The following is a 111,789-nucleotide window of genomic DNA, read 5'->3' on the forward strand; positions in this document are numbered from 1 at the left end:
ATACGGTGGAGACCCCGTTCGGCAAAGCCACCGATGTCATCGGCGGCACCGCCATCTTTTGCGGCGTCACCGCGAGCTATTTCACCACGGTGCGGCTGGTCGGCGTCGTGGGAGAGGATTTTCCCCAGGTCGAGATCGACTATTTCCGGCAGCGCGGCATCGATCTCAGCGGCCTGGAGATCAAACCCGGCAAGAGTTTTAGGTGGGGCGGCCGCTATCATCTCGATTTGAACATGCGCGACACGCTGTTCACGCACTTGAATGTGTTCGAGTCGTTTCGCCCCACGCTGCCCCCGCCATACCGCGACACGCCCTTCGTGTTTCTCGGCAACATCGGGCCGGAGTTGCAGCTCGAGGTGTTGAACCAGATGACCACGCCGCCGCGGCTGGTCTCACTCGACACGATGAACTACTGGATCGAGCGCACGCCGGAGGCGCTGAGCCGGGTGTTGCGCCACGTCGATGTGCTGCTGGTGAATGACTCGGAGGCGCGGCAGCTCGCGCGCGAAGCCAATCTCGTCAAGGCCTCGCGTTACATTCACGACCTGGGCCCCAAAACCATCATCATCAAAAAGGGCGAGCACGGCGCGCTCATGATTTCGCGCGGCAAATACTTCTGGGCGCCGGCCTACCCGTTGGAGAATGTGTTCGACCCCACCGGCGCGGGCGATACCTTTGCCGGCGGTTTCATGGGCTATCTGGCGCAGGCGGGCAGCATTGATGATCTCACCCTGCGCCAGGCGGTGATCTACGGCAGCACCTTCGCCAGCTTCGTGGTCGAAGATTTCAGCCTGCGCCGCATCCGCAACCTCAGCCCGGAGGAAATCACCCGGCGCTTCAACGAGTTTCACACCATGACGAGATTCACCACGCCGTGGGAGTAGTTTCCCGCCGGTAAACAAAAATCCCACAGAAGGACCACGGCCTCTTCTGTGGGATGGCGTCTCGGAAAAAATCGAAGTCTGCCCTCCGCCCGACTGCGCGCTCTTCCGGGTTTGAGGCCGGGCGGGAGCGGCGGCTTTATTGCGCGGCCGGCGCACTCACTTTGAAATCCACCGACATGATGCTCGTGCCCCACATGGCTTTGAGCGTGCCGTCGGTTTCATTGTTGGCGACCACTGCGATGGTGAATCTCTCCACCGAATCGGGATTGACCGACATGGTCATCGGAATCGCGGCCAGGTCTTCGCCCGCCGGATAGTCATGCCCCCAGATGCCGGTTTTCTTGTTGAAAATCAGCTCCCACTGCTCGCCTGTCACTTTTTTCATCCACAGCGAATAACTGCCGCCCGGCACCACGGTTTCGCCGAAATGCAGATTGGCATCGGTTTTTATTTCTGTCGCTTCATTCATGCCCATGCGCCAAACCATGCCGTCGGTCGCCTGCGCCAGCATGTCGCGGCCTTTCAATTGCGGCCGGCCGTAGTCGATGCTCACATTGAGCGCGCCGAAACTGGCGCTGGCGGTGCCGCGATCGCCTTCCGCCATCGTTTCCGCGGCCGGCTGGCCGGCGCTCATGCCGGCTTCGGCCTTTGGTTCTTCCTTTTTCGCGCACATGGTGAGCGCCAGCGCCAGCGTGAGCAACAGGCCGGCGCGCGCCAATTTGACGGGTGTCTTCATGAACATCTCTCCTCAAAATGACAATGGGACAAGAATCAGTTGTTTGGTCTCATGCTCATTTGGCGGGTTCGCCGGCTTCCACCGGCGGTTTGAAGCCGAAATCCTTGGCTTTCTGATCGCCGAACAATTTGATTTCACCGAACGCGCTTTCATATTTCTCGAGGTTTTCCTGCAGGGCGCGCACAAAGGATTTGGCATGCTGCGGCGTCATGATGATGCGCGCCTGCACCCGCGCCTTGGGTGTCCCCGGAAAAAAGCGCACGAAGTCGATCACAAATTCCGCGGCGGTGTGATTGATGATGGCGAGATTCGAGTAAATGCCCTCGGCTTCTTTTTCACCAAGTTCGATGTTGATCTGCTGCGGTATGCCGTTGCTCATGGGTCAATCTCCAATGAAATGTCGGTGAACGATACAGATTTCACGCTTGAGAGTCAAACGAAATGTCGCCGCCCCGCGCGCCTCGCGTGCTTTGCTGGGCGATCGTTCCCCTTCTCGCAATGGCATGCGGCACGCATCGTCCCGGCAGAAGCATCACTCCAACGTGTGATGATTCCTGGCAGCATGACGCCGCGATCACCTGCGCTCCTGGCCTCCCAGGCATTCTGCGCGGCAGGGATTGCAGGTTGACTTTTCAGGGATTTTGCCCTACATTCGCCGTCATGACAAGCACCCCCAAACCGGCAGGCCCGGGCAGACTCTTTTTGATCGACGGCCACGCCCTGGCGTACCGCTCTCATTTTGCCTTCATCCGAAATCCGCTCACCAATTCCCGCGGCGAACCCACCAGCGCGGTCTTCGGTTTTGTGCGTGCCCTGCTGCAACTGCTGGATGAGCAGAAGCCGGAGTATTTGGCCGTGGTGTTCGACACGCCCGAGCCGACCTTCCGCCACCAAGCCTTTCCCGCTTACAAAGCCACGCGCCAGCGCATGCCGGCGGAATTGTCCACGCAGATTCCCCTGATTCGGGAGTTCAGCGCGGCACTGGGCGCGAATTTGATCGAACAGCCGGGTTTCGAAGCCGACGACGTCATGGGCACGCTCGCGCGTCAGATGGCGCAGACCGGCCTGCAGGTTTTTCTGTGCACCGGCGACAAGGATCTGATGCAGCTCGTGGACGAACACACGTTCATCTACTATAGCGGCCGCAACAACGAAACGCATATTCTCGACCGCGAGGGCGTGCGGGAGAAATTCGGCGTGGCGCCGGAGCAAATGATCGACTACCTCGCCCTGGTGGGGGACAATTCCGACAACGTGCCGGGCGTGCCCAAGGTCGGTGAGAAGACGGCGCTCGAATTGCTCGGGCAATTCGGCAATTTGGAGAATCTGCTCGCCAATGCCGGCCAGGTGAAACGGCCGCAAATCCGCGAGAACTTGCGCGTGCATGAGGAGCAGGCGCGTCTTTCCAAACGCCTGGTGACCATTGACACGCACGTGCCGCTGCCGTTGACACTGGATGACCTGCGCTACCGCGGCGTGGACACGGGGCGGGCGGCGGCGTTGAGCCGCGCGCTGGAGTTCAACAGCCTCATCCCACGCTTTGTCGAATCCGCCGCGCCCACTGTGGCCACCTATCAACTCGTCGATACCCCGGCCGGTGTGCAGCGCCTGGTGGCGCAATTGCAGCAAACCGCGATTTTTGCATTCGACACCGAAACCACGGCGGCGGATCCGCTGCGCGCCGAGCTGGTCGGCATGAGTTTTTCATGGCAGGAGGGCGAGGGCTATTACGTGCCGGTGGCGGCCTCGCCGACGGGCAGCCTGGATGATTTTTTTCTGCAAGAGGCGGAGAGGCGCAGCGCATTCTCCCTGAAGAAGATTCTGCAACCGCTGCTGGCGGATGCCGGCCGCCCCAAATGCGGGCAAAATGCCAAGTATGACATGCTCGTGATGCAGCGCTACGGCGTGGCGGTGCGGGGCGTGGTGCATGACACCATGGTGGCGAGTTACGTGCTCAATCCCGCGCAACGCCAGCACAACCTCGATGCCCTGTGCCTGGAGCATTTCAATTACCGCAAGATCCCGACGCAGGCGCTCATCGGTTCCGGCAAAAAGCAAAAGAGCATGCGCGAGGTGCCGGTGGCAGAAGTGGCGAAATATGCCGCAGAGGATGCGGACTTCACGCTGCGCCTGTATCATCTCTTTGAGAAAAAACTGCGCGCTGCCGGCCTGCATGATTTGTTCGACCAGATCGAGATGCCGCTCGTCGAGGTGTTGCTGGCAATGGAATGGCACGGCGTCGGGCTGGATGTCGAGTATCTCGCCGACATGTCGCGCGAGTTGGAGGGTCTGCTGGCCACGTTGATGACGGACATCTATGCCGCGGCCGGGGAGGAATTCAATCTCAATTCGCCGCAGCAGCTCGGCAAGATCCTGTTCGAGCGCTTGAAGCTGCCGCGCAAGCGCCGCACCAAAACCGGCTATTCCACCGACGCCGACGTGCTGGAGGAGCTGTCGCAGTATCACGAGCTGCCCCGCAAGATCATCGAGTATCGCGAGCTGGCCAAGCTCAAATCCACTTATGTGGACAGCCTGCCGCAGCTCGTGAATCCCGCCACCGGCCGGCTGCACACCAGCTTCAATCAAACCGTGGCGGCCACCGGCCGGTTGTCCTCCAGCGATCCCAATCTGCAGAACATCCCGATTCGCACGGAAATCGGCCGACGCATCCGCCGCGCCTTCATCGCGCCGCAGGACGGCTGGCTGCTGCTCGACGCCGACTATTCGCAAATCGAGCTGCGCATCATGGCGCATCTCTCCAAAGACGAGGCGATGATTGCCGCCTTCCGCCAGGATGAAGACATTCACGCCGCCACCGCCGCGCGCGTGTTTAATATCCCGCCTGGCGAAATGACGCCCGAGATTCGCCGGCGCGCCAAGGAGATCAATTTCGGCATTCTCTACGGCATGGGCGCCTACGGCTTGAGCCGCCGCCTGGGCATTCCGGTGGAGGAAGCGCAGAATTTCATCACCAACTACTTCGTGCAATACCCCGGCGTCAATGATTACATCATGGGCACGATTGCCGAGGCCCATCGCAAGGGCTACGTCACCACCTTGCTCAATCGCCGGCGCGATCTGCCCGACATCAACAGCGATAACCAGCGGGTGGCGGAAGCCGCCGAGCGCATGGCGATCAACACGCCGATTCAGGGCACGGCCGCGGATCTCATCAAAATCGCGATGATCAATCTCCAGCGCCGGCTGCAGCGCGAGCGCATGCAGGCCCGCATGATTCTGCAGGTGCACGACGAGTTGGTATTCGAGGCGCCCGCGGCCGAGATGGCAGCGCTCAAGCAGATGGTGATCGAGGAAATGAGCGGCGCGGTGCAGCTCGACGTGCCGGTGAAGATCGAAGTCGGAGTCGGCAAAAACTGGCTGGAAGCGCATTGATCCCCGGCCTGCTGCCGGCATTTGAAACCATTCGCCGAGATTTCTTCAACTATGTCCACCCCTCCCGCACAACTTGCCTCCGCTGCCGGCGCACAACCGGGCAGCGAGCTGGAGCAGTTGCAGGCCAAAGTCGCCAATCTCTCCAGCCTGATCGAGGTCAGCATCATCGTCAACAGCACGCTCGATCTCGACAATGTGTTGAGCCTGGTCATGGAAAAGGCACAGGCGGTGATGCAGGCGGAGGCCAGCTCGGTGATGTTGATCAATGAAGCCACCAACATGCTGGAGTGGGAGGTGGCGCTGGGCGAAGTCGGCGACCAGGTGAAGGACAAGATTCACCTGCGCGTCGGCGAGGGCATTGCCGGCTGGGTGGCGCAAACCGGTGAGCCGCTGATCGTGCCGGACGTGAGCCAGGACGCGCGCTTCTCCAAGAAAAGCGACGAAGTGACTGGCTTCCGCACGCGCTCGATCCTGGCGGCGCCGCTGAAAGTGCGCAACCGCATCATCGGCGTGGCGGAGGTGATCAATCCCGTCGGCGGCCGGAATTTCAGCAACGATGATCTGGAGCTGTTCTCGACGTTTTGCCGGCAAGTCGCGCTCGCCATCGAGAACGCGCGCAACCACCGCGCCATGCTCGAAAAGCAGAAGCTCGATCAACAGCTCGAAGCGGCGCGTACCATTCAAGAGAGTTTTCTGCCGCAGAAATTTCCGACGGACGCGCGCAACCGCTTCAGCGTTGCGGCCAAGTCGGTGCCCGCCATTCAAATCGGCGGGGATTTCTATGATTTCGTCAACTGCAGCGAAGACGCGCTGGGTGTGGTGATGGGCGACGTTTCCGGCAAGGGCATGCCGGCCGCGCTTTACATGGCGCACCTGATGAGCGACTTTCGCATCTATTCCCAAACCGAGGCCCACCCGGCGGGCGTGCTGGAAACCATCAATCGCATTCTGGTGGAACGCGGCCGGCGCGGCATGTTCGTGACCCTGCAGTACATCCTGCTCGATCTCACCACCGGCCAGGTGGATTACGCCACCGGCGGGCATCTGCCGTTTCTGTGGCTGCGGCAGCACGGCCGCAAATCTGAATTCGTCGGCAAGGGCGGCGGCGCGCCGCTGGGCATTCTGGCGGAATCGCGTTTCGTGCAAAAATCGCTGCAACTCGCCGCCGGCGATTATCTCATCATCTTCACCGACGGCGTGGTGGAAGCCAAGAATCGCGACGCCAAACAATATTCCATGGAGCGGCTGAGCGCCACTCTGAAGCGGTCGTGGCCCTCGCCGCAGGCCCTGGTGGAGCATTTGATGCAAGACGTGCAACACTTCACCGAAGGCACGGCGCAGCATGATGATCAAACCGTGGTGGCCCTGCGCTGGGGTTGAGTCCGGCAGCGTGCAGGCAGCGCCTGAGCCACGGGCCGTTCCGTCGGCGTTTGGTGTTTCAAACTCAAAATGAAATTCTGAAAGTTCTTGACCACAAAGCAAACCCTGAGCACCGCGGAGACGCGAAGAGCGCAGAGTTCCAACATTGAAAAAGCCTTTTTCCGTGACTCGGCGGTTCCTGCGATTTCTTTGTGTGACTTCGTGGTGTATTCAGTGAGTCCTGCAACGTTAAGTCGAATTCCAGGGCACAGGCAAACAGCCCCAACGGCGCGCCATAGAACCAGGTGAGGAATGCCGCCCCTCAGGGCTAGGCGCGATAGATTCAATCGGTTCCCAGGGCGCTGCCTGTGAGCTATTGCATGCGACCCCGTGGGGGTCAAGCCGGCCTTCTGAAGAAGACAGTGTGTATTTAACGTTGTAGTATTCGTCAGGTCCATTTTGAGCATCGCGGGAATTGCCTCATGTCCAAATATTTCACCCGCTTGTTTTCCGAGCAGGATCGCGCCGCCATCGCGCAGGCCATTGCCCAGGCCGAAGGCCGCACTGCCGGTGAAATCGTTCCCTATGTCGTGGAGCAGAGTGATGACTACGAGATCGCGCTGTGGCGCGGCGGCATGTTTGTCCTGCTGCTGGTGATCACTGCGCTGCTGCTCGTGCGCTTGTATTCTTCGCACTGGCTCAACCTGCCCTTTCTCTCCACCGCCGTTTTGGTGCTGGCCGCGCAGGGTACGGGCATGCTGGCGACGCATTTCCTGCCGCCGGTACGGCGTTTCTTTGCCGGCGCCAACTTGATTGAACAGCGCGTCAACCAGCGCGCCGCGGTGGCGTTTCTCAATGAGGAGATTTTTCGCACTCGCGACCGCACCGGCATTCTGATTTTCCTCAGCCTGCTGGAGCGCAAAGTCGTGGTTTTGGGTGATGCCGGCATCAATGCCAAAGTCGAACAGCGTGACTGGGACGAAGTCGTACGGCTGATCACCGAAGGTATGCGGGCGGGCACGCCGGCGCAAGCGTTGATCACCGCCATCAAAAAATGCGGGGAGCTGCTGGAGCGCAAAGGGGTAAGCCCGCGGCCCGGTGACACCAGCGAACTGGCCGACAAGCTGCGTTTTGCCGATCGCTAGGGTGCCGTTGCGCGGAGTTGTTTGGGCAGTGCATTCGACGTGCCATTCTGACGAGGGTGGTGCCTATGCTTTGCAAAGCAACAGTGCACCGGCGACAAACGGAACAGAGTTCCACGATCATTCGCACCCTCTGTGGAGAAAGAAACCCGAACGCAAACACATGACCAAGCCGCTATTCCTCTTCCTGCTCGGCATGCTGCAGGCAGGCGCGCCCGGCCTGCCCGCACAAACGTTGGAAGTGCCGTTCCTGGCCGGCCACGTCAACGATACCGCGCAAATGTTGTCGGCGAATGCTGTCACCGCACTGGAGGCCGTGCTGCAGGCGCAGGAGGATTCCACTTCGAATCAAGTGGTGGTACTCACCGTGCCCGGTTTGCAGGGTGAGGTTTTGGAGGAATACGCCATGCGCGTGGCGGAAACCTGGAAGATCGGGCAGGCGGACAAGGACAACGGCGTGCTGCTGCTGATCGCCCGCGCTGATCGTGCGGTCCGCATCGAAGTCGGCAGCGGGCTGGAGGGCAACCTGCCGGACATCACCTGCGGCCGCATCATTCGCAATGAAATCGTGCCGCGCTTCCGCGACGGTGATTTTGACGGCGGCGTGACCGCGGGCGTCAATGCCATGCTCGCGGCGATTCAGGGCGCATACGTCGCAGACGATTCTCCGGCAATACAAGAAGCCGACTGGAAGGTGCGGCTGTTCATGTTTTTGTTGTTTGCTCTGGTCGTCGGCGTTTTCACGACCATCAGTGTGATGGCAGGAGGATTCGCCGGCTGGTTTCTTTATTTCTTTCTCATTCCCTTTTGGCTGGTCTTTCCCATGGCCATTTTTGGCAGCGCAGGCGGGGTCGTGCTGTGGGCGGCCTATTTACTGGGCATCGGCGGCCTCAAACTGTGGCTGGGCCACAGCCCGGCCGGGAAAAAGGTGCAGAAGAAATGGTCCAAAAAGTGGGGTACAACCTCGGGCGGCAGCAGCGGCGGCTGGCGCTTTGCGAGCAGCGGCAGCAGCTCCTCGTCCGGCGGCGGGTTCTCCGGTGGTGGCGGCAGTTTTTCCGGTGGTGGCGCTTCAGGTAGTTGGTAGCGGAGCATCCGGCGACGATTGGTGCTGGAGATTTCTGCTTCACCTGGAGGTGCAGGAGTGGCATGAAAGCGACAAAACAGAAACGCACGAACCTGCATAACAAGACGGTCGACACGGTTGAATTCCGCGTGGCCAGCGATCCCAAACTGTTGAAGATCATCCGCGCCGGGATCGCGCACCTGTGCGAGCTGATCGGCTTCACGCCGCAGCAGAGCCAGCAAACCACGCTGGCCGTGGATGAAGCCTGTTCGAATATCATCAAGTATGCCTATGGCGGCGCGACCGACAAGCCCATCATCGTCACCGCGCGCTTGATTCAAAACGGCATCGAGATCATCTTGCGCGATTTCGGCAAGAAGGCCGTGCCGGCCGAAATCAAATCGCGCGATCTCGATGACCTGCGGCCGGGCGGGTTGGGTGTTCATCTCATCCGCAGCACGATGGACGTGGTCTCCTATGATACCAGCCGCAAACGCGGCAATGAGTTGCGGCTGGCCAAATTCTCTGCCGCCCCCTCGGCTGCGGCCAACGCCGATCCGACGCCCGTCGTGCCAGCAAGCTCCTGACATCAGGGCGGGTGCGCCGGCTGCCCGGCGCAAGCATTCTGCAATCACAAGAGGAACCGACATGCTCGACATCGTTACTCGCCAAAAGGACCAGGCGGCCATCGTCGCCATCTCGGGAGACGTCGATCTCTATTCATCGCCCGAAGTGCGCAAAGTCATCATCGGCTTGACCGGCAAGAAAGCGCCGCTCATCGTGGTGGATCTGCGCGCCGTCAGTTACATGGACAGCTCCGGCATCGCGACGCTGGTGGAGGGATTGCAGCAGATGAGCAAATACGGCGGTGAGCTGCGGCTGTTTGGCCTGGGCGCCGCGGTGCGGGAAGTCTTCGAATTGAGCCGGCTCGATAAAGTCTTCCAGATTTATGACAGCGAAGCAGCGGCGCTGCCGGACAATCAGGCCGCGGCGGAGACGCCGTGAAACCGCCGGCCACGCCGCCACCCGCCGCGGGCAGCGTTCTCGTTGAACTCTCCCACCGAACTGCGGCTGACCCGGCCGCACCGCGGAGAACGGGCCATGGCGCCCGCAAGCGAAATGCGTGCTTATGATCACTGTGTTGGGATTCCTGGGCCGCCGGACGATGCAGTTTCTCGTGCACGTCGACCGCTTCGCGCGTCTGATGGTCGAGACCGTCTGGTGGGCATTGGTGGCGCCTTTCAAAGGGGAAAAGGTCCGCATCCGCAGCGTCGTGGAGCAGGTCGTGCGCATTGGTTATGATTCCCTGCCGATCGTCAGCGCCATCGCCTTTTTCGTGGGCATCATTCTGGCGATGCAGGCGGCCTATCAACTCAAGCGGTTCGGCGCCACCATTTTCGTCGCGGATCTGGTCGGCGTGTCGGTGATTCGCGAGCTGGGGCCGCTGCTGACCGCGATCATCATTGCCGGCCGCAACGGCTCGGCCATCGCCGCGGAAATCAGCTCGATGAAAGTCGCGGAGGAGATCGATGCGCTGCGCACCATGGGCCTCAATCCCACCGGCTTTTTGGTAGTGCCGCGCACAGTTGCGATGATGATTGCGCTGCCGTGCCTGACCGTGCTGGCGGATCTCATCGGTATCCTGGGTGGCTTTCTGCTCGCGGTGACCACCATGGATTTTTCCGCCCTGCGCTATTTCAATCAAACCTCCGCCGCCCTGACGATGAAAGACCTGGTCACCGGGCTGGTGAAGAGTGAATGCTTCGCGGTGATCATCGTCATGGTGGCCTGCTATGAGGGCTTTCGCACCGAGGGCGGCGCCGTGGGCGTAGGCAAAGCAACAACGACCACGGTCGTGGCTTCGATTTTTTTGATCATTGCGGCGGATGTACTTTTCACCGCGCTGTTCTATTCCAGCTTTTGAAGCAGGGCCGGCGCTTGCCGCCCGTTGGCAGCAAGAAAAAAGGCCAGGCACGGAGGTGGTTGATGGAGGATCAGCTTGCCTTCAACGCGCGCGCAGTATTCACGTGGAGGAGCGACCGGCTTTACCGCGTCCATCTGTCGGGTAATGAACTCTTTTTCATTCGCCTCGGCGGCCAGGGCGGCTGGCGGGAAGGTGCGCTGGGTGGCATGCACGGCCAGCCTCTGGGTTTGCTGCTCCTGCCGGTGGTGTGGCTGCTGGACCGCTGGGCACAGAAAAAACGCGAGGCGAAGATGGCGCGCAGCGACGCGCGTCCGCCCCAGCTTCAGGTGCGGGAACACATTCACAATTTCCGGCTGGCGGCCAGCGACGTCGTTGCCGCGAGCCTGGAGCCGCCCGCGCGTTTGCAATTGCACGGTTATCACGTGGGGCGTTGGCGTTTGGTAACCGCCGGCGGGCAGAAGTTCAATTTTCAATTCGAGACCCTCGCCGACATGCAATGGGCGCAGGCGATTTTGTCGCGCGTGCTGGCAGACCGGCTCCAAATTTCCGTGCGCTGGGACCCGCGCAGAGGCCGGTCTGTGCGCCTCACGGCCTGAACGGCAGGCCCGTTTGCTTTGAAAAAATCAGAACCCCCATTTCTCTCCATCGCCAGAGAAGAAACGACAGCCACATGCCAAGCGATGTCCGCTTAAGAGCCATCGATCTCGCTCTGCGCGGGCAGTGGGACGAAGCCCACCGCCTGGTGCAGCAGCTCGAAGAGGATGACCTCGCCTGCTGGATTCATGCGGTGTTGCACAAGCTCGAAGGGGATTCCAGCAACAGCCGCTACTGGTATCGTCGTGCCGGCAAAATGGCGCACGTGGATGACGTGCCGGAACAAGAGTTGAACCAAATCAGAAGCTTGCTCACGTAACGCATGCCACTCACGCCTGCCTCTCCCGTCGCGCCGGATCGCGCGGCGGAAGAACCAATCATTGCGATCCGTGATCTCGTCACGCATTACGGCCGGCGGCCGATCTTGAAAGGCGTCAATCTCGACATCTACCGTGGCGAGACCATGGTGATCCTGGGCCGCTCGGGCTGCGGCAAAAGCACGCTGCTGCGCCATCTGGTGGGCTTGGCGCCGCCGACTTCCGGGCAGATCTTCATCAGGGGCCGGGACATCACCCGCTTGAGCGAAGCGGAAATGACGGCGGTGCTGCGCAAGATCGGCATGTTGTTTCAGGGCGCGGCGCTGTTCAATTCGATGACCGTCGGCGAAAACGTCGCGCTGCCGCTGCGCGAGCACACGCCGCTGGAGGATTCCACCATTCGCATCATGACGCGCATCAAGCTCGAGCTGGTGGGGCTGGCCGGCTGCGAGGATTTCCTGCCGGCGCAACTGAGCGGCGGCATGAAGAAGCGCGCGGGTTTGGCGCGCGCCATCGCGATGGATCCCGACATTCTGTTCTGCGACGAGCCTTCCGCCGGCCTCGACCCTGTGGTGGCGGTCGGCATCGACGAACTGATTCTCAAGCTCAAACGCGCCTTCAACATGACCACCGTCGTGGTGACGCACGAGCTGGCTTCCGTCTTCAAAATCGCGGACCGCATTGCGATGCTGCATGATGGCCAGGTGATTGCGCTCGGCACAGTGGCGGAGCTGCGTGGCAGCACGCATCCGGTCGTGCATCAATTTTTCAATCGGCTGGCGGATGAAGAAGCCGATCGCGCCGAATATTTGAACACACTGGTGGGCAATTAGCGCACGGCTACGCGGTCTTCTTATGGTTTCCACTTCTAGTGGGCCGCTGGCGAAGCCAAAGAGTCCACGGGTTGGAGCACTGCTGTATAAAGGGGCAGGACGGCGAAATCACGCCAGCAGAACGGCACCGGCAGGTGTTGTCTCCAACGCGGCGTTGCCGCGCGGCAGCGATGCCTGGATTTCAACGAAAGGATCGATCTGAAGCAAGCGATGGAATATCATTCCCGTGAAGTCAAAGCCGGCCTGCTGGTGATCTTGAGCCTGCTCGCCTTCCTGGCGTTCTTGTTCACCATCACCAAAATTGACTGGGAGCGCAAGGAGAAAACCTTCACCGCCCGGTTCGGCTACATTGGCGGCATCGATCGCGGCGCGATGGTGCGCTTCGGCGGATTTCTCATCGGCACGGTGACGGATTTGTACATCGCGCCGGATGACAACACTAAAATCGAAGTCGTGCTCACCGTGGATGCCCGCGCGCCGGTGCGCCGGGATTCCGAAAGCTTCATCACCACCATCGGCTTGATGGGCGAATCCTACCTCGAAATTACCACCGGCTCGAGTGAAGAAGAATTGCTCGGTTCCGGCAGCCGCTTGCGCACGCGCGAAGTGCCGGCGCTCAGCCAACTCAGTGAACCGTTCATGGACGTCAGCAAGCAGCTCGGCCTGCTGCTGGTGCAGGCCAACGATCTGCTCAACGAGGCCAATCGCCGGCGCTTTGCCAACATGCTCGCCAACGCCGATTCCCTGCTGGGCAGCAATGCGACGGAAATTTCCGGCATCGTGACCAATCTGAACACACTCACTTTTCAAATGCAACGCATCAGCACCAAACTCGATCAACTCATGGGCGAGAATGCCCAGACCGTGGATGCGACCGTCGGCCATCTCAATACCACGCTGACCCGCATCGACACGCTGCTGCAGTCGCTGAATCAATCCATGCGACTAGTGAACGAGGTCGCGGCCGCGAACCAGCGGAATCTACATGAGACCATGGCGAATTTCGAGCGCGCCTCCAACGATTTCGCGCAGTTCAGCCGCACGCTCAAGGAGCGGCCGTGGAATTTGATTCGCAAATCCGCGCCGCCCGAGCGCAAGCTGCCGGATTGAGCGAGGCACGAATTGGACGGCGCTGTTGCCCAGACCAGAACCAAATGAGTCGTTGCCCCAGCAAAGGATTCGGACTGCGATGATCGTCACCGCTCTTGCGTGCAAAACAAACCTCCCCGGGCCTCGTGTCCATCGGCTGTTACCGTGGGTGTCGCCGTTTGCCACTTGCCTTTTGCTCTCCGCGTGCGGCAGTGTGCCGCAGACTTTCTATTACACGCTGGCCGAGGCACCGGCAGCGACCGGCGAACCCGCCGGCAATCATCATGACCAACTCGCGGTGGCGCTGGGCGTGGAGCGCTTCGCGGCGGCGGCGATTTATGAGGAAGACCGTCTCATCTATCGTGAATCGCCCTTCGAAGTGAAGTATGATCATTATCGCCGCTGGGCCGCGCGGCCGGCGCAGTTGGTCACCGATGAAATCATCAATCAACTCGCGGCCCGCGGCCTGTTTCGCACCGTCACCTCTTATCCGACGGCCGTGCCGGTGGATTGCATTCTGCGCGGCCGCATTCTGGCCTTTGAAGAGTGGGATCGCGGTGAACAGTGGTTTGGCCGGGTGGCCATCAGCGTGCAGCTCTATCAGGCGTCCTCGCAAAAGTTGCTCTGGAGCGGCACCCTCAGCCGCGAAACGCCCGCGCAAAAACGCCTGCCGGCCGCGGTCGCGCAAGCCATCAGCACCAGCCTGCGGGAGTGTGTGGACGAGCTGGCCGCCGCGCTGGCGCAGGAGCTTGGGCAGTAACCCACGCGCCGCACGCCTCAACGCGCGGCTGCCGTGAGCACCGTCTGTTGCCGCCGGCAGGGAAGCGGCGCCAATCCGCAATATTGCATAAAAAAAGCCAACCCCGTGACCACGAGGTTGGCTTTTTGTTTTCACGAATTCTGCCGCGGTTGGGCCGGCGCGCCGCCAGGGCGCAGCGGCTACCGCAACAACGACATCTTCTGCCTTCCTTCAAACAGCGGCTTCCCCGCATTGGTCACCCGCAGCTCGACAAAATAGGTGCCGCTGGCCAGGCCGTGCGCATCCCACGTGAGCGTGTACTGTCCGGGTTGATATTCACGATCGGCCAGGGTGGCGACCTGCTTGCCGTCGACGCCATAGATCGTCAACAGCACATGTCCCGGTTTCGCGAGGTCGAACACGACGTTGGTTTGCGGGTTGAACGGATTGGGATAGTTCGGGCGCAGCGCAAAGGTTTGCGGCACGCTGCCGTTGTTCTCCGCCACACTGGTGGGCGGAACGGTGAATGATCCGAAATTGGAAGACTCCACGAACGTGCCGCTGTTGCCGGAGGCAATCACCTTCCAGTAATGAAACCCGCCTTGAATGGTGTCGTCGACCGGCAGCACGTACTCGCTCTTGTTCACCACCTGCACCTGCTTGATGATGTTGCTGAAATCCACGTTCTTGCTGAGCAGCCACAGGTAGTTGATGTTGCTGCCCGGGTTTTCGGGATCGGCCGTATCTTCCCAGTCGAAGTTGATGGTGGCCGGCCGCGAGGAATAGAACTCGCCGATGGGTGACAGCACGCGGAAGCTGCGCAGCGGGTCGAGCACGGACACCACCGTGATCGCAGTCGCCACGGAATCTTTGGCGTCTTTGCCGTCATTCACTACGAACTGCACGTTCTCGACGCCGTGCCAATCGCGCTCGGCAAAGAGATTGAAGGTGGTGCTGGTGTTGCGGAACTTGATTTTGGTGTTGCCCACCAACGAGAATCGCCATTGTTCCGCGGGGTCTTCGTCGTCCTTCACGCGCGCACGCAAATCCGCATATGGAATCCGCAGCGTGTCATCTTCATTGAATGTGTAATTCACCGTGTTGAGCCAGCGCGGCGGAGTGTTGGAATCGCGCACCGTGAAGGTGACCTTCGCGGTTGCCGCGGCGTTGGAGGTGTCTCTGACGGTGAAGGTGATGGTCTCGCTGCCCAGCCAGCCGGCGTTGGGCGGCAGCACGGTTGCGATCAAGCCCGAGAGGAACAGCGCCAACTCGCGGTTGCCGGTGCCGGTGAGCCTGAGCTTGTCTTTGGGATCATCCGGGTCCCGGACGTAATCGGCAAAATTGATGGGCGTGAAGGTTTCGCCGCGTTTGATGGTCTGATCCGTCAAGTTGACGATGCGTGGCGGATCGTTGACCGGATCGATGGTGAAGCGCGCGCGCACGCTGTCGCTGCCGTTCGCCGGATCTTTGGCGATGAAGGTGATCTGGCTGTTGCCCGCCCATTCTGAATCGGCCGGCGCCACGGTGGCGACGCGGTTGGTGATGTTCACTTTGAAGAAGGGATTCGGGCTGGTGCTCCAGGTGATTTGAGTGTCGCGGTGATCGGGATCAAAGACATAATCATCCAGCGTGATGGCGGCAAAGGGTTTGCCCTCTTGCACCCGCTGCGAGGGAATGGTGCTGACGCGGGGATTGTCGTTCACCGCGGTCACGGTGAATCTGGCCGTGGTGGTGTCGCGCTTGTTGGAGGGATCCCGTACCACGAATGAAATCGTTTCGCTGCCCGCCCACTCCGAATCGGCCACCGCCACGGTGGCAATGCGATTTGCCAGCGTGATGATCAAGTTGGATTGCCCAAAGGTGCTCCACACCATCTGATCCGGCGTGTTGTCGGAATCACTGACGTAATTGTCCAGCGCGATGGGCGTGAAGGGCGTGCCTTCGGCCACGGTTTGGTTGGGAATCTTGGTGGCGACCGGCGCGCCGGTGCCGATGACCACCGAAGAGGTATCGGTGCCGCTGGCGCCGTTGTTGTCGGTGACGCGCACGCGCACCCGTTTTCTGCCGGAGGAATTGTAGGTGGCGGTGACGGTTCGGCCGTCGGTTTCATAAGTGCCGTCGTTGTTCAAATCCCATTTGAACGTATGCGTGTCTTTCGTGCCGGGATCGGTCACACTGGCGGTCAACGTCACCGGTTGATTGAGCAGGCCGGAATAAGGGCCACCGGCCTCCGCTACCGGCGCGACGTTGGCAACCGTCACCTGCACTTGCGCGCGCGTGCGGTCGTTTTCGTTGTCCACCACTTCCAGCGTGGCCTTGCCGTTGAAATCGTCGGGATAGGTGTGTTGCATCAGCGGGGCGTTGGTGCTGTCATCGAACACGCCGTCGCTGGTCCAATCCCAGCGATAGCGGATGATCTGGCCGTCATCGGTCGAGCCGGAGGCATTGAAGGCGATGGGCGAGCCTTCGGTGCCGTTGTAAGGGCCGCCGGCATTGGCGATGGGCGCACTGCCGCCGGTTTTCAACATGCGCAAATACACCTTGCCGAAGGAAGGATAGGCGACATAAAACGTCTTGCCCGCCGCGCGCACCACGTGTTTGTCGCGTGATTCCGAGCCGCCGGACTGGCTGGCCAGTTGCACTGAAGCGCCCCAGGTTTGCCCTTCGTTCTGGGAAAGCCGCGCAAACAGCGCCTCGCCGTCACCCAGGTTGTATACCGCCACCACGTTCTTGCCGTCGTTGGTCGCGGCGACCGAGCCGACGCCGAGATTCTGATGCCAGTCACGCAGTTCGCCCTGCTCCGTCACTGCCACGTCGCGCACTTTGTTGCCGTCGCGAAAGCGGGCATAGCGCACCGACTGGGTGCCGTTGCGCGCTTGATCGCGCGCCGAGCCGTAGACAAAGTGCACGTTGCCGGTTTGATCGGCATAGATGTCGGCGTTGCCGTTGCGGCCGTTGGCGCCGCCGTAGTGAATGTCGCCGATTTTGCTCAGGCTCTTGCCGCCGTTGGTCGAGCGGTAATACGTCACCGGGCCACCGCTGTCGAGATCGTCCGGCCGGTTGATGACGAGGTTCACCACGTCATCGCTGCCGACCGCGATTTCCACGCGGTCATCGACGCGATAGGGCCCCAGCGCCGGAATGAAATTGTCCTCCGCGCCGTTGACGATGCGGATATAGTTGGCTTCGCCGAAGACATCTTCGGTGGCGAAACCATGCACGACGTGCACCACGCCTTTGCTGTCCACTTCCAGGCGCACGCTGTAAGCGCGCCGCAGACTGGTTGCGATTTCCAGCGGGCTGGTCCAGCTTCCGTCGCCGCGCTTGCGGGTGTAGTACAGGCTGTAGTTGTCGCTTCCCAAGTACTCCCGGAAGCATATATGCGGCAGGCCGGTGGTGGGGTCGATCGCCACGGTCGCGCCGAAGCGAAAACCGCCGATCTTGTCAACTGCAGCCACGCTCACATTTTCTTTCTTGACGACGGCGCCGGCGGCATTCAATTCCACCAAGACGACGCCTTCATCGTGATAGACAACATAGATCTTGCCAGTGACCGGATCGACGTCCATGTCGGGCGTCGAACCTGCACCCAGATCGATTTCCTTGCTCCAGGTTTGCGCAAAAACCGCATTTGCACACAGCCAACCCAGCAGCAAAAAAGTACCGGCAAATTTCTGTCTCATAGCAGCATCCCAGGAATCAGTGAAGTGGATCGAAAAGATGCAACACGTCGCTTTCAAGCCAGTCACCGTAACGTCACGCAATTGTCACTCACGTGAGACAGTGACGGCATTTCGGCGGGCAAAACCGTGTTCATTCCCTTGATCACGAGGCGCTGCTCATTCCGGAGGGGGCCATCCTGGCCGGCCAAACTGGCGTTGAAAGTTATCAGTATATTACGGCTAGAATGGTGAGGTTGCGGATTTACGCACGCAGGCGGCGGGCGAATTCCTCTCCGTGGGCGGGAGAAACGATGTGAACAGGAAGCGCACGGCCGCGGTCGCAACGCCTCATCCCGCCGGATCAAACAAGTAACCGGCGCCGCGAATGGTCTTGATGTAACGCGGATTCTCCGGGTCCGGCTCGATGTGCTTGCGCAGCCGCAGAATGTGATTGTCGACCGTGCGCGTGTTGGGGAAAACATTGTAGCCCCAGATTTCCTCCAGCAAACGGTCGCGCGAGATCAACTCGCCGGGATGGTGAATCAAATACTCGAGCAGGCGAAATTCACGGTTGGTCAGCTCCTGCGGCGCGCCGTTGCGCCGGACTTCATGGCGCTTGAAATCCACCACCACATTGCCGAAGCGATAAAGGCCCGCCTCGCTTGCGGTCCGGCCGTTGCTGCCGCCTTCGACCGGCCGCAAATGCGCTTTGACGCGCGCCAGCAATTCGCGCAGGCTGAAGGGCTTGGTGACGTAATCATTCGCGCCGAGCTCGAGGCCCAGCACCTTGTCGTCCTCTTCGGCCCGGGCGGTCACCATGATGATCGGCACGGTTTCGCCTTCGTCGCGCAACCGTTTGCAAATCTCCATGCCGCTCATGCCGGGCATCATGAGATCCAACACGATCAAGTCCGGCCGCCATTCCTTTGCGAGCTGATAGCCGTCGGGACCGGTGCGCGCTACCTTGGCCTCATAGCCTTCGTCGCTGATGGCACCTTCCAGGCCGAGCGCAATCGACGCGTCGTCTTCGACAATCAGGATCTTCTTCATCTCACACCTCGGGTTCGGCGGCAAGCGCGCCGCGATTATTTGCGTGTGCTTCCTGGAGGGTGGCGGACTCTGGCTGCTCCAGGCACTCCGGCGGGATGGGCAGCCGCAGTGAAAACGTAGAACCCTCGCCCAGCTTGCTGTGCGCCGAAATCTCGCCGCCGTGCGCCGCCGCAATGTGCCGCGCCAGCGTCAGCCCGAGGCCCGCCCCGCCCTGCTTCGGCGTATTCAAGCGCTGATCCACGCGATAGAAATCCTCGAAGATCTTGGGCAGCTCCGCCTTGCCGATGCCGATGCCGTGATCTTCGACTGCGATCACCAGGTGCCGCTCCTGCCGAAACGCCGCCACGCGGATGTACTTGCGCTCCTGGCTGTATTTGTAGGCATTGGTCAGCAGATTCAAAAGCAGTTGGGCGATCGCATCGGCATCGATCTTGACTTCTGGCAGCGGCGCGGCAATCTCCAGCACCAGTTGAAAGCCGTCGGCTTCGGCTTGCGGCCGGAACGCCTCCACCACCTGGCGCACAATCGCCTCCGGATCTTCATATTCGAAATTGTACTGCTTGACGCCGCGCTCGATGCGGGAGAAATCGAGCACGCTCTCGATCAAGCGCGCCAGGCGGTCCGATTCGCGCCGGATGACGCTGAGATATTCCGCCGCCTTCGCGGAGGCCGGAACGCCGGCAGGGCCCGCGGCAAACTGTCTTTCGAGCAGCTCGGCCAGCATCTTGATCGAGGCCAGCGGCGTGCGCAGCTCGTGCGAGACATTCGAAACAAAGGTCGATTTCATCTGCGACACATGCGCCTCGCGCAACGCTTGCCGGATGAAAACATAGGCGCCAAACACCACCGTGAGCAGCAGCAAGAACACCAGCCACAGCGACAGCGTCAATTTGAAATTCCAGCCGGAGGCTTGTCCGGCGGGATCCGTGGCGTAGATCGCCACCTGCCAGAAGTCAAAGGGCTTCTCCAGCATTTGCTCCGCCACCCGCTCACCCGCCGGCGGCCGCGTGCCGATCATGAATTTGTGCTCTTCGTTCAGAATCGCAAAACTCACCGCGCCGGCCACCTCGAGCTTCTTGAGAATCGCCGGGAACAGCTTGGCTTTCAGCTCTTCGAGATCGATTTCCATCGCGATCAGGCCGGCAACGTGATGGCCGGAGGCATCGGGCAGATATTGATAGGCGAGCAGATAGGGTGCGCCTTCCGCGACATCGGAAATGTAATATACCCGATCTTTGTAGCTTTTGCGTTCAAGCACGTGTTCCGCCAGGCGGCGATCCAGCACCTGCAAATAGTACCGGCGGCTGATGCGTTTCTTGTTCAGTTCCGCCAGTCCGTTGAACCGCTGCGTGAAGCGCTCGGGATGGGACACGAACGGCGAGGTCAACAGCCGCACCGAGGCTGCCTGAATCAATTCGACAAAGTAGGTGTATTGCACCGTGCTGATTTCGTCGGAGAGAGCGAAGAGATCCTGATACAATGCCAGCAGCGTTTCCACCGCCTCCTGATCGCGATTCTGATTTTCCAGAGCGATGGCGATTTGATACTGCGCGAAGAACCGCAGCGGTGCGCCGTTGGGGTCGCGCACATGCGGGTGGTTCGCCAGCAGCTCGCGATACACGCCAATGGCCGCCGGCCAGTCGCTTTTCTTCATCAGCACACGGCCGGTGAGATTTTGGCTGAGCGCGGCGAATTGCGGCGCCGGACATTCCCGGCTGATTTGCGCATACAGCGCCAGCGCTTCATCGAGGCGGCCTTTGTACTCCAATTCCTCCCCGGCCTCCACCAATGCCGCAAAACGCCGGTAGGTGTTGACGTAATCCTCGCTCGGCGGCGGTGCTTTGGAAAGAAAGAAACCGCGGTTGGCAGGCTCGGCGGCACGCAGCGGCACCGCCGGACTTTCCAGTAAAATGGCCGAGGCCACCAGCGGTTGCTCTTCGGCGAATTGATTCAAGGTTTCGGGCGTGGGATAGTTGCGGTCGCGCTTCGCGGCCTTGCCGGTGAAATACGTCCAGCGCTTCGCGGCTTTCTCCAGCTCCTCGTTGATTTCGCGGGCGGCAATGCCGGCGAGCTGCTTGTAGTTCTGCTGCAGCCGGGTTTGGGTGAGCAGCTTCTCGGTACGAATGGCACGCAGGCTGAAATAGCCGAGAAAGCCGCACGGCAGGATAATCAAGCAGACAAATGTGAGGGCCAGGCGCACTTCATGGCGCCGCCACAAACCGCGAGGGATCATGCTGCACTCTCCATGCGCAACCGTCAGGTGGGCGCGCGGCCGCGCCGCTCAGCCCTTCAATACGGCTACCGGCCGCAGCCGAACGACGGGCTGCGCCAGGCCCAGCGCCGCCATCGCGGCAACGACCTGCGAAACATCTTTGAACGAGCTGGGCGCTTGCTCGGCGAGGTTGCCTTCGCCATAGCGATACAGGCGAATGTTCTTGGTTTCAAGCTCGCGCACAACGAGCTGTTCGGTGAAAGCGGCCACGGCTTCCGGCTTGTCCAGCACGCGGCCGGCGCCGTGATTGACGGAATAGAATGTTTCGACCGCCCCCTCCGCCGCGACGCCGACGTACGAGGCATGTCCCATCGAGCCGGGAATCGGCAGGGGCTGGCCGGTGTGGCTGAAGAGCGCATGGTCGCGCAGGCGTGACGCCGGCAGCGCGCGGCTGGCGCCGTGCCGATGCACCCACAACCTCTCGCCGCGCCATTCCTCCGGCTTGATGCTGACGTGGGCGCAATCATACAACAGCGGCAAGGACAGCGAATCGTCGCGCAACACGTGGCGCACCGCCGCGCGCAGCCGCTCGGTGAGCGCGATGCGATTGGCAAAACCGAAGTTGGAGGCTGCCGCAATCGCGCGCAGATATTCCTGCGCGATCTCCGCTTCCACCGGCATCGACCAAATCGGCGTGCCGCGCGTCATGGCCTGCATGAAGCTCGCCTCCTCCTCCCAGCTTGCCAAATAGCCCTTCATGGTCTTGCTGCCTACGCTGCGCGAGCCGGTGTGCAGCATGAACAGCGCCCGGCCCGGCACCAGGCCGAGACGGCGGGCCATTTCCGGCGCGAGCACTTCGACGATTTCCTGCAGTTCGAGAAAATGATTGCCGTCGCCAAGGGTGCTGTAACAGCGCCGGCCTTTCTTGAGCGCCTGCTTGGGCAGGCAGGCCAGAATCTTCTCCGCCTGCGCGCTATCGGTCGCCTGGGTGCCGCGATCTTCGATGCAGCTCATTTCTTCCTCGCTGAGACCGTAGCGCTTCTGGCTCCACGCTCCGCCCTGCACCAGCAGTTCGGCGAGTTCCTCCTTGTTGAGAATGTCGGGTTCATGCTCGAAGACCGGAATCGTTCGCTGCAACTCGGCGAAAAGCTCGTCGAGCACGGCGGGCGTGAGTTCCCGCACTTCGATATCACTGCGAATCATGCGCATGCCGCAGCAAATGCCGGTGTCCACCGCGCGCGGCACGATGACGGATTTGGAGGCCACCACGGTGCCGGTCGGGCTGAGGTTACGGCTCTTGCGATGAATGTCCGGCAGCACGCCGACATAATGATCCAATCCCGGCGTTGCGGCCAGCACCTGCAACTGCGCCAGCGTTTCCGCATCGGGCATCATCTCGGGTGTGAGGAAGAACTTGATGGGCAATTCGCCGCTTTTGGGCTGCTTTGCAATCGGATGTGCCATGATTGTTTCCGTCTGTTTCCTGAGTGGGACGGCTGGGTTTCTGCGCTCCTGAAGAACCGCCCGGGCGCTTTCTTCATTGCTGAACAGACATTGCTTACTACCGGCATCGCGCCGCGCTTACCGAACGCTGGCAAGAATATCTTCCACTACTGCCGCCACGCCGGCGCTGCGATCGATGCCGAGCGCGAAGCAGCGTGCGCTTTGCGCGAAGCGGCGCACCGCCTCCACGCGGCGAAAGGCCTGTCCGGGCTGTGGCCAATGCAGATCGAGCGCCGCGGCATACCAGCCGTAATCATCCAGCTCCAGTGTCAAGCGATTCATCGCTATGATCTTCTCCGCCGCGGCTTCCGCCGTGATCTCGTGAACGCAGCGCTGCGGCGTGAATTGCGGCAGAAACAAGGCCGCCGGCCGGCTGCTGGCCGTCTGCGCCGCCGCTTCGAAGTGAAAGAGGGATTTTTCCTTCAGCCCCTCGGGAAAGGCCATGGGAATCAGGCGGCTCGCACGCTCGCCCAGCATGTGCCGGCTGTCCGGATTCAGGCGAATCGGCTCATAGCAGGGATACACGAACTCGCCTTCGGTGAGAATAATGTTCTCCGCGATCAGCTCGAGGCCGGGTTGCTGCATGAGCGCGACGCAGGTCGTGGTCTTGCCGACCCCGCCCAATCCGCCGATCAAGAGACTGCCGTGGCCGGTCGCCAGCGCTGAGGCATGCAGCGCCACCCAGCCGCGTGTGCGCTCCAATTGCCAGAGCAGCGGATAATAGACGAGATAGCTCATCAGACTGAAGTACTTCTTGTACTCATAGTCGCGCAGGCTTTCGAGCTTCTCTTTTTTGGGATGAAACGTGTATACCACCTCGAAGTGAAACTGCCCTTGCCCGCGCCGGAAGCGCAACTGCAGCCCCTTCATGCGCAGCGTGTTCAGCCAAATCAGCTCCTCGGCATTGCCGAGCATGCGTTTGCCGATCACTTGCAGCGGCTGATCGCAGGCAAACGGATTGTTTTCCTCCTGCCACTCGCCTTGCGACCAGTGGCAGGTGACGGTCAGATCCGGCTTGTCGACCGGCGGCGTTGCCAGGTGGTGAAGATGCTCGGCCGCGTAAGCAATCAACGGCTCATGCGCCGAGGCGAGATTCAAGGTGGCGTCATGCAGCCGCACGCCGACAGTGTGCATAAGAGATTCCTCGTTTTCTTTGCCCTGAAGCTGTTGTCGTGGTGTCCGCTCAGGCCGGCGGCCTGTTGCCCTCGGCTTGCAGCAGTTGGCCGGTCAAATCCACCATCGTTGCCGTGGCCGGCAAAGCGCGGCTCTGCGTCCAAATCGCTTCTGCCTGCCCGAGCAGCTCGCCGATTCTGTCGCGACGGCCGGCATGATCATGCGCCATGAGTTTGCTCATCTGTTTGTTGATGAGCAGGCTGATGAGGTACCAACCGAGCTCCTCTGCAGTAATGCGATGCGGAGTTTGCTCCGCATATCCTGCAACCAGATGCTGCGTGATCGCCAGGCGCTGGCGGGCAGTGATTTGGCCCAGACCTTCCAGGTAATAGAGGGAAGAGATCAGGTTTGCCACATCATAAGCCGGCGGGCCCAGGCGCAGGCTGTCGAGGTCGATGAGCGCCAACTCGCCTTGATGCACGAAAATATGATTGAGGCGAAAGCTGCCGTGCAGCAACACCTCGGGTTCGCGCGCGGACTTTGCTGCCAGCCGCCACTCGCGCCAGCAACGCAGCAGCCGCGGCCTCAGCTCGGGAACCTCCCGCTTGAGTGCGGCAAGCACCGGCCGATTTTCCCGCCATTCGCCGCGCCGGGATACGCGTTTCGGAACCCGGCGCTTGCTGCGATGAAGCTGCGCCAGCAGACTGCCGGCCTGTTTTATCAACGTCAGATCACCGGTCCGCAAGAATACTTCCCAGAGATTCTCGCCGGGCAGCTCTTCGAGAAAGATAGCCGCGTGGCGTGCATCGTATGCCAACGGCCGCGGAAAGCGAATGGGCGGACGGCTCTCTCCCTGCGCCGGCTCCGGCCATGAGGCCCACAGTTTCACGAGATTGCGATACGATTTCTTCGCCGCCTTTTCGTCTTTGAGCTGTTTGACGATGAAGCGCAGCTCGTGCGCGCTGCCCTCCGTATTTACAACGGTAGCGCGGCCTCGACCGGTGAAGCGCTTGCCGGGAACATAGCGCAGGCTTTCCACCCCGGCCTGCGTGACTTGCCATGACGGCTCGCGGCGAGCTTCGCGCCAAACGCGGCGGAGATTGGCGGTGAGCCACTCCTGCAGCTTCGCGGGCGTGAGCAATTTGAGTTTGGGATCATTGGGAAAAGCATAGAGCAACAGCCGCAAGCGGGGCAACGAAATGACAGCCTCGCCAAGCGCCGGCTGCACCTTTGCCTTCTTCACCGCTGCACGGTATTCCTCTTCGGCTTTTTCACTGCGCACAACTTTGCCGACGTATTGTTGCTCGTGCCTGCCCTGCGTGGCGGTCGTGAGCGTGAGCGCATAGAGAACCGTTGCGCCCTTGTCAGGATCGAGCCACTTGCGGCGGATGTCGAGACCGGCGACCGTGACGTCGCCGGGATGCGCGGCGGCGAAATATGCGGCGAGATGCTCCTGCACCACGGCCGCGTCGAGTGCCGGCACAGCGGCATCGGGTTTCATGGCAGTCCTCTCCTGAACACGGCGGCAAGTTTCCCGGTGCGCATGCCGCTCACACCTTCACCATCAATGCCTGCCGGTAAACGCGCAGCCATTCTTCGAACTCATGCTCGGTGCGCAGGTGCGCCACGCTGTTGCGGGCATTCTCGCCCAGCCGCCGGCGCAACTCCGAATCCACAACCAGCTCCTGCAAGGCCTCGAGAATTTGCGCACTCGAACCCGGGCTGACGAGCATGCCGTTTTCGCGATGCTGGATGATCTCGGGAATCGCGCCGGCGCGCGAGCCGATCACCGCCTTGCCCATGGCCATGGCCTCGATCATGGAAAGCGGGCAGCCTTCCGAGAACAGCGAGGGGAAAACCAGAACGTCGAACCATTGCAAATAAGCCGGCATTTGTTGATGCGGAATCTTGCCGGTGATGACGGTGCGGGCGAGCAGATCATACTCCCGTAAATAGCGCTCGTGCAGCTCACGATCATCAGCGCTGAAGTAATCGCCCACCAGCAGCAGCGAGTAATCCACTTGGTCGCGCAACGCGGCCAGTGCTTTGAATAGATACACCAGCCCCTTCTTGTAACGGAACAGGCCGGCGGTGCCGATCACCATGCCTTTCAAATCGAACGCGGGTTTGGCGGGGCGATCGCTGTGCGCGATGGCGATCGAATTCAGAATCACTTTGGCTTTGTGCGCCACCGGTGCGATGCCGCGGTCGGCCAGCTCCAGCAGGCTGGTCGCAACCGAGGTCACGTAGTCCGCCTGTTCCAGGGTTTGACGCACAAACGGCAGGCGCAAGGGATCGAAGGCGTACTTGCCGATGTCATTGCCGCGGATCGAAGCAATTGTTTTCACACCGTGCAGTCTGCCCACCAGCGTGGCAATGAAGGCCGCGGGATAAAGGAAGAAGCCGTGCAATACCTCGAAATGGTAGCGGCGCTGGAAATAATCCACCGCATCGAACATCTCGCGATTGTAGCGGGTCAGCACGTCGGCCTCCGAGAGGCCGAGGTGATTGTCGAAGCCGGGATGAAACACTTTGACGCGATGCACTTGCACGTTGTTTTCCAGCACGCTGGTGAAGGATTCGTCAAAGGGCAGGGCCTCGGCGTGCTTTTGTAAAGCGATGATATGCACTTCCAAACCGTGATCAGCGAGCAGGTTGGCCACGCGCTGGGCGGAATGTCCCACGCCGCCGACCTGGGGCGGATACTGTCCGGTGACGATGGCGGTGCGCAATCCTTTCATGCCGCGGCTCCTTTCATCTGTGCTCCGGCGTCACGCAGCGCTTGGGCGTGGCGGATGATCACGGTGGCGTTGTGATCCCACGTGCGCTCGCGTTGCACCCATGCCTGTCCGGCCTTGCCCATTTCTTTGCGGCGTTCGCGATCGTCAGCGAGTTGCTGCAGCGCCTGCCGCAACGCCGTCACATTGCCCGGCTCGTAAAGCAGACCGTTTTGTCCGGATGCCACGATTTCCGCCACCTGGCCGAGGGCGCCGGCCACCACCGGTTTGGCCATCATCATGTACTCGTAGATCTTGATCGGCGAGAAGTAGAAATTTTCGTTGGGCGTGTAGGGCGCGACCGTGATGTCCATCGCGTCGATATAGGCGGGGATGTCGTCATACGGCACTTTGCCGGTGAACGTGACTTGTGCGCCGAGAATGTGTGTGCGCACGTGCTGCTCCAAGGCTTCGCGCTGCGGGCCATCACCGACGACGAGCAGATGCGTGTGCGCCGGCATCTGTTCGAAGGCCTGCACCAGCGTTTCGGTGCCGTGCCAGCTCTTGAGACTGCCGACGAACCCGATGACGCATTTGTCCGCAAGCTGCCACTGCGCCCGCACCGCCGGACCGCACAAACGCGAGCCGCTGCGCTGCGCTAGCCATTCGCGGCCGGCAGCCGCCACCGCCAGGAAACGCGCCGGATCCACGCCATTCGGCAACACCACAATGCGCTCGGCGGGCACACCCATGCTCAGCGCCAATTGCTTCAACTCCGTGGAAACCACCAGCAACCGGTCCGTCTCGTTCCAGATTCTCTGTTCGAGATGGCGCGCCAGGACTTTCAAATCCAGTCCACGCATTTTCTCCTGTTCGTGGCTCAGCGGCGCATTGACTTCGAGCAGGTGGGGAATGCCGAGCGTGCGCGCCAGTTTGAGGCCGGCATAGGCGAAAAGCGAGTACCGTTCATAAATCACTTCGGCCGGCATTTGCCGGAGATAGTCGCGCGCTGCCTCATACAGGGTAAAATTATAGAGCAGGTTGCGCAATTCGTGGCGCACGCGTGTCTCGACACCGAGAAACGCATCCAACTGACTCAGCTCTTTGAACAACGCAGCGTGTGATGGCTGGGCCGGCACCGCGAGCAGCTCCGCCTCACCGGCATGCTCCTCTGCGATGGCGGAGGAGATGAGGTGCACGGTGTGACCCTGCCGCCGCAAGGCCGCCGTCACCTCACGCACGTGAATGCTCGCGCCTTTGAAGCCGAAAACCGGCACGCCGAAATCAGCACTGAGGTAGGCAATGTTCATGAAGCGTATCCTTCGGAATCTCAACTCCAATTCCCAATCTTACTCCTACTCCTACTCCTACTCAACCCTGCGCCAACCACTCCTCACACACCTGCCAGGCATCCGCGAATTTCGCCATGATGCGATAATCGAGATTGACGACGGCGAGATGCATCTTTCCAATCCAAAACGCCAGCAGGTACCACGCCAGCCGCCGGTGCTCGAGCGGCCAGGGCACCAGCCGCGCGTAAGTCGCGCACAATTGCTCAGCCACAGCCCGCACGCGCGCGCGTTCGAGTCCTTGAGAAAATTCCAGCAAGCGCAGCGACGCGATGAACTCCGCCAGATCAGCAAGGGGATCGCCGAGCGCCAGCGCGTCCCAGTCCAGCAATGCCAGCGCGGTGTCGTTGCCCAGCAATTGTTCCAGGCGCAACGCGCCGTGAACCGGCGTGCGTTCCCGGATGCTGCCGGCGATTTCTGCTTTGCGGCCGAGCAGGGCTGCCAGCACGGCTGCGATCGTCGGGCGATATTGCGGAAAGATCTGGAGAAAATGTCCGGCATCCAGCTCCGCGGCGGTGCTGATCGCCTCGAGCGATTCACCTTGCGGTAAATCTGCCAGGTGACTGGTGTGCAAGCTGGCCAGCAGCGCGGCGATCTGCGTGAACAAAGGCTGCCAATCGCGTTGCGGCAGCGATTCCAGCACCGGCCGGCCGGGCCATTCCTCCTGCCAAAACGTGCTCTGTTCTTCCAGCCAAAGAATAGGCCGGGGAATCTGCAATCCGAGGCGACCGGCGCTTTCCCGGGCGTCGCCGGACTTTGGCGTGAAGGCTTGATAAGCGCGGCGCGTGTTTTCGAAATAGCGGCGGCTGGCGGCCTCGCCACAAGTCTTGCTGAAGAATGCCAGCTCGCGGGATTCGCCGGTGGCGTTGGACAGCGTGAGGTGATAGCGCAGCACACAGCGCTTGCGCGGCATGTATTTGATGCGCCGGGTGCGCACCTGCTGCACTTGCCAGCGGCCCTCCAGCCCGAATTCTTTTTGGTGCTGCTCAAACTGCGCAGCGACAAAGGCCGGCTGCACCAAGCGACGCAAGGCGGGCATTTTTTCATCAGCGGGAAAGGGCCACACCACCATGTCGCATTCCGGCCAGAAGCTCGGCGGCAAGACCGCAGCGGTCACCGGGGAAACCGCCGCGAGTGCTTTGTGAAATTGATTCTCTGCTTTGCGCGCCACGAGAGATTTCGCAAACAGCCAATGATCCTCGCCGGACTCGAGTTGCACGCGATACAGCGCACTGACATGCTGCCCCGGCCGGTAATAGATCTTTTCGATTCCAGCGCGCAGCACGCGTTCCAACCCGCCGGCAAAGACTCGCCCCGGATGCGCATTGAACACCTCGACCATTTTTTCGGTGTCGGTCAGCGTCGGCAAATGCGGCAAATGCGGATCGGTGTAGGTGAAATCAACCGGCATAGTCCGTCCAAGCGTTCGCCGCCAGGAGGAGCAGTTGCTCCACCAGCGTGGCCTCGGAAGATTTCATCGCTTTGTACACCTGGCTACTGAGCAGCTGGCTGCTGGCGAACCACGCGATGCGTTCGTCGGCAATCGCCTGTGTTGCGTTTTGTAAATAGGCGGCGCGAAAATTGGCAAATGTGCGTTGCGCCAGGTCCGCCGTGATTTCGCCCTGCGCCTGCATCTTGCCGAGATACGCAGCGAAGCGACCGAGATCATAGCAGGGATCACCTTGATTGGCGCCATCAAAATCGATGAAGACCAGATTCCGGCCGTCGTGCAGAAGGTGGCTGAATTTGAACGAGGCGTGCACCGGCGTCAGCCGTACCGGCGGCAACTGCGCTTGCGCGGCCAGCAAACGATCGTGGATTGCCGAGAACGCCGCGACGTACTGCGGAAACGACTCGTGCACCGCGGCATGGGCGCGCTGCAGCTCTTGCATTTGATAAGCAAGATTCATCTGCTCCGGAAGCTGCAAGCCGCTGCCGTGAAACGCGGCCAGCGCTTCACCGGCGCGCCGGCCGAGGCGCGGCAATTCTGCTTTGTCTTCCAACTCGGACAGGGCTTGGCCGGCAATTGCCTCCTGCCAAACGAGGTCGAGCTGCGCGTCATACGAGTAAGGCCGCGGCAGCCGAAATTCCCCGCGCTGGCGGGCGGAAGTTTGCCAGATGGCCTGCATCAAATTGAATGCGGCCCGGCCCGCGCCTTCGGTATAGGCCTTGCCGAACACCCGGTGCGTGCCGTGCTGCGCGTAGGTGAGGTCAACCAGGAACATGCAACGCTGCCCCGGCACGTGTTTGATCACGGTTGCCGTCGCCGTCACCGGCTGGTCATGTGGCTCCAGGCCCAAAGCCTGCGGCGCGGCTGCAATCAACGCGCGCAACTTGTCCGGCTGCAGCAGCGTGGTGAGCGCGGGCAGGTCAGGATCATTGGGATAAGCCCACAACACCATCTCCCATTCGGGAATGAAGCTCAGGCTGCGGCCAAACGCGGTTTGGAGAAGATCAGTATGGCGGGCGGCTGCGAAGGCGCTGCGGCCTTCACCCGCCGGGAAAATCCTGCCGCAGTAGATTTGTTCGCCCAGCTCGCGGCCGGTGTCATCGCTGATTTTTGCTTTGATCTGCACGCGGCAAATGCCGGGCTTGTAGTGGAGACGCAGCAGCCGGCAGCGCGCAATCCGGTGCGTGCAGGACGCGCCGAGCTGTTGCTGCAAAGCCGCCGCCAGGCGTTTTTTGTCCGCGAGGGCATGCAGTTGCGGAAATTCGCAATTGTCAGGAATGCGGATCGCGTGCGACATCGAGAAACTCCGGGTGCAGGGTGAGCAGGCCGGCGCCGGCCGCGGTCAGGTTTCAGTACAATTCCTTTTCATGCGCCAGAATCGCCGCGGCGAGGTCGAGCAAGCGTGAGACTTTCTCGGCATGATTCTTCTTCGCCAGCGTGATGCACTTGGTCGCCTGCTTCGCCACGAGTTGCGCCGCCGTGTGCCAGGCCAGCACGGTTTTCGGCAAGCCCCAGGGCGCGGCCTGCGCGTAGCCGCGGCAAAAGTGCGTGAGCGCCGCTGCGCTTTGTTGCGGCGTCAGCTTCTCACGCAGCGGCAGATAAAGCAAGTGCGCCGCAAAACTCGCGACATCGCCGATGGGATTGCCGCACTGGAAATCATCGAAGTCGATCACAGCGAGCGTGTCGTCCACCAGCAGGCATTGCGAGATGCGAAAGCCGTTGTGAATCGGCGTGATGGGCAGGGCAGGCAGTTCGGCGTGCTGTGTACGCAGCGCCTGCCCGAGCGCCGCCACGGCCGGTTGAAATGCGCCGTCGAAATCAGCGATGATCCTTTCCGCCTTCGCCACTTCGGCGAGCACGTGCTGGCCGGTGTGCCGCGGCAGATTACCGATCTGACATTGCTGCAAACCCGCCAGTCCGGCGCCGAGGCGCGCCGCCGTGTACGCGAGATCGAGCTCGGCGAGATGATCATCGACGTTCCGCCCGCGCAAGCCCGTCATAAAGAGCGTGTTCATTTCAGCATCAAAGAAGAGCGGCCGGGGAACGATGAACGCGCCGGATTGGCACAAGGGCGATTGCCAGACCGCCTGCAGCGTCGCGAAAATCGCGGCGGCCTCGGTTTTGTGATTGTAGGTCTTGCTGTAAAGCACCGTTGTGCTGCCCTCGCTGAAGCGCAACGCATGCCGCAGTGTGCAGCGATCCCAGGGCGCATACTTCACGACTTCAGCCTCGGCCGTCACCAACGTTGCGCCCGGCGCAGGCCGCAGCAGTTCCTCGTGCGAGCGGAGCAGGTCACGGCGGCGATTGCTGTCCAACAGGCGATGCAGATGCCTCAGCCGGGAATCATTCGGAAAGCCCCACAACAACAGATCCAGTTCAGGCAGCAGATGCAGCGCCGGACCGAATTGCGGTTGCACCTGCGGCTGGTTTTGCGCTTTGGCGAGGCGGGCGGCCAGTTTGCCTTTGGCTTCGATGACGCCGGAGAATATCTGCGCGCCACTCCTGCCGGATTGCAGATCACTGATGTGCAGCTCATAGCAAACCTCGCATTTCTTGCCGGGTTTGTAGCGCATCTGCAGCAGCCGCAGATCGTGAATGTGCAAATGGCCGGCAGCGAAACCGGGAAGCTGACGCTGCAAATGCTCCTTCATCGCGCGCGGATCGGCAAGCACTTGCAATTGGGGAAGGTGACTGTCGGCCGGCGCTGTGAGCGTTTGATTCATGCCTGATTCCTTGAATGAATGAGTCGCATTGATTCTGGCTGCGGCATTGCAGCCGGCGTGACTGCCGGTTGCGCCGTTGCGATTCCCGGGTTGCGGGCGCGACGGCAATCCTGCCCGGTTGGTTTCACGTTGTGCTGCTTGCGGCTTTAATCATGGCCAATCCGCGGATGTTGCCGGCCAGATCATACTTGGCAAGCTCGTCGAAGTAGGTGGCGCATTGTTGCAGCAACTCACTCTCCGGGGCGTGCAGCGCGCCGGCCAGCCACTGCTGAAGTTGCGCGCGGCTCTCTGCCAGCGGCTGCAGCGTTTCGTGTTTGTAGAAGCCTTCGTCATTCGCACCGACTCTGAGATAGACGAGACGCTGCCGCAGTCTCTCGTATCCGGCTTCGTGGAGCGCCGCGGCGAGATGCCGATTCTGCAGGTTCGCTGCAGCCCGCGCCGCAAACGCCTTGAAGTAATCCGGCCCCATGCGATAACAGGTGATGAAGGTGAAACGATCCTCTTCCTGCGGCAAGGCCACGAAGAGATCGAACAGCGGCTGCGGCAGCGACATGACCAACGCCATGTTGGTGATACCGACTTTGGAATAGCGTTGGCGAAAACGCTGCAGCGCACCGTTGTTTTGGCAGGTGAGCGCCAGCGTTTCCACCGCTTGCTGCAGTGTGGCTTCCGCATGTTCCTGCACCTGCGATCGGCCGGTTTCAGGCTGCGGTACCACCACCACGCTTTTGAGCGCGACATCGGAATAGTACTTCGGCTTGTCGGGGCTGCTGCAGATCCAGGCGAGACGGAACAACACGATCAGTTGGCGCGCCGTTTCCGCGGCAATGCCAAATGCCTCTTGCACCTGGTGCACGGCGGCAGCGGTGATCGGCAGGGCTGGATGCAAGCAGTTCGCCTGCCGCAGCCGCTGTACGAACGATTTGAACTGGCTCTCCACCGCTGCGCTGAGCGTGCCCAAACCGAATCGTTGCAGCAGGCGCGGCAGTTGCCGGCGCACAAATGGTTGGGCCTCGCCCAAATCAGAATCGCGGAGCACGGCAGCCACGTGGTCATCGCAACGCGCGCCAAGCTGCGCCACCTGCGCGATGAAATCGGCGCAGTCCGCATAGGTTGCCGGTGAGCAATACTCCTGGCGCGGATCGTCGAGGCGGAAGATCAGCTTGGCCGCGCCCAGCTTGCGCCGGTCGTGCAGCAGCTTGGCAATCAGCAAATGGCGAATGTGCGCCAGCAGCCCTTCCACTTCGGCGGCCGCATGCGTGGCTGCCAGCGCTGCGGTGATTGCCGCGAAGTCAAAGAGTTCGTTCAGCCGCGGCCAAAACGTTTGCGCCAGCTCCAAACGGCTTTTCACCACACTGCCGCGCACAAACGCGAGCAGATAGGCTGCCGCGGGCTGGCGTTCCGCCAGCCGCGCCAGCACAGCGGCATTGAGATGATCAATCAGCGTTTGGAAGTATTCCGGACTTTCGGGACCGGCCACTGCGACGGCCGGCACCTTGCCCGTAACGCGCGTGACGCCGGCGCCGGCGTTGATGGGCAAGCGCAGATAATCCGAAAGGTGCTTCGCTGGATTGCCGTTCGATGACATGAGATGACTTTCACGAATGTAGAGAAATTTCAAACGTCCACCCTGGCTGGAATTTGCACAGGACCATCACAGGCCGGCCGGCGATTCCAGCAGTTCCTCCAGCAGCGCAAAGGCAGCGACCACTTGCTGCCGGGCCTCACGCTCCATGCGCTTGAGCGAGGAATGCATTTTCCCCAGCAGGAAAGCTGTGACATACCATGCCAGGCGCCGGCGCTCACATGGCCAGGGTACGAGCGCAGCATAACTCTCGACAAAAAGCGCTGCGGCTGCGGTGATCGGCGCAGCGGCAACGCCGTCGCTGACGCGCAGATAAATCACCGAAGCGAGAAACTCCGCGACATCATAGAGCGGATCGCCCACCGCCAGCGCGTCGAAATCCACCAGGCCGGGCTGCTCCTCACGCACGAGGATCTGCGCCAGCTTGAAGGTGCCGTGGATGGTCGTGCGTGGCGTGCCGGCCGCGCTGCGCGGCAGGGTGGCAGCCATTTTCTGCAGCAGGTGCGCTTGCCGCTCGCGCACTTCAGGCAGAAACTTGAGGATTTGCGCGGCGTTGTCTCTGGCGTTGGTCAGCATGGTTGCCGGACTCGCGCCAGGCCGTTGCAGTTCCGCCGGCAGCTCGATTTGATGCAATGCCGCCAGCATGGCCGCGATTTTGGGCAGCACGGGCGCGTGGGCGAGCGTAGCCCAGCCGCGCTCGGCGCAACGCCGGGTCAGGGATTCTCCCTCCCAGGCATGCTGCCACAAGGTTTTGATCTCGGGAAGATAGGCAATCGGCGCCGGCACATTCAGCACGCCCGCGGCACAGGCGCGGCTCGCACAAATCACTCGCAGCGCCGCCGCGACCGTGCGGCCGCTGGCGTCGTCCGTGGTCTTGCTGTAGAACGTGCGCGTTTGTTGCTCGCCCGCGGCATGGCGCAACGAGACCCGGTAACGCAACACGCACCGTTTGCCCGGCATGTATTTCACTTTGTGGTCGAACACCTCGGTGCAATGCCACGCGCCCGACAAGCCGAATTCCGCCAGATTGCGCTCGACATTCTGCCGGATGAAGTCAGCGTCCTTCAGCCGGGCGAGCTGTGGCAGCTTGGGATCATGCGGAAAGGCGTGCACGACCATGCGGCGCTCCGGCCACAAGCTGACCGGTTTCCAGAAATCGCCAGCAGACCAGGAGGGCGTTGCGCTTTCACCGCCGCCCGCTACTGCGCCGTTGCGCTGCAGGCGGCCGTGCAGCCATTGATCGAAGGGGCGGCCGTGGTGATCGTGACCCTGCACCCGGTAGGCGATGAGGCAGGCCTTGCCGGGTTTCTGATACACGCGCGTGACGCGGCACTGCTGCACGCGCAAGCCGAGGCCGGGATACTCATGTTGAAAAAACTCTTCGAACGCCGCCGCCATGGCGACCGGGTCGGTTTCCGGCAGCGCCGGTGTCACAGCATCGTCCGTGCTCAAGGTGTCGTCTTTCACGTTCGTTCTCGTCCTTCAACCTGCCAGGAGGTCGACCGGCGCGGTTGCAGCCGGTGTTTTGTCTTCCCCGGCGGCAGTGATTTTTTTCGGGGCTTTGGGTTTGTGGCCCAATACCTGCAATTCGTAGAACTCGCGGTATTGCGGGCTGCTTTCGAGCAGCTCTTCGTGCGTGCCGGTCTGCATCAGTTTGCCCTCTTCCAGCACGACGATTTTATCGGCGTTCTTGATGGTCGAAAAACGATGCGCAATGACAAACGTGGTTTTGTTCTTGGTCAACTCCTCGAGGGCCTGCGTCACCAGCGCTTCGGATTTGGCATCCAGTCCGGAAGAAGGCTCGTCCAGGATCAAAATCGGCGCGTCGCGCAGCATGGCGCGCGCAATGCTGAGGCGCTGGCGCTGGCCGCCGGAGAGATTGTCGCCGCCGTCCCAAATCATGGTGTCGTAGCCATCCGGCATCTGCATGATGAAGTCATGCGCCTGCGCGGCCTTGGCCGCGGCGATGATTTCCTCATCCGTCGCGCCCTCCTTGCCGAACGCGATGTTATCGCGCACGGTGCGGCGCATGAGCTTGGCCTCTTGCAGCACGATGGTCACCTGCCGGCGCAGCGAAGCCAGGGTGAACTGGCGCAGGTCGTGGCCATCCATCAAAATCTTCCCGGCGGTGGGATCATAGAAGCGCAGCAGCAGGCTGATGAGCGTGGATTTGCCCGCGCCGCTATGGCCCACCAGCGCGACCTTTTCGCCGGGCGCGGCCGAAAAGTCGATGTTCTTCAGAACCTCCGCCTGGCCTTTTTTGTAGGAGAACGAAACCTCCTTGAATTCCACCTGGCCGGAAAGCGGCGGCGCAGGCACGGCATCCTTGGCATCGGCCATCACCATGTCGGTTTCCACTAACTCGAGCAAACGGCCGGCGGCGACCTGCGATTTCGCCACTTCGAAAAACAGCGCGGCGTATTTGTCGATCGGGCCGTAAAGCTGTTTGAGATAGCTGAAGAAGATGAACAGCACACCGGGCGTGATCGCGCCGCTCATCGCATGTTTCCCGCCCCAGTAGACCACAATGGCGGTGGCCGTCGCGATGATGAGATCGGCGACCCGCTTGAACATCTTGGACAGCCGCATCGCGGTGATGTCGGCGGTCATGCTCTGGCGGTTTTGCTGCTCGAAGCGCGCCTTCTCCGCGGATTCCTTGCCGTACGCCTGCACCAAGGCCAGCGAATCGACGTTTTCGAGAATGATGGTGGTGACTTCGGTTTCGCGGCTGCGCTTGGTTTTCGCCGCTTTTTTCACGCCCTCGCCGAACCGTACGTTGTAGTAGAACAGCACCGGCACGCCGACCAGCGCCATCAGCGCCAGGCGCCAGTCGAGCATGATCATCAAGCTGGAATAGGCGATGATCTGGCCGACGCGATCGACGGTTTCCTGCGGCAGCTCGATGAGCATGGGCTTCAGGCCGCTGATGTCGGAGGTCATGCGATACACGATATCGCCCGAACGAAAGGTGCCGTGAAACGACAGCGACAGCCGTTGCAGATGCGCGAAGACGCGCTCGCGGATGTCGGCGAGCATGCGGTCACCGGTAGCCGAGAGATAGTATTTCGCGACATAGGAAAACGTGCCGTCGACCAGGGTGATGAGAATGATTGAAAGCGCGAGCCCGAGCAGCAGGTTCTCGGGATTCGTTCCGAGGAATTGCGGCAAAAACTGGAATTGCGACGGAAAAGGCTCGTTCAGCACGAGATGGTCGAGGATCAGTTTGAGCGGCCAAGGCACGAGCAGCGTCGTGAGAATGCTGATTCCCAACGCACCGTAAGCCACCAACAGTGTCTTCCAGTATTTGCGATAGTGCCGGCCGAAGACGTGGTAGAACTTTACCAACTCCTTCATGCTGACGCGATCGGCCTTGGAGTACCTCTGGGCTTTCACTTGATGGGTCGGGAGGTCCGCATGCTTCATGCTCGTTCTCCGAAAAGATGAAATGATACTTTTGCCGGGTGCCGGTCGCTGAAGCTGCGCCGCTGATCCAGCGCGTGCTCAGCGGCGGTGAGGCAGGCCAGCGCCTGCGCCCGCCAATCCCGGTCGAGGCGGTGGCGCCAGGCGATCATGGCGCGCCGCAGATAAATCAAAGCTTGATACTGGCGCACGCCCTCGATTTCCCCGAGCGGCCGCAAGCGATCATACTGCTCAAGGAAAAGCGCGATCATGCGGTCACTGGCACGGCCGAGATGGGTCTTCAGCACGATGATGAAATTGCACAGATCCAGCGCGGCATGCGACCGGCACAAGCCATCGAAGTCGATGAAGGACACATGATCTTCGGCGTGGAAGATTTGCGTTAGGCCGAGATCGCCGTGCACCGGGCAGCGTTTCATCGCGGCGAGGCTGCCGTCACTGAGCAGTTGGGCAGCCAGCGCGGCGAGGCGGCGGCGTGCTTCCGGCAAATCCGCCATCAAATGCTCCAGCCCGGGGTGGCAGTATTTCTGCAGATGCAGCGCCAGCGTGTTCCTGCTCTCCAAGTCGAGATCGAGACGATGCAGCGCCGCGAGATTGCGCGCGGTGGCTGCGACGGTCTGCGCGAAAGTTCCGTGATGCAGCAAGTAGTCGGCACGGATGCCCGGCGCAGCTTCCTGCAGCACCATGCCCCATTCCGCGACGTAGGCGAGCGGCCGCGGCAGGTGAAAACGCGGCGTGGCACACTGGGCCGCCTGCCAGAGTTTGCGCATATTCGCAAAGATCGCCTGTCCGCGCTCGCGGCGATAGAGTTTGCCGATCACCCGCCGGCGGCCGTGGCGCGTGGCGAAATCATACGCAATGACGCAGCGCTTGCCGGGCGTGTGCTTGAGCAACTCGATGCCGGGAGCGCCACCGTCCAGCTCGCTCTCCGGCAAATGCTCGACCAGCCGGTCGCGCACCGTGGCCGCATGCAACGCGGCGGCGAGGCTGGGCAGCTTGCGATCGGCAAGCGGCGCCGCAACAGCAGAAAGGTTTTCGCACCGATCATTCATGCTTTGTCTTTGCGTGCTGACCGCGCGGCGCGGCGTAGGCATGCGCGGGTTGATTCGTGATCTTTGCCAGGGCGAATGCGCGCTCGCGCCGGCACTCCGTGGCGCGGGCTGCTTGTGCGGGAAGCCCGGCGCGTGATGAATGGCATTCAGGGGATACCACACCGAATCGCTGCCTGCGGAAAATCACAGGCATGAGGGCGGCCTCCAGGTGCAGCGCTGCTTCACCAGCGCCGCCGAAGGCCCGGCAGCAGAGGGCGCACGAAGGAATCGCGCCGGCAAGATTCAGGTGTTGTGCTTCCAGGTCAGATCAATCTTCCCCGGCTTCCACCAACTCTTCCTCGTCATCAAAGAAATCCTCCAAAGGGGCGGCGGCATGGCCGCTGCTTTTGACCGCCTGGAGGCAGGCGACGCCGCGCTCGATCATGCGGCGTACTTTTTTCTCCCAGCCCGGCTCCTGCAGCCGCAGACACTTGCAGGCGCGGCGCAAATGCGTCAAACCCTCATGCAGCGGAATGCGTTGCCGAATCGCGGGATCCATGAGAGTGAAATATTCGTCCAGGAAAGCCTCGAGCAGCGCGGGCAAGCCGGGTGCGCGTTTCACTTTGCCGCGCAAGAAGACGAGCAGATTGCCGAGATCCGAAGCAGGATCGCCATAGCACAGGGCATCATAGTCGATCAACCAGGAACGGTTGCCCTCGAGATGCACCTGGCCGAGGTGGAAGTCGCCGTGCAGCGGCGTCATGGCAATGTCGCCGAAACTCGCCTCCAGCTCATAGGCGGTGGCAACGAGGCCGGCGATTGCCGGCGCGAGGTCGGGCAGCGCGAGCGCGAGAAATTCATGGCGCGGATGGCAGCGGGTGAGCAGTTCCCGGACCGTGAAGGGCGCGCTCGGGACGAGTGGCGAGCGGTGCAGCTTCGCCAGCGTGCGCGCCAGCAGCCGGAAGGCCGCGGTGTTATCCGGTTTCCGGGCAAATGCCTTGACCGGAACGCCCGGCACTTCCTCTTGCAGGAGCATGCACAACTCATCCAAAAACTCATATGGCTCGGGCATGCTGATGCCGTCGCCGGCCTCGCGGTCGAAGCCGTGCCGCCACAGGGTGCGCATGTCGTCGTACACTTGCCGGCCCTGATTGGCCTTGTAAACTTTGCCGATCACGCGCCAAACCGGCTGCGCCGCGCCCGCGAGCGCGACGCGGTAGCGCAACACACAGCGTTGATTGCGCCGGCGCAGAACTTCGATGTCGACGCGGCTCACCTCCACTGCCTGTCCGAAACGCGCTTGCACCTGCGGCCGAAACACGGCCTGCATTTGCTCTTCCTCCAGCGCGGTGGCGAGAGTGTACAGTTTGTCTTTGACTTTCAACGCAGCAGACTTTGCTGTGGTATCCATGATGAAGCCCTTGTCTGTGGTGGATGGATGCGCGTGCTTGCCGTTTACTCCGCGAGGGCTGCAGCAGCGGTGCGTTTTACCGGCCACGCAGCGGGCGCATGGTTGCCGGCTACCGGCTTGGCGGTGGTGACGTCCGCCGTCTCTTCGCCCAGCGCACGGCGCAGCGCATTGCCGATCTTTTCGACGTTGCGCCGGGAATCGAATTCGCGGATCACTTTTTCGCGGCCGGCGCGACCCCAGGCTTGCGCCAACTCCGGGTCGCGCAACAGCGTGGCCATGGCGGCAGCAAAGGCCGGCGGATTTTTCTCCGGCACTAGCAGGCCGTTCACGCCGTGATCAACGCATTCCGGAATGCCGGAAATATCGGTGGAGACCACGGGTATTTCCATGGCCATCGCTTCGACGATGACGTTGGGAATGCCGTCGCGGTCGCCGTCGCTTTGCACCTCGCACGCCAGCGCGAACAAGTCGGCCTGGCAATAGTATTCGAGCAACTCGCGCTGCGACAGCGCTGGCAGCAGCGTGACGCAATCATGCAAGCCCAGGCTGCGAATCTGCGCGCGGAGCTGTTCTTTCAGCTCGCCGCCGCCGATGAGGTGGCAATGAAACTCCAGGCCCTGCTGGCGCAAGAGATGCAGCGCTTGCACCAGCGTGGGAAAACCCTTCTTGGGCACAAAGCGACCAATCGAGAGAATGCGGGGGCAACCTTCGCTCCTGCGCTTGACCGGCGCGGAAAAGAAGTCGGTGTCCAGGCCGTGATAACAGCGCATCACCTCGCGGCCGGGGCCGGCGATCTGCTGCAAATAATTGCGATTGTATGCCGTGCAGGTGGTCACCATGCTGGCGCCGAGCAGCTTCTCCCGCAGAAAATCGTGTTCCTGCAGATAGATGTCCTTGGCGTGCGCACTGAAGCTGTAGCCGGTGCCGGTGAGCCACTTTGCGAAATAGGCCACCGTGGTCGGGCCGTGACTGAAATGCGCGTAGAAGTGGGCGATGCTGACGCGGCCGGCGCGCGCCGGGCCTTTGCTGTCCGGCAGCATCAGGAAATTCTGCACGAGATACGCCGCCTGCGCAAACCGCTTGATGGTCGACGAGCTGCGCTGGCGCAGGCTGCGCAACGCGGCATAGCGGAAGGCCTGCCAGTAGACCTCGGGCCGCCGCCACCACAAGCGCAGGTTGGCCTTGAGAAAGGCGCGCGCTTCCGGCCAGAAATAGTCCGGAATGTAGGTGACGCGTGCCTGCACGCGGCGTACGTTTTCGTGAATTTTGGCTTCACCGGGATTGCGCAGCGCGAAAATGTGCAGCTTGAAACCGAGCTGCTCGAGCAGCAGAATCTCGTTGGTGATGAATGTTTCGGAAAGCCGCGGGTAACCTTTCAAGATCACCGCCACGACCTTCGTTGTTGTCTTGCTCATGACGCACTCTGCATTTCTGTAGCCCTGCACACGGGTTGTTTCCGCTTGCACCGGCAGTGAGCCTGCAACCGGCCTCAGAATCCTTCGAAGATCGTCTTCTCGCTCAGGCGCACGGTCACGCCGCTGACCTCGAGCGTGCCGGCCTCGGGATTGAGGCACTGGATGGCGCCCTGCAGTTCTTCGATGTTGAAGCTTTTGCGCTCCTTGACCTTGAGCTTCGCGGGCAGGAAGCCATAGGCGCGCGAATAGGTGCCCTTGATCTTGACCACATCGCCTGGTTGGATGGCCTGCAAGCCGGTATCCTGGCGGGTCACGTCTTTGATCAGCGCGGTGGCGGGTACGGCAAAATCGCGGTTGAGCATGCGCAGCGCATGCCTGGCCGCATCGAGTTGCTGCACCACGCCTTCGAATTCGGCCTCATAATCGCCGGGCTTGGGCGTGATGTCGAGCGCGAGAAATGCGCCGTCCTGCTCCGACCGGCCTTTGATTTTGACGCGCTGGCCGACCTTGAGATGTTCGAATCCGACAATTTGATGCATGGGAAGCTGGCCTTTCAAAATCCGTCAATCTCGGTTTCTTCCGTCACCAGCGTGTTGATGCCGACGACGCGCAGCATGCCGTTCTCGCGATCGATCTTTTGGATGAAGCCCTGCAGTTCCGAGTTCTCGGCGTCAAGATCGTCTTTGACCTTGATTTTGGCGGGCAGGAATTTGCCTTCCGGTGAATAGAAGCCCTTGGCCTTGATCGTGTCGCCCGGTTTGAGGCCGGCCAGCGAAGTGGCATTGCGCGCCGCATCGAGAATGTCCGTGGACTCGGGCACCGGCAATTCCTGGTTGCAGATGCGCAGAGCATGGCGGTAGAGGTCGACCTCCTGCACCACGCCCTCGATCGAGGCGTATTCGTCGCCTTCCTTCAATTTGATTTCCATTGCGACAAAATCGCCGCTGGCCTGCGCCTGGCCCTTGACCTTGACGCGCTGCCCCATGCGGAAAACCTGCATACGCTCACGTACCTGCATGATCACATCCTTCCCAAACGAAGTTAAGAGTATGTGGAGGTTTGAAAGAATCCTTGGCGCGGCGCGCCCTCACAGCGCGGAGAGCACGAAATTCGCGACCCGTGAGGCGCCGTTGAGATCCGGCAGCATGGCTTCGTTCATGCCCGCGCCGTCCTGCAAGCGCTGGCGGATCAGTTCCGCCAAATTTCCGGCGGTCAGCACGTTGGGATGAATCGAGCTGAACAAGCCGCGCTCGGTCAAGATGCGCGTGCGCATGGTCTGCTCGAGGCTGGGGCCCGGCCGCGGCACGATGATGGCGTTCTTGCGATAGCGCATGATCTCGCTGACAGTGTTGTAGCCCGCCATCGAGATCACCAGGTCGGCGTGGCTGAGAAAGCGGATGCTGTCCTGTCCCATTTGCGTGACGATGATGGGCAGGCCCACGGCTTTCTGGCGCAGCAGCCGGCGTTGATCTTTGTGCATGAACGGCCCGGTGGAAATCACCGCCGTGAAATCACCGTTGGTCGGCTGCAGGTGGCGCACGGCCTCGATGAATTGATCCATGAAGTAGGAAGCATCGGCGCCGCCGCCGCCGGTCACCAGAATGAACTTGCCGCGCGGCTCGCTGCCGAGCAGCGTTTGCAACGCGCTGCTGTCGAAGACGGGTGCGTCCTGTTCACGCGAAACGTAGCCGCAGTACTGCGTGCGGCCGAGCAGGCCCTCGGGGAATTGATACTCGGTGAGCGCATCGAAGACGTTGGCGCAGCCGTAGATCAGGACGGCGTCATAGAAATTGCTGGCGGCTGCGAAGGCGCCCTCGCTTTGCCATTGCCGCCGAATGACGTCGGGGGCGCCCAGAATATCGCGCAAGCCCAGAATGATTTTGGTCCGCGGACATTGCGCGCGCAGCACCTCCAGCGGCCGCGCCAGCTCGCCGAGCGCGCCGTGCGGCATGTGATCCACCAGAAACACATCCGGCTGAAAGCTGATCGCGACGTTCTTGATGATCTCCGAGCGAATCGTCAGCAGTTCGCGATAACCCATCGCCAACCGATTGGGCCGCCACACGCCGGTGTCAACCTTGACGATGGTCGGAATCTTGATGAAATCGCATTTCGGCGGCAGCTTGAAAAAGGGTGCCTTGGGCGAATCCGCGATGATCAAGATGGAGGCTTCCGGGCAGCGCTTCTTGATTTGAATGCTGATGTTGAGATTGCGCCGCAGATGGCCCAAACCGAAGCCGTCCTGCGAATAGATCATGATTTTCATTTCCGGCGAACCGGCCATGAGAAACTCCCTCAAGAGGCCGCCAGCAGGTGTTCCACTGCCGCGTGGCCGGACAGCGCTCTCATCCGCTCGGCAATTCGGACGAAGCCATTGAGCGGGACGTTGTCATAGCGCGACTTGGGCACAAGCCGCGGGCCGCGAAACAGCAAATGCGGCAGAATCTCGCGCAGGGCGGAGGGGTGGAATTCCACCGGCTGCACCACAGTCACCCAGTCACGCTCCTGAAAGAAGCGCGCGCGGCAGAGATTGCCCGGCTGTTCCTTCAGGCTCGGCACCACCATGGTCAGTTTGCGGTGCGCCAGCACTTCACACATGACGTCGTAACCGCCGGTGCAAATCACCAGATCGGCAAAGCGCACATACTGCAGTTTGTGTTTGCTGAAACGTTGGAACACCACGTGCGGCAAGCGCTGCGCCCGCGCCGCGAAATCGCGCTTGTCGCGCGCGCTGATCGCCGGCCCCGCCGCGATCAGGCTTTGCACGTTGAGTTCACCGGCCGTGCTTTCCAAAAGGCGCAGGTAGGCATCCACCATGGCGAAGTCATCGCTGCTGCCGCCCGGCGAGAGCAACACCAGCGGCAGGGTGCGGTTCATCTGCGCCACCTCGGTGCGCACGCGATGTGAGGGCGGCGTGGCGCGGCTGAGATAGCCGGTGTAGAACAGTTTGTGCGCCAAGTGCGGCGGCAGGTCGTACGCCTCGGCCAGGTCGAACACGCTGCGCGCGCCGAAGACAAGAATCTCATCGGCGAAGTTTTCGAAGGTTTTGAGCGCCTCGCCCCGCCGCCACTGCCGTTTCACGAATTCCGACTCGCCGAGCGTATCCGAAAGCCCCCAGATCAGTTTGGCCTCGGGCAGTTCTTCGCGCAGATAGGCGGTGATCTTTTGCAGTTCCTGCGGCAGGTTGAGCAGGCTTTCATCGAGCAGGACAAGATCGGGGCGAAACGTCTTGATCGCACTTTGCGCGATCTTGCGCCGGATTTTCAAAGTGCGCTCGAGATCGATTTGCAGGCCTTTGCTGGCATAGCTGCTGTTGAAATCATGCGTGAGCGTCGGCAGGTGCACGTAATCAACCCGGTCGGCGAGCTTGAACCGGCCGATGGTGGAGAGATCGGTGAGCACCAGGCTCGAGCAGGCCGGCAGCGCGTGCGACAGCGACGTGGCGATCGCGAGCGTGCGCGAAATGTGCTGCCAGCCGAGACTCTCGTTGCAGTACATCAAGATGCGGAACGATGACATAGAGTGGCCCTTGGAATCGCTGCATGCCGGCGCAAACTGCAAGCGGCGCCGTGTGCCAGCCGGTTGATGCTGCACTCGATTGGCTCACCCGGATTCCGTTCCGGCGAACGTCAAAACGTATCCAACTGCTGAGCAGGCAGAAAACGTGATCGACTTCGAATCAAACTGGTGCAATCAATCCGTTGATTACAATGGGAAAGACAGCGCGAGGTGGGAACCTTCCGGAGAAGCTGCGAAGCAAAGCACCCCGCCTCCGGAGGCAAGACTCGCAGGCCCGGCGGCACAGGCGAGTCATACTCGATCGACGAAATGCGATTTTTGAGTATCAACACGGACTGGCGATGGTGAGTTTACATTATGATGACAATGCCGGATGTCCGTGACAGAGAGTTGACCATCAGGAAACCAAATGTGGTTACGCAAACCGCGCCATATTTACAATCGTGCCGGGTTAATCGCAGAATTCTGCCGCGTTTTAGGATGCTCCCTTGCGCCGGTGCGCAACGGAGCGGCTGCGCCGGCACGATTTTGAGTCCAGCGGAATATACCGCCATCAGTTCACCTTACGGAAACGCAGCCTTCACATTCTGTAAACATAACCACCTGCCCGCTGATTTTGTCAGGCCGGCCGGCCGAATGCGAACCCGCCAGGCCGTTGTAGAGAGACGCTGGTTCTCCTGCAAACCGCGGGATCACCTTGCTGCTGCGCATACTCTGTCTCATTTGTGTGAGTTTTTTCCGCTCCTGCGGCCTCGACCTCGGTTGATGCAAAAGGTGCTGACCCGACCGCTGCCGTCTTTTTGGTCATTTTACATGAATTTTACGGCCGCGCGACCATGCCGTGACACGCGCGCCCGCGAGTGTTGGTATATTCTGTGCGTTCATCCGGCAGCGAGACTGCAGATCAACCGGCGCGGACCGTTGCGCTGCCCAGTCCGCCGCGGCTTGTGTCCACTGGCCGGCTGCCCTGACAAGTGACAAATCATCAACCAATTCAAGGGAGAATTCCATGCGAGTCATTCTCACAATGAGTGCCGCGCTCATCGCCGGCGCGGTTCTGCTGTCCTTCGCCACCGGCCATGCGCAGGGCACGACCGCAGCGCCGGCCAAGGTAAGGCAGCAAGTGGATATTTTCGCCACCGCCAAAGTCGGCCAGTGGGCGGAGATCAAAGGGGCGCCGCAGAAGGACAATTCCTTCATTGCCACCAAGATCAAGTTCTTGACCGGCGATCTGCTGGACGATGAATGGGAAGTGGCCGGCAAGATTCTGTCGATCGACGTGCTGCGCAAGGAAATTCGGGTGGTGCGCCATTGGCCGATCCGCTGCCAAAAGGAAACCGAATTCGAAAACAAAGACGGCAATCCCATCACGATGGAAAGTCTGCAAGTGGGGATGAACATCGAGTCCGAAGGCACTTTCCTGAAAGACGGCACGTTCCTGGCCAAAGAGGTCGAGGAAGACGAAGTGAAAGAGCCGGAGGAGGCGGATCACGTGACGTTGTTGGGCAAGATCGAGAAGGTCGATGCCACCGGCCGCACGATTCAGGTCATGGGCACGACGTTTTTGGTCACCGACCAGACCAAAAGCAAGTCCGCCATCAAGTGATCTCACCGGCAGGGCGCTCCGACCCGCTCACCGCGCCGGCCGGAGCGCTGTGCCGGTTCATGCCCGAACGCTCTTCTCTCCAAAACAGGATTCGCTATGCCGTCATCATCTACAGCGATTTTTCATCTCTTTGCACGCCAAGGCGCGCACTGCGGCCTGAGCCTGTTGTTGCTGGCAAGCCTGGGTTTGACGGAAACCGTCACTGGACAGGCGGCAGCAGGCACCGGCGCCAACAAAAAGTCCCAGTATCAAACTCTGAGCGAAGCGCAAATCGACGAATTGCTCAAACGCCCCCTTTCACTCGAGGATTGCCTGCAGATTGCCCTCAGCAAAAATCTGCAACTCGCCATCGCCCGCAACCAGCGCGACATGGTGGCGGCCTCGCTGTCGGGCAGTTATGGCACATATTTCCCGGTGTTGTCGATCAATTCCTCCCGCAAGGCCTCGGTGGAACGAACCATCGAAGTGGTTGACGACGTGGTGACCACGCGCGCAACCCGGGTCGAAGTGGACAAAGTCGCGGCGGCGCTGCAGCAGAAGATTCCCACCGGCGCCACGTTGAGCTTCATCAACGAGATCGACCGTGATACGGACAACGATGAGCGCCTGCAGGATCTCGCCACTCACACCTACCGGGTGGAGCTGGCGCAACCGCTGCTGCAGAACTTGGGTCCCAAGTCGGCGAACGGTGCCATTCGCGTGGCGCGCAACAACCTCAAGATCGAGGAACTCAACTTCGAGACGTTCCGGCTGCAAACGATCTTCGCGGTCAAATCAGCCTACTACGACGTCATTCGGATGCGCAAGTTCATCGGCATCCACCAGGCGGCGCTGCGGCGCGACTCGTTGCTGGTGCGCGCCTCGGAATCAAAGGTGATGGCCAAGGTTGCCACGCGCCGCGACGTGTTGAGCGCGGAAATTCGCGTGCAGGAGGATCAGGCCGCGCTGCTCAACGCGGAAACCGATTATCAAACCGCCCTCGACATGCTCAAGGAACAGTTGGGACTGGCGATTGCGCTGCCGCTCACCATCGCGGAGGACACGCTGGCCTTTCAGCCGCCGCCTTTGGAGGAGGAGAGGTGGATCAAGCTGGCGTTGGAGAACAGCCCGGCCTTGCGCGCTGCTGCGCTCACGATCGAGCAGCGCAATCTGCAAGCCAGCCTCGCGGGCAATCTGCGTTTGCCGCAGATCGACGCGATCGGGTCCTATTCCCGGCGCTTTGATCGCGACACCGGGCGTGACCCCAACGGCAGCGGCTGGTCGGTCGGGTTCGTGGTGAATTATCCCTTCCTGGATCGCGGCCGGGCCGCGGAGGCGGAGATCGCACGGCTGGAGCGCAGCCGCGCCGAGGAGGCGTTTCTCGCCCTGCAGCGCCAAACCGTTTTGAGCGTCCGGCAAATCCATCGCAATCTGCAAAACAGCATTGCGCGCATCCAGGTGCTGGACCGCAACATCGCCGCGGCGGCCGAGAAAGTCGAGTTCGCCACCACCATGTTCAACATGGGGCGGGCCTCCAATCTCGACATCACCGACGCGACCGAAGCGCTGTTGCGCGCGGAAACGGCATACATCGAAGAACTGGTGGATTTTCACGTGCAGTTTGCACTGCTGGAAAGTTTGACCAGGCAATCCTTCCTCAACTAAAAGGGATCAGTCATGGCAAGTTACGAAAACTCGAGCGGATTGGCGGACAGCCTGAAGAAATCGTTGTTCCGCGACCGCAAATCCACCACGGCCACGGTGGTGGCGGGTGTGGCGGTGGCATTGTTCCTGGGCAATACCCTGCTCAGCTCGGAGGATGTCGATTCCGACATCCCGACGGCCAAGGCAAAAAAAGGCGAAGTCATCGTGAAGGTGACCGAGTTGGGCGAGCTGCGGGCGCAGGATCAGGTCACCATCAGCGCACCGACCGACAAACAGATCCTCTATCTGGCGCCGGAAGGCACTTGGGTGGAAGAGGGGGACACGCTGGTCAAATTCGAATCGACCAAGTACGTGATCTCCACCGATGAAGCGCGCTCGGGCTTGAGCGTGGCGCGCGCCAATTTGGCCAAGGCCATGAGCGAGTATGAAGCGCAGAAGACACGCGAAGAGAGCGCGCGCCAGCGGTATGAATCGTTGCCGGCGCTGGCGCAAAAGGGCTTCGTGGTGGAAAGTGAAGTCGAGCAGGCGCGGCTGGAATATCTGGAATTGCAGTCGCGCTCCAAGTCCGCCTATGCCACCGTGGAGGCGGAGCGCGCCAACCTCGAACGCGCGCAGGCGGCGGTCGATCAACAGCAGCGCAAACTCGAGCGCGGCACCATCCTCGCGCCGCAGGCGGGTTTGGTGGTGTATGCGCTGGTGGGCAATGCCGAGCAGGGCCGCAAAATTGAAGTGGGCATGACGCCGTTCGAAGGCATGGATTTGATGTATTTGCCCGACGTGTCCAGCATGCTGGTGGATATTGAAATCAGCGAGGTTGATCTCGCCAAGGTTCAAGTCGGCCAGCCGGTGGAAGTGCGGCTCGATGCCTATGACGACGTCGTTTTCAAGGGGGAAGTGGCGGAGGTGGGCGCCCTGGCGAAACGCAAGATGAGCCGGATTACCGGCAAGGCCACCGGCGCCAAGGTCTTCGAAGTGACCATCAAGGTGCTCGATTCGGACGTTCGCCTCAAGCCCGGCCTGACCGCCACCACCGACATCATCGTCAGCAAAGTGCCGGAGGCCCTGCACATCCCGTTGGAAGCCGTGTTCCTGGATGACAACGGCAAAACGGTGGCGTTTGTCAGAAAGGGCGGTTCGACCGAAGCGCGGCCCATCGTCATCGGCGAGAGCAATGACCGCTTTGTCATCGTCAATTCAGGACTCAAAGAGGGTGAGGACGTGCTGCTCGGCCGTCCCTCGGCCACTTGACCAATGGAGACCGGCATGCATTCACATGAAAGCGGCGCTGGCAGTGCGCCCGTGGTGATCGTGGAAAACATGACACGCACCTACACCATGGGCGAGACGCAAGTGCACGCCCTGCGCGGCGTCAGTTTCACCATTCATCGGGGGGAATCCGTGGCCATCATGGGGCCCTCGGGTTCGGGGAAGTCGACGATCCTGCACCTGCTCGGCTGTCTCGACAAGCCCACGAGCGGAAGTTATCAACTGGACGGCCGTTACGTCGAGCGCATGAGTGACCGCGAGCTTTCGCGCCTGCGCAACCGCAAAGTCGGCTTCGTGTTTCAGAGTTTCAATCTCATTCAGCAAGTGAGCGTCATCGAGAACGTCGAAGTGCCGCTCATCTACATGGGCCTGGAAAAAGCGCGGCGCCTGGAGATGTGCACTGCCGTGCTGGATTCGGTCGGCCTGGGGCATCGCCTCAATCATCGCCCCAATGAACTCTCCGGCGGCGAGAATCAGCGCGTGGCGATTGCGCGCGCGCTGGTGACCAATCCCGACATCATTCTCGCGGATGAACCCACCGGCAATCTCGATTCCAAAACTGGCGAAGAGATCATGGAGATTTTTCAGCGCCTGCATGAGCAGGGCGCGACCGTGATTTTGATCACCCACGACATCAGCAAGGGCAAGTGGGCGGAGCGCATTTTGCAGATGAAGGACGGCCTGCTGCAGCGCGAGCTGACTGGCCGCGAGAAGGATGAAATCGTGGATCTGTTCGTGGGCGTGGCCTAGCAGACGGGGGTGAAGAGCGGAGGGAAAACCCTACGTTGCTCTTACCCTTACTCTTACTCTTACTCCTACTCCTACTCCTACTCCTACTCCTACTCCTACTCGCTCTCCACCCAGCGAGCAGGAGTAAGAGTAAGAGTAGGAGTAAGAGTAAGAGTGAAAGCGTGAAGCTCAACTGCAAGCTTTGAAACCTTTGTGGACGACACCTATGCAATACTCCGAAAACCTTCAAATCGGGCTGCGCAGTGTGATGGTGCACAAGCTGCGTTCGCTGCTCACGACGCTCGGCATCATCTTTGGCGTGGCGGCGGTGATCGCCATGCTTTCGATCGGCGAGGGCGCCAAGCGCGCGGCGGTGGAGCAGATCAAGTTGCTCGGCACCAACAACGTGCGCGTCAAACACCGGCCGCTCACCGGCGAAATGGCGGAGCAGGCTGAGGCCAAGCTGTCGCCCGGTTTGAATTACTTTGATGCCCTTTACATTCGCAGCAATCTCGACGGGATGACGGCGGTGGCGCCGATGCGCTTCGTGGAGTCGGCGGTACTGCTTGGCGCCCGCGAAGCCACGGCCCGCGTGATTGCCACCAACGAGTTGTACGAAACCGTCACCAACTTCCACCCGAAGATGGGGCGCTTTCTTACCGCGCTCGACGTGGCGGACGCCAAACGGGTGTGCGTGATCGGCGCGGAAGTGCGGAGGCAATTGTTCGGCTATCGCGATCCGCTCGGCCACCGCCTCAAGATCGAAGACACCTGGTTCACCGTCGTCGGCGTGATGGAGTCGAAAGATTTGCTCGACAAGAAAGCCTCAGTGATCAAGCTGCGCAACATCAACCAGGACGTCTACATTCCGATCAGCACCGGTTTGAAACGGTTCACCGATCCCGACCGGCCGGAATTCATCGACGAGATCGCGATTCAAGTCAATGACGAAGGCAGAGTGTTCAGCGTCTCCAACGTGGTGAAGCGCATGCTGCAGCGCATGCACAACCAGGTGGAAGACTATGAGATCATCATTCCCTCGGAGCTGCTGGCGCAGAGCCAGCGCACGCAGCGGGTCTTCAACATCGTCATGGGCTCGATCGCAGCCATCTCGCTCATCGTCGGCGGCATCGGCATCATGAACATCATGCTGGCGAGCGTGACGGAACGCACCAAGGAAATCGGCGTGCGGCGGGCGTTGGGCGCCACGCAGGAAGACATTCTCGGCCAGTTCCTCAACGAGACCGTGCTGATCAGCGTCACCGGCGGCCTCATCGGCATCATCCTGGGCGCGATCATGGCGAAGGTCATCACCTGGTACGCCGGCTGGGACACGGTGATTTCGCTGTTCAGTGTCGTGATTTCCTTCGGCATCTCGGGGATGGTGGGCATCATCTTTGGCATCTACCCCGCGCGCAAAGCCGCCCAGATGGATCCGATCGCCGCGCTTCGTTTCGAATGAGACGAAGCGTGCCGCGACGTCCAGTCAGGTACGGCCTCGCATGTCTTGGCGCAAGAACCTGCTGTCCTCGGTGCCGGCCAACGTTCGGCACCGAGGCCGCCGCCCGGGCGCCTGTTGCGTCCGGGCGGTTGCTTCGCTAACAGTGATCAACAACGCCGGTTCGGCGGAACCTCCGCCTGGCCGGGGCGCGCCGGCGCTCACATGTTTTAGATCGTTGGGTTGCGACGCCGCTCGACGCTTCCTGTGAATGACTCTCGTGGCGGCGTTTTCTCTTTGCGGCACTCGACCTCTTTCCCGCCTATCGCCTCTTTGCTTCCTGCAAGATCTCCGGTGAAAACTGCGGCGCAACGCGCAACTCCCACAAGTCGTGGAATTTCGTGCGCAAGCGGGCATCGCCGCCATACAACAGCAGCCGTCCGGCCACCGGATCGAATACCGCCTGGTGATCGATGCGCGGCTGCGGGCCGGGTGTGAGGTTGATCCACACATCATCGGTCAAATCAAACGCCCAGACGTCGTTGAGATAACCTTCCTCGCCGAAACCGCCGCACAGGATGGCCCAGTTGCGCCGGCCATCGAGCGCCATCACCGCGTGCCGGCGTTGGGGAGGATGGGAATGTTTGGTTTTGATCTTGTACCAACGATTGTCGGCCAGGGAGAAGCCCCAGGTGTCGCCGAGATATTCCTTCTCCTCCTTGTCCCATCCGCCAAAAATCACCATGCGATTCTTCACGCTGTCGAACACCGCCACGTGATCGACCCGGCCGGGATTGTACTTTTGTGAGAACGTGAGGTTCGACCATTTTTCGAAAGTGGGCGAGGCCGGATCGAGATCGAGCGCCCACACCTCCGCGAGGTTGTAGCGCTCATTATCCCGCCCGCCGAAGATGATCATGCGCCGGCCGCGGCTGTCGTAGATCGCGGTGTGATCTTCGCGGCGGGGCGCGGTGGAGTCGGTCAGGTTGCGCCAGCGCTGCGTGTTGAGATCGAGCGACCACAGGGCATTGCTGGTCGGGCCGTTTTCGCCGCCATACAACAGCATGCGATGGCTCACCGGATCATAAATCGCGGTGTGGTCCTCGCTCGGCGGCGGTTGCTGATGATCGCCGGTGAGGTTCTGCCATTGCCCGGTGGTGAGGAAGAAGGCCCACGTTTCCGCGCGATTGGAATCGGCGTCGTCTTTGCCGCCGAACAACACCAGCGCGCGATTCACCGGATCGTAGATGATGGCGCAATCCTCCGCGGCGGAAGGCCACGCCTGGGACGGCTGGCGCGCCGCCAGATTCTGCCAATAGCTCAACTGATGGCCGCTGCTGCTGCCGTTGCCGTTTGCGGTCGCTGCTGGCGGCGTGATTGTGGACGGGGAAATCCGGGGTTTGGCTGCCGGCGCGCAGGCCATGAGCCAGACGTTGCCGGTGACGATGAAAACGGTGGCATACTTCCACATGGAAGGCTCCTCTGTTGCTGATCCAGGATGCAGTGCCGGGAATTGGCGGGGGTGTAATTTGGGAGAGGCGGGCAAACTTCGGCGCCGGCGCGCGCGCGAGGCCGGACTCATTGCGGGGCGGCGAACGAACCCACAGCGGATTTGCTGGCGCGCAGTTTCGCGGCTTGCCCGGAGGTGACGCTCACTTGATTGCGGCCGAGAAACTTGGCTTGATACAACGCTTCATCGGCCAGGGCGAGCAAGACGTTGCCCTGTTCGGTATCCTCGGGAAACGAGGCCAGCCCGAGTGAGATGGTAATCTGGCCGAGCGGCTGGGTTTCGGCCTTGGGAAACAGAGTGCGCTCGATGGCGCGGCGCAATTTCTCGGCGACCTTGCGGCCTTTTTCCTTGTTGATTTCCGGCAGCACGATCACGAATTCTTCGCCGCCATAGCGCGCGAGAATATCGGCCTTGCGCAGGCTTTCTTCGAGCACATGGGCGACCATTTTCAAAACCTTGTCGCCCAGGAGATGGCCGTGCGCGTCATTGAATTTTTTGAAATGGTCGATGTCCAGCATGATTACCGACAGCGGCCGGTTGTAGCGCGAGGCGCGCATGAATTCGGTTTCATAGCGCTGGTTGAAATAGCGCCGGTTGAATGCGCCGGTGAGTTCATCGGTAATGGATAGCTCGCGCGTTTCATGGTAGACGTGGATCTTCTCGATCACCTGCCCGGTTTGGGTGGCGATTTTTTGCAGCAATTCGATTTCGCGAGTGGTGAAACTCTCCGGGGTGCTGCGATAAAGACTGAGCACGCCCAGGGCACGGTGGGCGGTGGCGAGCAACGGCAGCGCAAGAAACGCGCCCTTGCGGTGGCGGTGTCCGGGGTGGTAGCTGATCGCCGCGGCCGCATTGAGATTGGGCAGATGCACCAAACGGCGCCGCCGCATGACCAGGCCGAAGATGTTGTTGCGGTGCAGAGGAAAGCGCGCCGCCTCCGCCTGCTCGCGGGCGAAGCCAAAATGGCTCTTGATGTGGAGTTCCTGCTGTTTGGGATCGAGCAGGGCCAGGCAGAATTGCTGCGCCGGGAACGATTCCCGCACGATGCGCTTGACTTCGCGGGCGGTGCGGTCCACCTCCATTTGTTCGGTGAGCGTGGCAGCAATGCGATACAGGCAATAGTATTGCAGAAAGAGGCCATCGCGGTCGGCGGCCGACGCATGCTTGGCCGGCGGCGCGCCGTGCGGTTTGCGCTCAAGAGAAGAGGGTTTTCGGGTTTTGGCCATAGCGTTAATGCTCCGACCCATGCCTCATGAGCCCGGAGGTTGTTTGAAGTTCCGGAACAATGACCCACTTCCTCGCACAGATAGCTGGGATGCTGCAGGCGACCGGCACGCTGTAGCGCGTGCGTGCTAGGCCGGCATTAAATCCCGCGAGGGTGCTTCAGGCAGGGATTTGAAGGCAGAGAGGTATCGGATGAGGCTTTCGTAGCGGAGCCCGGTGCCGTTGCCGTGCGCCGGCCTCACCTGAAAGTTGTAAAACGAATCTCGCTTGGGATGCTGCAGGCAGACGCGCAACCGGGTTTGGCTGGCGCGGCAGATCGCAGTGGAGAAGAGACTGAACTCTTGATTCAGATCAATCACCAAATCAAAGCGGCGTGCGCGCACGAGATCGATTACTTCCTTCTTCGGCAGGCCGTAGAGGTTGATCTGGGTGGGCTCGTAGGGCATGACTTGCAGACTGTCGTTCGGCATTACGGTTTTGGCAAGATCGCGATCAATCAGCAAATAGAACTGGGTTTCGGGAAAACACTGCTGCAGGTCATCCAAATAGCGACAAGCCTCTTCCGCCTCGTCCCAACGGCTGGGCGCCAGGATCAAAGCCGTCAAGATCTGCGACAGATAATCGCGCACATCGATGACTTCTTCCTGGTGGCGCAAGCGTGCAAACTTCAGATAAATGGCTTCTGCGAGCTTTTGAATGAGTTTTCTCATGAGATCGACCCGAGACCAACCTGTTTCAAGCGGTGCAAAATATAAGACCCTGGGTTCAGCGAGTCAACAACTATTTCAACCCTGTAACGAATGCGCCTGCTGGCGAGATCTGTCGTCGGGGCGATGACTTTGCATTCCGCTGCGCACCTGGCTGTTGACAAGTCAATGCGACCAATCGAGCTGCAGTCCCCAAGCATAACTGGAGCGAGCCTCGAGGCTGGATAGCTCTTGTTCCGTGGCTGCGATTTTCGCGGCCAAACTCCACTTTTGGCCGATCTTGAGATGTCCATAAATATACCACCGCGTGCCGGTTTCGCGGAGGCCCGCCACGGTGAAAACGCCGGGCAGATCACGCTCATATTGATAGATGGGAACCGGCGCCTCGAACAACGTGTGGCGTCCTGCGACGCTCAGGTTGCGCGCCGGCGCCAGGCTTGCCTCCAAGCCGAGCGCGATGCCGCTGACGGCGGTGTGACCGGATTGTAATCCGGCCGCGCCTGCCGCAACCGCCGGCAAAGGTTTTCGTTCGCGCGCCCAATCCAACCGCGGTCGCAGCCGCAGCGCCGGCGCTGCGCGATGTTCCCATTCCAAACGGAAGGTCTCGCGGCGCATGGCCTGCACGGGCGCGGAGAGCGGAGAGGCCGCCGCAGCGAGATCATCATCCTGGCCGCTGCGATAGCGAGTACGCACCTCCAACCAGCGGTTCACTTTCCAAGTCAGCGCGGCGCCGGAGAATTTTCGCTGTGGCGGCAAAGGCACGGCCCGCGTGCGCCACAGCCGCCGAGCTTGTTGATGGAAAAATTCGCCGCTCCAGCCCCGCACCGGCGTGACGCGCAGTCCAAGGGAATAACCGTTTTCCGGCTGCGGCGTGGCATCACTGTCGGTGAAACCGCGGCCGCGCACGCTGTGAAACGCGGTGGCAGTGTGATGCAACTCAACCGTCCACGACAGCGCGGCCGCTTCACCGGCCAGCATCAAAACCACAGCGGTTCCGCCGGCATTGCTGGCCGCCGCCTCGAAGCCTGCCCGTGCTGCCGGCAGGCGAAACCTGCCGGTCAAACTCAACAGCCGGTTTTCCTGACCGGAGAAAGCGAAATAGTCTTCCGCGGATTTCGCCGGCCGCCATGGCCGGTCGAAGCGCGTCGCGCAATAAAGCAATCCGATTTCATGTTGCTCATCGTGCCGGATCTGCACAGCAATGCCCCCAAAATTCTCGCGCAGGTTTCTGGCCAGCGCTCGCTCCGTGGCCGTACGGTGATAGCCGCTGGTGCGCAAGCCGGTGACATACCCTGCGTCATCGAGCGTCGCGTCCAAAAGTCGCGAGCTGCCAAAGCCGGAAAGCTCCACGCCGCGATGACGGGCGGCGAATGCCGCGCCCTGCAACGCTGCGCTTTCATTGGCCGATAGCGTTGGTCGCGGCCCGCGGCTCCGGCGTCGCGCCGCGGCATGAACATCGGATGCAATGGTAACGCCATAGGGACTCCACAGCGCCAATCCCATTCCCCATTCGACGCGATAGCTTCCCACGACGGCATGCCAGGCAGCGTGCGGTTTTTCCACCTGCCAGGCCAGATGGAACAGGCGGTGATCATCCCACCGTGCTTCGCCGGGATCTTTTTCCGCCAGCAGACCCAGCCGCAAGTTGTTGCGCTCGATCTGGATCGAGGTGTAACTACGCAAAGCAGAGCCCGGCCAGTTGGCAGCAGTCGTGGCCGGCCGGCTGAGACGCGTGCGCACGGCGCTCTGCCACAGCACCGGCGCGGCCGGCAAAGAGACCGTGAAAAGCAACCGGCCGGCGGCCAGCGTGTCGCCGGTGAGATGCAGCGCCTGCAAGGCTTGCGCAAGGTTTTCGAAATAGACCACGGAGTCACGCGTGGCGAGAAAGTCTTCGACTTGAGCGAAGGTCAGAAAGGGCAGGCGGAAAAGCTCAGCGCCCGCAACGTGGTTGAGATCCAACGGTTGCGCCAGCAAATCCTGCCAGGCGCTTTCCTCGTCCGGATTGTTTTCGCGCTCCTGCGCAAAGAAGCGTTCGAGGAGATCTTCCTGGCTTGCCAACAGGAAGGTCAGGCAGGGAAGAAAATGTCGAAGAGAGATCCCCATCTCATGCCCCTGCAGGTGGCCGCGCGCCATCGCGTGATTTTTGGTGACGCAGGCAGTGACGGCGTCGCGCCCGGTGTTGCTCTGCGCTTGCTGCCGGTGATTTTCAACTGCGTTTGGGCAGTTCCTGCCACGCCGGGATGGTATTCTGCGGCAGTTTTTTCTGCGTGTACCACAGCACGACTGCTCCGCAGATGAGCATCACGGCGGAGAGTACTTGGCCCTGCGTTATCCCACCGCCAATCGCCGCAGCCAGCTCCGGCGAGGTTTCCCGAAAGAACTCGGTGCCGATACGTAGAACCGAATAGCCAATCAGAAAGATGGCCGTGTGAAAGCCGCGTTTGAACCGGTGCGTCGGCAGCAGGAACCACAAGAGAACGAACAGCACCAGTCCTTCGGTGAGCGCTTGATAAATTTGCACCGGGTGACGCGGCAGCATGCCGGCTTCGGCATTGCGCGCGAAGATCACCGCCCACGGCACCTCGGTCACCTTGCCCGGCATTTCACCGTTGATGAAATTGCCCAGCCGGCCGAAGAACAATCCCGGCGTGGCGGCCATGGCCGCGCTGTCACAGAGGGCGAGCAAGGGGATTTTGTGCTTGCGGCTGAAGAGCACCAGCGCCACCAGCAGGCCGGCGATGCCGCCGTGGCTCGCCATGCCGCCGCGCCAGAGCGCGAAAATTTCGGCCGGATGGAGGAGATAGTAACCCGGGCTGTAGAACAGCACATGCCCCAGCCGTCCGCCGATCAGCACGCCGAGAATGCAATAGGTGAGCAACTCCTGCAGGTGTTCATCGCCCGGCAGCGGCAGAAAGCCGCGGCGGCGCAAGCGCGCGAGCAGCAAGTAGCCGGCAACGAAGCCGAAGACGTACATCAAGCCGTACCACGAGATGCCGGACAGTGGCCCCACTTTGAATTGCCAGAGATAGGGGCTGAAATCGTGTACGAAGTATCTGTCCAAGATACGCTCAAGCCGTTTTCAAGGTGGCCTCGAGTTGCGCCGCGGGAATTCCTTGCTCGATCAACATCACCGGGATGCCGTCATCCACCCGATAGATGGTCTTGCGATCGCGCGTGATCAGCGCTTCGCTGATGGGCTTCTTGACCACGGCGCCGTCGACTTGTTTGACCTTGCCGGCAGCGATGGCGCGATTCAGCCGCGCGAGATCCTCACTGGACAACAGTTCCACCGGCACTTTTGACTGCGGGCAACAAAGAATGTTGATGAGTTCCTGATCCATGATACTTGCGCTCCTGTGATGTTGAAAAATGAATGCCTTGTGTGCGTGTGGTGCGTCACTGCGAGCATGCAGGGAGGAGGATAAATGCTGGGGTGTGACCGAAAGCCCGGCCGGAGCCAAGTTGCGCTGCTTCCGGTGCCCGCTATTCGCGCGGCCAGGGAGTCATCGGCGGCGCCCCGCGGGCAGGGAAATCACGAGGCGTGGTGGCAGGCCGTGCAGGTTTGGCACAAACGCCGATTTACCCAATGCGCGCTCGCCACCGCCAGGCCGCCCGCCACGACCAGACTCGTTTCGGCAACTTGCGAGATGTCAGCGGCGATCCAGCGGCCGGTCACCAGCAAAATGATGCCCGCGATGAGAATCCCCACCACGCGAAAGCGGCGGTGATGGTGGTAGCCGTGAATCATCGAGATTACGCCCAGTGAAATGGCAGCGATCACCGCGGTGTCTTCGAACCAGTCGGCAGCGAGAAAACCGATTCCCAACAGCGGCAGCAGGCCAATGACCAGCGGCGTCAGCAGGCAATGTACAGCGCACGCCGTCGAGGCCAACGTGCCGATGGAATCGAGATAATGTGAGATGCTTTTCGCAGTCATTCCTGGCTTGCTGAGGCGGCGAATGACGGGACGGTGTTGCATCTGGCCGTGTCCCGCGGCCCGGCTTTCAGTGTGCACCGGATTATTCAGCGCTGGCCGGCTGGGCTGCGGCAGCCGCCTGCTTGGCAGCGACGGCTTTGGGATCCTTTTTCGGACTGCTGAAATGCAGCCGCTCGCCGCGCGCCCGCAGGTCACGCAACACCTTCGTGATGCCGACTTTGTCGATAATCTTCATGCCATGGGTCGAAACCGTCAGCGTGACAAAGCGGTTTTCCTCCGGCACCCAGTACCGTTTGCGTTTGAGGTTGGGATAGAATTTTCTCTTGGTCACGTTGTGAGCGTGGCTGATCTGGTTGCCCGCAACGGTTTTCTTGCCCGTGACTTGACATTGGCGCGACATGAGCTGAACCTTCCCTTATAGAATATGGCTCTGGATAAACCAGCGCGACCGCGAGGTTTCTTCCAGCTTGGTTCGTTTGCAGTCTGGCAGACTGCGTTACGAAATCAATTGTGAAGCGAGTCTCACTCTCGAACTATTTGACCTTGTCGACCTCATCAAGCGAGCTGAGCTTGACCTGGCGCTCGACGAACTTCCAACTGCCTTTGGACGTTTTCTTGGATTCCACAAACTTTACCACTACGCCGGCGTGCCCGCTTTTCTGCTGCTTGGCGACTTTATCGGCAAATGCTTGCTGCTTGGCCATGGCCTTCTCCTGCGTCAAGATTTTCAAAATTTTGAGGATGCAACCCCGGGAAAAACGGCTGCAAATTTAACCGCTTATGCCCTAAGATGCAAGCTAAAACTTGGGTCGCTGCCAGCCAATTTGTGGCGCTGGCGGAGAATACGGTACAAAGTAAAATCAAGCGTTTGATCTGTCACCAACTTGTGGCAGGTGGCATGTTGTTCATGTGTTTCGCATGGCGAAGCGCTCTCAGCGCTGTTCGTTTACGCACAAATACGGTTACACGTGCGCACCGCGGGACGAATCCACTCAGAAAATGATGCAAGAAAAATGACGACTGGCAACTTGGCTGACGCCTGGCTACGCCGTGTGCAACCCGCCAGCGTGTTCGGCGTACAACCCGGCAAAAATCGCGACGCGCCATAAGGGACGCGCACCCAGAAAGCAGACCAGACGAACTTCCTACTCACCTCCCCTTACTCACAGAGAGACCCTCGACGTTTCCCCAACCGTCGAGGGTCTTTTTTTACAGGCTGGTGCCGCGCAGATTGGGGTGACAGGCTCGCCTCGCTCAGTGCTGCAACGGGCTGGCAAAAGTCGGCGGGCGTGCGAGCAACTCGCGGGTCAATTCAACTCTTCCGGCTCACTCAACTGCGGGCAGGCGCCACGCGGCTTGCAACCGGGTGTAGGCCTCGGCCGGCAGTTGCACCAGCACTGGCTCACTGGCGCCCTCGAGCCATTTGATGATTTTTTCCATCTCCTTGTCCTCCATTGCCGTGCAGCCGGAGGTCGGCTCCACGACTTTGCCCCAGATATGCAGAAAGATGCAGGAACCTCTGCCCGGCTCTGCCGGCGCGGTGTTGTGTTCCACAAAAACGCCGAGGTGATAATCGACCTTGACCCGAATCATCTTCTCGGAAGAACGCCAATCCGCGCTCACCTGCGCGCGGTCGGCAAGGGTGTTGTAATGTTGCGAAGCGGGATCATCGACGCATTCCAGCGTTGCCGTGATTTGTTGATAAGGCACGCGCAGCGGCGGCAATGCTGCTTTCGGAGGAAAGCCAAAGGCGGTGCCGAGCCGGAACACTCCCGCCGGACTGCGGCCATCGCCCTCCTGTTTGTGCGGCTGATCTGCCGGCTGCTCCGCATGCAAACCTCTGCCCCAACCCAATCCTGCGCGGCCAAGGATAACCGGAATCGTGTGCTCGACGCGTTCCCAAGCCGCAGTCGAATCACGGCGCTGAAACTTGTGCAGCGTTCCCTGCGCTGCCGAAAAGGAGGGAGTGAGGACGAGTATCATTTGCCGGCAGGCTGCGGGGATCGGCGCAAAGTCGGGCGGCTTGGCGACGGCATTCGTGCCGGCAAGCAGGCACAGACTCAACCAGAGTCCGCTCGCGCTGAGAGGCGGTTGCCGCCGGCAGTGTTGAGAATAGTTCATAATCTCGCTCGCATTTTGAGGCTGCTGCACCGGCGTCAAATTCGAAGACCGCTGCAGCGGTGTCATTTGAATTTTTGCCGGCTTTGACGGCGGCTGACTTCAGCCAGATAGGCGGCAAACAAGTCCGCGTCCAGTGCCTGCATTTCAACACGAACGTCAAAGCTGATCCGTTCCTGGAGCTGCGCTTGATCCACGTAAAGGCAAAGCATGAACTGTTGCAGCGCGGCTTTGCGCTCCAGCATGAGCGTGCCGCCCAGCACGGAACGGCCATGCTTGACGATCGGCAGCAGAAATTTTCCGCCGGTGGGAATTTCGATCGCCTTCTCCTGCCACGCCAGAAAGGGCCATAACCCGCGCGCTTCGGTTTCATCGCCGGTTTCGTTTCGCAACCGGGTCAGAATATTCCGCAAACCGGAATGGTGCAGCATCAGCACATCGGCTTGCTGCGGATCGGTGAAGAGCAGGCGCAGGTAAGCGAGATTGGCGTCTTTCCACAGTTTGAGCGCATGTGCCGCATCGCCGAGGTAGCCCCAATGCACGGGCTGCGCCAGCTCGGGATGCGCGGTCACCAAGTCGAGCAAATCCTGATGCGCCTCCTGCCAATGCGCCAACGCCAGATGGCAGACGCCGCGATGCAGAATCTTCTCTTTGCCGCCGCAAAACAGTGGGGCGGTGAAGCGGCCCTGCAACAAGCGCTGCGCCAGCAGTTGCCGCAACTGGCGGAGCGCCACCGGGCTCAAGCTGCCGGCCTGCACCGCCTCTTCCGCGGCGTGCCACACACCGGCCGCTTCGGCAGCGGACATGCCGGCGTGCGCGTTTTCGTAGCGCGCGAACTGGCAGATCGCCGCCAGCAGATCGAGATCGGCAAGATAGGGATCGATTTCCTTCGCTATCTCGAGGCTCTCCCAAGCCTGATCCAGTTCAAACTTTTCGAGATGGGCGAGTGCACGTTCCTTGTGCTCGATCGCGTTCGAGAAAAGATTGGCTTGCATGTTGCCTCCTCAACTCCTGCGCGCCGGCGCCGCGGTTCCGCTTCGCTTTGCCGCCCTCACTTGCCGTATTCTTCCCAACTCTTGATTTGCAGATCGCTGAGCTGTTTGTGTACCAGGGCCTGGGCGAAACGTTTCGCCAGTTGCACCTCGGTGATCAACGGAATCGCAAAATCGACCGCTTTGCGGCGGATGATGTAATCGTTGGTCAATTCTTCTTCCTGGAAGTTTTTGGGGATGTTGATGACGAGATCGATTTTGCGGCCGGCGAGATACTCCAGCACGTTGGGGCTTGCCTTGTCCAGCGGCCAGTGCAGCGTTTCGGTTTCCACACCGGCGCGGCGCATGAAATCCGCGGTGCCGGCGGTGGCGTAGAGCTTGATGCCGTGTTCCTGCAGCGCGCGCGCCGCGGGCACGAACTCGGCCTTTTGCTCGATCGGGCCGGTGGAGAGCAGCACGGTGCGCACCGGCAGGCGATTGCCGACCGAGAGCATCGCCTTCAAGAACGCCTCTTCGAAGTCGTCGCCCAGGCAGCCGACCTCGCCGGTCGAACTCATCTCCACGCCCAAGGTGGGATCCGCGCCCGAGAGCCGCGTGAAGGAAAACTGCGGCGCTTTCACGCCCACGTATTCCAGGTCCAAAAACGATTTGTCGATCCTGTCGATGCGTTCGCCCATGATCGCGCGCGTGGCAAGGTCGATGAAGTTCAGGCGATAGACTTTCGAGACGAACGGAAAGCTGCGCGAAGCGCGCAGGTTACACTCGATGACCTTGACCTCGTTGGCGCGCGCGACGAATTGGATGTTGAACGGCCCGGTGATCTTCAGGGCCGCGGCGATCTTGCGCGCGATCGTGCGAATCCGGCGGATGGTCTCGATGTAAGTGAATTGCGGCGGCAGCACCAGCGTGGCATCGCCGGAGTGCACACCGGCATTCTCGATGTGCTCCGAAATGGCGTAAACGATCAACTCGCCGTTGGCGGCCACTGCGTCGATCTCAATCTCCTTGGCGTTCTCGATGTACTTGCTCAACACGATGGGATGCTCGCTCGAAACGGTCGTGGCTTTGCTGAGAAATTTTTCCAGCTCGCCGTCGGTCGAGGCCACCGCCATCGCCGAGCCGCTCAGCACGTAGGAGGGTCGCACCACCACCGGGTATTGCACCCGGCCGGCAAAGGCGCGCGCCTCGGCCAGCGAGTTCAACTCGCGCCACTCGGGCTGGTCGATGGCGAGCGCGTCGAGCAATTGCGAAAACTTGTGCCGGTCCTCCGCCATGTCGATCTGCTGCGGCGAAGTGCCGAGCACGTTGATTCCGGCCTGCTGAAACTTGAGCGCGAGATTGTTGGGCGTTTGGCCGCCCATCGCAATGATGACGCCGAGCGGCTGCTCTTTCTCATAGATTTCACAAATGGTCTCGAAGCTCAGCTCGTCGAAATAAAGCCGGTCGCACTCGTCGTAATCGGTGCTCACCGTTTCGGGGTTGTAGTTGATCATGAGGGTGCGATAGCCGAGCTGTTTCAGCGTCATCACCGCATTGACGCAGCACCAGTCGAACTCCACCGAGCTGCCGATGCGGTATACTCCCGAGCCCAGCACCATCACCGCTTGCTTGCCGCTGGCGGCCACGTCGCTGCTGCTGCCGTTGTAGGTGAGATAGAGAAAGTTGGTCTGCGCCGGATACTCCGCGGCCAGCGTGTCGATCTGCTTGAGGAAGGGCGCGAGGCCGTAGTTCTTGCGCATGCTGCGCACTTCGTCTTCGCCGGTCTCGAGAATTTTGGCGATCTGCACATCGGAGAAGCCGGTTTTTTTGGCCGTTTCCAGCACACCGCGCGGGCAAATGCCGCCGGCATAGATGCGCAGGTGCTCGGCCACCGCCAGAATGTTTTTGATCTTGTAGAGAAACCACTTGTCGATGTGGGTCAGCTCGTGCACGCGGTCGATGCTGTAACCCTGCGCCAGCGCCAGTGGGATGGCGAACACCCGTTCGTCAGTGGGGTTGCTCAGTTCGCTATCCAGATTGCCGAACGTCAAATGATCGTTGCCGATCAGGCCGTGCACGCCGATGTCGAGCATGCGCAGCGCTTTTTGCAGCGCCTCTTCGAAGCAGCGGCCGATGGCCATCACTTCGCCGACGGACTTCATGCCCGAGCCGATGCGCTTCGAGACTTTGCGGAACTTCTTCAAATCCCAGCGGGGAATCTTGACCACCACGTAGTCGAGCGCCGGCTCGAAGCAGGCCATGGTGGTTTGGGTGATGGAGTTTTTGAGATCGACCAGGCTGTAGCCCAAAGCGAGCTTCGCGGCCACGAACGCGAGCGGATAGCCGGTGGCTTTCGAGGCCAGCGCCGAGCTGCGCGACAGCCGCGCGTTGACTTCGATCACGCGGTAATCCTCGGAGGCCGGATCGAGCGCGTATTGAATGTTGCACTCGCCGACGATGCCGAGATGGCGAATGGTGCGGATCGCGATTTCACGCAGTTTGTGATATTCGGCGTTGCTGAGGGTCTGGCTGGGCGCGACCACGATGCTCTCTCCGGTGTGAATTCCCATGGGATCGAAGTTTTCCATGTTGCACACCGTGATGCAGTTGTCAAAACTGTCGCGCACGACCTCGTATTCGATCTCCTTCCAGCCCTTGAGATACTCTTCCACGAGAATCTGATCGGTGTAGCTCAGTGCCTTCTCCGCCAGTTCCGCCACTTCCTCCGGGTTGGTGCACAAACCCGAACCCAGCCCGCCGAGCGCGAAAGCAATGCGGATCATGACGGGATAACCGATCTCGGCGGCCACCCGCAGCGCTTCCGGCCGCGAGCCGACCGCCACGCTGCGCGGCACTTTCACGTCGATTTCACGCAGCCGCTCGGCGAACAAGTGCCGGTCTTCCGTGTCGTTGATGGTGGCGATCGGCGTGCCCAACACGCGCACGTTGTACTTTTCGAAGACTTGGCTGCGGGCCAGCGACAGGCCGCAATTGAGCGCCGTTTGTCCGCCGAAGCCGAGCAGGATGCCGTCCGGCCGCTCCCGGGCAATGACCTGTTCGACGAAATAGGGATTGACCGGCAGGAAGTAGACGCGCTCGGCGAGATGCTCGGAGGTTTGAATCGTGGCGATGTTGGGATTGATCAGGATGGTTTGAATGCCTTCCTGTTTCAGCGCTTTGATCGCCTGGCTGCCGGAGTAATCGAATTCACCGGCCTCGCCGATCTTCAAGGCGGCGCTGCCCAGGATGATGACTTTGCGGGGACGTGGTGGCATGTAGCGTGACTGCAGTATTGAAGGTTGAAAATGGAATGCTGCTTTGCAAGTGCAGCTCTGCGTGACCCATTACTCGAAGCCGGGCAAAGGCCGGCGCAACGATAACATTTGCTGCGCATAAAAGCAAGCCGCAAGAGGAAGTATTGGATTTGCAATATGTGCGGCAAAAGACTATATTCCGGCAACTCGTCGCAGCCCATAGTGAGTCTCGCACATGATCGAACGCATCAAAATTGCCGGTTACAAATCACTGGATGGTGTGGAGATTACGCTCAACCCCCTGACCGTGCTGTTTGGCCCGAATGGCTCCGGCAAAAGCAACTTTCTCGATGCCCTGCAACTGCTCTCCAATCTGGTGCGTGTCCGCACGCTGAAGGAAGCGTTCGAGTCGCCCTATCGTGGCACGCCGCTGGAGTCCTTTGCCTTCGGCCGGGAGGGGCTGCGCGGGCTGTTGCAGCGCGACAGCGCGCAGTTCACCTTCGAAGTCGATGTGCGCCTCTCGAATCATGTCATTCAAACGATCGAGAAACAGATTCGCGAGTTGCGCCGAAGCCACCAGGAAGGCGGGACGGAGTCGTCGGATAATGGCCGCGCTGGTGACCGTAGGAATGAACAGGCGCCGGATGAAAGCACCGGTCAGTATACAAAATTGATCAAAGAAACCCGGCTGCGCTATCGCATCACCATTGAAATCCTGCCGAAATCAGGAATCCTGCAAGTGGCGGATGAATATGTCGCGGCTCTTTCAAGAGACGGCACTCCCTCAAAAAAGCGCAGACCATTTCTGGAGCGCATGCAGTCACGCCTGCATTTGCGCATGGAGAGGCAATCGCATCTGGTTTATTATGATCGCTTTCTCGACCACACCATCGTTTCCCAGCCGCTCTATGCACCGCATTATCCGCATCTGGCGGCTTTGAAGCAGGAATTGCTGGGCTGGCATTTCTATTATTTCGAACCGCGCGAGCGCATGCGCAGCCCCAACCCGGTGATGGCGACCAGGCACATCGGTTTGATGGGAGAGAATCTCGCGGCGTTTCTCAATACCCTGCAGGCGCTCGATAAACGGAAATTTCAGGCCATTGAAAAGTCCCTGCGCACGATCGTTCCCACGGCCAACGGCATCGTCGTCACGGTGAATGATCTGGGGCAGGTGGAACTGCGGGTGAGAGAAGGCGACGCCGAGATTCCTGCCCGGCTGCTCTCGGAAGGAACCTTGCGAATTCTCGGGTTGCTGGCGCTCTTCGGTGCCCAGGAGCCGCCGTCACTGATCGGCTTCGAAGAGCCGGAGAATGGTGTGCATCCCCGGCGTATCAAGTTGATCGCGGAGTTGTGGAAGAACCACGCGGCGCCGGCAGACACGCAGGTGATCATTACCACGCATTCGCCGCTGCTGGCGGACCTGATTAACGATGATTGCCTGTACGTGTGCCGGCGCTCTGCCGGACGCACCAGTATCGAACCTTTCACTACTTTCGGCCCGCTCGGCCGGCCTGCCGCCATCGCCGATGCCCTGGATGAGCAGGAGAAATTGCCGGTCTCGGAGCGCATTTTGCGGGGTGATTTTGATGCCTAGCTTGGGGCTGTTTGTCGAAGATGTGTTTCACGAGCGATTCATCTCCCAATTGCTGCGGCGGACGGCGGAGGAGCATAATCAGACAGTGACCCTCGAACCGCGCAGTGTTCGTGGCGGCCACGGCCGGGTGCTACACGAGTTGAAAGAATACCTGCGGGATTTGCAGAGCTACCGTGAACAGCCATACGATGCCATCATCGTCGCTGTTGACGCCAATTGCAAAACTGCGCCAATCAAACAACGCGAAATCAAGGAAGCACTTGGGGAGATGCGAACTGAAGTAATCATTGCCACGCCGGACCCACACATTGAGCGCTGGATGCTGTTGGATGCAGCGGCCTTCAAGAAAGCCGTCGGCCGGGGCTGCGCCACGCCGCCGGAAAAGTGTGAACGCGACTTCTACAAAAACTTTCTCCGTCAGGAAATCGCCAGGGCAGAAGTTCCGGCTCTGCTGGGCGGTTTGGAATATGTCGAAGACTTCATCAACGAGCTTGATCTCAGCCGCATGAGCCGGGCTGACCGTTCCTTCGGTGATTTTCTCAACAAGGTTCATTCTTTTTTCAAACGGCATCGCCGCAAATGAAAGACGCCCTTCCAGAACTCATACTCAAACACCTTCCCGACCTCATCCGCGCCCGCCGGCACCTGCACCAGCACCCCGAGTTGAGCTGGGAGGAACGCGAAACCAGCCGCTTCATTCGCCAGTGGCTGGAGGCGTCCGGCATAGAACTGCGCCTGGCGAAGGATTTCTACGCCACCATCGGCATCATCCGCGGCCGGCAACCCGGCCCCGTGGTCGGCTTGCGCGCGGACATTGACGCGCTGCCGATCCCGGAAAAAAGCGAGGTCCCCCACCGCTCCCAAAACCCCGGCGTGATGCATGCCTGCGGCCACGACGGCCATACCGCCACTTTGCTGGGCGCGGCCCGCGTGCTGGCGCAACTGCGCGAGCAGCTTCCCGGCACGGTGGTGTGTGTGTTTCAACCCGCGGAGGAGAACGGCGGCGGCGGCCGCAAATTGCTTGCTTCCGGCTTGCTCGACGATCTCGGCATTCAAGCCTTCTTCGGCCTGCACGCCTGGCCTTATCTGCCGGCCGGCACCATCGGCATACGCTACGGCGAAATGATGGCCGCCATCGATGACTTCAAGATCGTGGTGCACGGCAAATCCGGGCATGCCGCACATCCGCTGGCGGCCATCGATCCGGTATGGATTTCGGCGCAGATCATCACCGCGGTACAAAGCCTGGTCACGCGCGAGCGCCACGGCGCCGATCCCGTGGTCATCAGCATCGCCACGATTCACGGCGGCACGGCCGACAACGTTATCCCGGCGCAGGTCGAGATGACCGGCACCATGCGCACGCTCAAACCCGAAACGCGCGAGCGCATGAATCGCCGCCTGGTCGAACTCGTGCAAGGCGTTGCCCAAACGTTCGGCGGCGCCGCGGAAGTGGAACTCGAACCGGGTTATCCTTCCTTGATCAACGATGAACGCATGGTGCGCCTGGTCGCGCGCGTCGCGGCGGATTTACTCGGCGCACAAAACGTGATTCCTCTGGCGGAACCGAGCATGGGCGGCGAGGATTTCGCCTACTACTTGCAGAAGTATTCCGGCGCCTTCTTTCGTCTGGGTGTGGGACCGCGGCCGGCGTTGCATGCGGACACGTTTGATTTCAACGATGACGCGCTTGCTCTTGGCGTCAACATGATGGCGGCGGTCGCGATTGATTTTCTCAATGGCAGCGCCGCGGCAACTTCCTGAGCTGGCGCAGGCACTGGCAAGGCCCGGCGCCGGCGCGCTGCCGTTCCCTGGCGCGCTGATGGGGAACGGCCTAAACGAAAGACGATCAGAATGAATCGGACTCGAGTCATGCGTAAATTACTCCTCGCTGCGGCCGTGGCCGCGCTGGCGGCCGCCGTGCTGTATGCCTGCAGCTTCGACAACGGTCTCGGCCTGTTGCAATCGAAGATCAGCGGCAAGATCTATTTTCTCGGATCGGAATTTCGGCCCTCGAATGTCGATGAAGTGCGGGTGGTGGCGGCCTCGAATTTTCCGCCGCAAGGTTTTGGCGACGTCTTCTTCAGCGAGGCCATTCCGTTCGATCGCGACAGCGCGGCTTACGAAATGCCGTTGCCGCGCAACCGCTATCCCGCGGTCGCGGTTTTATGGAAGCCGCGCGGCGAAGATTGGAGTTTCACCAGCCTGCTCGGCTTCTACGGCTTTCGGCCGCCGCTTTCCGCGCAATTGCTGCCGGTGGATCTCACCGAAGCACAGCCGGTCGCGGAGAATGTCAACATCTTTGCGCTGTGGAGCTTTGCGCAGTTCGACGCGCACGTCGAAGGTGAGATCACTTTTGCCGGTGCCTGGCCGGAAGACACGGACGTCGTGCTGCTCGGTGCGTTTGCCGCCGTGCCCGATTTGAAGAACATCGTGAACTCGCTGGTGTCTCTCGGCGGCATTGATTTCGCCGTGCCGCGCTTCGTCGAGCGCTACCGCTATCGCATGGCGGTGCGCAACGGCGAGTATCGATTTCTCGGGCTGTTTTGGAAGGGCCGCGGCCTGCCGTGGGACAAGATTCGTGCGATCGGCTTCTATCCCGCCGCCGGCGATCCCACCAAGCCGGGCCGGCTCACGCTCGCGCCCAGCGGCACGATTACGGACATCAATTTCGTGGCAGATTTCGGCACCCTGCCCGACGGCGTACAAATCGGCGGCGGCCGGTGAGACCAGCGGGCGGTAGGCCGTGCCGGCAAAACCATTGCCTGGGTTTTGGCCTCAGGCCTGCTGGCCAACAAAGTGAATCCGCTGCTGCAAGATTCTTGCGCTCAAATGGGAGTACCTCATTCATGTCAACCGCTTTCATCTTTCGCCATTCGCTTGCCCGGCCGCGCCTGTGCGCGCTTGCGGTGTTTTTCCTCTTTGTCATCGTGAATCAAGGACGGCCCTACGGCACCATCACCGGCCAGGTGCGCGATGCGGAAACCGGCGACGCATTGCCGGGCGCCAACGTGCTGATCGCCCGGACGCTGTTGGGCGCCAGCGCCGATGCCAACGGCCGCTACCAAATCGCGAAGGTGCCGGCCGGCTCTTACACCGTGAGTGCCTCGCTCATCGGTTACAGCACGCAACGCCTCACCATTCAAGTGAATGATGACTCGACGCTGGTGCTCAATCTCGCGCTGCGCTCTTCGGCGATACCCTTCGATCAAGTGATCGTCACCGGTTCGCGCCAGGCTGAAGAGCTGCACGCCGCCGCGCACAGCGTGAGCGTGTTGGCCAGCTCCGAGATCCGCCAGCGCAACCGCTTTCGCATCGATGAAGCGCTGCAGAGCATTCCCGCGGTGCAACTCATCGGTGAAAACGTCAGCGTGCGCGGCGGCACCGGTTACAGCCTGCTCGGCCTGGGCGGCAGCCGCGTCCTGATGCTGATCGACGACGTGCCCGTGCTCACCAGCGATCTCGGCCGCGCCAATTGGGATTTGTTGCCGGTCACGGAAATCGAGCGCGTGGAAGTTTTGAAAGGTGCGGCCTCGGTGCTCTACGGCTCGGGCGGCATCAGCGGCGTGGTGAACGTCATCACGCGGGAACCGGCCAAAACCCCGCAGCTTTCGTTTCGCCAAAGCGCCGGTGTCTATGATGATCCCGCGGTGCCGGAATGGCGCTGGACCGGCCGCACGCTCTATTTCACCCGCAGTGACGTGAGCTACACCAACGTACTCGGCCGCTTGGGATTTCGCCTGGCCGCCTCCCGCCACACTTCCACCAGCGACCGCGACAACGGTGATTTCAGCCGCTGGTACCTCAGCAGCAAATCGGTTTTGCAGTTCCGCGACAACTCCAACCTGCGCCTGTTCCTCACCTACAACCGTGATGCGCGCGGCTTTTCCCTCTTCTGGAAGGAACAAAACCGCGCGCTCAGCACCGATTTTCACGATCGCATCAACGTCGACGGCTTTGCCGCTTCCGCCGTTTACAACAAATTGGTGAACCCGGTGCTGGCCATGAAGGCGCGACTTTCCTACAACGCCCAGCTCATCGGCCTGCCCTTCAACCTCTCCAAGGATTTCAAACCTGCGCTGGGCTGGAGCGGCGAGCTGCAGGGCAACTGGTTGCCGCACATCAATCACAATGTCACCCTCGGCGTGGATTATCGCCGCGACATGGTGGAATCGAAGTATTACGGCGAACACCAGGCCAGCTCGCTGTCGCCTTATGTGCAGGAAACGTGGAAGCTCTCCGGCGTGTGGCAGTTGAGTGTGGGCGCACGCTACGATCACTATGTGCTCGTCGGCGATTCGGCGGAAACGCAGATCAGTCCCAAACTCGGCTTCAGTTTCACGCCCCTGCCGAACACCATCCTGCACGCCTCGGTGGGCCGCGGCTTTCGCGCGCCCTCGATTGCCGAGCGCTTCAGCGAGAGCCAGCCCGGCGACAACGTGCGGCTGTTCAGCAATCCCGTGCTCAAGCCCGAACGCTCGACGCTGCTCGATGCGGGCGTGCGCCAGAGCTTCGGTGACAACCTTTCCGCCGAAGTGACGGTGTTTTCCAATGACTACTATGATCTCATCGAGTTGCTGTCGGTCAGCACGCAGCGGCTGGAATTGCAGTTCCGCAATCTTTCGCACGCCCGCGTGCAGGGCGTGGAAGCGGAAGTCCATCTGCGCTTCTGGCGCAACCGTCTGGGCCTGCGCGGCAACGTGACCTTTCTGGATTCGCGCAGCCTGGTGGCCGATCCGTTGTACAATCTGGAGATCGATGAAGCCCTGCCCTATCGCCCGCGCTGGAGCACGTTTCTCTCACCGGAAGTGCGCCTGGGGCCGTGGACGTTCGAGGCGGATTATCGCTATGCCGCTCGCTTCGAGCAAGTCTCCTTTTTTGCCGGCGATGAACGCGTGCCGCAGAGAGTGCTGGACCTGCGCGCCCGCTACGCCTGGCGGCAATTCGCCATCCTGTTGCAGGTCAAGAACGCGATCAACTACAATTACACCGTGGTCGAGCGCAATTTGAGCGAGATCCGCAACTTCTCGCTGTCGCTCTCCGGCGAGTTTTGACGCGCCCGATTCCGCAAGAATCGGGTGGAGCCGCGGCTGGCGGATCGTTATCTTGACGCGTCAACCGAAGGAGGCCGTCATGGCAGCAAATAACTTTTCCCACCAAGCCGAAGATTATCGCCGCATCGAACAGGCGATTCTCTTCGTGCACAGCAACTTCCGCCGCCAACCCAGCCTGGAAGAAATCGCGCGCAGCGTCCATCTCAGCGAGCATCACTTCCAGCGCTTGTTCAGCCGCTGGGTGGGAATCAGTCCCAAACGATTTCTGCAATTTCTGACCAAGGAATACGCCAAGAAACTTCTGGAACAATCCGGCAATCTGCTGGAGGTCACTTACGAAGCCGGCTTGTCCAGCCCCGGCCGCTTGCACGACTTGTTCGTGGCCTGCGAAGCCGTGACCCCGGGGGAGTTCAAAAGCGAAGGCCAGGGTCTGCAAATTGATTACGGCTTTCATGCCACGCCCTTTGGCGAATGCCTGCTGGCGCGCACCGGCCGCGGCATTTGCGGACTCTATTTCGTGAAGGGCGGACAGCGCAAACCCGCACTCGGCCAACTCAAAGCCCACTGGCCGCAGGCGGTATTGCGCGAAGCACCGGCCGCCACGGCGCCGTTGGTGACGCGCATTTTCTCTCCGGCTGCCGGAAAGAAAATTGCGCCGCTGCACTTGTTCGTCAAAGGCACCAATTTTCAGATCAAAGTTTGGGAGGCGTTGCTGCGCATTCCGCTGGGCGGGCTGGTGTCGTATGAAGACCTGGCAGCGCATCTCGGCATGCCGCGGGCAGCGCGGGCGGTGGGCAACGCAGTAGCCAAGAATCCGGTTTCGTTCGTCATTCCGTGCCATCGCGTCGTGCGCAAGGTGGGTGAGACCGGCAACTACGGCGGCGGGCCGCTGCGCAAGAAAGCGATCCTGGCGTGGGAGGCGGCGCAGGCCAACGCCGGAGGAAGCTGAAAATTCCCGCGATTCAAATCGCAGGCTGACAGTTCAAGCCGGCGCAAGCCCACCCGTGTCAAGCGAAGAATCGTGAAGTTGTCGCGCAAGCACATCCGCAAGCAGCCCGGTGATTCATCACTGGGTTGGAGGGGCTCTTTGATGTTTTGGTCCCGCTAGGACGATTGAACCAGAGATGAAGTCTCATTCTTCCTTCGACCCTACGAGACGCTTGAAGAAATCGCGGCTCGCTTTCCCACCAATGAATTGGTGGGCTCGCCTCGAGCGTCCCCACGGGGCTCCTTCCGGTGCGTTCTGCAGCAGCCGAAGCTACTTGGATCTCTTCGCCTGATACCGATGGCCGGAAGCCGGCTCGAGTTGCTGCTGACGGAAATGCCAATAGTGCCGCCCCTCTTCATCCCGAAGCCGAAACCCGCTGCGCTTCTGTCATTTTCACGCGCGCGTTGGTCACGCTGCAGATTTCCTTCCCTTCGGCTACCCGCAGAAAAAGTTCAAGCACCTGCGGGGAGGATTCCTCTTCATAAACCTGATAGCAGAAGCCCTCTGTGCTGCGACGCAGCAGGCGCAGGCCGAGAAAAATCCGCTCGCGGAATGCCGCTGCTGCCAGCCAGCCGCCGATTTCAGCCTCGGTGAGTTTGTGTGCGAAAGTGTGAAGCTCACCTGCACGCGGCGGCGCTGGCACCGCAGGCGGGAGAGTCAACAACTCTTGCCACGCCAGCGCAGTCTTGCCGGTGGCGCTCGCCTGTTCCGCGAGCTGCGCCTTGAGGAAATTCAACAGGCGGCAAATGCGAAACAGCGTCACCAGATCGCGGCGGGAGAATTCCGGCGTCTCCACCGGAAAACAGCTCGAGCGCTGCAGCGCCAATTCCGGGGAGGTGAGCAAACCCGCGGCGCGGCACTGTTCGTAGCTCGCGGTGCCGGGCGTGGCGTAGAACACGCTCGGCCCGATCAACACCGGCCGTTCCATGAGATGGATGATGGCCGTGATCATCTCCAGGATGGTCGCGCCCGGCAAGCCGAGAATGAGATAATTCACCTGGCGGAAGCCCAGTTCAGCACCACGGCCGACGATACGATCAAAATGAAAGGTGGCGCCGGGACGCTTGAGTTGGCGCTGGCGTGCGGGGGCGTCGGCGACCAGCGCGAGATTGAGGTGGCGAAAGCCGGCGGCCTGCATCTCCGCCAGCAGACTCTCGCTGAGGTTGGCCGCGGAGATCCCGTTCATCGCCAGCAGCTCGATTTGATCCGGCCCGAACTCCGCGCGGATCGCCGCGAGCAGCCGGCTGGCGCGCTTTTGATCATAGGTGAAATTGTCATCCTCGATGTCGAAGACGCCGGTGCCAAAACGTTCGCGGCACAGCTTCATTTCATCGATGATGCTGTTGATCGAGCGCACGCGAAAGCGCCGGCCGGCGGTGAGAAAGATCGAGCAAAACGTGCAGTGATACGGGCAGCCGCGGCTGGTGATCAGCATGGTCATTCGCTGGCGGCCGAGGCGGTAGCGCTCGGCGTCGATCAACTCGCGCGCGGGCAGCGGCAGGGATTCAATGTCTTCAATCAAATCGCCGTGTTCCGGCAGGCGCAGGCTGCCGTTCACTTTATAGCCAACGCCGCGCAGCCCGGCAAGGGCCGCGAGACGATCATCCCGTAAGGCAGTCACCAGTTCCGGCAGCGTGCGCTCGCCTTCGCCCAAGAGGATGAAATCGACATTGGGATCCGCGAGTACCTGTGCCGGGCACGCGTTGACATGCGCACCACCCAAAATCACCGGGCGGCTGCGGTCAATCTCTTTTGCCAGCGCCGCGACCCGCAAGGCTTCGCGATAGAACGGCGTGAACAGGGAAGAGATGCCGATCACATCGGCGCCGGAACGGCGAATACGCTCGCGGATGTCCTCCCACGGCAAACCGTAATGCCGGAAATGGCTGTAGAGTTTCCAGGGACTCAGATTGCCGGGCTGATAGTAGCGCTTGAGATAGGCAAATTCCGGCGGCGGCGGGATGATGTGTTTTTGCGGCGTGGCCTGGCAATCGAGTATCTCCACGGCAATGCCGTTTTGCTGCAGTGATCCGGCGAGATAGAGCAGACCCACCGGCAGCGTGCGAATGCTGGTTTGGTAAAAATCTTCGACCGGCGGTTGGATGAGGAGAACTTTCTGCTTTGCCGCCGGGATTTGCCCTGCACTGCCCATTTGCCAAGGCTCGAGTTTGAGAGTTCAGGAATGGGTTGTCCCACCGGCCACCTCTGCTGCTGCCCACCGTTGCTCAACCCACCAAAGAAGACTGGCGCGAAGATAAGCACAAAAGTCAATCAATCCAAAGCAAGCGTACGCCGTCGCGCGGTTCACGGCCGCGGCGCATTCGTGCGCGCGTTGTGCGCCGGTGCAGGTCTACACCAGATTTTTGAGAGGCTGAAATCCAAAGCTCGGCGGGCAATAATGAACCGGATCAATCTGGAACATTACGAAGGTGCAGGGTCATCACCGGAACCGCAAAGTCGCAGAGAACGCTGAGTGGCTTCTTGATGTTACAACGCTGCGATCGCAGTGTCTCCGCGACTTGAATGCTGCCATGGATTTCTCCGCCCGCAGGGAAAGTGCTTGGAGTTGGGCTGGGCCTTACGCAACTGCGCAGTTTTGTGCCTATATCACAGCCATCTCAAACTTGGGTGCGGGCCGTGACTCACCTCAAATCAACCTTAAGCGCTTTCCTTTCCGAATCCCCTTCGCAACAAAGCCAGCGGGAGTTCCTCACTTTTTGCCATAGCCTGGCGCTTCTCTGCGTGCGCCGGAAAGTCAAAAATACGCACAGCAATCCGGCCTTTGCCGGCATGTCTTTCGAGCAGCTCGCGTGGGAGTGCATCGCTGATTTGTTCGAACGCAATGAAACCGGCGCATTCCCCAAGCTGCGGGCTTATTTCAACGCTCGAGCTTGGGAGAAGCAAAGCGAAGGCGAACTGGAATCCCTGACCCGGCGTTTGATTTTTGGTCAAATCCAGTGTGCCCTTTTTCGGCTGTACCGTGAAAGCGATCCCGCGCTCGGCAAGCTGCTGCGCAATCTCAAGCTCGCGCTCAGGCATTCGCAAACACTTGTACTCGTCCGGCACCACGGCCAGTATTGGGTTCACCTGAGAGAATGTGAAGGGCGGTCGACCGCGAAGGAAATTCTGCCGGCGCATGTTCTGGCAGCGCATTTCAAAGCCGGCCTGCGGGGAGAGTTGCGCCTGCCGCGGGCTTTGTCCCTGTTCGCGCAAGTTCTGCGTGAGTATCATGAGCACTATCGCGCCGAGTTTCCCCTGACCGGCCTGGCGGTCACGCTGCGCGAGTCCTTTGCAAGTCTCCATCGTGTGTTGACGGAAGACGGCGGCGGCCACGAGGGGTACACCCCCGGCGAGATTGAAGGCATGATCGCGGCGAATGTGGCGGCGGTCAAGGCGCAAAGGCACGGCGCTTATGTCGCCAGGCGAAAAATCCCCGCGGAGACATACGAAGCCTATTTCCTTGCCATCCAGGATTTGCTGAAAGCGGAGTTTGTGCCGGGCGGCGACGCTCTGCGCTCCTATTACGACCACCTGCGAACCCACCTTCCTGGTTTGTCTCGCGAACAATATCAGCGCCAGTGCCGCTGTCACTTCGAATATCTCGCCAAATTGAGCCGCGGGAAGCTTCTCGACCAGTTCAAAAAAGAATGGTGAAATCTTCTGCAAGCGCGGCGCGCTGTCACGACTAGCAGAGTAAGAACGCCTCCCGGACACGGTGAGGCGGAAAGGCCAACTGCTGATGACGCATCCTCCCGAATCTCTCATTGAAGCATACGTCCGTCATCCGGACGACTTGAGCGCGGTGCAGCGCGACGCAATCGCCGGTCATCTGGCCGGCTGCCGGGCCTGTCATGAGGTCGGGGAGTATCTGCGTTCTTTCTATCTCGAGTTGGAAGCGTTGCAACACAAAACTTCGCTGCAAGTAGAGCAATGGCTGCAAAAGCACTCTGCCCCTGCCCAAAAGGTTACACTCCATCCTTTCAAGCCGCAGCGGGAAGTGCTGCGCGCAAGCGATGGCTACACTGTGGTGCTGGCGGCGCTGACCCATGAGCCGCCAGCACTGCGTTTTCAAACGGTTGCCACTTTCACTTCTGCCGGGCAGAACGTGTTACTGCGCCTCCTCCGCGATAACGCGAGCGACAGCTTCCGCCTCTATCTGCTTGCGGATCCGCAGAGCCGGCGCGCGCACGCCCTGGTGTCGTTTCCGGCTCTGGCATTGGAGGTATTGACCGATGAAAAGGGTCGGGCCGCGTTCACGCTTGCGGCACACGTCATTCCCAAGGACTGGGAGGCCGTGCAAGTTGTGTTGCGCTTTCCGGTACACGATCTCCAGTTGCACGCCGCAGCCTTGGGCCAAAACACCGTGATTTGGGAGGCGGCCGGGCACGTGATCACGCTTGCCTATGTGCAAGGGACATTAACACTCGAGGCGCTGCCGCAGAAAGCCAACACGCCGGCCTGCTGCTTTGCAGCCTTTACGGCAGCGAATGGGCAAGTAGTGGGGGTGGCGCTGCACAACGGCAAAGGCGTCCTTGCCCTGGCGCCGCTTCCGGAAACACTCACGCTGCGGTTCTACTGCTGACATGTCTGATTTCGCTTGCCCCTCTCCAAACCAGCCGCGCACGCTCCTTGCTGTCGAACAGCGGTTTCAAAACCTGCGGGAGTATCTGGCTTATCCTTCGTCCCCGCGGCAACGCTTGCAGGCGATCGACAAGTTTCTCGGCTGGCTCGGCAACGAAGCCGAAGACTGCGAGCCGTATTTGCTGGAGCTAGGCCAGCACGTGCCCGCTTTGCTTGACGATCTCAACGAAGTGGGTGGCGCGCCGGAAGCCTGGCGCGCTTTTTGGGAAAGGCTGCGCGCGCTGCAAGCCCAGGTGCCGGCGCTCGCCACGATTGCAGGCTGGCCGGAGGCGATCAGCAAGCTGCAAGCGCTGCTGGTTGCGGCCTTTGCCTGCACCGGTGACGTGGCAGCGTGCGTGGCTTTGATCGACCCGGGCTTCGCCGACAAGCCGCCGGCGTGGCTTCAGCAACTCGAAGCCGAGCCGTTAGGGGCGCCGCTGGCACTCCTCAATCAAGCACGTGCACGCGCACAAGCGCAGCATCCGGAGATCGCCGAAGCGCTGCAAGGAGTCATGGCGCAGTGGCCGGCAATGGCAGCAGACAATGACTGCGTCGCCGTTCCTGTGATCGAGCGTGCCCTGCCCCTTCACTTCGAAGAGAGGCCGTCAGGCACTCTGCGCCGTGTGGCCGTCAGAATTTTGGCAACCGCGAAGGCGGCCAGCGACGAGGTCGACTTCAATGCACATGTTGCAGGCGCAGCCGCGAGTTTCTTTTCTCCCGCACAGGCGCCGATTGGCGCAGCGCGGTGCTTGCTCGCGGAAACGCATCCACGCCTGGCCCAGACTTTTTTCACCGGCAGAATCGTTTTGGACGCCGCCCATGCCTGGCACGCAGGCGGGTCGGCGAATCTCGCGATTGCCGGCCTCTTCTACTGCGCCGTGCTGCAATTCACCGACCAACGTGAGCAGTTTCACCTGGTCGGCAAGGTTGCGATCACCGGCGACCTCGACGAGAAAGGGGAAACGCTGCCGGTTGATGCAGCAACGCTCGGGGAAAAGGTACAAACCGTTTTCTTCTCGACGATGGAATACCTCGTTGTGCCGAAATCACAGCTTGTGGCCGCAGAAAACGCGGTGGAAGAACTGGCCCGGCGATATCCCAATCGCCGTCTCACCGTCATCGGCGTCAGGCATCTGCGCGAGATTTTCTACGACCGCCGCCTGGCCGTACGCCGGCGTGCCGGAATAGCCCGGCACCTGGCCCGCACAGCGTGGCGGAAAAAGTTTACCGTGATGGGATTGGCGACGATTCTTGCCTTGACTTTGATTATCGGCAAGCTGCTTTACGGGCCGCTGGACAAGAATCCCAGAGTGGGGGTATTTGCCGGCGAGTCGTTGCTGGTCAAGAACAAAAAGGGCGACGTTATCGACGAAATTTTTGTGGGCCCGGCTACGGTGCAGCGGGCCAACAGCCCAGGGTATGACAACGAACTGCAGGGTTTGCACTACGTGGCTTTTTTTGACGTCGATGGCGACAGCCTCAACGAAGTCTTTTGGCTGCAATGGAACGATGAGAAAACGGCACAACCCGGCATGATTTGCTGCAAATCAGTTGGGGAAGATACCTTGCGCTGGTCGATCTCCCTGCGGCGCACGCTGAACTTTCCCCGCAAGCCGGATGTGAAGAGTGACTATTTCTATCCCAAGCAAATCGCTGCCGGCGATTTTGACGGTGATGGCCAGGGCGAATTGTTCGTCAACTCCAGTCAAGACTTTTTCCCTGCGCTGGTCATGAAGTTGGAGGCCAGTACCGGCAGGGAATTGGGGCATTACGTGCACGTCGGGCAATTAAACGCGATGAAAATGGCCGATCTGGATCAGGATGGAATCACGGAGATCTTGCTGTGTGGCATCAATAATGCCTTTCGCAAGGCCTGTCTTGTCGTGCTCGATCCGCGCTTCATCGCCGGACATTCTCCTTGGGCGGGCGACTATGAACTCACCGGCTACTCTGCCGGCCTGGAAAAAAACTATGTGCTCATTCCCAGAACCGTGGTCGGCGATGCGTTTGCAGAGGAATCGAAGAACAACATTGCGCTCGCGCTGTTCCTGGAGCAGGCCCGCCGGAATTTCTTTTTGCTCATCCGCGACGCTTCCGGGCCCACGCCGCCTTTGAGCACCCGGCAGATCATGTTGTATGGCTACTTCGGTTTTGATTTGCGCGCGCAGGGGTTCGGCACACATGACGATTACGATTTGGTGGCGGAGAAACTGCAGCGCGAAGGCCGTCTCCGCCGCATGCCGGATTTCGCCTATTTTGAGGAATACCGGAAAACCATGCTGTACTGGGACGGCGCCGCGTGGCGCAACGAGCCGGTGATGAACAAATGGTATTTGAAGGCACGGGAAGAGTGAGCGCGAAACTCCTCACCTCATGCGGCGGTCTTGAAAGGAGAATGCTGTGACGTCTCTACGGGAACATTCGGCTGTAACGATTTCTCAAGAAAAAGACCAAACCTGTCAAAACAACCGGCCGGTTATAACCTTTGCGCAACTCGAAGTGGAGTTCCGGCGGCGTGGCGTGGAACTCGGTTTTGAAATATCTGCTCCCAAGGCGTTGCCTCCTGAGCTTTGTTTTGATGACATCCATGTGGAGCAGAAGAGCATGCTCATGAAGAGGCATGACGAACTGCGCCTGCAGCAGTTCGAACCGCTTTTGCGGCTCAAGCAAAGCACCCTGCAGGAGCTCACGGCGAGGTGGCAAGCTGCGAGAAGTCGGGCAGACCAACTGCGCGAAAGAGGGGTGAGTGAAAATTCGGCTGGTTACTTGATTCGGGCGGGCTATATCATGTTGACTGCGCTCGTCTGGATTCTCAAGCTGATGCTCGAGCAGGTGATGCCGTCAACCAGCGACGGCTCCGCATGGCAAGCGGCACTGCAGAAGTTGATGGAAGAATTCCTAAAGGATTGGCGCAGTTACGTGTTGCCCGGTGCCATCATACTCATTGCGGTGATTCTCGAAGTGTTGCCGCGCTTGTGGACTTCTTTGCGTAGTCAATCCACCTATACGGTGATTCTCCGCATCGGCCGCTGGCAGGGGGCCGTCAGCATTCTGCTTCTCGGGAGTGGCATCATCGGATACAAGATCCGGGAATCCATTGCAATCCTTGAGTTCTTGTCGCCGCTGTTGCTTGGTGCCGGCTTTGCGCTGGCCGCAGCGAGCCTGATGTTGGTTCTCTTTTCTTCCGGCGAGTTTGCTTTCGGAAAATCCTTGCCGCCGGCTGCCACCAGTGAAACAAAGCGGCAATCTGCGAGGGGGGTGTCCGTTATTGTTCCGCCTGCTCTGCGCAGGCTCAGGCTGATTCCAAAAGAAAGGCTTAACAAGCTGTTGCTGTTTGCGGCCACGGCCGGTTTGCTCGTGCTGATGTCCGCCGCCTTCCTCGGCAGGCACCGTGAGATCGTGCTCGCCTCGTTGGCGTTGTATCTTGCCCTGGGACTGCTTTGTTTTGCGATCGGCAAAACTCAAGAAGGTGTGTTTCGAGCGGAATTGGCAACGAAACAGGAGACCGACGCCGCCGCGGAGGAACTCAGAAGCCTTCGGGAAGAGTTGAAACGGAAGGCCGATGAACATGCTGCCGCAATTAAAACCCTGGAACTCGAGTTTCGCCGGTTGCGCATTGCCTTCCTGGATGGCTTTGATTATGCCCGGCGGTCTCTCAATACTCTCCGCCATTCCCATGCTGCGTGACACAAAGAAAATGCCCGATGATTCTTCCCAATTGCCGCTGACCAAAAAGGAAGTTGATCAGCAAAAGGAGACTGCCGATGCTCTGGTGAACGCGGTCTTCGAGTTCTTGAAGAAGGGTGTCCAAACGCTGCTGGATGATAACCCATTGCGCCAGCAAGGCAAACAGGATGGACAGAAGCAGATTCACCGGCTGTCACAGGAGTCTGATCCGCCCCAAGAAGCTTCTCTTGAGAGTATCATAGATCGTCTGATCACGAGCTTCAGCTTTCCCGGGAGGCTGAAGCTGGCGTATGAGCAAAAAGAGCGCTTTATCCGCCTGTGTGTGGACAAGAGAGAGCGTCGCGCGTGGCAAAAGGAAATGAATCCCCTGGCAGAGGGCCAGGGTGCACAACAGCAAGGACAAAACCCTGACAACCATCCCTCGTGGATCGCGGCGCTTTTCTATTGGCTGGGGGCTCTGGTCATGATCGCTGGAGAAGTGCCACTAATCGTGCTGGTCATCATGGGCTTCTTTCAGGGCCAGTCGGAGCAACTGCCAAAAAATGCATTGTTAATCAATAGCATCAAATTGTATGCACCAATTGTATTGATCGCCGCGGTTTTTGGCATGGGGTTTTATGTCAAAGTCTTCTGGGAACGGTTGCCCGTAATAAAATCTCAGAATGAACCAGCTCAAAGTCGCTTGTTTATGCAGAAGATCAAGCAAATGATGCAGACGAGTAGGCAAATAGGGCGGCGTTATTTTCTGTTGTTCATTGCCGTTGTGGCGACGATTCTTATGTTGGCGAGTTTTCGACCACTGCTGTTTGGCGGTACGCCGATACAACAGGCGATGCAAGGCTGGCTGGGAACAGTGGCGTTCTTACTCATGGCCCTTATATTTCCCAATCTTGGTGCGGTCTACTGGCTGCTGGGGAAGCGAAATTGGGTCGGTTGGCAGCGCGAGGCTCTGCGTCAAGGCAGAGAGAAAGAGCTGAATGAGAGTATATTGGGGCACCGAATTCGTCTGGCCCAGATTGCAGCGCACTCCGAGCTGGAGGCCGAGTTGTATGCTCGTCTTGCGGATTGTGTCAAAAGCCTTTACTGCCATGGCCTCAAGGAAGGCGTGCTCTCAGTTGAAGACCATCCCGAGGCTCAGAAAGCGTCGAATGCCCATAGTCTCACCAAGCTGGAGTATCTGCGCCAATCCTTGCTCGAATATCTTTCACAAAACTTGAGACCATTCCCGCAAGCTCATGGGCAAACGGGAACAGATTGTAGAGGCAGAGAATGAAAGCTCAGACTGAAGTCGTCGTTACTAAAACCGTGATTGCATTGTTTCTGGCCACTCTTATCTCGTTGGCTGTTTGGGGAATAGTGTGTCCACCGCCACCCGAGGATAGCCAGCACCGCGCGCTACTGGTCTTCTTCGACCTCACTGGCAGTATGAACCACGGGACAAAGTCTGACAGTGCCAAAAAGCATCTCAAGGACATCTTTGGCAGCCTCGCAGAGGGCGACACCATTGTCTGTCATCCCATACATGCTGCAACCATGTTTGACAAGGAGTTCTTTCGCGGCAAGTGCAAAAAGCCTTTTCAACTCGGATTTACGAGACAAAACACCTGTGGTGATTCTCTATTCCAAGCGGCAGAACGCAAGTTGGACAAGCTGCGCACCGTGCGTTCTTTGCGCGATTCCACCTGCATCTCGCAAAGCGTGGTGGTCATTCAGCGGTTTCTGGAAAAGTTTGCGGATTCAGGATTCGAACCAGAGATTTACTACATTAGCGATATGAAAGAGGAGGGGTGCCAGATGGACACATTGGGCATCGACAGTTTAATTGCGCCAAAAGGCCGGATGAGCACAGATTCACTAAACATCAAGATATCACACGTTTCTACGGTCGACGAAAGAAATTCGCCTGAGCAGGTGAGAAAAAAATGGGAGCGTTTTTTTAAAAGATATATTCCTCGGTTAAAACTCGACATCAAGTAATCCCGCAGCCGCAAACGTCCCCGGGCGGCAAGCCCGTCAATGAACATGACACCCGGTGCTCTCCTTTGGATTCTTCATAGACTCGCCCGACTCTCTTGCCCCCTCTGCTGCTTTGTTCACACTGGCGTGACTTTGAAGTGCAGAACGAGCGCCGGCGCTATCTGCGCCGTCCGCCTCACTCATACCGCAGCGATTCCACCGGATCGACGCTCGCGGCCTTGCGAGCAGGGAAGAAGCCGGCCAGCAGACCGATGATCATGAGCAGGCTGGTGGTGAGCAGCATGGTGACGTTCGACAAGACCGGCCGGCCGAGAAACTGCATCGGCCCGTCTTCGGCGGGCAGCAGCCGCACGCCGGTGATCACGCCCACGGAAAACAGCAAACCGAGCGCGCCGCCGATCATCGCGATCAACAACGCCTCGAAGGTGAACTGCGCCAGAATCACGCGCCGCCGCGCGCCCACCGCCATCTTGATGCCGATTTCGCGCGTGCGTTCCTTCACCACGATGTACATGATGTTGGCCACCCCCACGCCTGCGATCAGCAGCGTAAGCAAGCCCACCGAACCCAGGAAGATCGCAATGCCCAACGAAATTTTCGCGCCGATCTTTTCCTGCTCGATGAAATCCCAAATGCCGAGCGCGCGTTCATCACCGGGATCGAAGTTGTACCTCCGGCCCAGCACGCGATAGATTTCACTTTTTACCTGCTCCTGCCGCGTGGGATCGGAGGGCCGTACCAGAATCGAGTTCACGTATTTGTAGCCGTAGCGCGTGCGGAAGGTGGTGTAGGGCATGACCGCCCGCCGCACGTCGGGGCCGTTGTTCATGCTGGTTTGAATCTTCTTTTGCATCAGGCCGACCACGGTGAAGGGCACGCCGTCGACCAAAAGGGTTTTGCCGATGGGGTCTTCCGCGCCGAATATTTCGCCGGCGATTTCGCCGCCGAGAAACAGCACGCGGCGCTGCTGCGCCACGTCGGTCTCGTTCAAGAAGCGGCCGCCCGCCGCCGGATACATGCGCCGCATTTCCTCGAATTCAGGATTCACTCCTTCACATTCGGTGGTGGTGGTGAATTTCTTGTAGGTCAAGCTCACGTTCCTGCGGTATTGCGCGCTGAGGGCGGCGATCATGGGAATGGCCTGCTGCAGCAGGCCGGTATCTTCTTCCACCATGCGCACGCGCCGGCCCTTGGGCAGGCCTTGGAAGGCCAGACCGGTCTCGCCGCCATAGACGATCATGATGCGGTTGCCGGCGTTGAGCAGGCCGTTTTGCATCTGCCGGCTCAGACCTTCGCCGAAGGCGAGCAACAGCACCACGGCGATCGTGCCCCACGCAATCGCCATGATCGTGAGCAGCGCGCGCGTCTTGTGGATTTTCAGATCCTGCCAGAATTCCTTGAGAAGTTCGAGCCACATGGCATGTTCCCGCAAAGGTTGCGCCCGCAGCGCGGGCCGGTGGTGGACTCACGTGCGCAGGCAGTCGACCACGTTCAAATTGGCGGCACGGCGTGCCGGCATCAGACCGGCGGCCAGCCCGACGAGACTCAAGATCGACACGGTAATCGCCGCGACTTCGAGCGAAAGCTCGGGCGTGCCGACGAAATCCTTGATCGGAATGAATTGCAGGCCGAGAATCAACAGGTAAGCGATGAGAAAGCCGATCGCCGAGCCAAGCGCGATGATGAAGAAGGTCTCCATGAAGAATTGCAGCATGATGCTGCGCCGCGTGGCGCCCACCGAGCGCTTGATGCCGATCTCCCTCACCCGCTCCTGCACGACGACATACATGATGTTGGCCACGCCGATGCCGCCCACCGCCAGGGTCATGCTGCCGATCAGGCCGAGAAAGAGGTTGAAGGCCAAAAAGAAGTAGTGGAAAAACTTGTCCATCTCCGCGGTGTCCCAAATCCACACCGCGTTCTTGTCGGTGGGATCGAATTTGTATTTGCGGCCAAGCACCTCCCGCACCTGCGTGTTGACCGCCTCGGAGCGCGTGGGATCGAGCGGTTGATAGATGATGTTGCTGAGATGAATCGTGCCGAACACCGAGGCAAACGTGGCGGCCGGAATGAACACACGGTCCTGGTCGCGCGAGTTATAAGAGGAGTTTTGCGTTTTTTTCTGCATGACACCGATGACGGTGAAGGGCGTCTGGCCGACAAGAATGAGCTTGCCGACCGCTTCCTGCTCGCCGAACAGGAATTCTTTGACCTTGTTGCCGATCACCGCGACGCGGCGGCGGTGTTGCAGATCCAGCTCATTGAAGAAACGGCCGCCGGGCTCGGTGATGATGTTGCGCATGTCGGCATAAATGGGATAGACGCCGGTGATCAGCGGGTTGAGAATATTTTCACCCACACGCACCGGTACATAGCGGCCGCTGTATTCCGGACTGATGGCGCGCAGGCCCCGCACTTGCGCGGCCAGCAGCCGGGTATCGTCTTCAATGAAGGAGAGCGGCCGGCCGAGGCCAAAGCCCTCGAACGCCTTGGTGGTGCGGCCGGGGAACATGATGGCGATGCTCTCGCCGATGCCGTGCATGTTGATGGCGAGCTGTTTCTTGAAGCCCATGCCGAAGGCGAGCAGCACGATGATCGCCACCGTGCCCCAAATGATGCCGAAAATGGTGAGAAACGTGCGCAGCTTTTGCCCGCGCAGGTCCTGCAGGTATTCGGAAATGAATGTCGTCAATTGCGTCATGAGGGCAACTCACTGGCGGAATTGGCTGCGAGGCCGCGGCTGGGCGGTGCGCTGCATGGTGAAGAACATTGCCGCCCCGCGCCGCGGCGTGAAGCGCGCGCCGCGTTTATTCGATCTTCTTGACCGGCTTCTCGAAAACTTCGTCGCCCAGGTGCAACCCGGAGAGGACTTCGAGGTTGATGGCGTCGCTCAGGCCGGATTTGATCAGCCGTTCTTCCTCTTTGTTGTCCGGCAGTGCCACTTTTACCCACGCCGAATCGTTGCGAAAGGTCACCACCCGTTCGGGAATGGTGAGCACGCTGTCCTTGCGTTGAATGATGATGTTGGCATTGGCGGAGTACCCGGCGCGCAGGGTGGTGCCGTTGGTCGGCGCGAGGGTGATTTCAATGGGAAAGACCGTGGCGTTGTCTTTCTTTTCGGCTTTCAGCGAGATCAGGCTCAGGTGCCCGGTGATCTTGTCCTGCGGCAGCGCGCCGATCTTGATTTCGGCGGCCATGCCTTCGCGCAGCCGGCCGACATCGATCTCATCGACCGTGCCTTTGAAGATCAGTTGCCGCATGTCGGCAATGCGCATCAATACCGTGCCCTCCTGAAACGAGGTCAGCGGCGTAACCGGATCGCCGGCCTCGACGGTTTTGCTGAGCACATAGCCGGCGATCGGCGACTTGATGATGGTCTCGATCTGCGTCGTGCCAATGCGCACTTTGCCGCTTTGCAGCAGCGCCAGTTTTTCCTTCGCAATGTTGAGCTTGAGCTCGGATTCTTGATACCGGCGCTTGAACTCATCGAAGTCGCGCGGCGAAATCAAGGCGCTTTGCAGGAGTGACTCCTGGCGAATGTTCTCCTTTTTCAGATTCTCCAGCTCCACCTGCGCCAGTTCGACGTTGCGTTTGGCCTCCGCCAACTCCAGCGGCGTCGGATCCGGCCGGACTTCAAGCAGCGGGTCGCCGACATTCACATAGGCGCCAACGTCTGCGAATATCTTCTGCACCACGCCGGTGATCTTCGATTTGATCGAGATCTCATAGACCGGCTCGATCGTGCCCACCGCCAGCGCCTTGTCAACGATGCTGCCCTGGGTGACCTTGACCTTGGGCAACGCATCTTTTTCACTACCATTTCGCTTTCCCCAAATCAGAAAGGCGGCCGCGCTTACCACGACAACCGCGAGGCCCCCCAGCAGGATTTTTTTCTTCTTCATGGCACCTCCCTTCAGAATTGGCAGCGCAGCGAAGGTTTCGCCGCAGCAATATTGGCAAACACGTCCAAAATACGGCGGGCCTCGTGGAAGGTTGCAGATTGTCAGGTGGGGAGTTGTTTACCTGATCGTGCGACGAAGGAGGGATGATGCACTGAAACGCGAGCCGGTGGCGCAAGGCACAAAACGCAGGGTTTGGAATTGGAAGGACATTCGCGAATTCTGTGTGGCAATGATTGCCATGCTCGCCGCGATTGCAATCGCACTTCCGAAACTCAAGCCGAGGTATTGGCCAGCGGTTCGTGGTCGCCTTTGAACGACTTCAGCCTTTGACTTGACAATTACTGCTCAGGCCAATTTCAAGGCAGGAACAAATCGAAGAACCGGCGCAGGGTGTCACCCTTGGCAACGATCACGCGCTGCGTTTGAGTGCCCAGGCGCGGATGGCGCGCACTGATTTCATGCAAGCCGGGGGAAAGTGCCAGTGGTGCCGCTAATGGTGTGGTGTCATAAGCTCTGCCGTCAACCCAAATTTCACCCCAGGGATTGACGGCCACCTCCAAATAGCCGATTTCATCATGCAAATTGAGATACAACGTGTCAGACTCGAGCGCGGCCGCGACAACTTCTGCGGCCACCACCGGCAGGCTTTGCACTGCGAAGTGCAACTCGTAAACGCGCGTGGCCGCTGCCGGCTGCCAATAAAGCGGGGTGGCGCCGAGCGAATCGCCTTCCACGTAGACGCTGGCGCGCGGCTCACTCATGATCAAGATCCGGCGATTGGGGACGCCATTGTAATTCATCGCCGTGGTTGTCACCGGTGGCGCGGTGCTGTTCTCTTGATCCCGGGCGGCGACCGGCACCGGCATCGCTGTGAGTGGCGGCCGCGAGGCTTCCGCCGCAGAGACCGGCGGCGCAGCGGCAGATTCGGACTGCGGAATCTCGCCGGCGGTGTCGCCGCCTTTGGGAGGCATCTCTGCCGCGTTTTTCGTTTCCGCCGGCGGCGGCGCGGCATGATCGAATTGAATATTCAACAGCCCGATGCTGATGCTCGCCAGCACCAATGCCGTGGCCGGCACCAGACGCCGCAGTGGCCGGGCTGTTTGCTTTTTCTTGGTCGCCGGCGGCCGTGCAGAGACTGGCTCGACCGGAGAGTCATATTTGACCGCAGGATAGGTTTCCGGACTCTCGAGAAAGCTCACCAGTTTCTGCGCATTGGTGCGCAGCTCGTAACGCCGTTCGAAATGTTCCAGTGCCTCCAGCAAATCGGCGGCACAGGCAAAGCGCATTTCCGGTGCCTTGGCGAGCAGCTTGCGGGAGAGCGCGGCCAGCTCCGCGGGAATCTGCGGCCGCAGCTTCTCCACCGGCGTGGGATCGAGATTTGCGATGCGATGCAACAGAGCGGATTGCGTGTGATCGGCAAAGGGTGCTTCACCGGTGAGCATCTCATACAACACCGCGCCCAGCGAGAACAAATCACTGGCTTCGGTGGCCGCCTGGCCGAGCACGATTTCGGGCGGAAAGTAGGCCATGGTGCCGGCGAGGTTGCGCTGAGCTTCGTCGAGATCAACCGCCAATCCCAAATCCGCGAGTTTGACTTCGCCGGTGCTCGCCACGAAGATATTTTTCGGCTTGACGTCGCGATGCAAAATGCCGTGCTGATGCAGCGCCTGCAAGGCGCGGGCGACTTCCTTGGCAATCCACACGCACAATTCGATGGGCAGCGGCCTTTGCACGACTTCGGCGAGCGTGCCGCCCTCGACGTATTCCAGCACGAGGTAGGGATTGTCGTCCAGGCCGCCGGCGGCATGAACCTGGCGCAGATTGGGATGCACCAAACGGCGGCCGATTTCGCTTTCGACGCGCAATTGCTCGCGCACATGCAGGGGCGCAGCGGGTTCGGTCAACGCCTTGATGATTACCATGCGCTGGTTTTGATGGTCGAACGCCTTGAACACGCTGACCCAGGGCCCGCGCCGCAGCTCGGCGAAGATCTCGTATCCCTCAATTGCGACCATTGTGCCATTGCTTCATTTTGTAATGAATCCAGCGCCGGGAAACCCCCAACCGTTCGGCGGCATGCGTGATGTTGTTGTCCAGCTCGTCCAGCGTCTTTTCCACCAGCCGCCGTTCCATTTCCTCGAGCGTCATGCCCTGCGGCAAAAACAGCTCGCGGCCGGCCTCCTGCAGGCGCAAATCCGCCGCGGTGAGGCAGGTCTCTTTCGCCAGCACCACCGCGCGCTCGATCGTGTTTTCCAGCTCGCGCACGTTGCCCGGCCAGGAATAGCCGGTGAGCTGATCGATCGCCTCGGGCGTGAAGCCGGCAATCTCTTTGCGGTTCTTGGCGGCATACTTGCGCAGAAAGTGATGCGCCAACAGCGGAATATCGCGCGCGCGCTGGCGCAGCGGCGGCATCACGATGTTGATGACGTTGAGGCGGTAATACAAGTCTTCACGAAACGTTCCGTTTTTGACCGCCTCGGCCAGGTTCTTGTTGGTGGCGGCGATGATACGCACGTCGACGTGGCGCACCTGATTTTCCCCGACCCGCTTGATCTCGCCCTCCTGCAGCACGCGCAGAAGTTGGGTCTGCAGATTGGGGGAAAGATCGCCGATCTCATCGAGAAAGAAGGTGCCGCCATGCGCCGCTTCGAACAGCCCTTTTTTCTCCGCAATCGCGCCGGTGAAGGCGCCCTTCTTGTGGCCGAACAGCTCACTTTCCAGCAGCGTTTCCGGCAGCGAGCCGCAAAACAGCGCGATGAACGGCTTCTCCCGGCGGCTGCCGTTGTAGTGCAGCGCGCGCGCCACCAGTTCCTTGCCGGTGCCGCTCTCGCCGAGAATCAGCACCGTGGCATCGGACTCGAGCACGCTGTTCATCATGTCGAACACGTGCTTCATCTTCGGGCTTTGGCCGATGATGCCCGCGAAGGCGCTGCCGGCGGCGGCCTGCTTGCGCAGATGGCGGTTTTCCTCGCGCAGGGTCTCGTACAATTGCGCGTTTTCGATGGCGATGGCCGCCTGGTTGGCAAAGGCACTGAGGAAGGGAACGCTGGTCTCGGTGAAGCCGCTGCGCTGCAGAATGCTGTCGAGATAGATCACGCCGATGGGCTTCTGTTTGATGGCGAGCGGCACACAGGCAACCGATTGAATGCGGTTGAGGATGATGCTCTCCGCGTTGCGCAACTGCTCGTCGGCTTGCGCATCATAGCTGATCATGGCTTCGCTGCGTTGCAGGACTTGCCGCACCACGCTGTTGGAAATGTCGGTGATGTCCTGAATGTTTTCCGCGGAAATGTTGCGCGCCGTGCGCACGCTCAGCTCGCCGTTGCCGTTGTTCAGCAAAATGAAGCCGCGCTCCGCGCCCACGGTCTCCACTGCAATGTCCATGATTTTTTCCAGCAGGGGATCGAGCTCGCGCAGCGTGTTGATGATGGTGCTGATGCGGGAAAGCGCTGAAAGCGCGTCGCCCGTCTGGCGGTCAGAAAGAGTCGTCATAGGTTGATGCGACCACCTCCATGGTCCAGCCGGTTGCTGCCGCGTTTGCCTGTGCCGCCGGCAGCCCGCCGGCGCACGTCATTGCACGCGAAAGGCCGCCGGCGCAGAGGTGCTGGTGTTGCCGAATTCATCGCTCACCGAAACGGTCCAGCGGTATTCACCGCCGGCCAGGATGCGATCCACCGTCACGGCTGAGTCCTGTTCACTGAGAGCGGGACTCTCCCAAGCCAGTGTGTTGATGCCGCCCACCACGCGCGTCACGCGCGCGCGATAGCGGAAGGGAAAGGGCAGGTCCATTGGCCGCCAGCTCAGCCGTGGACGGGCGGTGACCACTTGCAAGTCGCGCGGTGTGCTGGCCTCGGGCAATTGATCAATAATGCGAAACAGAATCAGTTCTTTGGGATTGGCCTTGCTGCCCAATCGGTCGCGGACGTTGAGGCGGATGGGATAGCCGATGGCCGCGTGCAGTTCCCCCTGCGGCAATTCTGAACCGAAAAGTCTGAAATCAAACAGGCCGGCCGCGGCCGTGACTTGCATGGTATCCTGCAAGCCCAAGGCGGGAAGCTCGATGACCACGCTGGCAATATCCGCCAAGCCGTCGGGGTCGGACACTTCCGCCTCGAACAGCGCAAAGTATACGTCCTCTTCCGGAGGCAGGCTGCCGACATGAAAGGTGCGTCCGGCAAAGCTGGTGATCTGGGGAAGCGCATCCAGCTTGAACAGCAGGCGCTGCGGCGTTTCCTGCTGCACCAGCACGCGCACAGAGTCCTTTACATAGCGCGGATCACGGGCGAAGACCCAATACTCGCCGACCGGCACTTCGCGAAAGCTGAACAGGCCGTCGCTATCGGTGGCGGTGCTGAGATTTTGCGGCGACAACTCGATGGTGACGCCGCTGAGCGCCAGAAAGGGCTGATAGTAGGTCGTCACTTGCCCGCGCAGCACGCCGGTTTCGACGAAGCGATCCGAGCCGGGATCGAGCGGGTTTTCATGAGGCACGTCGCCGAAGCAGCCGCTCAGAACCAGGGCAGCCGGTAGCGCCATCAGTGATCTCATCATGGAAATCCGAATCCAAATGAATCCACGCAACCTTGCTTGCTCCCCGCTTAACCTGGAATTATACCGGCAGGCGGGCGGTTTTGGAGAGGCAGCGCAAAAGTGGCGGAAATAAAATTTGCAATTTGTTAAGAGGCCTAGTAGATTGCGGCGACTTGAATTACCGCGCCGGCGGCGCGGCAGGCCCGCGCCAGCCGGATGAAACCGGCGGCAGTGCCGCGGTCTCGCGCGCGCGGCGAAAAAGTTGCCATCCTGTAATCTGAAAGCCCGCAGTGCGGAAGAACTGCCGTCCCCGGGGGATCACCAGCCCAAGCGCAAAGGATACTCGCCGTGTTAGCCATTCATGTCAAAAACGACGAATCCCGCCAGCTCTATCTTGCCGAATGCCCCATGCCGGAGTACCGCAGCCAGGAAGTCCTGATCAAAGTCCACGCCACTGCCGTCAATCGCGCCGATCTGCTGCAGCGCCGCGGCTTTTATCCGCCGCCGCCCGGCGCCTCCGACATCATGGGGCTGGAAGCCGCGGGCGTGATTGTCGCCACCGGCGCGGAAGTGTCGCACTGGCAGGTCGGCGACCGCGTTTGCTGTCTGCTGCCCGGCGGCGGCTATGCCGAATATGTGAACTGCCCGCAAGACTTGCTGCTCGCCATTCCGCCGGCGTGGACTTTCGAACTCGCCGCCGCGCTGCCGGAAGCGTTTTATACCGCATTCGCCAACCTGTTTGGCGAAGCTCGCCTGCGCGCCCGGGAAATTGCGTTGATTCACGCGGGTGCCAGCGGCGTGGGCACTGCCGCGATTCAACTCGCGCGCTACGCCGGCGCGTGGGTGATCGTCACTGCCGGTTCCGAAACCAAACTCGAGCGCTGCCTGGAACTGGGCGCCAATCATGCCATCAACTATCGCACCGGTGATTTTGCCGAGCGCGTGTTGAAGATCACCAACGGCGCCGGCGTTGACGTGATTCTGGATTGCATCGGCGCCTCCTACCTCGCCAAAAATCTCTCGCTGTTGAAATTGAAAGGCCGGCTGGTGATCATCGGCGTGATGGGTGGGGCGAAGGCGGAGATCGATCTTGCCGTGCTGCTGCGGCGCCGCCAGCGGGTGATCGGCTCCGTGCTGCGCTCGCGCACACTGGAGGAAAAAGCCGAGTTGACCCGCCAGTTCCGCGGCAAGGTCATGCCGCTGCTGCGCAAAGGCCTGGTGCAGCCGGTGATCGACTGCGTTTTCCCGCTCACCGCAGTCGAGCAGGCACATGCCTATGTTGCGACGAACCGCAATGTGGGAAAGGTGGTGTTGCAGGTGGAGGGCTTGGCCGAGGCGCCTGCGAATTGAATCGCAGGCGAAGAAACGCAAGTCGTCCACAGACGACCTGCACCCAATGGAGGAGAGTCACAATTTTGCGACTCTTACATCTTCACCTCTGGGGGCATGCCAGGCGGCATTGGCCAGAGCACAACGCAAAATTCAGATGCCAGTAACTTGACAATGTTGCAGCGGTTTTCAATTTGGTGAACGGGTTCGCAGTCCCCGCCCCTCGTGGGCGGCGGTCAAAGCCAATAGATTCGCGGTTGCCACAGTGCCCCACGAGGGGCAAGACTGCGATTCTCTCGCGCCCATTTGAGAGCGCTATAAGGTGACGGATTCCTCCCCTCCTCGTGTCAACCCGCAGGCACCTTCGTGAGCAAGCTGCGAGCCGCAAAATCCACACTGGCGGTACGGCACGTTCAAGCAGATGCTTCCAGCATGATACGCAAAATCGTGTGGGGGGCGACTCGATATTGTCAGCGTAATTCCACCCCGTCCTGCAAACGAATCTCGCGACGCACTCGGCGGTGCGCCCGGCCGGTCACCGGGATTTGTCTGCGCGCGAGTGCTTTCATCGCACAACCGGCTATCCCGCTGTTCTCACCCTCCCCAAGCCATTGGCCCCATTCTTGTGAGACCGCCGCTTCCACCAGCGTGATTTGCGCCGCAGCAGGCGCTGCAGCGAAGGCAACATTGCCGCTGCCGCGCGTTCGCCCTCTGCCACCAGCTCGCGCGCGCGGCGAAATTCCGCCCAATGCACGCTGCCGACATTGGGCCGCACGGTCAGATCCGCCAGTTGCAACAGCATGTGATTCAAGCGGCGGCTGGTGATGGTATTGGCGCGGAAGATGATGTCCACCACGTTTTCAAATTCCGGCAGGCCGTCGAGGGTTTGTCCGACATCGACGGCGATGACGATCTCGGCGCCCAGCTCACGGCACGCCAGAATCGGCACCGGCGCCACGACTGCGCCATCCACCATCTGATAGCCGCGATGATTCACCGGCGGCAGAAATCCCGGAATGGACATGCTGGCTTCCACCGCGCGGCGGAGGCGGCCTTCGCGAAACACGATCTCCTCGCCGGTGGTCAAATCCGTGGCCACACAGGCCAGCGGCACCTGCACTTCGTCAAAACTCTTGTCGGCCACGATGAAATCGACGGCCATGGCGATGCGCCAGCCGCCGACCAGCGAAGGCCGGCTGTGCGCCAGATTGATGACGATGCGCTCCTTCACGTAGGTCGCCACCTGCGCGAAGAAATTTTCCGCCTCCTTCTTCTTCTTGAAAAGTTCCAATCCGCTTTTCTCGAATTCATTGCTGCTGATGAACTCGAGCGCGAGTTTCTCCACGGCCGTGGCCCGCGGCTCGAGCGCGTAGGCCGCGCCCACCAGCGCGCCGATGCTGGTGCCGGCAATCACATCGATCGGAATGTGGTTGGCTTCGAGGATCTTCAACACGCCGATGTGCGCCAGGCCGCGGGCGCCACCGCCGCCCAACGCCAAACCCACGCGCGGACGCCGCCACAGTGCTTTGAGCGATTGCATAGATCTGCTTTCAAATTCTCCCGCTGAACCGAGCTGCCACATGGACTTGCAGTGATGATCGCGAGGCGGGTGAGCCGCAGCGTTTTCTGGAGCAAGTTTGTTTTGACCGGCCCGCCTGACGCGCATCACCACGGCGACGTGATGAAGAATTCCCGCAGCGCTGCAGAGCCGCAAAGGTTCGTCAAGATCTGGTAATCATTGGCTGTCTCCATTTACGGCAGACTGAAGTCAAATCTTTGCTTGCGCCTCTTTGCCTCTTGCCGCTTGGCGTGCGCGTTGCTTTTGGGTGTTCCGTCGCGTCCGGCTCATGAAATGGGAAAGCCGAAATATTGTAGGATGATTTCGGCATCCTGCACCGGGTTCTGCGCGGCGCTGGTACGGTCGGGTTTCGAGCGGTCGACCAGCCGGCCTGCGGCTGCCTGCACGGTCAGCGGATAGGCGGCATCCGCGGCCAGTTTGCGCAAAGCCAGGATGAAAGTGGGGGCATAGCAGTTGGGCGACGGCCCGACACCGATCGCTGCGCGCAACACCATGCCGGCGGCGCGCCGCGCACACGTCCGCGCCCGGCCGAGGTTGCCGGCGGTTTGCACGGCGCGCGCCTCGGCCAGTTCCGCCAGATAGTCGCGATCCATCTCAGCTCTCCAACAAGCGCCGCAGGTTTTCCCCCAAGACCAATGCCATCTCTTCTTGAGTGAAATCCGCCTGTGCCATGGCCAGCCGCTGCGTATTGAGTACCTCGTTGCGCCAGCCGCGCGGAAACACACCGGAATCGGTGCCGAACAGCAGCCGTTCAGCCCCAAAGACGGCGCGGCTGCGGTGGAAAACCTCCGCGAGTGTGAGCTTCTCGGGTTGCGTGGGGATCCATTCGTTGGAGCTGGAAGTGTCGACGTATACGTTTTCGCATTGCGCGCCCAGCAGCAAGGTTTCGCGGAAGAAGCCGGCGCCGAAGTGCGGAATGATGAATGCGGTTTGCCGGAAGCGATTGGCAACCGGCTGCAGATCGAGCGGTTGCGCGAAGCGGCTCGCGTAAACGCGGGGCAGGCCGGCCAGATCGCGCAGTTTGATCTGCAGCATGCCGCAATGCACGAGCACGCTCAGGCGGCGCTGCGCCACGGCTTCGAAAAACGGCAGCAAGGCCTCGTCATAGAGATGATAATGATGCAGCGCCGGGAACAGCAGCACGCCGCGGTATTGGAGTTGCTCGCTGAGCTTGTGCACCAGCTCCACGCTGCCGCCGTTGCGGGGATTGATCATGAAAAAGCCGGTCAAGCGGCCGGCGGCGAGCGCGAGCGCCTCGGCCACTGCCACGATTTCCTCCGGCAGGCTGGCAAAAATCACTGCGCGATCGACGTGGTGGCGGTCAAGCTCCTCCAGCCAGCGCTTGAGATGCGCGCTCACTTTGCGGCTGGGCAGCTCGAGGTTGGCGGCCGCCGCCAGCTTGGTGAGTTCCTCCTCGAGGTTGGCAGCCGGATCTTTTTGACGGATCATGGCGGTGAAGAAATCGTGGGAGAAGAAATGCAGGTGGGAATCGAACAGGAACATGGCGCCCTACCTTTCGCAGTCGCAGAGTGAGGTCGGCAATGGTCTGCTGCCGTGCAAAATAGCAATTCCCGGCAAAGGCGCAAGGCCGCATTTGGCCGGCCACGCCGCGCGGCACCGTGAAATGCTTGCAGGCGAAGGGGAATGGCCGCGCCGGCCCGCGTGCGCTGGCCCCTTGCAAGCCGGAAACAGATTCTACCACTAAGACGCCAAGCTCTTTTCTTGTCGTCTTGGTGGTGAGAGAATTCCTGCTCTTTTTGCGCCGGTTCAAGTTTGAAGCGACTACGCTCGGTGTCTGTTACCTTGAAATGTAAATCCACCACCGCTGTCATCCTGCAAGGATCCTGTGAAGATCTGGGCACACTGCCGAGCACTTCACAAAATTCGCCGGAATGAAAGACCGAGAGGCCGATTCTGCGAATCGAGGCAACAGGCCGGTAGTTGGGGACACCGCGCAGTCACAAGGTCATTGCCAAAACCGCCCGTGACGCGGAGAACGCAGAGAAAGGCTTTCTTGATGTGACCACTCTGTGCTCTCCGCGTCGCCGTGGTGCAGAGGCTTGCTTTGTAGTCAAGAATCTTTCAGAATTCTATTCTGAGTTCGAAGCACCAAGCGCCTAAGGCGGCAAAGCAGAGCGCAGTTGCGAGGCTGGCAACGCCGTCGCGCCAGCCGGCACCGGCGCAGCCCTTCGGCCTTGCTGCAATTGCAGTTGCAGCACATTAGCAGCGTCGCGTTTGAACTGCGGGGACAGCATGATCGTGAGGTGACCGGCGGCATATTCATGCAGGCGCGGCACGGACCAAGCCTGCTGCAGCGTCCGCACGTGCGTGAGGGGCACGATCGCATCGTGCGCCGCCGCAAAAATCTCGAGGCGTTCCGGCGGCAGCAACGGCCGGTAGCCGAGCGGATCCAGACGCGCGGTCAGCGCCGCGGTTTGCGGCCGCGACCACTGCGCGCGTTCGAGCTGCGCGCGCAAGCGGTGCCCCAGCACCGAATCCCACACCAAATCATTGAACGAAGCCGGCGGCATGGCGAGCACGGCAAAATCGAGCGCCGGCTCGCCGCAGACGGTCAAGGCCGCCAGCCACGCGCCCAGGCTGAATCCGAGAATGCCGATCACCGGCGCCGCGTTGGCGCGCAGGTAGAGTGCGAGGCGGCGAACATCAGCGATGGCCTGGCGCGCCGCCTGCCAGGTGAGTTCGAAATTCGCGGTGTAGAAGAGATCGCCGGAAAAGCTGCCTGGCGGCGTGCGGCGATGATGATAAGGCAGCTCGAGGAAATAGGCGGAGGCGCCCGCCGCCACAATTGCCTGCAAAAAGGGTCGATACGCCAGCGTCGAGATGCTCATCAACCCGTGCAACACGATCACCGCCGGCCGGTGGAGCTGGCGTTCCGGGGCAAAGGTACGAACGAAAACCGTGTCGTTCTTCGGCCAGGCGGAAACCAGCGCGGAAGGAAAACTGAAATCGCGGCGCCAGACTTGGCCCTGCCGCTGCCAGGCAGTGCCCTGCACTTCTTCACTGCGGCAGGCACTCACTGGCGGAAACAGAGACGCGGCTTGCGCCGCGCGGGAAGCCGTGGGAGAAAGAGGCGGGAACTTACGTTGCTGGCGGCGCGCAATGGTCTGCATACCGCGGCAGAAGAGTTCATCGAGCCAGCGCGCGGCTGGTTGGAGCAGGGAGGAGTTCATTGGTGAGAAAGCTGAATTTCACTGCCCCGGCTTGCTCAAGTGCATCAGCCGCCGCAGCAGCGGTACATACAGCGCCGTGGGCAGCGCCTGCGTCAGGCGATACAACAGGCTCATGCGCCTCGGATAAATATACAACCGCTTGCGCTTCGCCACGGCCGTGATCATCAAACGCGCGGCTTGCGGCGGTTGCATCAGCCAAAAGCGGTTGGGATTGCCCCGGTTGATGTCCGTGTCCACAAATCCGGGATGAATCATGGTGAATTGAATTTTCGGCAGCTCGACCGCCAGGCTTTCGAGCAAATAAGCCAGGCTGATCTTGCTCACGCTATACAGGCCGCGATAGGGCAGGCCGCGCATCGAGGCCGCGGAGCCGATGCCGACAATCACTCCGGAACGCTGCGGCACCATGATTTCCAGCGCGGCAATGATCGTGTGCAGCGCGCCGTGCAGATTGGTGTTGAGCACCGTATCCGCGGCCTGCCAGGTCCAGTTGCGGAAGGAAGTATCCAGGCTCACGCCGCTGTTCACCCACACCGCATCCAGGCGGCCGGCATGCTGATGAAACGCGCGCACCGCCGCGAAGACCTGCTGCCGCTCGCGCACGTCACAGCCGCGCAGCCAAAACGTGCTGCCGGTGTGCGCCAGCCGGGCGGCCAGCGCCTGCAGCAATTCCACCCGCCGGCTGAGCAATCCGAAGGCGAGGCCCAAGGGGGCAAGGGCCTCGATCACCGCGGCGCCCAGGCCGGAAGAGGCGCCGGTGAGCAACACGGTCTTTCCCGACCAGTAGGATGCCACTGCACGATTCATTTTCCGTTTCCTCCTCTCTCGCAAACCAGCAGCGCCGCCAGCAACGCCGATCGCAAGCATCGGCTGGCGGCAAGATAGCGACAAATCGCGGCCATGTCAAGCCGCGGCTCCCAGCCTCGCGCGCCGGTCGCGCGCCTTTGCAGCCGGCCGACATTTTTCTTTTTCGAGAAGGATGATTTTGATATAATCCGGTCACGCTTCAAGACACGCACCGTTTTGCTATTGACGAATTGAGCGCAGCAACGAGGCAGGATGATGAAACCACAACCGTACGCTGAGGTCAGCGATCGCGCCGGCCAGGGTATGCGCGCCGCCCTCACCGGCGTGCTGGTGAATGCCGGTTTGGCGATTGTGAAGATCATTTCCGGCGTGGTCGGCAATTCCTACGCGCTGATCGCCGACGGCATCGAGTCCACGCTCGACATCTTCAGCACCACGGTGGTCATGAGCGGGCTGAAAATCGCGGCGCGGCCGCCGGATGCCAATCATCCTTTCGGCCACGGCAAAGCCGAGCCGTTGGCCGCGTTGGTGGTGGCGTTGGGACTGTTGGGCGCTGCGCTCGGTCTGGTGATTCAGAGCATTCGCGAGATTCTCACGCCGCATCATTCGCCGGCGCCGTTCACGCTGCTGGTGTTGCTGCTGGTGGTGGCGAGCAAGGAGTTGCTCTTTCGTTTTGTCTTTCAGGTGGGAGATGCGATCAAAAGCACGGCGGTGCGCTCGGACGCCTGGCACCATCGTTCCGATGCCATCACTTCGGCGGCGGCATTCATCGGCATTGCGATTGCATTGTTCGGCGGCCCCGGCTATGAGAGCGCGGATGATTGGGCGGCGCTGCTGGCGTGCGGCGTCATTGGCTGCAACGGCGCCCGCCTGCTGCGCGAGGCCATCCGCGAAGTCATGGACACTGCGCCCTCGCCCGCGCTGGTGGCGAAAATCCGCGCATTGGGCAGAACCGTGGACGGCGTGCTGGACATCGAGAAATGCCGTGTGCGCAAAAGCGGGTTCACTTATCAGGTGGACATTCACGTCATCGTCGATGGCGAGGCCACCGTGCGCCACGGTCACGAAATTGCCCATGAAGTCAAGAGCCACCTGTGCGCCGCCGGCCTAGATATCGTCGACGTCAATGTGCACATTGAGCCGGGCACCGTGGCCGCCGCCGGTTGAGCACCGCCCGTTTTTTCCGCCGCCTTTCTCTTCCGCGCGCGGCTAATTCGTCTTCATCCCAAAACACCACCGCCCGGGCGCTTCGTCATGAGCCAAAGCGCGTAGCCTCTGGCTTGTGCGCGCTTCGGGGCCGAACGCCCGGGCGGTTTCTTCATTTTGGGACAGACACTATTTGCGCCATTCGTCTCCGGGAAGAAAGCCTTGACTTTGCTGGCGGCGCTGTGTAGGTTTGCCCGCGATTCACAGCCGAGGCTGTGGCACTCTCCCGTTGAGTTTGGGTAGACTCAGTGGCTGTCCGAAAATGTTCCAATCACGGCCGCAACGAAGTTGCCGAGACTTTGAGTGTCGTGAAGACTCAGAGAATTGTGATGCACCGGCCAGGCCATTGCCGGAACATTTTCTCAAAAGGTCATGATTTCGGACGGACTCGAATCATCAAACCTGTACCGCAATCAACCGCCGCCTGCACGCATGCTTGAACGCCCCCAGCGAGCTTTGCACCGATTCTATGAATTGTTCGCCAGCGGCCTGACCACCGCCGAGATCGAGCGGCTGATCAAGGTCGACACGCGCGGCATGTATGAATTCTACGCGCGCCAGATGCCGCGCACTCCCGCCGCGCAGAAACCGTTACGCCGCCTGCTGCTCTTCAGCAGGAATCTCTTTCTCGCCTTTCTGCTGAAATTGACGCCGGCGCGGCGCCTGCTGTATGCCCTCTCTCTGCTTTTTGTGATCCTGGCTTTTTGGTATCGCGAATTGTCCTGGCTGGTCAACGCCTTTTTGGTGATGAATTTCCTGCTCGCGCTCGAGCTGGCGGACAAGCTGGTGGCGAAAGACGAGCTGGCCGTTGCGCGTGAGATTCAATTGAGCCTGCTGCCGCGGCACAAGCTGCACATGAATGGCTTCACCGCAGTCGGTTTCAGCGATGCCGCGCTCAGCGTGGGCGGTGATTACTACGACTTCATCGCCCTGCCGGACGGCGGCTGCCTGGTGGTCATCGGCGATGTGTCCGGCAAGGGCATTTCTGCGGCGCTCTACACCGCCAAGGTGCAAACACTCCTGCAAATCTGCGCGCGCGAGTCGCAGGACCCGCGCGAATTGATGCTGCGGCTGAACGAACATCTGCTGCGTGAGCTCAAACGCAGCTACTTTCTCACGCTGGCGATCGTGCGGCTGCAGCCGAACGGCGACATGCAATTTTGCCGGGCCGGCCACACGCCGGCGCTGCGCTTCGAATCCCAGCGCCAGGATTGTTTCTGGCTCAAGCCCAACGGCCTGGCCATTGGCCTGGCGCCGGAGCGGAACGCCGCCCGCGAGAATGCCGGCCAGCAGCACAGCATTTTTCGCGACAACCTGCAAGTCATTCAGACCTCGCTGGCCGCCGGTGATGCGTTGCTGCTTTATACCGACGGGGTGAGCGAGACCTGCAATCCCGACCGCCAGGAGTTTGGCGAAGAACGCCTGCGCCGGGTATTGCTGCACCACCATCACGCCCCAGCCGAGACCATCCGCGAGGCACTGCTGCAGGAACTCACGCAGTTTCGGCGCGGCGCCGACATGCGCGATGATACCACCTTCGTCATCATCAAACGCAACGCCTGATTGCCATGTGGCAAACTTTGCGCACCAACCTGCGACTGTCCTGGCGGCCCAATCTCATGGCCGCGCTGCCGGCCGCGGCGGTGACCACGGTGTTGAGCGCGTGGACCATCGACGGCGTGGGCCATTACGGCGTCTATGCCGGCCTGCTGCTCGGCCACTTCGCCTGCGCCTATGTGCTGCTCGAGTTGCTGTGGCTGCCGCTTACCTGGTGCCGCAAGCAGCTTCTTTATCCCCGTTACGCCTTGACCCTCGCGCTGCTCCTCACCCTCATACTCACGGCCATCCTGTGTTTGATTTTCCCCTATGAGTTGTTTCGCAAGCTGCTCGTGGCCCGCACCAGTCCGGTGGTCCTGATCGCGGGCGTGGTGATCTTTCATGCGGCCAGCGTCTATGTTTTCTTGCGCAACCTGCGCAACTTGCGCCTCGATACCGCGGTGGTGTTGCCGGGCCGGCGGCGCTACCGGCTGCTCAAACGCGCGCTGCGCCGGCTGCAACGCAATCCGCAGCAGCGCCGCGCGCTCACCGAAATGCCGCTGCGTTCGCATCTGCTGCTGCCGCGCGTGCTGCTCGGCGCCTTGAGTTTTTTCATCGGCCTTTATCTCGTGGTGCTGTTCGAATGGTGGGCCGTCAATCTCATCTTTGCGGTCGGCAATGCCGCGCACGCCGGTGATTTGACTTTCGCCGAAGTCGTGCGGCGCTGGCTCAGTTGGGAGGGCGGCAATCCGCTCAATCTCCCCGGCCTGCTGCAGCCTTATCGCTTCCTCACCCTGCCCGGGCGCGTGTTGGAGAGTGAGATTCCGGGCTTGATCGGCGAGCGCCTGCCGTTGATCAGCATCGCGCTCGCCGGCGCGTTTCTGCTGTTTCTCAACGGCATCATGCCGCTGCGCTTGATGAGCCTGATTCTGCCGCCGGTGTGGCACAACGATGCGCTTTATTGCCGCCGCCTGCTGAGCGTTCCCGCTTATGCCAGCCAATTCTATCTCGCCGTGCTCGCGCAAAACCCCATGTTCACGATCGCCGGCCTGCTGGTGTGGCTTTTTCTGATCGCCATGCCGTTGATCGTCGACCTGGTCGGCAAGCCGCTGCTGCTGCACGCGATGGTGGGCGCCGATCAGATTCTGTTCGCCTTCACGCTGCTCGCCGCCTGGGTCAGTCCGCTGGTGTATGCCGGCGTGTATGTTGACCGCACTTTCACCACGTATTTCAACACCAAGCTGGCGAATCTCATTCTCGACATGCGCGGCCATCTCGTGGTCTTCGGCTACGGCCACTTGGGCCAGCGCGTGGTCGATCGCGAGTTGGTGAAAATTCGCCGCCAGGCTGCCGCCGGCCGCCGGTCGCGGTTCGAGAAGATCATTTCGCCGGAGCTTGATCTCGAAGAATTGTGCCCGGCCTTCATGATCGTCGACCGCGACTTGAGCAAGCTGCTGTTTTCCGCGCACAACGATTTTCTCGGCAATTTCGGCGTGGTGGCGGCGCTGGAAGACCGGCGGGAGGAATTCAGCGCCGCGCACCCTCGCCGCGACGCCGGCCACCGCCGGCGCATTCTCGTGCCCATCGTGCAGGGCGATGTGACCGAGCCGTTCACCATGTCGCGGGTGAATTTCGAGCGCGCCGGTTTTCTCATCAGCACCGTGTCGCAGGAGGAGCGCATTCGCGAGGTGTTTGACCGCGCTGCCGGCGCCGGCTTGCGTGCGATCATCTGCGTCAGCCGCAGCGATCAAATGGTGAATCTGACCTATAAAGCCACGCGCTTTCCGATCACGTTTGTTTATCCCAAACAAGACAGCGGCGTGGCGCTCGGCCAGCGGCTGGTTGCCGCGGTATTGAAGACGCTGCCGCAATTGCCCGCCGGCCGCCGCCCTCCGCGCATCCTGGTGGTGGGCTTGAACAAAGCCAACCACTACATGCTGGAGACGCTGTGGCATGCCTGGCCGGGCGCGGATCTCACGCACAAAGCCGCGCTTTTTTCACAGATGCTGCGCTTCATCATCTCCGGCCGCGAGTCGGTTCATCCGCTGCCGCGGCCGGCGCCGCACCGCGACGATCCCGCGGGTGTGGCGCTTGCGCCTGCCGCCGGCGAGAGGCAGACGTTTTTCAACTGGTGGTGGCGCTGCAACTATCTCACCGGCGCGCGCTACTACACCGCGCCGGGCGCGGAGCGGCCGCTTTACTTTCCCGTGCCCACTTGCCTGATGCAGAGCAATGAATCCGGCATTCTCGAACACTGCCTACATGAGTTCCAGCCCGACCTCGTGGTGATCAACGACGATGAAATCGACAAATCGCACATGTACTTCCTGAAGCTGCTCAACAGTCTGGAGCGCTTCAAATACGGCCGCGCCGATTATCGCCTGCCTTTGATTCTGCTGGGCGGCGCACACGGCGATGACGCCGCGCGCAAAGACATCGGCGACGCCTTTCAACTCTATGACGTTCTGGCACGGCTGTATCACGAGCCGTCGGCGGCCGGCCATCCGCGCTATGCGCATTTCCGCCGCCAGCCGCCGCGCCGCTTGCTCGGCGATAGCGCGCAGGATGCCCTCGCCGACACTGAAGAAATCATCTCGGGCATTCGCGATAATTGGGAACTGGCCGCGGAAGTGCCGGTGAGTCTGCTGGCCGGCCGGCGCGCCGATGCTCATGAACAAGACTGGGGCGAATCCGTGGAGCTGAATGCCTGCCTGCCCAGCTTGCCCAACGCGCTGCCGGATTTGTGCAGCCGGCTGGCAGGACTCACCTTCGCGCCCACGGCGCAGGCGCCGCTGCACAGAATTCTGCCCGCCGGCGCCACGGAAATCGCACGGCCCGTGTTTCACTATTTGCGCCATCTCAAGCTCGCGGTGGCCGGCCGCGGCTTTGGCTTGAGCGGCTATGCTGATTTGCACAGCTGCACGATTGGCGATTTGCAGCCGGAGCAGCAGGAAGGCAGTCTCTTCGCCGCCCGCGCTTATGCCAGCGACGGCCACGATTATCGCAACGCCACGGCTGCTCCCGCCGAGTCGGCCAACCTGCCGGTGCCGCGCCTGTTGCAGTTGGCCACCGGCAATCCGCAGCCGCAACTCGAGACCAGGACTTTTCTTGAACTTCTTCTGGGCGCGCAGGCAGAGCAAGCTGCCGGTCCGAATTTCTGCCCGGGCATGACCAACTGCCCGATCGCTTCCTATCAACATTACATCGTTGCCTCCAATCGCGAGGCCATTGCGGATTGGCGCGCACACGGTCAAAACCGTGAATTGCTGCATGCGCCCCATTACAGTTGCGGCCGCAGCGCCGAGAGCGCCGCCGCTCTGCCGCCTTATGCCGAAACCCTGCCGCGCTATGCCCGCATTTTCTGCTGCTGCCACACCGAGCGCAACGATCCCGGCATGATTGCCCTGGTGCTCAATCTGCTCAATTTCCGCCGGTTTGCGGGACTGCAGAACCGCGGCAACCGCGAATCTCCGGCTGCCGAAGAATGGCTGCTCAACGTCGAATACTTCAAAAACATGACCTGCCACAATCGCCGGTTTGCGCTCAGCCGCTTGTTCGGCGTGCGGCGTTACACCCGCGATTTACTGCGCGACAATCGCTGGTCGCTGGCGGACTATGAACGCCGGCTGCATCAGATTCTGCCGCTCGCGCTGCTGCAAATCATGCCGGCCGGCAGTCCTGAAAACGCGGCGGCCTGGTTTGACTATAGCGTGGCGCTTTATCGCCAGCTTTGGCTGATCGCGCCCGGACGCTTTCGTTTTGAGTGGTGGGGTCAAGCGCAACGCCGCCGGCAACGCCATCGCCTGCGCCGCGCAGCCGGAGAGTATCCGATCGTGATTCAGATCAGCAATCGCCAGCATCGCACGCGCCGGCAATTGCGCGAGCAAGGCTGCTGCGAATATTGCCGCGCGCCGGATCCGCAGCTCGAACTCGGCTGCGCCGCACAACGGCCCTGGCTGGCGGAGTGAGGCGAAAATTTCTTTTTGGCCGAATGATGAGAGAGATAGGGGCAGAGGTGATGGGGATAGGGGATAGGGGATAGGATGATTGAAGGAGTGAGGGCCACTTTCTTTCTCTGCAAGAAAATCCTTCCTGCGCGCAAGCCGGCGCATTCGTCAACCCAACATCGCAATTCTCAGAAGGCATTTTAAGCAAGATTGACAGGATTCATTTTCAAACCCCGTCAATCCTGTCGAACCGCGCGGTGGGCCTGGCTGGGGGGATTTCTTGATGGCAAAATGATTGGGGACAAAATGATTGCAGGAGGGTGGGGCCTCTTGTCTTGCTGGAATTGAATCTTTCTTTCCCGATACGGCGCATTGGTCAGCCCAGCCCGTCAAAGCCCAGAAGGCGCTTGCGATAGGATTGTCAGAATCTACTGGATGAATTTCAGAACCTGTTTATCTAGTCAAAGAGCTGAATCGTAAATCCTGTGAATCCTGTTCATCCTGTCGAGCCGCGCGGTGGGCCTGGCTGGGGGGATTTCTTGATGGCAAAATGATTGGGGACAAAATGATTGCAGGAGGGTGGGGCCTCTTGTCTTGCTGGAACTGAATCTCTCCTTCCCGATCCGGCACATTTGTCAACCCAACATCGCAATCCGCAAAAGGCGTTTCAGGCAGGATTAACAGGATGCACGGAATCTGTTTTGTTGACAATGTTCAGTTGGTGGTTTTCTCCACCAATCTCCCCATGCCGGAGGAATAACCTTGAACAGGCTGCGAGTCGCAAGATTCACCGTGGCTGGGCAGCACCCTGGAAAAGGTGCTTCCAGCAGGACACGCTGAATGGTGTCAGGGTTGACTCGGCATTGTCAAGTTGCATCAGTCCTGTTCATCCTGTCCATTCTGTTCCTCCCATCAAATCGACCTGCGCAGTTTCGCTGTGGCGGTAGCCTGCCCTGGCAATTTTCGCATGCGCGCTGCAGGTCATGCCACACCTCTCTGCCCGGCAAGCGCAATCGTGCGGCAATGCCGCTATTCTACCGCAGCAACGTCGGCTCGGTTGGCTCACGCACGTAAACTCTTGCGCCATGCTTCTCCTGCACATTCCGCTCATTCTGTTGGTGATTGCCTGCGGCATCGGCATCGCAATCCTGGTTTTGCGCCGCCGCCATTTGCTGGCGCTCAGCCGCCACGCCCGCGAGCTGGCGCACAGCGAGGCCAATCTCCTGGCATTGATCGAAAATTCCCACGACTCGATTTGGTCGGTGGACCGCAACTATGCCGTACTCATCCTGAACTCCACCTTCCGCCGGCGCTTCCGCCAGGCGTTCGGCATCGAGCTGCAGAAGGGGATGAACATCCTCACCACGGTCTCTCCGCACTTGGCGCAAACCTGGCGGGCACTCTACGACCGCGCCCTTGCCGGCGAACATTTCACCGTCGAACAGCATTACGACTTTGCCGATTCCTCCGGCGATTTCGAAGTCTCCTTCAATCCCATTTTCGGCGCCGGCGGCGAAATCACCGGCGTCTCGGTGTTCGGCCGCGACCTCACCGAACGCAAACGCGCCAAGCAGGCGCTGGTGGAGAGCGAAGAACGTTATCGCTGCCTGGTCGATTTTTCTCCCGAAACCGTGATCGTGCACAGTGAAGGCATCGTGGTTTACGTCAACGCTGCCGGCGCCCGTCTGTTTGGCGCTGCCAGCCCGCAAGAGCTGATGGGCCGCTCGCTGCAGCATTACGTGCATCCGGATTATTGGGAAAAGGTGAAATCTCGTGTTTATCAAACGCCCGGCGCCGGCCAGGCCGCCGAGTTGATCGAAGAAACCATGGTGCGCCTCGATGGCCGCATCATCGAAGCCGAAGTCGTGGCGGTGTCCATTACCTACCAGGGCTGCCCCGCCACCCAGGTGCTTATTCGTGACATCACCAGCCGCAAGGCCGCCGAGCGGCTGCTCACCGGCCAGAAGCACATTCTCGAACTCATCGCGCGCGGCAAGCCTCTGCCCGAAGTGTTGCACGAGTTGGCGCAGTTCGTCGAAACCCAGGTACCCGATGCCCGCTGCGCGGTCATGCGTTATGACGCCAACCGCGCCTGCCTGCAATTCGGCGCGGGGCCAAATTTGCCGGCCGCGCTGGTGGCGGCATTGGACGGCCTGCCCATCAATCCGAAACATGGCGTGTGCGCGGCCGCAGTCTTTCACAAAAAACAAATCATCTCCGCTGAACGAGCCTCCGCCGCCGGCCGCCACCAGCTTCCGCCCGACACGCTGCAAGCATCTCCTCCGGCCAACGGCAAGCTCGCGGCCTACGCCTGTTGGTCCACGCCGATACTCACCGCCGGCGGTGAAGTGTTGGGCACGCTGGATTTGTATTTTGCCGTGCCACGGCCGCCCGCGCCCCGCGACTTCGAGTTGATAGAAATCGCCAGCCAGCTCGCCGAGATTGCCCTGGAACGCGAGCGCGCCCAGGAACAGTTACATCAAGCCAAAGAAGTGGCAGAGATTGCCAGCCGCACCAAAAGCCAGTTCGTTGCCAACATGAGCCACGAAATCCGCACGCCCATGAACGGCATCCTCGGCATGACCGAGCTGGCGCTCGAAACCAACCTCACCGCGGAACAACGCGAGTATCTCCACCTCGTCAAAGACTCCGCCGAAGCCCTGATGGTGCTGCTCAACGACATTTTGGATTTCTCCAAAATCGAAGCGGGCAAGCTCGAGCTCGAACCGATCGGCTTCCACCTGCGCGAGACGCTGGGCGACATGATTGCGCCGCTCGGGCTGCGCGCGCATCAAAAGGGCCTGGAGCTGGTTTGCCACATTTTGTCCGAGGTGCCGGATTTGCTGATCGGCGATCCCGGCCGCTTGCGCCAAATCATCGTCAATCTGGTGGGCAATGCCATCAAATTCACGGAAAGCGGTGAAATCGTCGTCACGGTCGTCACTGAAAGCCTCGCGCCCGCCGCCGTGCTGCTGCATTTTAGCGTCGCCGACACCGGCATCGGCATTCCCGCGGAGAAACATAAAATCATCTTCGCGCCCTTCACTCAGGGGGATAGCTCCACCACCCGGCAATTCGGCGGCACCGGCCTGGGCCTGGCGATTTGCACGCAGCTCGTCGGCATGATGGACGGCAAAATCTGGGTGGAGAGCGAAGTCAATCGCGGCAGCGTGTTTCATTTTACCGCGCGTTTGCAACTGCCGGAAAACAAACTCGCCGGCCCTTTTGCCAATCTCCCCGAGCTGGCCGGCGTGGCGGTGCTGATCGTCGAGGACAATGCCACCCTGCGTCAGGTGCTCACCGCCACGCTGCGTGACTGGGGCCTACAGCCACTGGCCGTCGCTTCCAGCCAGGCGGCCCACACCGCGTTCAATCGCACGCGCGAATCGCGCCAGCCGTTTACTTTAGCGTTGATCGACACCTCGCTTGATGATCTCGATGGCTTTGCGCTGGCGGCGCGGCTGCGCGAGACCGCGGGCTGGGCCGGCGCCGTCATCATGATGCTTTCGCCCGCGCGGCTGCACGCCGAGGCCGCCCGCTGCCGCGAGTTGGGCATCCGCCATTATCTCACCAAGCCGGTCAAGCTCACCGACCTCGCCGAAACGCTGCTGGCCGGCCGCCGGCTGGTGGAGGAAAACGCCGGCCGGCCGCCTCTGCCGCGCCGCAGCCGAGAACCGGGCCGGCTGCACATTCTCATCGCGGAAGACGATGAAATCAACCAGCGGCTGGCGGCCCGGCTGCTGGAGAAATGCGGCCACACGGTGGTGACCGTCGGCAACGGCGCCGATGCGGTTGCTGCTTTTCGCGCCGAGCGCTTTGATTTGATCCTGATGGACATTCAAATGCCTGCGCTCGGCGGCTTCGAGGCCATCATCGCCATTCGCGAGCTCGAGAAGATCACCGGCGGCCGCACGCCCATCGTGGCAGTGACCGCCTATGCCATGAAAGGCGATCGCGAACGCTGCCTGGCTGCCGGCGTCGATGCCTACGTTTCCAAACCGCTGCACGTGCAGGAACTGATGAACATGATTACCCAGCTCACACCGGTGGCGGTGGTGCCGTGAGGGGGAGGGATGGGGAGATGAGGAGCGGGGGCGAGTGTGGTTAGTCGATTTGTCTTGACAGCAACCAGGGTGAAGGGTTGTTGATCATGTTTACCAGTTTGCCGATGATGTTGTTGTATGCCTTATGGAGTTCGCGCGCGCTTTTTCTGTTTTGAGGTAGCCACATTCCACCGCAAACTCCAGCCAGGTTTGAGTCTCTGCTGCTTCGGATTCTGCGTCGTTCAGTTTGAGCAGGGAGGCTTTCTGCTAGCGCCGTTTGCGGCAGGCTTCGGCGAAGGAGGCGCACACCGAACGCGAGCTGCGCCGAATCTGGTCGGTCAGAGAGTGCACTTCCTCCCGGGGAAAGGCCTTGGATTCGTGGAAAATCGTCAGGGCTGCCCGAAAGGAGATTGGGCACACTTCCAACTCATGATGAGCTTGGATCGGCTTGTCCCGCATGGTGAGTTCCCTCCTCTCAAACAGAGCCCCTTGCCGGGTTCATCCGCTTTCTGCATTCTTGTTTTGATGCTTCTTCATTTTTGGGGAAGCGCCAGCGCTGGTCAAGGAAGGTTCATCCGCATTCTGCGTTTTTGTACTATTGATGTTTGCAAAAGCAAAAGGCAAATGTCTTGCTGGAAGCATCTTTTTGAAATTGAGCACTGTGCGGGATTGAAAAAGGATTCCTCCTGAATGACAGCAAACCAAGTATTGCGTTACGGTTCCATTTGTTTGTGCAAAACTCAATAATGCTTCCGCTTCCGAGCTTCGCCAAGCCCTCCCTGCTACCGCCCCCAGCACCCTTTCTCCCCGCCCCCCTGCCCTTTGCCCCACCGCTCGCATTCGTGCATCCTTGCACCCGCTCGCCCCAGCACATTCAATCCCTTTTTCATCGGGTCAGTAGGTGAAGCGTGCCATTGAAAAGGCCGCGCCCGATCATGCAGCAGTTTCAATCCTTGTTTTGATGGAAGGGGCTCACCGACAGCGCGCGCGGTGGAAGCTTACCGAATTGCAGTATTAGTTTCAATCCTTGTTTTGATGGAAGGGACTCACCGACCTGGCTCGATTACGTTCAACACGAATCGCGAAGGCGGTTTCAATCCTTGTTTTGATGGAAGGGGCTCACCGACTATGCACTTGGGACACTGGGCACTAACGTTGCTCCTGTTTCAATCCTTGTTTTGATGGAAGGGGCTCACCGACTTGCCGGCATGTCAAGCCTTTCGCAAGTCTTCATTGGTTTCAATCCTTGTTTTGATGGAAGGGGCTCACCGACGATAGCTTTTTTTCACCGTCCGGGTCTGTCTCCTCTTGTTTCAATCCTTGTTTTGATGGAAGGGGCTCACCGACTGAGAATCGCAACTAACCAAGAAAGGATTGAAAATGGGTTTCAATCCTTGTTTTGATGGAAGGGGCTCACCGACCCGGCACGTCGGCAGACTTGACGGCAAGCCTGATCGTGTTTCAATCCTTGTTTTGATGGAAGGGGCTCACCGACCATGGCAGTTCGCACGAGCGGATGATGGAATACATGTTTCAATCCTTGTTTTGATGGAAGGGGCTCACCGACAAAGGTTCAATGGGATATGCAAGGATACGTTCGATTGTTTCAATCCTTGTTTTGATGGAAGGGACTCACCGACGCAACCGCTATTTCAATGCCGAATTGATGCCACGGGTTTCAATCCTTGTTTTGATGGAAGGGACTCACCGACAGTGCAAGAAACCGGAAAACCGGTCATGCAGGTTGCGGTTTCAATCCTTGTTTTGATGGAAGGGGCTCACCGACCGTCTCAAAATTACTACCGCCGCAAACTGTGGGAAGTTTCAATCCTTGTTTTGATGGAAGGGGCTCACCGACCAACAACAGAATGGCGGAAAGTAAAAGAGCTACAAGGTTTCAATCCTTGTTTTGATGGAAGGGGCTCACCGACTTTGCCAGAAGAGCAACTATATTTCAATCTTGCTGTGTTTCAATCCTTGTTTTGATGGAAGGGGCTCACCGACCGCGGCGTGGGAGAGACTTGAAAATTGTGAACAGAGTTTCAATCCTTGTTTTGATGGAAGGGGCTCACCGACCTTTAACCCTTTGCCTTGCTTATTTTTGTATCTATGTTTCAATCCTTGTTTTGATGGAAGGGGCTCACCGACATCGTGACCTTTTCCGGAGATTCATGTACTTTCAGAGTTTCAATCCTTGTTTTGATGGAAGGGGCTCACCGACAAGGCCACTTGGCTCGAGCGACAGCTTGCGCCGATGTTTCAATCCTTGTTTTGATGGAAGGGGCTCACCGACTCCCTGCAATGAGCAGCAAGTAGGGTGATCTACACTGTTTCAATCCTTGTTTTGATGGAAGGGGCTCACCGACTATTAAAACACGAAGCTGATCAAACTGTGCTGCAGTGTTTCAATCCTTGTTTTGATGGAAGGGGCTCACCGACGAACACGAATTCAGCAATCTGCTCTTTTTGTTAGCGTTTCAATCCTTGTTTTGATGGAAGGGGCTCACCGACCCGGCGGAACAATTCGGATCGAGGCGCGGCTCTACAAGTTTCAATCCTTGTTTTGATGGAAGGGGCTCACCGACAGCGAATATCGTACTTGATTACACCGAAGATCCAGGTTTCAATCCTTGTTTTGATGGAAGGGGCTCACCGACTCAGCGAAATCTTGCCGGCGATTCTCGTGATCTTCATGTTTCAATCCTTGTTTTGATGGAAGGGGCTCACCGACAGATGACCGCATGGCGGACGTTTCGTTTGGTGACGGGTTTCAATCCTTGTTTTGATGGAAGGGGCTCACCGACCACCTCGCGCGATAATCCGGCCGAACGTATCTGCGAGTTTCAATCCTTGTTTTGATGGAAGGGGCTCACCGACGCCAAAGAAAGCGGGGTTGTAATGGTTGTCTATGAGTTTCAATCCTTGTTTTGATGGAAGGGGCTCACCGACATCCAGAGAGTTTCCGCAAAAGACTTGGAAGCATTTTGTTTCAATCCTTGTTTTGATGGAAGGTGTCAATGGTCTTGTAAAAGTATACCAAACGTGGTCGTGAAAAGTATACCACTTTGGGGAGGTGATTAGATGGTCACTTGACGGCCTCCTTGTCGGTTTTGTCTTTGAGGCGGTAGCTTTGGCCTTTGATGTTGATGACGACGCTGT

Annotated in this window: 82 protein-coding genes, 2 pseudogenes and 1 CRISPR repeat array (1 of these 85 only partly in view); of the genes and pseudogenes, 34 read left to right on the top strand and 50 right to left on the bottom strand. The window is 60.4% G+C overall.

Annotated elements, in window-relative coordinates; all coding sequences use genetic code 11:
- Positions 1–884 carry the 3' portion of a PfkB family carbohydrate kinase gene (locus L6R21_06490; protein MCK6558831.1) on the top strand. It extends 34 nt beyond the left edge of the window, so the window shows 884 of its 918 coding nt (coding positions 35–918); its start codon lies off the left edge, out of view; it ends in the stop codon at positions 882–884.
- A gap of 136 nt (positions 885–1,020) precedes the next feature.
- Here L6R21_06490 and L6R21_06495 read toward each other — a convergent pair whose 3' ends face one another.
- On the bottom strand, positions 1,021–1,620 hold the full coding sequence (locus L6R21_06495; GenBank protein MCK6558832.1) for a DUF2911 domain-containing protein: 600 nt from the start codon (positions 1,618–1,620) through the stop codon (positions 1,021–1,023).
- 55 nt (positions 1,621–1,675) lie between these two features.
- The gene (locus tag L6R21_06500) at positions 1,676–1,999 is read right to left on the bottom strand and encodes a DUF3467 domain-containing protein (GenBank protein MCK6558833.1); all 324 of its coding nucleotides are present in this window, start codon (positions 1,997–1,999) and stop codon (positions 1,676–1,678) included.
- A 281-nt stretch (positions 2,000–2,280) separates the two neighbouring features.
- Here L6R21_06500 and polA point away from each other — a divergent pair, with 281 nt between their 5' ends.
- The 12 genes from polA (at position 2,281) to L6R21_06560 (ending at position 14,094) form a co-directional block, all read left to right on the top strand.
- Positions 2,281–5,013: a DNA polymerase I gene (gene polA / locus L6R21_06505; protein ID MCK6558834.1), complete on the top strand. Its 2,733-nt coding sequence runs from the start codon at positions 2,281–2,283 to the stop codon at positions 5,011–5,013.
- 51 nt (positions 5,014–5,064) lie between these two features.
- Positions 5,065–6,393, top strand: coding sequence for a SpoIIE family protein phosphatase (locus L6R21_06510; GenBank protein MCK6558835.1), 1,329 nt, complete (start codon positions 5,065–5,067; stop codon positions 6,391–6,393).
- A 461-nt stretch (positions 6,394–6,854) separates the two neighbouring features.
- Positions 6,855–7,517, top strand: a complete 663-nt coding sequence (locus L6R21_06515) for a hypothetical protein (GenBank protein MCK6558836.1) — start codon at positions 6,855–6,857, stop codon at positions 7,515–7,517.
- A gap of 160 nt (positions 7,518–7,677) precedes the next feature.
- Positions 7,678–8,598: a TPM domain-containing protein gene (locus L6R21_06520; protein ID MCK6558837.1), complete on the top strand. Its 921-nt coding sequence runs from the start codon at positions 7,678–7,680 to the stop codon at positions 8,596–8,598.
- 62 nt (positions 8,599–8,660) lie between these two features.
- Positions 8,661–9,164, top strand: coding sequence for an ATP-binding protein (locus tag L6R21_06525; GenBank protein MCK6558838.1), 504 nt, complete (start codon positions 8,661–8,663; stop codon positions 9,162–9,164).
- Between the two features lie 61 nt (positions 9,165–9,225).
- Entirely contained in the window at positions 9,226–9,582 is a 357-nt protein-coding gene (locus tag L6R21_06530; protein MCK6558839.1) for an STAS domain-containing protein, read from the top strand.
- 124 nt (positions 9,583–9,706) lie between these two features.
- Positions 9,707–10,501, top strand: a complete 795-nt coding sequence (locus tag L6R21_06535) for an ABC transporter permease (GenBank protein ID MCK6558840.1) — start codon at positions 9,707–9,709, stop codon at positions 10,499–10,501.
- Positions 10,502–10,563: 62 nt separating this feature from the next.
- Positions 10,564–11,097 carry a hypothetical protein gene (locus L6R21_06540; protein ID MCK6558841.1) on the top strand — a complete coding sequence of 178 codons (534 nt, stop codon included), beginning with the start codon at positions 10,564–10,566 and terminating at the stop codon, positions 11,095–11,097.
- A 74-nt stretch (positions 11,098–11,171) separates the two neighbouring features.
- Entirely contained in the window at positions 11,172–11,414 is a 243-nt protein-coding gene (locus L6R21_06545; GenBank protein MCK6558842.1) for a hypothetical protein, read from the top strand.
- Positions 11,415–11,417: 3 nt separating this feature from the next.
- Positions 11,418–12,245 (top strand): ABC transporter ATP-binding protein, encoded by an 828-nt coding sequence (locus tag L6R21_06550; protein ID MCK6558843.1) that lies wholly within the window; start codon positions 11,418–11,420, stop codon positions 12,243–12,245.
- A 210-nt stretch (positions 12,246–12,455) separates the two neighbouring features.
- The gene (locus L6R21_06555; protein MCK6558844.1) at positions 12,456–13,355 is read left to right on the top strand and encodes an MlaD family protein; all 900 of its coding nucleotides are present in this window, start codon (positions 12,456–12,458) and stop codon (positions 13,353–13,355) included.
- Between the two features lie 193 nt (positions 13,356–13,548).
- Positions 13,549–14,094: an ABC-type transport auxiliary lipoprotein family protein gene (locus L6R21_06560; GenBank protein MCK6558845.1), complete on the top strand. Its 546-nt coding sequence runs from the start codon at positions 13,549–13,551 to the stop codon at positions 14,092–14,094.
- 179 nt (positions 14,095–14,273) lie between these two features.
- Here the strand turns inward: L6R21_06560 and L6R21_06565 are convergent, their stop codons facing one another.
- From L6R21_06565 to L6R21_06665, 21 genes are all read right to left on the bottom strand, one after another.
- Complete coding sequence (locus tag L6R21_06565; protein ID MCK6558846.1) at positions 14,274–17,756, bottom strand: PKD domain-containing protein; 3,483 nt, start codon at positions 17,754–17,756, stop codon at positions 14,274–14,276.
- Positions 17,757–18,083: 327 nt separating this feature from the next.
- Positions 18,084–18,785, bottom strand: coding sequence for a response regulator transcription factor (locus L6R21_06570; protein ID MCK6558847.1), 702 nt, complete (start codon positions 18,783–18,785; stop codon positions 18,084–18,086).
- Between the two features lies 1 nt (position 18,786).
- Entirely contained in the window at positions 18,787–21,018 is a 2,232-nt protein-coding gene (locus L6R21_06575) for a HAMP domain-containing histidine kinase (GenBank protein MCK6558848.1), read from the bottom strand.
- Between the two features lie 48 nt (positions 21,019–21,066).
- Positions 21,067–22,461: an RtcB family protein gene (locus L6R21_06580; protein MCK6558849.1), complete on the bottom strand. Its 1,395-nt coding sequence runs from the start codon at positions 22,459–22,461 to the stop codon at positions 21,067–21,069.
- Positions 22,462–22,578: 117 nt separating this feature from the next.
- Positions 22,579–23,634, bottom strand: coding sequence for a hypothetical protein (locus L6R21_06585; protein MCK6558850.1), 1,056 nt, complete (start codon positions 23,632–23,634; stop codon positions 22,579–22,581).
- Between the two features lie 49 nt (positions 23,635–23,683).
- Positions 23,684–25,114 carry an aminoglycoside phosphotransferase family protein gene (locus L6R21_06590; GenBank protein MCK6558851.1) on the bottom strand — a complete coding sequence of 477 codons (1,431 nt, stop codon included), beginning with the start codon at positions 25,112–25,114 and terminating at the stop codon, positions 23,684–23,686.
- 49 nt (positions 25,115–25,163) lie between these two features.
- The gene (locus L6R21_06595) at positions 25,164–26,354 is read right to left on the bottom strand and encodes a glycosyltransferase (GenBank protein MCK6558852.1); all 1,191 of its coding nucleotides are present in this window, start codon (positions 26,352–26,354) and stop codon (positions 25,164–25,166) included.
- Entirely contained in the window at positions 26,351–27,640 is a 1,290-nt protein-coding gene (locus L6R21_06600; GenBank protein MCK6558853.1) for a glycosyltransferase family 4 protein, read from the bottom strand. Before L6R21_06600 ends, L6R21_06595 begins: the two co-directional genes overlap by 4 nt.
- Before the next feature lie 61 nt (positions 27,641–27,701).
- The gene (locus L6R21_06605) at positions 27,702–29,090 is read right to left on the bottom strand and encodes a phosphotransferase (GenBank protein ID MCK6558854.1); all 1,389 of its coding nucleotides are present in this window, start codon (positions 29,088–29,090) and stop codon (positions 27,702–27,704) included.
- Positions 29,080–30,426: an aminoglycoside phosphotransferase family protein gene (locus tag L6R21_06610; protein MCK6558855.1), complete on the bottom strand. Its 1,347-nt coding sequence runs from the start codon at positions 30,424–30,426 to the stop codon at positions 29,080–29,082. The genes L6R21_06605 and L6R21_06610 overlap by 11 nt, the downstream gene beginning before the upstream one ends.
- A gap of 52 nt (positions 30,427–30,478) precedes the next feature.
- Complete coding sequence (locus L6R21_06615) at positions 30,479–31,852, bottom strand: aminoglycoside phosphotransferase family protein (protein MCK6558856.1); 1,374 nt, start codon at positions 31,850–31,852, stop codon at positions 30,479–30,481.
- Between the two features lie 124 nt (positions 31,853–31,976).
- Positions 31,977–33,440, bottom strand: a complete 1,464-nt coding sequence (locus tag L6R21_06620) for a hypothetical protein (GenBank protein ID MCK6558857.1) — start codon at positions 33,438–33,440, stop codon at positions 31,977–31,979.
- A 66-nt stretch (positions 33,441–33,506) separates the two neighbouring features.
- Positions 33,507–34,904 (bottom strand): aminoglycoside phosphotransferase family protein, encoded by a 1,398-nt coding sequence (locus L6R21_06625; GenBank protein ID MCK6558858.1) that lies wholly within the window; start codon positions 34,902–34,904, stop codon positions 33,507–33,509.
- Between the two features lie 15 nt (positions 34,905–34,919).
- Positions 34,920–36,860, bottom strand: coding sequence for an ABC transporter ATP-binding protein/permease (locus L6R21_06630; GenBank protein ID MCK6558859.1), 1,941 nt, complete (start codon positions 36,858–36,860; stop codon positions 34,920–34,922).
- Complete coding sequence (locus L6R21_06635; GenBank protein MCK6558860.1) at positions 36,857–37,909, bottom strand: aminoglycoside phosphotransferase family protein; 1,053 nt, start codon at positions 37,907–37,909, stop codon at positions 36,857–36,859. Before L6R21_06635 ends, L6R21_06630 begins: the two co-directional genes overlap by 4 nt.
- Positions 37,910–38,216: 307 nt before the next feature.
- Entirely contained in the window at positions 38,217–39,299 is a 1,083-nt protein-coding gene (locus L6R21_06640) for an aminoglycoside phosphotransferase family protein (protein ID MCK6558861.1), read from the bottom strand.
- A 44-nt stretch (positions 39,300–39,343) separates the two neighbouring features.
- Positions 39,344–40,714, bottom strand: a complete 1,371-nt coding sequence (locus tag L6R21_06645; GenBank protein ID MCK6558862.1) for a glycosyltransferase family 4 protein — start codon at positions 40,712–40,714, stop codon at positions 39,344–39,346.
- Between the two features lie 74 nt (positions 40,715–40,788).
- Positions 40,789–41,253, bottom strand: coding sequence for a DUF5666 domain-containing protein (locus tag L6R21_06650; GenBank protein ID MCK6558863.1), 465 nt, complete (start codon positions 41,251–41,253; stop codon positions 40,789–40,791).
- A gap of 14 nt (positions 41,254–41,267) precedes the next feature.
- Positions 41,268–41,732, bottom strand: coding sequence for a DUF5666 domain-containing protein (locus L6R21_06655; GenBank protein ID MCK6558864.1), 465 nt, complete (start codon positions 41,730–41,732; stop codon positions 41,268–41,270).
- 69 nt (positions 41,733–41,801) lie between these two features.
- Positions 41,802–42,998 (bottom strand): hypothetical protein, encoded by a 1,197-nt coding sequence (locus L6R21_06660; protein MCK6558865.1) that lies wholly within the window; start codon positions 42,996–42,998, stop codon positions 41,802–41,804.
- Positions 42,999–43,009: 11 nt separating this feature from the next.
- The gene (locus L6R21_06665; GenBank protein ID MCK6558866.1) at positions 43,010–44,233 is read right to left on the bottom strand and encodes a hypothetical protein; all 1,224 of its coding nucleotides are present in this window, start codon (positions 44,231–44,233) and stop codon (positions 43,010–43,012) included.
- Positions 44,234–45,242: 1,009 nt separating this feature from the next.
- Between L6R21_06665 and L6R21_06670 the strand changes: the two genes are divergently transcribed.
- The 5 genes from L6R21_06670 to L6R21_06690 all read left to right on the top strand — a co-directional run bounded on the left by L6R21_06670 (position 45,243) and on the right by L6R21_06690 (position 50,940).
- Positions 45,243–45,839 carry a DUF5666 domain-containing protein gene (locus tag L6R21_06670; protein MCK6558867.1) on the top strand — a complete coding sequence of 199 codons (597 nt, stop codon included), beginning with the start codon at positions 45,243–45,245 and terminating at the stop codon, positions 45,837–45,839.
- 96 nt (positions 45,840–45,935) lie between these two features.
- Entirely contained in the window at positions 45,936–47,483 is a 1,548-nt protein-coding gene (locus L6R21_06675) for a TolC family protein (protein ID MCK6558868.1), read from the top strand.
- Positions 47,484–47,495: 12 nt separating this feature from the next.
- Positions 47,496–48,731 (top strand): efflux RND transporter periplasmic adaptor subunit, encoded by a 1,236-nt coding sequence (locus L6R21_06680; GenBank protein MCK6558869.1) that lies wholly within the window; start codon positions 47,496–47,498, stop codon positions 48,729–48,731.
- A 15-nt stretch (positions 48,732–48,746) separates the two neighbouring features.
- Positions 48,747–49,499 (top strand): ABC transporter ATP-binding protein, encoded by a 753-nt coding sequence (locus L6R21_06685; protein ID MCK6558870.1) that lies wholly within the window; start codon positions 48,747–48,749, stop codon positions 49,497–49,499.
- A 205-nt stretch (positions 49,500–49,704) separates the two neighbouring features.
- Complete coding sequence (locus L6R21_06690) at positions 49,705–50,940, top strand: ABC transporter permease (GenBank protein MCK6558871.1); 1,236 nt, start codon at positions 49,705–49,707, stop codon at positions 50,938–50,940.
- Between the two features lie 298 nt (positions 50,941–51,238).
- Here the strand turns inward: L6R21_06690 and L6R21_06695 are convergent, their stop codons facing one another.
- From L6R21_06695 to carB, 12 genes and pseudogenes are all read right to left on the bottom strand, one after another.
- The gene (locus L6R21_06695; protein MCK6558872.1) at positions 51,239–52,387 is read right to left on the bottom strand and encodes a hypothetical protein; all 1,149 of its coding nucleotides are present in this window, start codon (positions 52,385–52,387) and stop codon (positions 51,239–51,241) included.
- Positions 52,388–52,494: 107 nt separating this feature from the next.
- Positions 52,495–53,652: a sensor domain-containing diguanylate cyclase gene (locus tag L6R21_06700; GenBank protein MCK6558873.1), complete on the bottom strand. Its 1,158-nt coding sequence runs from the start codon at positions 53,650–53,652 to the stop codon at positions 52,495–52,497.
- 126 nt (positions 53,653–53,778) lie between these two features.
- A complete protein-coding gene (locus L6R21_06705) occupies positions 53,779–54,360 on the bottom strand; it encodes a hypothetical protein (GenBank protein MCK6558874.1) in 582 nt (193 codons plus the stop codon).
- Between the two features lie 162 nt (positions 54,361–54,522).
- The gene (locus L6R21_06710; protein ID MCK6558875.1) at positions 54,523–56,460 is read right to left on the bottom strand and encodes a hypothetical protein; all 1,938 of its coding nucleotides are present in this window, start codon (positions 56,458–56,460) and stop codon (positions 54,523–54,525) included.
- A 103-nt stretch (positions 56,461–56,563) separates the two neighbouring features.
- Entirely contained in the window at positions 56,564–57,418 is an 855-nt protein-coding gene (lgt, locus tag L6R21_06715) for a prolipoprotein diacylglyceryl transferase (GenBank protein MCK6558876.1), read from the bottom strand.
- 7 nt (positions 57,419–57,425) lie between these two features.
- Positions 57,426–57,698, bottom strand: a complete 273-nt coding sequence (locus L6R21_06720; protein MCK6558877.1) for a Trm112 family protein — start codon at positions 57,696–57,698, stop codon at positions 57,426–57,428.
- Between the two features lie 191 nt (positions 57,699–57,889).
- Entirely contained in the window at positions 57,890–58,294 is a 405-nt protein-coding gene (locus L6R21_06725) for a MerC domain-containing protein (GenBank protein MCK6558878.1), read from the bottom strand.
- A 166-nt stretch (positions 58,295–58,460) separates the two neighbouring features.
- Positions 58,461–58,694, bottom strand: a pseudogene (rpmB, locus tag L6R21_06730) (50S ribosomal protein L28).
- A gap of 133 nt (positions 58,695–58,827) precedes the next feature.
- Entirely contained in the window at positions 58,828–58,998 is a 171-nt protein-coding gene (locus tag L6R21_06735; protein ID MCK6558879.1) for a hypothetical protein, read from the bottom strand.
- A 622-nt stretch (positions 58,999–59,620) separates the two neighbouring features.
- Positions 59,621–60,415 carry a L,D-transpeptidase family protein gene (locus tag L6R21_06740; protein ID MCK6558880.1) on the bottom strand — a complete coding sequence of 265 codons (795 nt, stop codon included), beginning with the start codon at positions 60,413–60,415 and terminating at the stop codon, positions 59,621–59,623.
- A gap of 62 nt (positions 60,416–60,477) precedes the next feature.
- Positions 60,478–61,407 carry a hypothetical protein gene (locus L6R21_06745; GenBank protein MCK6558881.1) on the bottom strand — a complete coding sequence of 310 codons (930 nt, stop codon included), beginning with the start codon at positions 61,405–61,407 and terminating at the stop codon, positions 60,478–60,480.
- A gap of 56 nt (positions 61,408–61,463) precedes the next feature.
- Positions 61,464–64,658, bottom strand: coding sequence for a carbamoyl-phosphate synthase (glutamine-hydrolyzing) large subunit (gene carB, locus L6R21_06750; GenBank protein ID MCK6558882.1), 3,195 nt, complete (start codon positions 64,656–64,658; stop codon positions 61,464–61,466).
- Between the two features lie 214 nt (positions 64,659–64,872).
- Between carB and L6R21_06755 the strand changes: the two genes are divergently transcribed.
- Positions 64,873–66,234, top strand: coding sequence for an AAA family ATPase (locus L6R21_06755; protein ID MCK6558883.1), 1,362 nt, complete (start codon positions 64,873–64,875; stop codon positions 66,232–66,234).
- Between the two features lie 130 nt (positions 66,235–66,364).
- Here L6R21_06755 and L6R21_06760 read toward each other — a convergent pair whose 3' ends face one another.
- A complete protein-coding gene (locus L6R21_06760) occupies positions 66,365–66,787 on the bottom strand; it encodes a hypothetical protein (protein MCK6558884.1) in 423 nt (140 codons plus the stop codon).
- Between the two features lie 26 nt (positions 66,788–66,813).
- On the opposite strand from L6R21_06760, the gene L6R21_06765 reads away from it, so the two are divergent.
- The 4 genes from L6R21_06765 to L6R21_06780 all read left to right on the top strand — a co-directional run bounded on the left by L6R21_06765 (position 66,814) and on the right by L6R21_06780 (position 72,237).
- Positions 66,814–67,998, top strand: a complete 1,185-nt coding sequence (locus L6R21_06765; protein ID MCK6558885.1) for a M20 family metallopeptidase — start codon at positions 66,814–66,816, stop codon at positions 67,996–67,998.
- A 108-nt stretch (positions 67,999–68,106) separates the two neighbouring features.
- Positions 68,107–68,961 carry a hypothetical protein gene (locus tag L6R21_06770; protein MCK6558886.1) on the top strand — a complete coding sequence of 285 codons (855 nt, stop codon included), beginning with the start codon at positions 68,107–68,109 and terminating at the stop codon, positions 68,959–68,961.
- Between the two features lie 122 nt (positions 68,962–69,083).
- Positions 69,084–71,288 carry a TonB-dependent receptor gene (locus tag L6R21_06775; protein MCK6558887.1) on the top strand — a complete coding sequence of 735 codons (2,205 nt, stop codon included), beginning with the start codon at positions 69,084–69,086 and terminating at the stop codon, positions 71,286–71,288.
- A gap of 79 nt (positions 71,289–71,367) precedes the next feature.
- Positions 71,368–72,237 carry a bifunctional helix-turn-helix domain-containing protein/methylated-DNA--[protein]-cysteine S-methyltransferase gene (locus tag L6R21_06780; GenBank protein MCK6558888.1) on the top strand — a complete coding sequence of 290 codons (870 nt, stop codon included), beginning with the start codon at positions 71,368–71,370 and terminating at the stop codon, positions 72,235–72,237.
- A gap of 394 nt (positions 72,238–72,631) precedes the next feature.
- On the opposite strand, the gene L6R21_06785 is transcribed toward L6R21_06780, so the two are convergent.
- On the bottom strand, positions 72,632–74,428 hold the full coding sequence (locus L6R21_06785) for a B12-binding domain-containing radical SAM protein (protein ID MCK6558889.1): 1,797 nt from the start codon (positions 74,426–74,428) through the stop codon (positions 72,632–72,634).
- A gap of 590 nt (positions 74,429–75,018) precedes the next feature.
- Here L6R21_06785 and L6R21_06790 point away from each other — a divergent pair.
- From L6R21_06790 to L6R21_06810, 5 genes are all read left to right on the top strand, one after another.
- Positions 75,019–75,930, top strand: a complete 912-nt coding sequence (locus tag L6R21_06790) for a hypothetical protein (protein ID MCK6558890.1) — start codon at positions 75,019–75,021, stop codon at positions 75,928–75,930.
- Between the two features lie 85 nt (positions 75,931–76,015).
- Positions 76,016–76,858 (top strand): hypothetical protein, encoded by an 843-nt coding sequence (locus L6R21_06795; protein MCK6558891.1) that lies wholly within the window; start codon positions 76,016–76,018, stop codon positions 76,856–76,858.
- 1 nt (position 76,859) lies between these two features.
- Positions 76,860–79,250 (top strand): VCBS repeat-containing protein, encoded by a 2,391-nt coding sequence (locus L6R21_06800; protein MCK6558892.1) that lies wholly within the window; start codon positions 76,860–76,862, stop codon positions 79,248–79,250.
- A 1,208-nt stretch (positions 79,251–80,458) separates the two neighbouring features.
- Entirely contained in the window at positions 80,459–81,856 is a 1,398-nt protein-coding gene (locus L6R21_06805) for a hypothetical protein (protein ID MCK6558893.1), read from the top strand.
- Positions 81,853–82,560: a hypothetical protein gene (locus tag L6R21_06810; protein MCK6558894.1), complete on the top strand. Its 708-nt coding sequence runs from the start codon at positions 81,853–81,855 to the stop codon at positions 82,558–82,560. The genes L6R21_06805 and L6R21_06810 overlap by 4 nt, the downstream gene beginning before the upstream one ends.
- A 175-nt stretch (positions 82,561–82,735) precedes the next feature.
- Here the strand turns inward: L6R21_06810 and L6R21_06815 are convergent, their stop codons facing one another.
- The 3 genes from L6R21_06815 to L6R21_06825 form a co-directional block, all read right to left on the bottom strand.
- Positions 82,736–83,977, bottom strand: a complete 1,242-nt coding sequence (locus L6R21_06815) for an ABC transporter permease (protein MCK6558895.1) — start codon at positions 83,975–83,977, stop codon at positions 82,736–82,738.
- 48 nt (positions 83,978–84,025) lie between these two features.
- Positions 84,026–85,261, bottom strand: a complete 1,236-nt coding sequence (locus tag L6R21_06820; GenBank protein MCK6558896.1) for an ABC transporter permease — start codon at positions 85,259–85,261, stop codon at positions 84,026–84,028.
- A 106-nt stretch (positions 85,262–85,367) separates the two neighbouring features.
- The gene (locus tag L6R21_06825; protein MCK6558897.1) at positions 85,368–86,462 is read right to left on the bottom strand and encodes an efflux RND transporter periplasmic adaptor subunit; all 1,095 of its coding nucleotides are present in this window, start codon (positions 86,460–86,462) and stop codon (positions 85,368–85,370) included.
- Here L6R21_06825 and L6R21_06830 point away from each other — a divergent pair.
- Complete coding sequence (locus tag L6R21_06830) at positions 86,461–86,775, top strand: hypothetical protein (protein MCK6558898.1); 315 nt, start codon at positions 86,461–86,463, stop codon at positions 86,773–86,775. The two genes, L6R21_06825 and L6R21_06830, sit on opposite strands and share 2 nt — an antisense overlap.
- Before the next feature lie 43 nt (positions 86,776–86,818).
- Here the strand turns inward: L6R21_06830 and L6R21_06835 are convergent, their stop codons facing one another.
- The 3 genes from L6R21_06835 to L6R21_06845 all read right to left on the bottom strand — a co-directional run bounded on the left by L6R21_06835 (position 86,819) and on the right by L6R21_06845 (position 91,013).
- Positions 86,819–88,477, bottom strand: a complete 1,659-nt coding sequence (locus L6R21_06835; protein MCK6558899.1) for a serine/threonine protein kinase — start codon at positions 88,475–88,477, stop codon at positions 86,819–86,821.
- Positions 88,464–89,954 carry a sigma 54-interacting transcriptional regulator gene (locus tag L6R21_06840; protein MCK6558900.1) on the bottom strand — a complete coding sequence of 497 codons (1,491 nt, stop codon included), beginning with the start codon at positions 89,952–89,954 and terminating at the stop codon, positions 88,464–88,466. The genes L6R21_06835 and L6R21_06840 overlap by 14 nt, the downstream gene beginning before the upstream one ends.
- Positions 89,955–90,032: 78 nt before the next feature.
- Positions 90,033–91,013 (bottom strand): carboxypeptidase regulatory-like domain-containing protein, encoded by a 981-nt coding sequence (locus tag L6R21_06845; GenBank protein ID MCK6558901.1) that lies wholly within the window; start codon positions 91,011–91,013, stop codon positions 90,033–90,035.
- 327 nt (positions 91,014–91,340) lie between these two features.
- On the opposite strand from L6R21_06845, the gene L6R21_06850 reads away from it, so the two are divergent.
- Complete coding sequence (locus L6R21_06850) at positions 91,341–92,342, top strand: NAD(P)H-quinone oxidoreductase (protein MCK6558902.1); 1,002 nt, start codon at positions 91,341–91,343, stop codon at positions 92,340–92,342.
- Positions 92,343–92,901: 559 nt separating this feature from the next.
- Here L6R21_06850 and L6R21_06855 read toward each other — a convergent pair.
- The 5 genes from L6R21_06855 to L6R21_06875 form a co-directional block, all read right to left on the bottom strand.
- The gene (locus L6R21_06855; protein ID MCK6558903.1) at positions 92,902–93,861 is read right to left on the bottom strand and encodes a patatin-like phospholipase family protein; all 960 of its coding nucleotides are present in this window, start codon (positions 93,859–93,861) and stop codon (positions 92,902–92,904) included.
- Positions 93,862–94,166: 305 nt separating this feature from the next.
- Complete coding sequence (locus L6R21_06860) at positions 94,167–94,493, bottom strand: hypothetical protein (GenBank protein ID MCK6558904.1); 327 nt, start codon at positions 94,491–94,493, stop codon at positions 94,167–94,169.
- Position 94,494: 1 nt separating this feature from the next.
- Entirely contained in the window at positions 94,495–95,403 is a 909-nt protein-coding gene (locus tag L6R21_06865; protein ID MCK6558905.1) for an amidohydrolase family protein, read from the bottom strand.
- A gap of 614 nt (positions 95,404–96,017) precedes the next feature.
- Entirely contained in the window at positions 96,018–97,091 is a 1,074-nt protein-coding gene (locus tag L6R21_06870) for a hypothetical protein (GenBank protein MCK6558906.1), read from the bottom strand.
- Between the two features lie 18 nt (positions 97,092–97,109).
- A complete protein-coding gene (locus L6R21_06875) occupies positions 97,110–97,898 on the bottom strand; it encodes an SDR family NAD(P)-dependent oxidoreductase (GenBank protein ID MCK6558907.1) in 789 nt (262 codons plus the stop codon).
- A 252-nt stretch (positions 97,899–98,150) separates the two neighbouring features.
- On the opposite strand from L6R21_06875, the gene L6R21_06880 reads away from it, so the two are divergent.
- The 4 genes from L6R21_06880 (at position 98,151) to L6R21_06895 (ending at position 108,651) form a co-directional block, all read left to right on the top strand.
- On the top strand, positions 98,151–99,065 hold the full coding sequence (locus L6R21_06880; protein ID MCK6558908.1) for a cation diffusion facilitator family transporter: 915 nt from the start codon (positions 98,151–98,153) through the stop codon (positions 99,063–99,065).
- Positions 99,066–99,536: 471 nt separating this feature from the next.
- The gene (locus L6R21_06885; GenBank protein MCK6558909.1) at positions 99,537–100,667 is read left to right on the top strand and encodes a serine/threonine-protein phosphatase; all 1,131 of its coding nucleotides are present in this window, start codon (positions 99,537–99,539) and stop codon (positions 100,665–100,667) included.
- A gap of 5 nt (positions 100,668–100,672) precedes the next feature.
- A complete protein-coding gene (locus L6R21_06890) occupies positions 100,673–104,608 on the top strand; it encodes a hypothetical protein (protein ID MCK6558910.1) in 3,936 nt (1,311 codons plus the stop codon).
- A gap of 1,064 nt (positions 104,609–105,672) precedes the next feature.
- Positions 105,673–108,651: a response regulator gene (locus tag L6R21_06895; GenBank protein ID MCK6558911.1), complete on the top strand. Its 2,979-nt coding sequence runs from the start codon at positions 105,673–105,675 to the stop codon at positions 108,649–108,651.
- A 40-nt stretch (positions 108,652–108,691) separates the two neighbouring features.
- Here L6R21_06895 and L6R21_06900 read toward each other — a convergent pair.
- Positions 108,692–109,089 (bottom strand): annotated as a pseudogene (locus L6R21_06900) (four helix bundle protein).
- Positions 109,090–109,128: 39 nt separating this feature from the next.
- A complete protein-coding gene (locus L6R21_06905) occupies positions 109,129–109,470 on the bottom strand; it encodes a hypothetical protein (protein ID MCK6558912.1) in 342 nt (113 codons plus the stop codon).
- Between the two features lie 103 nt (positions 109,471–109,573).
- Positions 109,574–111,653: a CRISPR direct-repeat array (repeat unit 37 nt; unit sequence GTTTCAATCCTTGTTTTGATGGAAGGGGCTCACCGAC).
- The last annotated feature ends 136 nt before the right edge of the window (positions 111,654–111,789 follow it).

Source organism: bacterium (genome assembly GCA_023150945.1).
Classification (GTDB): domain Bacteria; phylum Zhuqueibacterota; class Zhuqueibacteria; order Zhuqueibacterales; family Zhuqueibacteraceae; genus Coneutiohabitans.

Coding starts and splice junctions, on each gene's coding strand:
- L6R21_06495 (MCK6558832.1), bottom strand. CDS start 1,620: ATGAAGACACCCGTCAAATTGGCGCGCGCCGGCCTGTTGCTCACGCTG.
- L6R21_06500 (MCK6558833.1), bottom strand. CDS start 1,999: ATGAGCAACGGCATACCGCAGCAGATCAACATCGAACTTGGTGAAAAA.
- polA (MCK6558834.1), top strand. CDS start 2,281: ATGACAAGCACCCCCAAACCGGCAGGCCCGGGCAGACTCTTTTTGATC.
- L6R21_06510 (MCK6558835.1), top strand. CDS start 5,065: ATGTCCACCCCTCCCGCACAACTTGCCTCCGCTGCCGGCGCACAACCG.
- L6R21_06515 (MCK6558836.1), top strand. CDS start 6,855: ATGTCCAAATATTTCACCCGCTTGTTTTCCGAGCAGGATCGCGCCGCC.
- L6R21_06520 (MCK6558837.1), top strand. CDS start 7,678: ATGACCAAGCCGCTATTCCTCTTCCTGCTCGGCATGCTGCAGGCAGGC.
- L6R21_06525 (MCK6558838.1), top strand. CDS start 8,661: ATGAAAGCGACAAAACAGAAACGCACGAACCTGCATAACAAGACGGTC.
- L6R21_06530 (MCK6558839.1), top strand. CDS start 9,226: ATGCTCGACATCGTTACTCGCCAAAAGGACCAGGCGGCCATCGTCGCC.
- L6R21_06535 (MCK6558840.1), top strand. CDS start 9,707: ATGATCACTGTGTTGGGATTCCTGGGCCGCCGGACGATGCAGTTTCTC.
- L6R21_06540 (MCK6558841.1), top strand. CDS start 10,564: ATGGAGGATCAGCTTGCCTTCAACGCGCGCGCAGTATTCACGTGGAGG.
- L6R21_06545 (MCK6558842.1), top strand. CDS start 11,172: ATGCCAAGCGATGTCCGCTTAAGAGCCATCGATCTCGCTCTGCGCGGG.
- L6R21_06550 (MCK6558843.1), top strand. CDS start 11,418: ATGCCACTCACGCCTGCCTCTCCCGTCGCGCCGGATCGCGCGGCGGAA.
- L6R21_06555 (MCK6558844.1), top strand. CDS start 12,456: ATGGAATATCATTCCCGTGAAGTCAAAGCCGGCCTGCTGGTGATCTTG.
- L6R21_06565 (MCK6558846.1), bottom strand. CDS start 17,756: ATGAGACAGAAATTTGCCGGTACTTTTTTGCTGCTGGGTTGGCTGTGT.
- L6R21_06570 (MCK6558847.1), bottom strand. CDS start 18,785: ATGAAGAAGATCCTGATTGTCGAAGACGACGCGTCGATTGCGCTCGGC.
- L6R21_06575 (MCK6558848.1), bottom strand. CDS start 21,018: ATGATCCCTCGCGGTTTGTGGCGGCGCCATGAAGTGCGCCTGGCCCTC.
- L6R21_06580 (MCK6558849.1), bottom strand. CDS start 22,461: ATGGCACATCCGATTGCAAAGCAGCCCAAAAGCGGCGAATTGCCCATC.
- L6R21_06585 (MCK6558850.1), bottom strand. CDS start 23,634: ATGCACACTGTCGGCGTGCGGCTGCATGACGCCACCTTGAATCTCGCC.
- L6R21_06590 (MCK6558851.1), bottom strand. CDS start 25,114: ATGAAACCCGATGCCGCTGTGCCGGCACTCGACGCGGCCGTGGTGCAG.
- L6R21_06595 (MCK6558852.1), bottom strand. CDS start 26,354: ATGAAAGGATTGCGCACCGCCATCGTCACCGGACAGTATCCGCCCCAG.
- L6R21_06600 (MCK6558853.1), bottom strand. CDS start 27,640: ATGAACATTGCCTACCTCAGTGCTGATTTCGGCGTGCCGGTTTTCGGC.
- L6R21_06605 (MCK6558854.1), bottom strand. CDS start 29,090: ATGCCGGTTGATTTCACCTACACCGATCCGCATTTGCCGCATTTGCCG.
- L6R21_06610 (MCK6558855.1), bottom strand. CDS start 30,426: ATGTCGCACGCGATCCGCATTCCTGACAATTGCGAATTTCCGCAACTG.
- L6R21_06615 (MCK6558856.1), bottom strand. CDS start 31,852: ATGAATCAAACGCTCACAGCGCCGGCCGACAGTCACCTTCCCCAATTG.
- L6R21_06620 (MCK6558857.1), bottom strand. CDS start 33,440: ATGTCATCGAACGGCAATCCAGCGAAGCACCTTTCGGATTATCTGCGC.
- L6R21_06630 (MCK6558859.1), bottom strand. CDS start 36,860: ATGAAGCATGCGGACCTCCCGACCCATCAAGTGAAAGCCCAGAGGTAC.
- L6R21_06635 (MCK6558860.1), bottom strand. CDS start 37,909: ATGAATGATCGGTGCGAAAACCTTTCTGCTGTTGCGGCGCCGCTTGCC.
- L6R21_06640 (MCK6558861.1), bottom strand. CDS start 39,299: ATGGATACCACAGCAAAGTCTGCTGCGTTGAAAGTCAAAGACAAACTG.
- L6R21_06645 (MCK6558862.1), bottom strand. CDS start 40,714: ATGAGCAAGACAACAACGAAGGTCGTGGCGGTGATCTTGAAAGGTTAC.
- L6R21_06650 (MCK6558863.1), bottom strand. CDS start 41,253: ATGCATCAAATTGTCGGATTCGAACATCTCAAGGTCGGCCAGCGCGTC.
- L6R21_06655 (MCK6558864.1), bottom strand. CDS start 41,732: ATGCAGGTACGTGAGCGTATGCAGGTTTTCCGCATGGGGCAGCGCGTC.
- L6R21_06660 (MCK6558865.1), bottom strand. CDS start 42,998: ATGGCCGGTTCGCCGGAAATGAAAATCATGATCTATTCGCAGGACGGC.
- L6R21_06665 (MCK6558866.1), bottom strand. CDS start 44,233: ATGTCATCGTTCCGCATCTTGATGTACTGCAACGAGAGTCTCGGCTGG.
- L6R21_06670 (MCK6558867.1), top strand. CDS start 45,243: ATGCGAGTCATTCTCACAATGAGTGCCGCGCTCATCGCCGGCGCGGTT.
- L6R21_06675 (MCK6558868.1), top strand. CDS start 45,936: ATGCCGTCATCATCTACAGCGATTTTTCATCTCTTTGCACGCCAAGGC.
- L6R21_06680 (MCK6558869.1), top strand. CDS start 47,496: ATGGCAAGTTACGAAAACTCGAGCGGATTGGCGGACAGCCTGAAGAAA.
- L6R21_06685 (MCK6558870.1), top strand. CDS start 48,747: ATGCATTCACATGAAAGCGGCGCTGGCAGTGCGCCCGTGGTGATCGTG.
- L6R21_06690 (MCK6558871.1), top strand. CDS start 49,705: ATGCAATACTCCGAAAACCTTCAAATCGGGCTGCGCAGTGTGATGGTG.
- L6R21_06695 (MCK6558872.1), bottom strand. CDS start 52,387: ATGTGGAAGTATGCCACCGTTTTCATCGTCACCGGCAACGTCTGGCTC.
- L6R21_06700 (MCK6558873.1), bottom strand. CDS start 53,652: ATGGCCAAAACCCGAAAACCCTCTTCTCTTGAGCGCAAACCGCACGGC.
- L6R21_06705 (MCK6558874.1), bottom strand. CDS start 54,360: ATGAGAAAACTCATTCAAAAGCTCGCAGAAGCCATTTATCTGAAGTTT.
- L6R21_06710 (MCK6558875.1), bottom strand. CDS start 56,460: ATGGGGATCTCTCTTCGACATTTTCTTCCCTGCCTGACCTTCCTGTTG.
- L6R21_06720 (MCK6558877.1), bottom strand. CDS start 57,698: ATGGATCAGGAACTCATCAACATTCTTTGTTGCCCGCAGTCAAAAGTG.
- L6R21_06725 (MCK6558878.1), bottom strand. CDS start 58,294: ATGACTGCGAAAAGCATCTCACATTATCTCGATTCCATCGGCACGTTG.
- L6R21_06735 (MCK6558879.1), bottom strand. CDS start 58,998: ATGGCCAAGCAGCAAGCATTTGCCGATAAAGTCGCCAAGCAGCAGAAA.
- L6R21_06740 (MCK6558880.1), bottom strand. CDS start 60,415: ATGAACTATTCTCAACACTGCCGGCGGCAACCGCCTCTCAGCGCGAGC.
- L6R21_06745 (MCK6558881.1), bottom strand. CDS start 61,407: ATGCAAGCCAATCTTTTCTCGAACGCGATCGAGCACAAGGAACGTGCA.
- carB (MCK6558882.1), bottom strand. CDS start 64,658: ATGCCACCACGTCCCCGCAAAGTCATCATCCTGGGCAGCGCCGCCTTG.
- L6R21_06755 (MCK6558883.1), top strand. CDS start 64,873: ATGATCGAACGCATCAAAATTGCCGGTTACAAATCACTGGATGGTGTG.
- L6R21_06760 (MCK6558884.1), bottom strand. CDS start 66,787: ATGAACCTTGTTGAGAAAATCACCGAAGGAACGGTCAGCCCGGCTCAT.
- L6R21_06765 (MCK6558885.1), top strand. CDS start 66,814: ATGAAAGACGCCCTTCCAGAACTCATACTCAAACACCTTCCCGACCTC.
- L6R21_06770 (MCK6558886.1), top strand. CDS start 68,107: ATGCGTAAATTACTCCTCGCTGCGGCCGTGGCCGCGCTGGCGGCCGCC.
- L6R21_06775 (MCK6558887.1), top strand. CDS start 69,084: ATGTCAACCGCTTTCATCTTTCGCCATTCGCTTGCCCGGCCGCGCCTG.
- L6R21_06780 (MCK6558888.1), top strand. CDS start 71,368: ATGGCAGCAAATAACTTTTCCCACCAAGCCGAAGATTATCGCCGCATC.
- L6R21_06785 (MCK6558889.1), bottom strand. CDS start 74,428: ATGGGCAGTGCAGGGCAAATCCCGGCGGCAAAGCAGAAAGTTCTCCTC.
- L6R21_06795 (MCK6558891.1), top strand. CDS start 76,016: ATGACGCATCCTCCCGAATCTCTCATTGAAGCATACGTCCGTCATCCG.
- L6R21_06800 (MCK6558892.1), top strand. CDS start 76,860: ATGTCTGATTTCGCTTGCCCCTCTCCAAACCAGCCGCGCACGCTCCTT.
- L6R21_06805 (MCK6558893.1), top strand. CDS start 80,459: ATGAACATGCTGCCGCAATTAAAACCCTGGAACTCGAGTTTCGCCGGT.
- L6R21_06810 (MCK6558894.1), top strand. CDS start 81,853: ATGAAAGCTCAGACTGAAGTCGTCGTTACTAAAACCGTGATTGCATTG.
- L6R21_06815 (MCK6558895.1), bottom strand. CDS start 83,977: ATGTGGCTCGAACTTCTCAAGGAATTCTGGCAGGATCTGAAAATCCAC.
- L6R21_06820 (MCK6558896.1), bottom strand. CDS start 85,261: ATGACGCAATTGACGACATTCATTTCCGAATACCTGCAGGACCTGCGC.
- L6R21_06830 (MCK6558898.1), top strand. CDS start 86,461: ATGGCACCTCCCTTCAGAATTGGCAGCGCAGCGAAGGTTTCGCCGCAG.
- L6R21_06825 (MCK6558897.1), bottom strand. CDS start 86,462: ATGAAGAAGAAAAAAATCCTGCTGGGGGGCCTCGCGGTTGTCGTGGTA.
- L6R21_06835 (MCK6558899.1), bottom strand. CDS start 88,477: ATGGTCGCAATTGAGGGATACGAGATCTTCGCCGAGCTGCGGCGCGGG.
- L6R21_06840 (MCK6558900.1), bottom strand. CDS start 89,954: ATGACGACTCTTTCTGACCGCCAGACGGGCGACGCGCTTTCAGCGCTT.
- L6R21_06845 (MCK6558901.1), bottom strand. CDS start 91,013: ATGATGAGATCACTGATGGCGCTACCGGCTGCCCTGGTTCTGAGCGGC.
- L6R21_06855 (MCK6558903.1), bottom strand. CDS start 93,861: ATGCAATCGCTCAAAGCACTGTGGCGGCGTCCGCGCGTGGGTTTGGCG.
- L6R21_06860 (MCK6558904.1), bottom strand. CDS start 94,493: ATGGATCGCGACTATCTGGCGGAACTGGCCGAGGCGCGCGCCGTGCAA.
- L6R21_06865 (MCK6558905.1), bottom strand. CDS start 95,403: ATGTTCCTGTTCGATTCCCACCTGCATTTCTTCTCCCACGATTTCTTC.
- L6R21_06870 (MCK6558906.1), bottom strand. CDS start 97,091: ATGAACTCCTCCCTGCTCCAACCAGCCGCGCGCTGGCTCGATGAACTC.
- L6R21_06875 (MCK6558907.1), bottom strand. CDS start 97,898: ATGAATCGTGCAGTGGCATCCTACTGGTCGGGAAAGACCGTGTTGCTC.
- L6R21_06880 (MCK6558908.1), top strand. CDS start 98,151: ATGATGAAACCACAACCGTACGCTGAGGTCAGCGATCGCGCCGGCCAG.
- L6R21_06885 (MCK6558909.1), top strand. CDS start 99,537: ATGCTTGAACGCCCCCAGCGAGCTTTGCACCGATTCTATGAATTGTTC.
- L6R21_06890 (MCK6558910.1), top strand. CDS start 100,673: ATGTGGCAAACTTTGCGCACCAACCTGCGACTGTCCTGGCGGCCCAAT.
- L6R21_06895 (MCK6558911.1), top strand. CDS start 105,673: ATGCTTCTCCTGCACATTCCGCTCATTCTGTTGGTGATTGCCTGCGGC.
- L6R21_06905 (MCK6558912.1), bottom strand. CDS start 109,470: ATGCGAGCGGTGGGGCAAAGGGCAGGGGGGCGGGGAGAAAGGGTGCTG.